This window comes from Undibacterium sp. GrIS 1.8 (assembly GCF_040544445.1).
In the GTDB taxonomy this organism is placed as follows: Bacteria; Pseudomonadota; Gammaproteobacteria; order Burkholderiales; family Burkholderiaceae_D; genus Undibacterium.
In genome coordinates this window covers 1-115343 of the sequence record NZ_JBEONQ010000007.1, presented here as the reverse complement: position 1 = coordinate 115343, position 115343 = coordinate 1, and the positions used below count along the sequence as shown (strand labels likewise).

Sequence of the window (115343 nt, the reverse complement as noted above, 5' to 3'; positions counted from 1 at the left end):
GAGGTTCGATGCCGGATTTTACTCTTTTTAAGCCTAGACAGGCTCAAAACGGCTTAAAACACCTTAAAACAGATGGAAGTTCAGTCTCAGCTAATCCGCTTCCCCATGATGATCAAATCACGTTCAATGCCATCCAAGTTAGCAACACGGGGCATATTTGCCCAAATCTCAAAGTTAAACTTGGCAAACAAATTCATGCTGGGTGTGTTGTGACCGAATATAAATCCCAGCAGAGTATGCACTGCGATTTGCGGAGCATAGGCAATCGCCTGATTCAGAAAATATCGCCCCAAGCCTTTGCCGCGTGCGTCCTCATGTAAATAAATGGAAAGCTCTGCTGTGCCGGAGTACGCAGGCCGTCCATAAAAATTAGAAAATGATAGCCAGCCTAAAATTTTTCCATTGTCTTCAATCACCCACAGCGGACGTTTGTCTGGCGTATGCTCATTAAACCAGGCGTGGCGGGACTCAACCGATATTGGGTCAGTATCGGCAGTGACCTGACGGGAAGCAACAGTGGAGTTATAGATAGCGACAATCTCTGGCAGATCAGCGAAGCTTGCCAGGCGATGGGAGGGAACAATTCCAGACATAATTATCGATACAAGAAGAAATTGGGGACGCTTGGATTAAGGCACTCTGACCAAAGGGTTTAAGGCAAAGCGCTTGAGTTAAAAAGTAAGGACTAAAGCGTATGAGTTGCGCGCGATGAACGAATCGCAGCGCCTAATAACTCTTCCACTCTTAATCGGATACGTGTACCACTTTCATCATCGGGAAAATGGACGCCGATACCTTGCGACTTGTTATTGCCAGCACCTGCCGGGGTGATCCAGGCTACTTTGCCAGCGATAGGATATTTATTTGGGTCATCTAATAAAGTCAAAATCAGATAAATCTCTTCGCCCAAGCGATAAGATTTATTGGTTGGTACAAAGATACCGCCATTTTTTAGGAATGGCATATAGGCAGAGTACAGTGCTGCCTTCTCTTTAATTGCCAATGACAACACGGAAGGACGCGCCGGTGTTGGCATGTTCAAAGGAATACCAGGATCGGCGGGCAAGTCGGCCATAAACAAGCTTTCAGTGAAATAGTGAAGAGTAATCCAACAGCATATCTTCAATAAAGAGTTTGGCAGACAAAGGATGACTGGCGATTGCCTGACGCTCGTTCGTGCTCTTAATCACATTTAATAAAGCATGGACGTCAACACGTTGGGCAAGCGCAGCTAACTCTTTTTGATATCGAGGATGATACCGGATTCTTCCTGTTTGTTTATAAGAAAAAATATCATACAACCAACGCTGCAACCACGCGACCGTATTCGGCACACTGAGTTTTTGTATTTTTTCCGCAATTTTCAAGCTGGAATCAACACCCGGCTTACTTAACTGACGCAAAAATTCGTCTAACTCCGCCCTGTCTTCCGACTGCGACATCAATAAGGCAGATAAGGGCGCGCCACCTTGCTGCGCCAGCCAGGTTTCTGCATCGCCTAACTGTTGGGTTTGCAACCAGTCCAAAGATTGCTGCTTGTCTGGCAAACCCATTCCAAATTTGTGACAGCGGGACAAAATCGTCGGCAACAATTTATCCAGACTGTTTGAAACCAAAATAAATACCGTATTGGGATTCGGCTCTTCCAATGATTTAAGCAAGGCATTGGCAGCCGGGATATTCAAGGCTTCGGCCGGATACAACACAATCACACGTCGTCCCTGACGATGGGTAGAAATATTCATAAAATCGCCCAATGCACGCACCTGATTAATGACGATTTCTTTTGATGGTGCTTTGCTAGATTTTGCTTTTTTCTCAGGCTCAGGAGTATCGCCCTCGCTGGCGGCGCCCTCTTCCTCATCCAGTAACTCGGGCCTGACCCGACGGTAGTCCGGATGACTGTACTGCCCAAACCAGCCGCAAGATAAGCAAGTACCGCAGGCATGGCCGTCTGCGGAAGGTGCTTCGCACAATAAGGACTGCGCCAAATGTTCGGCAAAAACAGTTTTACCGATGCCTTCAGGGCCGTGTAGCAAAATCGCATGAGGCATACGCTGCCGTAGCAAATTCAATTGTTGCCAGGCGTCTTGCTGCCAGATAAAAAGTGGATGCGTCATACCTGCGTCTGCTGATTTGAATGCAACTTAAATGAATGTGGTTCAGGCTCACTACACAAGCGCTCAATCAAGGTATCAAGATACGCACGGATGTCAGGAATCGGACGGGTCGAATCGATGATCTGAAAACGTTCTGAAAACTCAGCGGCGCGGCGCAAATATTCAGAGCGGGTATCTGCAAAAAATTCTGCTTTTTCCTGCTCAAACTTATCCAGATCACGGGTTGCATCCAGGCGGGCACGTGCTACTTCTAAAGGCACATCAAATAAAAACGTCATGTCAGGCTGCAAATCAGGATGTACCCATTGTTCTAGTGCATTCAGTTTTTCCAGCGCCAATTTACGTCCACCACCTTGATAAGCAAAACTCGCATCAGTAAAGCGATCAGAAATAACCCAGTCACCGCGAGCTAAGGCCGGTTCTATTACTTGAGCGATATGTTCTCTGCGTACGGCGAACATGAGTAAGGCTTCCGTTTCTAAATGCATTTTTTCCTGCAAAAGCAGATCACGTAATTTTTCGCCTAATGCCGTACCACCGGGTTCACGGGAAGACACAACCTTAATCCCATGCTGCTGCAACTGCCCTGCCACATATGCAATATGGGTAGATTTACCAGCACCATCAATACCTTCAAAAGTAATGAACTTGCCTCTTATTGCTGCACTTGTTTTGCTTGCTATCGACATACAAATCAATTCTTTAATCAGTTCTTGCTATAGTTTTTACTGTAGTTTTTGGTAATTCAGTTTAATTTATTTCAATCATTACCTATCGCTGATATTTATTGACGGCACGGTTGTGCTCAGTCAAATCATCAGAAAATTGGCTAGTACCATCGCCTCTGGCGACAAAATATAAAGCACCACTTTTGGCGGGAGTAAACGCCGCTGTCAAAGAGGCAATTCCGGGCAATGCGATCGGCGTTGGCGGCAGACCAGTGCGAGTATAGGTGTTAAACGGTGTATCGGTGAGCAAATCGTTTTTTCTGATTTTGCCTTGATATTTATCCCCCATGCCATAAATCACCGTCGGATCTGTTTGCAAAAGCATGCCTAACTTGAGACGATTAACAAATACCGCAGCGATCATAGTGCGCTCAGATTTTTGGCCGGTTTCTTTTTCGATGATAGATGCCATGATCAAGGCTTCATAAGCTGTTTTATACGGCAGCATTGTGCTCTTTGCTGCCCACGCCTCGTTGAGCTTTTTAATCATCACACTATGTGCTTGCTGATAAATTTGCAGATCGCTAGACCCTTTGGCAAACAAATAGGTATCAGGGAAAAATAAACCTTCCGGCAATGTGTAATCAGGATCGATTTTTTTCATCAGGTCGCGGTCGGACATACCAGCAGTATCATGGTTTAAGTCAGAATTAGTATCGACTACTTTACGCATCTGCTGAAAAGTCCAGCCCTCAATAATCGCTAATGCACCAAATGAAAAATCACCGCTGACGATTTTGTTCAATAGGTCTAACGGCGTTTTATTAGATTCTAATCCGAAAGAACCTGCTTTTAATTTATTCGCCTTGCCGGTAGCACGTGCTAGCACTTCGAACAATATAGGATTAATCGGAACACCCGCTTCGTAGATTTGTCGGGCAGAACTGCGAACACTACTACCGGCTTTGATGCTGAAATCAATTGGTTTATCTACCGATGTGCCGCTACTTATTTCTGGAATGAAGATAGGTTGCATTGCCCAATAAGCAAAACCACCGCAAGCAGCGCCACCAAACAAAATAATGAGAACGAAAAGTTTTTTTATGAATGCCATGCCAAAAATTGTGCCCAGAATTAAAAATGGTGAGTTAAAAGCTTAAATTATTAAAAGCTACGCATTAAAAGCTGAAAACTAAAAGCTATGAACACGAAAAGCGATTGCAAACGTAATTTTGCGGACAGCACTATAATCCGCAAGAGGTAGCACATAGTAAGTGAGACGTATTTTAAACCGAGACTCCATGAATACAGAAACAATGACTAGTTGGCAGGATTTTTTAGCGCAACACGGCGCCCATATCGTTGATCAAAAGGTACAAGGCTTTGCGACCGCTACAGAAGCGCACTTTTTGACCGGCTCTAATGGCACAGCAGGCTTTATTTCTGCATTGACCGATCAAGCATTGCTATTAGCAACGGGCGAAGATGCTGCCAGTTTTTTACATAATCAATTGAGCAATGATGTAGAAAAACTGGAACAAGATGATGCCAAATTAGCCTGCTACTGCACGCCAAAAGGTCGCATGATAGCCAGCTTCGTCTACTGGAAAACTACCGATGGTATCGTCTTGCAATTGCACGCCTCTATCAAAGCAGCCATCCATAAACGATTGCAAATGTTCATTTTGCGGGCGAAAGCTAAACTAAGCGATATCAGTAATGAGCAAGTTGTGCTAGGTCTTGGCGGCCAGGCAGCAGAAGCGGCGTTAACGACTTGGTTTCCCTCATTGCCACAACAAATCTACGGCAAAGTTAATACTGCCTTTGGCACCTTGATCCGCGTCGCAGATGCACATCAGATACCACGTTACCAGTGGATCACCACGAATGCTATGGCACAACAAGTCTGGCCGCAATTAAGCAAACAACTGCAACCTGTAGATACCAGCGTATGGCATCTGACCAATATCCAAGCGGGTGTCGCGCAGATTATCGATAAAACTCAAGAAAAATTTGTACCGCAGATGGTTAATTTTGAATTGATTGGTGGGGTTAACTTTAAAAAGGGCTGCTATCCAGGTCAGGAAATCGTCGCTCGCAGCCAATATTTGGGCAAACTCAAACGTCGGATGGCAATCGCCCGCATCGCGCATGAGGCCAGCAATCCTATTTTGGCGGGTAGCGAAGTGTTTGCTGCAACGGACGGCGACCAGCCTTGCGGCATGATCGTCAACGCCGAAATGGAAGATGCGCAGCACAGCCTTTGTCTGGTTGAAATGAAGGTAGCGGATCAGGAAAATGGCGATATTCATCTGGGATCGGCGACTGGCGAGCAACTACTATTTCTGCCACTGCCTTATGCCGTGGTTGACATCACTGCATAGTTAAATCCGTCTGGCTTGAAGAATGAGATTACAGGTGAAATCAATATACTCACCCTATGTATAAGAATATGATGGCTTATTGTCCAATGATTCTCTGGACAATTAACTAAATTAGTCAAATACTCCCCTTTTTTATACATTTAACTGCATTTTCAGATAATTGCAAAGCGACGACCAGAATCAACTATGGACTGCTATATTTATTACAAAACGCTGGTCGAACATCAAGACCAGGCTTTAGAACAAGTACAAGCGATGCAAGACATTCTTCGTCGTGACACCGGCGTTAGATCAGGCCTACAGCGTCGACCCGAAGTCAGTGGTGGCATGCAGACCTGGATGGAAATTTATCAACAAGTCCCAGAGAATTTTATCGCCTGCATCACCCTGGCGATACAACAAACCCGCTTGCTAGCTTTGATTCATGGTGAGCGACATCCTGAATTTTTTATGGAGATAATTCCATGTGTCTGATCGTCTTTGCCTGGAAATTATTACCGCATACACCTCTCATCGTCGCCAGCAACCGGGATGAGTTTTACGACCGTCCGGCAGCACCGGCAATCTGGTGGGAAGGTGCACCCCATGTATTTGGTGGACGTGATTTACAGTCCGGCGGCACCTGGATGGGCGTCGCCAATCAAGAAGATCAGAATGCTGCAGCGAAAAAATTTGCCGCTATTACCAATGTGCGGGCGCCCTCAGAGAAGCGCACTGATGCCCCCTCTCGCGGCACGCTGGTATCCAATTATCTAACAGGTACACTATCTGCCAAAGACTATATCGCCAGCATCAAAGATAAGGTAGAGGACTACAATGGTTTTAATTTATTGGTGGGCGATGAAGAGGATTTGATCTGGTTCTCTAATCGCAAACAAGACGATCCTCGCAATGGTCAACCACTGCCGCCGGGTATTTATGGCATTTCAAACGCAGCACTTGATACACCTTGGCCCAAAGTCGTCAAAACCAAAGCGGAGTTTGCCAGCCTGCTGTGTCAGCGTGCGCCGGAAGAAGCTTATTTTGAAATGCTGTCAAACACCACACCAGCACCCGACTGCCGCTTGCCAGATACAGGAGTCAGCTTTGAGATGGAACGTCTGTTGTCATCCCCATGCATAGAGTCGCCAGATTACGGCACGCGCGTATCTAGTCTGATCAAAATACATAGCCACCATCCGGCTGAATTTCATGAGAAGCTGCTGCGTTAATTGATGCATTGGTGCGACATTAGTTAAGCCGGCACATTGACTAAATCAAAGAATCGCAGATATCAAAAAACACCTCAAACATCTCGCAAAGGTGCACGCCATAACATCAGTGCAGCAATCAATTTAAGAGCACAGGGCAAAATCGCGTACGCAACGCCCAGCGCTTGGATACCTTGTAGGTCGCTGGTACCGGGCACGTAGCCAAGAAAATCAAGCAAAGGCAAAGACACACCGGCTGCTAATGCCAAATTCATCTTAGTAGCCCAATTCCAGGCACCAAAATAGGCTCCCTCTCGCTGCCCGCTATGCCCACCTTTTCTGATTACCGCAGCCAATAAGGCTGGTGGGAGTGCCAGATCAGCACCAAGAGCCAATCCAGACATTGCGCAAATGATCCCGAATGGCATTGCTGCCCCGACACCCAGGCCAAACACCCAGACAAAAGAGGTGATCGATAGCAGCATCCCCAACAACCATGCGCGTGCCTCTCCCAGCTTACTTGCGGTGAAGACCCACAGAGGCATAGAAATCGCAGCCGCTAAAAAATACAGTATTAAAAATACGCCCGACAAATGCCCAAGCTGCAAACGATCTTTAGCAAAAAACAAAAATAAGGTCGCGGGAATGGATGCCGCAATTCCGTTGACGACAAATACCGCGAATAAACTACGAAAATATGCATTACGAAAAGGGATGGTCAATGACAGAGGCTCTGCTGCCAGAGCGTTCTCCGGCACAGCCTTTATCTCAACGTCGGCCAATGCCGGGCGAGGTGCATAACGAATCAGTAAGCCACTAGCGACCAATAAGCTGACCACAAACGCAGTCGACAACCACGCAATACTGGCCAGCTGCGACAAGGCTGCAGCCGCAATCACACCAATCAAACCGCAGGCCTCGCGGACAGCCGTAATCCGCGTGCGTTCAGTGGGAGCCTGGGTCAATGCTGCACCCCAGCTTTGATGCGCGATTGTTGCTAAACTAAAACCCGCATATACCACCATCAATGAACATAAAAACCAAATAAACGGCGCACCATTCGCGATTGTTAATGGATGAAATAGAGCGAGAAATCCTGCAATCAGCGCAGGCAAGGACCAAAGTATGTAGCGCGAATACGATTGGCTACGATGATTTTTATCGATCCACCAACCGATTGCCGGATCAATAAAAGCGTCCAGTAAACGCGCTAGCAATAGCGCCGTACCGATCAAGGTAAGTGAAATACCAAAGTGCTCCGCATAAAACTGGGGAACATAGACATAGATGGGCAGCGCGACCAGCGCTAGCGGCAAGCCGAACAGGCCGTAAGTCAGTACCGCAGAAAATGAAAAAATCTTCACTGGCCGGATAACCAAGTACGGCGACATTCACCGCAATAAAAATCGGTACGCGAGCCTAAAACAAGATCTAGGACAATCATCTCAAGCCTTCAATTTAAAAGGATTGAAATCAGTATCTATGTCGTAATAGTCCTCGTTCTCTTTCCGTTTTAAGAACGCGACAATTTTATAGGTGACAGGCGTCATCAGGACTTCCCAACCGGTCTTCAAAATATATTGCGCAATAATCACTGAGATCAGTTGGTGGTTCGACCAAATACCATAAAAAGCGATCACGTAAAATAAACTGGAATCTACCAGCTCACCGCAAACCGTGGACCCTATAAAACGCATCCATAGTTGACGACCTGCCATGGCAATCTTCATTTTTGCCATGACATAACTATTCACAAAGCTGCCGCACCAAAACGCAATCATCGAGCCCAGGACGATACGTGGCGTATTACCGAACACCGCATCCAGATGCATCTGGTAATCCCGGTTAAACGGATCAGCTGCGGGCTTTAACGCCAGCACCACAGCTGACATCACGGCAGCAAAAATCAAAGCACCAAAACCCGCCCAGATGACGCGACGGTCGCGACCATAGCCATACACCTCGGTCAATATGTCGCCAAAAATGTATGAAATCGGAAAGAATAAAACACCCGCACCAAAGGTCACCGTACCTAACACTGGCAAAGTCACTTCGGCAGCCTTAGCAGCGCCAATCAGATTTGAGCAAAGCAATACCGTCACAAATGCCGCCATGACGAAATCATAGTATTTGTATTGAGCGATAGGACGAGCCATAGTCTGGTTTTCTGACAATAAAATGAGTAGTTAAAACGAGAGTGACAACAAATTTGGTGTAATCAGCAAACTGATTTCTAAACGACGCTAAATACTAACTTAGAAAGAAAAACAGCGTCATTCTCTTGTAAGGATGACGCTGTTTTTTGTCCAAGATGAGCGGGTCAGGCTGAATTGTGTTGCTGAATTTAGCTAAGCTCTTCCAAACGCAACTTAGTAACAGAGCCAAATACCGTCGCCAATGCTTCAATTTTAGTAATCGCCGCCAAAATATTTTTCTCTTGAGTTTGATGTGTCAGCATAACGATATCGGTTTTTGCCTCGCCGTCTGCTGGCTCCTTTTGCAGCATTGCATCAATGGAAATAGAAAAGTCTGCCAGAATTTTAGTCACATCGGCCAGCACGCCGGCCTTGTCTGCAACATGCAGTCGCAAATAGTAGCTAGTGACAATTTCAGACATCGGTAAAATCGGTAATGCACTCATCGCGTCAGGCTGGAACGCCAGGTGCGGTACGCGATGCTCAGGATCAGCCGTCGCCAGCCGGGTAATATCGACCAGATCTGCGATGACAGCAGACGCAGTCGGCTCTGCACCTGCACCTTTGCCGTAATACAGCGTCGCACCAACCGCATCTCCTTGCACTAACACCGCATTCATCGCGCCTTCTACATTCGCAATCAAGCGCTTTTCCGGGATCAGGGTTGGATGAACACGTAATTCGATTCCTTGATCGGTACGCTTGGTAATACCCAACAATTTGATGCGATAGCCCAGTTGCTCTGCATAGCGGATATCCGTCGCCTCCAGTTTGGTAATGCCCTCTACATGCGCTTTATCAAACTGCATCGGGATGCCGTAAGCAATTGCTGCCATGATGGTCGCCTTATGTGCTGCATCGATACCTTCAATGTCAAAAGTAGGATCTGCCTCGGCATAACCCAAAGCTTGCGCTTCTTTTAGGGCAGTTCCGAAATCCAAGCCTTTATCGCGCATTTCGGACAAAATAAAATTGGTCGTGCCATTGATAATGCCGGCAATCCATTGAATACGGTTCGCGGTCAATCCTTCACGCAGAGCCTTGATAATCGGAATCCCACCGGCAACCGCGGCCTCAAATGCGACCATTACGCCTTTGGCTTGTGCCGCAGCAAAAATCTCGTTGCCATGAGTTGCCAGCAAGGCTTTGTTCGCAGTGACGACGTGCTTGCCGTTGGCGATGGCTTTTAACACCAAGTCTTTAGCAATACCATAGCCGCCGATCAGTTCAATCACGATATCAATCTCGGGATTATTGACCACTAAATTGGCATCATTGACGACTTCGACTTCTCCGTTAGTCAGTTCGCGTGCGCGCTCAACATTGAGATCGGCCACCATGGCAATTTCAATCGAACGTCCTGCGCGACGCATAATCTCTTCTTGATTGCGCTTCAAGACGTTAAATGTGCCGGAGCCAACTGTGCCTATACCTAACAGACCAACTTTGATGGGTTTCATATTATCTCTATGCGTACTAAATAAAAAAATTAAGCGGTGGCAGGTTAAAAATTCTGCCAATAAATCTTATAAACAAGTCTTATGAATAAACTTTACCAACAAGCTATAAAAACAAGCCTTGCTAATTCGTACCATGACGTCTGCGATAACCCTCCAGAAAACTGGCAATTCGCCCGAATGCTTCCGTCAAATCATCGGAATTAGGTAAAAACACGACGCGGAAATGATCTGGATGTATCCAGTTAAATCCTGTTCCTTGTACCAGCAAGACCCGCTGCTCGGTGAGCAAGTCATGAATAAATTCTTGATCATCCTTGATCGGATACATCTTAGGATCAAGTTTAGGGAACATATATAAAGCGGCTTTGGGTTTGACACAAGTCACACCGGGAATATCGGTCAGTAGTTTATGCGCCAGATCACGTTGTTTTAACAGACGACCGCCAGGACCGACCAGATCATTGATACTTTGATAGCCACCAAGGGCTGTCTGGATTGCAAATTGTCCGGGCGCATTCGCGCATAGACGCATGGAGGCGAGCATATTCAAGCCCTCAATGTAATCTTTGGCATGACGTTTCTCGCCAGAGACCACCATCCAGCCTGCCCGATAACCACAAGAGCGGTAATTTTTGGACAAACCATTTAAGGTTAAGAACAGGACATCGTCTGCTAGCGATGCGATTGAGGTATGTGTCGCTTCGTCATACAAAGTCTTATCGTAAATCTCATCCGCAAAAACGATCAATTGATGCTGACGGGCGACTTCAACGATTTGCTGCAAAATTTCAACCGGATATAAAGCACCGGTAGGATTATTCGGATTGATGACAACGATCGCCTTAGTATTCGGCGTGATCTTACTTTTGATATCGTCTATATCCGGCATCCAGTCCGCGGTTTCGTCACAGACGTAGTGCACAGGTTTACCGCCAGACAAACTGACTGCGGCTGTCCACAAAGGATAATCCGGCGCTGGCACCAAGACCTCATCGCCAGAATTGAGCAAAGCATTCATGCTCATCACGATCAACTCAGACGCGCCATTACCGAGATAGACGTCCTCAATAGTGACACCACGGATATGTTTCTCCTGGGTGTAATGCACGACCGAACGACGCGGTGCGAACATCCCTTTAGAGTCGGTATAGCCTGCAGCATTTTGCATGTTCAGTATCATGTCCTGAACAATTTCATCAGGAGGATCAAAATTGAATACGGCCAGATTGCCGATATTCAGTTTGATGATCTTATGTCCCTCATCCTCCATCTGTTTGGCTTTTTCCATGACGGGGCCACGGATGTCGTAACAGACGTCTGCTAATTTTTGTGATTTTTGTACGGGTCGCACTGATGCAATCCTCTATAAAATAAGTCTAAATTGGTGCGAGGCTGCAAGATGATAGTTCATTTATGGATCACCTCAGTCAATCTATCGTTGATTGCTGCACTGCCGGATTGTGCATTTTGCCCAATGAACACCGTTTTATCAATTCGTTTCGAGAATTTGTCTAATTTTGTTTGCTTTTGGTGAGTTTTAACAAAAATTACAGGGCATTGATTGGATAAACCCATGTGATCAGTCGAGTATGAGATATCAATGGCAGAATGCGCCAGCCTTTGAGAAAAAAAGCTACAATGCGCCAATCTTGAGACTTACGCCTGCATCCATGAAGCTACATTCAACTCAAACTCAGCAATACCAGACTGTCACTGCCTACGATCAACAAGGCGTGGAATTTAATGCCAAGCGCTTTGAACATAGTCTGATCGTTTTACCCGAAGTCGCTCCCGCACTTTGGAATGTTACGCATTTTGATTCCTTAACTGCCGACGATTTTGCGCAGGTGAATGCGACCAAGCCCGATGTCGTGATTTTGGGCACGGGTGTACGTCAGCGTTTTATCCATCCTAAATTAATCTCTGTATTGACGAGTCAGCGCATCGGTGTCGAATGCATGGACAATCAAGCTGCCTGCCGCACCTATAATATTTTGATGGCAGAGGGGCGCAAAGTCGCTCTGGCCTTGATTATGGAATCTGCATGAAACCAAGCCGCTCGCCTTACGACTCCCCCGCTACGCTTTGGCTGATCGCGATTGTTTTTACCTTGCTCTGGTTGTATATGTTGGGTGCACGAACTTTGGTGCCAACGGACGAAGGTCGTTATGCCGAGATGGCGCGTGAAATGGTAGCTACCGGCGACTGGATTACGCTACGTTTAAATGGCATTAAATATTTTGAGAAGCCACCACTGCAAAACTGGATGAACGCCATCAGTTTTGAACTTTTTGGTCTTGGCGAATGGCAAGCCAGATTGTGGACTGGATTATGCGGTTTGTTAGGAGTTGCAGGAACCGCTTATACCGGCGCCAAAGTATTTAACCGTCGGGTGGGTATCAGTACTGCGCTGGTTTTGGGTTCCAGTTTTTTATGGTTTGGTCTAGGTCATATCAATACGCTAGACATGGGCTTGTCCGGCATGATGACCTTGAGCTTGTGCGGTTTGCTATTAGCGCAAAAAACCAACGCTAGTGCTAGTGAACAGCGTTATGGCATGTTGCTGTGTTGGGTCGGGATGGCGTTGGCGAGTATGTCAAAAGGACCGATTGGCTTGGTCTTGCCGGGGGCTGTACTCGTCATTTATACCTTGGTAACGCGTGATTGGGCGCTCTGGACACGTCTGCATTTGGGTAAAGGCTTGATCGTCTTTTTCTTGATCACTGCTCCCTGGTTTATTTTGGTCTGGCAAAAAAACCCCGAGCATCCCTATTTCTTTTTTATCCACGAAAATTTTCAGCGTTTTACCAGCAAAGTCCATCACCGTGAAGGCGCATGGTATTACTTCATTCCCATCCTGATACTGGGAATCATGCCTTGGCTGGGCTTGTTGCTACAAAGTCTTTGGTCGGGCTTGCGTGAGAAAACGATAGGGGAAAATTTTCAGCCTAAAAAGATGTTGCTGATCTGGTCAGTCTTTATCTTTGTATTTTTCAGCATTTCCGGATCAAAATTACCGTCTTATATTCTGCCAATTTTCCCTGCGCTGGCTTTGCTCGTCGCGGTGCAGTTGGAACGGACATCTATCCTTTCGTTGCGCATAGCAACAGGCTTATTTGGACTGATCGGACTGGCTGGTTTAATTTTTGCTGGTAAAGTTGGAGGCCTCACTAATGACGCATATGAAATCCCTCTTTATCAAGCTTACAAACCTTGGGTTTATGCGACCGCGGCGGTTGCTTTTGCTGGCGGAATACTAGCGAGCTATTTTGTTGGACGGAATAAAGATGCCGCAGTTATAACTTTGGCGACAGCAGGATTTTTTGCTTGGCAAGCGCTGTTTCTAGGACATGAGCCATTAGGTCGTTATGGCGCGGGATTGCAACATATTGCTGAGATACAAGCAGAATTAACGCCTGCTACACAGATTTTCGCAGTGGGTCGCTATGAGCAATCACTACCTTTCTATTTGCAACGGACGGTCACGTTGGTGGAGCACCCAGACGAGATGGCGTTTGGACTCGGAATACAACCCGAGCTATGGATACCCAAGCGTGAAGATTTCGTAAAAAAATGGCGTGAAGACAGCCTGAGTGGCAAAGCAGATGTTGCAATTCTACGTACCGATATTTATCAGGCTTTTGTAAAACAAGGAGTGCCGATGCGCGTCATTGCAGAAGATCCAAAACGCGTTATTGTGTCAAATATACTTACTAAATAAATAAAACGACAAAGTAAGACAATCAATCCAATTAATCCAGCTAATCCGACTACAGGAACAAGACAATAATATGAACATCGGCACTTTTGGTTTTATTCTGACCGGCATTTTTTTAAATGCCTTTGCACAATTACTTCTTAAACAAGGCACCAAAGCAGTCGGTGCTATCCATTTAACAACAGAAAACTGGCTCCCTATAGGCTTAAAACTGGCGACACAGTTGCCTATCATTGGCGGCCTCACTTGCTACGTGGTGTCAGTGCTAGTGTGGATTGTCGGCCTGTCCAGGGTCGACGTCACTATCGCCTATCCGCTACTGTCTATCGGCTATGTCGTAAATGCCTTCTTTGCCTGGTACTTTTTAGGCGAGGTTATGTCGCTGCAACGCATCCTCGCTATTGGCATCATTATCATTGGCGTCGCTTTGCTGGTAAAAAGCTAAAGCATCGCTAAAAATCAACATAATTTGAAGGTAAATTAAAAAATAAGGGGAGTATGCCGATAAATACCCCTTATTGCCCAGACAATCTCTGGACGATTAAATTTACTCCATCCCAGTATATAAATAAAGGAATCAGCAATGACTACAGCACTGCCCTTCTTGCCATTTACAAAACCCACCATGGACGAAGAGACGATTACCGCTGTCGGTAATGTCTTGCGTTCTGGCTGGTTGACCAGCGGTCCTAATGTGCAGGCGCTGGAAGCGCAATTGTCCGAGTACTTTGGTGGTCGACCAGTACGCACTTATAACTCGGGCACGTGTACGATGGAAATCGCTTTACGTATTGCGGGCATCGGCTTGGGTGACGAGGTAATTACGACCCCAAATTCCTGGGTTGCTACTGCCAACGTAATTATCGAAGTCGGTGCTACGCCAGTATTCGTCGACATTGATCCACACAGTCACAATATTGATCTGGATAAAATTGAAGCCACGATTACGCCACGCACTAAGGCAATTATCCCCGTTCACATGTGCGGCCTGCCCTGCGATATGGACAAACTGTATGCAATCGCAAAAAAACATAATCTGCGCGTGGTCGAAGATGCCGCGCAAGCCATTGGTTCGACCTGGAAAGGTCAGCGCATCGGTGCCTTTGGCGACTTTGCCTCATTCAGTTTTCAGGTCAATAAAAACATCATGACTGGCGAAGGTGGCTGCCTGGTCTTAAATAATGCAGAAGAAGCCCGCCTGGCAGAAAAATATCGATTACAAGGCGTCACCCGCAGCGGCTTGGATGGTATCGATGTTGATGTGCTTGGTGGCAAATACAATATTACCGATATTGCCGCCGCGATTGGTCTTGGGCAGATGAAGCATCTGGCAGAGTTCAACGCAAAGCGCAAAGCGCTGGCGCAGTATTATTTTGCGACATTTGGCAGCGAGTTCGAAGCACAAACAGGCGCAGAATTACCGGTCGCAGATTTTGAAAACAGCAACTGGCATATGTTTCATATTGTTTTGCCAGAACGCGTCAATCGTGGCGAATTTATGCAGCAAATGATGGATGTGGGCATCGGCCTCGGTTATCACTACCGTGCTATTCATTTGTTCAGCTATTATCGTGCTCGTGGCTTTACAGATGGCATGTTCCCGATCGCAGAGCGTGTTGGTAAGCAGATCGTCACATTGCCATTATTCCCAAGCATGACCGAAGCCGACGTAGAACGCGTCGTCTCTGCGGTAAAATCTCGCCTTTCCTAATTTTGAGTCCCGATTGATGAAACCAGAACTCTCCGTCGTCATCCCTGTTTATAACGAAGAAACCGGTCTACCGCAGTTGTACGCTCGGCTATATCCTGCGCTGGATGCGCTGGCTGCGCGTGGTGTTAGCTATGAGATCGTGTTCGTCAATGATGGCAGTCGCGACAATACGGCATTGATGCTGGCAGACCAGTTCAGGCTGCGTCCCGATGTTACTCGCGTCGTGTTATTTAGCGGTAATTACGGCCAACACATGGCGATACTGGCAGGCTTTCAGGCAACTCGCGGCGAGATTGTTGTGACACTCGATGCCGATCTGCAAAATCCTCCTGAAGAAATTGGTGCTCTGGTCGACAAGATGCGCGAGGGCTATGACTACGTTGGCTCTATCCGCCGCAAACGTCAGGACTCGGCATGGCGTACCTACGCGTCCAAAGCAATGAATCGCTTCCGCGAAAAAATCACCCGTATCAAAATCACCGATCAAGGCAATATGCTGCGTGCTTATGGTCGCAATGTGATCGACCTGATCAATCAATGCAGTGAGGTCAATACCTTCGTGCCAGCCCTTGCGTACACTTTCTCACGTAATCCGACCGAAATCACGGTGGAGCATGAAGAACGCGCTGCTGGCGAATCCAAGTATTCACTTTACAGCCTGATCCGCCTGAATTTTGATTTGATGACGGGCTTTTCTATTATGCCTTTGCAGTGGTTTTCTATGCTAGGGATGGTGCTGTCAGCCGCCTCTGCCCTGCTGGTATTTTTGCTCTTAGTTCGTCGCTTTATTTTGGGTTCGGAAGCAGAAGGCTTATTCACGCTATTTGCGATCGCTTTCTTTATGATGGGCGTGATTCTGTTCGGCATTGGTTTGCTTGGCGAATATGTTGGTCGTATTTATCAACAAGTACGCGGTCGCCCACGTTATGTGGTGCAAACAATTTTAGAACATACCGGCAATGATGTTTCAGAGACCAACTGAGATGACAGATAACAATCTCACTGGCATTGACGCCACCAATGCCAATGCGACTGCCGTTGTCTTTGCTTACCATAGCGTCGGTGTTCGCTGTATCAAAACCTTATTAGCTCGCGGTATCAGCATCGCGCTGGTTGTGACGCATGAAGACAATCCTGCTGAGACCATCTGGTTTGAATCGGTCGCTGCGCTTTGCAAAGAACACGGCATACCGACCATTACCCCAACCGACCCAAAGTCTGCTGAATTACATCAGCAAGTCGCAGCTATCGCGCCTGATTTTATTTTCAGCTTCTATTATCGCAACATGTTGCCCGTTAAACTATTAGGGCTGGCAAAACGCGGTGCCTATAATTTGCACGGATCTTTATTACCCAAATACCGTGGTCGTGTACCAGTCAATTGGGCAGTTCTGCATGGCGAAACTGAAACGGGGGCAACACTGCATGAAATGGCGCTTAAACCCGACGCTGGAGCGATCATCGCCCAGACCATGGTGCCGATTTTGCCAGACGACACGGCGTTTGAAGTATTTGGAAAATTAACGGTCGCGTCCGAACAAACCTTATGGTCAGCTTTGCCCGGCCTGCTCGCAGGCAATGCAATTAAGTTGAATAACGATCTGTCACAGGGAAGTTATTTCGGTGGACGTAAGCCAGAAGATGGTCGCATTAACTGGCAACACACTGCGCAGCAGGTGTATAACCTGCACAGAGCCGTTGCTCCACCCTACCCCGGTGCGTTTACCGAATTGAATGGTCAGACTTATGTTATCGGAAAAGCACGTTTATCAACAAACTTTCCTACTAACAATAGATCTGATTTGCCGACAGGCTTATGTGTAGTGGATAATGCTATCTTTGGCGTTTGCGGCGACGGTCGCGCGCTATCGATTATTGAATTATTATCCAATGGCAAAGTGGTTTCCCCTGAAGTTTTGGAAGCTGCCATCAAGGCTTAAAATTGGTTCAATCCAATGAAGCAGACATAATCAAAAAACGGTCGGCAAGAATAATAAGTAAATCAAATTTTAACTAAAGAAATCACCATGAAAAAAGTCCTCATTCTCGGCGTGAACGGTTTTATTGGCCATCACCTCTCCAAGCGCATCCTGGAAACTACTGATTGGCATGTCTATGGCATGGATATGCAAACCGAGCGTTTGGGCGACATGATCAATCACGAACGTATGCACTTTTTTGAAGGTGACATTACCATCAATAAAGAATGGGTTGAATACCACGTTAAAAAATGCGATGTCATCTTGCCATTAGTCGCCATCGCGACCCCATCCACTTACGTCAAACAGCCTTTGCGTGTGTTTGAGCTGGATTTTGAAGCCAACTTGCCTATCGTCCGCTCCGCAGCTAAATACGGCAAACATCTGGTATTTCCATCGACGTCTGAAGTGTATGGCATGTGCCATGACGAAGAATTTGATCCAGAACAATCAGAACTGATTTGCGGACCGATCAATAAACCACGCTGGATTTACTCTTGCGCCAAGCAACTGATGGATAGAGTGATCTGGGGTTATGGCATGGAAGGTTTGAATTTCACACTGTTCCGTCCTTTTAACTGGATCGGTGCTGGCTTGGATTCTATTCATACACCAAAAGAAGGCAGCTCACGCGTTGTGACGCAATTCTTTGGTCATATCGTCCGTGGCGAAAATATTTCTCTGGTAGATGGCGGCGCGCAAAAACGTGCATTCACTTATATCGACGACGGTATCGACGCCTTGATGCGTATCATCGCCAATAAAGATGGCATTGCCAGTGGGAAAATCTACAATATCGGCAATCCAACCAATAACTTCTCTATCCGCGAACTCGCGCACATGATGTTGACGTTGGCCGCTGAGTACCCGGAATATGCAGAAACAGCGAAAAAAGTACAACTGACAGAAACAACCTCAGGTGCTTATTACGGCGCAGGTTATCAAGACGTACAAAACCGCGTACCAAAAATCACCAACACCTGTGAAGAACTGGGCTGGGCGCCGACGACAGATATGAAAGACACTATGCGCAATATTTTTGATGCTTACCGTGGGCAAGTCGCCGAAGCCCGCGCATTGATGGACTAATCCAGTACCAATGCCAAGCATCGTTCTCAAAATTGACGTCGATACCTATCGCGGCACAAAAGAAGGCGTACCCAACCTGGTACGCCTTTTAAAACAACATCAAGCCGGTGCGACTTTTCTATTTTCTTTAGGCAAAGATCACACTGGCTGGGCATTGCGACGCGCATTTCGCCCCGGCTTCTTCAAAAAAGTATCCCGCACCTCGGTAGTTGAACACTATGGCATCAAGACTTTGATGTACGGCGTGTTTCTGCCCGCGCCGGATATCGGCAAAGACTGTGCCGCAGAAATGCGTGCGGTCAAGGAAGCTGGCTTTGAATGTGGCATCCACACCTGGGATCACGTGGTCTGGCACGACAATGTGCGCCAACGCGATGCAGCCTGGACCCAGAGCCAGATGCAGCAGGCGTATGCGCGCTTTACACAGATTTTTGGCGAAGTACCAAAGACGCATGGTGCGGCTGGCTGGCAAATGAATCCGGATGCGTTTGCTCAGTTAGACCAATTCGGTATTGCCTATGCTTCAGACGGTCGTGCGATGCTCAATGACGACGGCAGCTTGACTGATCCCGCAGCTGGACCGTATCGCTTACAGTCGAATGGCAAAACCTTCGCCTGTCTGCAAATGCCGACCACGCTCCCAACTTTGGATGAAGTTTTAGGGCGAGAAATTGACGGCGTAGTCATCAATGAGTCAAATATCGCCGCTAACATACTTAAATTAACGGCGACGCCAAGAAATCATGTATTTACCTTACATGCAGAACTTGAAGGACAGAAACTTGCCCCCATCTTTGACCAATTATTAAAGGGTTGGCGCGAGCAGGGTTACGATTGCATCTCCATGGCGACATATCATGACGCCATCAAAAACGATATTTTGCCGGTGCGTCCGATTACTTGGGCCGAACTGCCGGGACGATCGGGAGAATTGATCGCATTACTGCCTAGCAAGTAGCACAGTAGTAATTTCCAGGCGCCTCAGTCCGACTCTTTGCTTGAATTGATGCTGACCCGAATTGACTCAGGGCGGCATCTAAGTGTCTCGCATTTAAATGCCTCGCATCTAAGTGTCTAATTTAAGCTTCTCATTTAGCACATATTCAACCTATCTCAGGAGATCACCGTGGCCGATAGCCCATCAGCACTGCAATGCCAAGTTCCCGATTTTTCTGCCCCGATGACAAATGATAAAACTTTCCAGCTCAGTAATTTTGCTGGAAAAAATGTTGTCATTTATTTTTACCCAAAAGACAATACTCCCGGCTGTACGACAGAAAGTATGGCTTTCCGAGATTTATACGACAGTTTCCAGCAAGCCAATACCGAAATTTTTGGCTTAAGCCGTGACAGTCTGCGCTCTCATGAAGGTTTTAAAAGCAAACTGGGTTTGCCATTTGAATTGATTTCTGACCCGGATGAAACCGTTTGCAATCTGTTTGACGTCATGAAAATGAAGAGTATGTACGGCAAACAACATCGCGGCGTCGAACGCAGCACTTTTGTGATTGACGGCAGCGGTAAATTAGTGAAAGAATGGAGAGGAGTTAAAGTAGCTGGACATGTTGATGAAGTGTTGGAATTTGTGAGCGCAAACCAGTAATTGAAATCAAAAATTTTCTTCGAGAAAAAGCCGTGTATGGAAGTGTCCCGGATTAATCCGGCGTCATCCATAGCGGCTTTTTGACTTTTAAGCTCTCACACTTTTAGAAGAGGTCCTAATGCCCCTGCCCAAAATGCCGACAAAACCTGCGGCTCTGCTGTCCCCAAAGGATTATTCAAAAGCAGATAAAACCAAGTCTTTAAATGTCACTAAACCCGCTAGCAAACCGGAAACCAGATTGAGCCCGGTAGCGACAACTGCAGCAAGTAACGCCGTAAGTAACACCGCTAGCCGTGCACCAGCAGCCACGCCGATTAAGACCAATGTAGTCGCTCCGGTTAAGAATCCTGTTATAGCTAAAACGGCCATACCAGAAACTCAAGCCAAGGCTAGCCCGACAAAAATTAATGTAAAAGCGACTGAAAAACCAGTGCCTAAAACTGGCTCATCGGCACACGAACATCGTGTCAAGTCAGGTACTAGCCGGGCGGCGGATAAGTCGGGCGTAAAAAAATTATTTGTACTCGACACCAATGTACTGATGCATGATCCGTCATCGCTCTTCCGCTTTGAAGAGCATGATGTGTACTTGCCTATGATCACTCTGGAAGAGCTGGATGATCATAAAAAAGGCATGTCAGAAGTCGCACGCAATGCACGTCAGGTATCGCGCTCACTTGACGCTCTGGTTGGCGATATTGATCATCACGAAATTGAAAAAGGTATCTTGCTTTCCAAGTTAGGGAATAAAGACGCCAAAGGTCGCCTGTATTTCCAGACCAAATTGCAAAGCGCAGCATTGCCACAAGGCTTGCCTCAAGGTAAAGCAGATAACCAGATTTTGGCTGTGGTGCGCGCGTTAGAGGCAGAAACACCAGGTCGTCCTGTCGTATTGGTCTCTAAAGACATCAATATGCGGATAAAGGCACGCGCCTTGGGTTTGCCGGCAGAAGATTATTTCAACGATCATGTGCTGGAAGATTCTGATTTGCTGTACACCGGCATCGTGCAACTGCCAGATGATTTCTGGAACAAGCACGGCAAAGGGATCGAGACCTGGCAAGAAAATAAGAACGGTCTGAGCACCACGTTCTATCGCATTACCGGGCCGATTATTCCTAGTTTGCTGGTCAATCAATTTGTCTATCTGGAACCGAAAAACGGCGAGTCTTCGTTTTATGGTCATGTGCGTCAAATCAACGGCAAGACTGCTGTATTGCAAACCTTGCGTGATTATGGTCATGCCAAACATAGCGTATGGGGCGTAACTTCTCGTAATCGTGAGCAAAACTTTGCGCTCAACTTGTTGATGGATCCAGAATGTGACTTCGTCACCTTGCTGGGACAAGCAGGTACAGGTAAAACTTTACTGGCGCTGGCGGCAGGTTTAGCGCAAGTGCTAGAAAGCAAAACCTACAATGAGATCATCGTTACCCGCGTAACCGTACCGGTCGGCGAAGATATTGGCTTCTTACCAGGTACAGAGGAAGAGAAAATGTCGCCGTGGATGGGCGCATTTGACGACAATCTGGAAGTGCTAAATAAATCAGACAACGACGCAGGAGACTGGGGACGGGCAGCAACGCAGGATTTGATACGCTCCAAGATCAAAATCAAATCGCTGAACTTTATGCGTGGCCGTACTTTTGTGAACAAGTTTTTGATTATCGACGAAGCACAAAATCTGACGCCAAAACAAGTCAAGACCTTGGTCACTCGCGCCGGACCGGGCACAAAGATTATCTGTCTGGGTAACATCGCACAGATCGATACACCGTACCTGACCGAAGGTTCCAGCGGGCTAACTTATGTGGTTGATCGCTTCAAAGGCTGGGCGCACAGCGGTCATGTGACCTTGGCGCGTGGCGAACGTTCTCGTCTGGCAGATCATGCGAGTGAAATTTTGTAGATCACAATCGGGTCATTACTAAATAAGCTTTAGCAAAAGACTAGCGAACGCTTAAGTAAAAAATAAAAATCGGTGCATTCAATATGCACCGATTTTTTTATGCCCACAAATTTAGAAGGAAAGGGAAATTCATATACTCCCCGCCATTTTTTTAAAATATGCTCTACTGTCCAATGATTATATGGACGATTAAATATACTACCTAATAGTATATAAATAGATTTAATCACTCTCCCTGAATAAACCATCACTCCAGTAAAACTGAGAAGACTAGACGTTTTGAAGTCCCGGCGCAGCATCGTTAGTAGACAAGGATCAGCACAAGGATCAGCAACGCCAAATTAGTAACGCCAAGCAAGAAAATATTTCTTGATATAAAATCTTGCCCAGGCAACTAATTCATCCAGAAATTGATCAAAAATATGGCTCAGCCCTCCTCCACTTTTCCGCTCGACGTGTATCAGGTTGAAGAAAGCCTCGGCTATCTCATCTCTCGCGCGAAAACCATGCTGTCAAAATCAGTTGATGAATCGGTATCAAAACTAGGGATAACACATGCCCAGTCCAGCGTATTTATGATGCTAGCAACCGGTAAATGTGAGACCGCCGCCGAGCTGGCACGTGATCTTTTTATCGATGCTGGTGCAATGAAGCGCATGCTAGACAGGTTAGAAGTAAAAGGCTTACTCGTACGCGTTACAGACGAGAGCGACAAACGTCTGTTTAAATTGGAATTGACGCAAGCCGGACATGAATTAGTGCAGCATTTACCCGGCATCTATAACGATGTTTTAAATATCGGGTTTACGGGATTTAGCCCGGAAGAAATTGGTTTTTTAAGAAGCTTACTCAAAAAATTATTAGCCAACAGAACTTTATTAGAGCAAACAGCAGTTCCCAAATAATCATTGCCCTGACAAACATTATTTTTCTATTTCAATAAAAATCATGAAAATTCCATTCCAAAGACAAGCATCGATACGACTGGGCTTAGCCAGTAGCGTCTTTGTCTTGCTCACCGCTTGCGCCAATTTTAGTGGTATACAAAGCGATGCCAAGTTGAAGTCGTTTGAGTCCGGCGATAAAGCCAGCGCAACGGCAATGCAAAATGCAGCATGGCTCAATGCCAACTGGGCTAAAGATATTGGCGGACAAGCCTTGCAAGACCTAATTGACGCCGCAATTACCGATAGTCCGAGTCTACAAGTTGCGGCTGCCCGTGTTGCCAGTGCCAGAGCCATGATACAAGCCACGCGCGCCAATGAATTACCTAGTGTTGGCGCAAGTTTTGACAGTACCTACCAGCGCTTTACTGAGAACGGGTTAATTCCGCCGCCACTCGCCGGCGCTGTAGAAACAAATAACCAGCTAGCGTTGAATTTTTCTTACGACCTGGATTTTTGGGGTAAGCATTCCGCCGAAATGCGCACTGCTCTGTCGCAAGAAAAGGTCGCCTTGGCAGAGCAACAAAGTGCCCGCTTAATGCTGAGTACCGCAGTAGCGCATGCCTGGGTGCAGTTGCTGCGTCAATACGAGCAACTCGATTTGAGCACACAACAACTGGCAATACGGAATAAGTTTGATGAGATCACACGCCAACGCGTGAAGGCAGGTTTGGATAACAATACCGATATCCAGCAAAGCTTATTGCAAAGTGCGAATCTGCAATCGGATATCAACCAGTGGCAAGAAGCCATCGCGCTCACTCGCAATCAATTAGCAGCATTGCTGGGGCAAGCGCCTGAGCGTGGCCAAGCTATCGCCCGTCCACGATTTAATCCCAGTATGAATACGGCATTGCCTGGCGAATTGCCGTTGGCGTTCCTTGGTCGTCGCCCCGATGTTGTCGCGGCACGCTGGAGAGTCGAGTCTATGCAAAGCGAGATAGACACAGCAAAAACCCAGTTCTATCCGAATATCAATCTAATTGGTTTTGCCGGCTTCTCCAGTCTTGGTCTGACTAATTTATTGCAAGGTAGCAGCCGCATCGTTGGCGCTGGCCCTGCAATCCGTTTGCCGATATTTGAGGGCGGCATTTTGCGTGCGCAGTTAAAAGGCCGGGTGGCAGCGTATGACGGTGCAGTAGCGACCTACAACCAAAGCCTGACAGATGCCCTGCGTGAAGTGGCGGATCAAGTGCAATCGCTGAAAACAGCAGAGCTCCAAAAAAGTAATCAAAAAAATGCAGAAAAAGCGGCAGAGCAAACGATCAAACTGGCACAGCAGCGCCAACGTGTTGGCACAGCGAATGTCCTGCCAGTATTAGTCGCTGAAAATATTTATGTCTTACAGAAAAAATCTTCATTAGAACTACAGGTACGCCGTGCTGATTTACAAATCAATTTAATTAAAGCACTGGGAGGCGGTTACGAGATAGCACCAGAACTTCAGCTATCCCAACTACCGGCAAGTGCAGCATCAAATAATAACGCTCAATCAATCATTCACTCGGAGGCCGCACAATGAACGCGCCCGTTACTAATAATGGCACTAACGCCACAACTACAACTCCAGCAGCAACCTCAGCAACTTCGGCAACGACACCGCCACCGGGCAAAAAACGTCGTGGCTTATTGATTATCGTTACAATTGTGCTGGTCATCGTCGCGATTGTCTATGCCTTTTGGTGGTTCACTGTCGGACGTCATTTTGAGAATACAGAAGATGCTTACGCCGCAGGTAACGTGGTGCAAGTAACGCCGCAAGTCGCAGGTACGGTATTGGCAATTCATGCTGACGATACCGAGTTGGTACAAGTCGGCAAGCCACTGATAGAACTCGATCGTGCAGATGCCAAAGTAGCGCTTGATCAGGCCGAGGCACAACTGGCACAAACAGTCCGCGAAGTCCGAGTGTTATTTGCCAACAATGCGCCCTTGCAAGCCAATGTCAGCACACGTCTGACTGAAGTAGAACGTGCAAAATCCGATCTGGCCCGTCGTCAGCAATTGGTCAGCACGGGTGCCGTTTCCTCAGAAGAAGTTGATCATGCCCGTTCAGCAGTCCAAAGCGCAGAATCAGCCTTGCTGGCGGCACGTGAGCAACTGGCATCTAACAGTGTATTGACTGATCGTACCAATATTGAGCAACATCCAAACGTATTGCGCGCAGAAGCGCGTGTGCGTGAGACGTATCTGGCCTATGCCCGTACCAGCTTACCAGCGCCGATGTCAGGCTACATTGCTAAACGCTCGGTACAAGTCGGCCAGCGCGTCGCTGCTGGCGCACCGTTGTTGTCGATCGTACCGTTAAACTCTTTATGGGTAGATGCTAATTTTAAAGAAGTGCAATTAGCCCACATGCGCATAGGACAAGACGTGACTTTAGAGTCCGATTTGTATGGGTCTGATGTTGAATATCACGGTAAAGTTGCTGGCTTATCCGCTGGTACCGGCTCTGCATTTGCTTTATTGCCTGCGCAAAACGCCAGCGGTAACTGGATTAAAGTCGTTCAGAGGGTTCCGGTCAGAATCGCCTTAGATGAGAAAGAATTAGCCACGCATCCGCTGCGCATCGGTTTGTCCATGCAAGTCAAAGTGGATATCTCACAGCAAAACGGTAGCCCGGTTGCAGGTAGCGCACCGCTGCGCAATACCGCTAATTACAAAACGACGGTATTTGAACAAAGTGGCAAAGAAGCCGATGATCGTATCGCACAAATCATCCTCAACAACATGGGCAAGAAGCTGTAATGAGCACGTCTACCTCTGCATCGGACGGGTCGGAAGGGGCGAGCGCACCGCAAGGTAGTGCGCCTTCTGCTTCTGCCACTGCCGCGCCTTTTCCACCATTAAAAGGGGCTCAGTTAGCACTGGGCACTTTAGTGTTGTCACTGGCCACGTTTATGAACGTGTTGGATTCATCGATCGCAAACGTCTCAATCCCGGCGATTTCCGGCAACATGGGGGTCTCGCCGCAGCAAGGTACCTGGGTCATTACCTCTTTTGCGGTGGCGAATGCGATCTCGGTTCCCCTGACTGGCTTTTTGACGAATCGGTTTGGGCAGGTGCGCTTGTTCACCACCTCCATCCTGTTATTTGTTATCTCGTCCTGGCTATGCGGCATGGCTCCTAATATCGAGACGCTGATTGCTGCCCGTATTTTGCAAGGCGCGGTCGCCGGCCCGATGATCCCTTTGTCGCAATCATTGCTGCTTGGCAGTTACCCACCCGCCAAAAGTTCGATGGCGCTTGCCTTATGGGGGATGACGACGCTCGTCGCACCGATTATGGGCCCCTTGCTTGGGGGCTGGATTTCAGATAATTACACTTGGCCGTGGATTTTTTACATCAATATTCCGGTGGGACTTTTCGCGGCATGGACAACCTGGTCGATTTATAAAACACGCGAATCCAAAATTAAAAAACTGCCAATTGACGTCGTCGGATTAGGCTTGCTCGTGATCTGGGTTGGCTCTTTGCAAGTGATGTTAGATAAAGGCAAAGAATTAGACTGGTTTAACTCTGGCGAGATTATTTTGTTAGCCGTAATTGCCGCAGTTGGTCTGATCTATTTTGTGATCTGGGAGCTTGGAGAAGAACATCCTATCGTTGACCTGTCGCTGTTTAAAGGACGCAACTTTAGCGGTGGTGTGGTAGCGATTTCTGTCGGCTATGGTTTGTTCTTTGGCAGCCTGGTAATCATGCCATTATGGCTGCAAACACAGCTTAGCTATACCGCGACGGAGGCAGGCAAGGTGATGGCGCCGGTCGGTGTTTTTGCGATTATCTTGTCACCGCTGATCGGTAAGTTTTTACCAAAACTGGATGCGCGCAAAGTAGCCACTACAGCGTTTATTTTATTTGCCGTGGTCTTTTATATGCGGGCACAATTTACAACAGATGTGGATACGATGACCTTGCTGATTCCAACCTTGATTCAAGGTGCAGCGATGTCGATGTTCTTTATCCCGCTGACCTCGATTATTTTGTCGGGTCTAACGCCAGATAAAATTCCGGCGGCGTCTGGCTTATCTAACTTTGTACGTATCATGTGCGGCGGTATGGGCGCATCCATCGCAACCACCATCTGGGATAGCCGCACCACCTTGCACCATGCGCAATTGACTGAACATACGGGCAGCAACTATCCCGCGTTTGTTCAGAGCATGCAAGCGTTAATGCAACAAGGTCTGCCAGAAACGGGAGCGTGGGCAGTGATAGACAGAACCATGTCAATACAAGCAAGCACGATGGCGGCGACGGATATTTTCTACTTATCGTCGTTTATGTTCTTATCGCTAATTGCGCTGGTATGGATCACCAAACCGAAAAAGTCGTCTGCACCAATCGATGCCGGAGGAGCACATTAAGTAGAAATTACCTATACTCCCCCATAATTTATTAAAAAACAGGCTATAGACCAGAAATTACATGGACAGTAAAATATACTAGACGGGAGTAAGATAATTTATAGCAATGTAAGTATCGGCATCAGCAATACCGTCAGACAATGATTCATTGCAGGCTAAGTTCGGGTCTGCATCAGTATGGCCAGTGGAGTAAAGCGTATGGAGTAAGCCCCCCCAAACGCTTTACTCCATTTTTTTCCACTAAAGCTTTTGTTAGTTTTACATCACTATTCGTATTTTTTCTCTAATGTGTTTTATAATCATTTGCACATGAGCAAGAGATTCACATCACCGACTGTTCGCTAAATTTTTAGCGTCCCACTAACCCCAGTGGAACTGGTATTTTCTAATGAAAAAACCGCATCTCAGCATACAGATCGCCATTTTGCTTGGCATATTAACTGGACTGCTCGTACCCGCCTTTATATCTGGCTGGATATTCATATGGGGCGTAGAGAGAAATGCCGCAGTAGAGCAGCAAAAAAGTGATCTGCAAAGAATTACCAATATGCTGGCGCTAAATTTGCGCGACCCAGTCTGGAACAAAAATCCCTCTGCAATCCAAGATCAGGTAGAAGCCGCTATGGCAACCCCTGCCATCACCAAAGTAGAAATATTTGAAGGCGACAAATCCATTTTCCGTAAAAGCTTACCGGAACGAAAAATAGGTAGCGTCGTCGTCAGCGCCCAACCAATTTTGTATCAGGGCGAAGTCTTAGGCCGTGTTGAAGTCGGTCTTGATAGCGGTTATTTAGATGCCGAGTTTTTGCGGCGCATAAGAAACTATGTCGGCAGTATCGCCCTCCAATTAATCGTTTCACTGATCATCATTTTAGTGCTGCTGTATTACCGCTTTGTACGTCCAATCCATCAACTAAGGCTAGACGCAGACCGGCTTGCACTAGGCAATTTTGCGACGCCGATCCGGCCTTACCGCGATGATGAGCTTGGCAGCCTGGCCGATAGGCTAGAGGTAACCCGCAACACACTTAACCAGCTACTGGCCGAATTAGCGGATAAAAATAAGCAATTACAAGCCGACCTGATTGAGAGAGAAAGAAACGAGCAAATCATTCGGGATCTGAATGATTCACTTGAACGCAAAGTGGAAGCCCGTACGGTAGAGCTAAATCAATCGCAAAATGAATTAATCAGATCAGAAAAACTCGCAGCGCTAGGATCGCTGGTCGCTGGAGTTGCACATGAACTCAATACGCCAATTGGCAATGCGCTTCTGGTATCGACCTCGTTCCTGGATAGAAGTAAAAACTTCTCTGCTAATTATCAGGCCGGATTATTGAAACGCTCAATCTTAGAAGACTATACCAACGCGTCGGTTGAAGCAGGCCAATTAATTATTCAAAATCTCAATAATGCAGCCGAACTCATCAGTAGCTTCAAACAGGTTGCGGTTGACCAGTCAAGTGACAAACGACGTACCTTTAACCTTAAATCAGTCATCAACGAGGTACTGGCAACGCTTCATCATTTACTTAAAAAAACACCGCATAAAATTAATACCGTCCTGGAAGACGACATCATGATGGACAGTTATCCAGGCGCCATTGGGCAAATGATTACTAATTTCTTTAATAATTCACTAGCGCATGGATTTGATTCCGAGCATCTCGGCATCATTAGTATTTATGTTAAAAAATTACCTTTGGGTCAAATTGAATTTGTCTTTATGGATAACGGCAAAGGTATTTCACAAGAAAATATTAATCGGATTTTCGACCCCTTCTTCACTACAAAACTGGGGCAAGGCGGCAGTGGTCTTGGTCTGAATATTGTCTACAACATCGCCAATGACGTGCTTGGTGGAACCATCTTAGTGGACAGCAAAACGGGACATAACTCGTATACAAAATTCATCCTCACTTTACCCATAGTCGCACCCAAAACAAATACTATTTTGACCTGAAATACGCGATTAAGAATTCAATCGAGAGAATCAGGTACCGCATACATGCCGCAGATTTCAGATGTATTTTCAGATACGAATAACTTCATGCTAAACCCTGTGACTACGACTACATATTAGACCTTGGAATTTTTATCGAAGGATTACGAATGAAACGTCAATTTTTCTATTTTTTTCTTGCCAGTTATTTTGTATCAGCAGTCGGCTCAAGCGCGTACGCAACTGAAAAAGTGATTCTCTTAGGTGACGATGATTATGCACCCTACTCTTATGTAGAAAACGGTCAGTTTAAAGGGATGTATGTAGAGCTGTTGCATAAGGCGTCTGAGTTATTAAAACCAGCTTATGAGGTAGAGCTTAAACCAAGGCCTTGGAAGCGAGGTTTAGCTGATCTGGAAAGCGGCGCGTCCTTCGCTTTATTCCCGCCCGGGTTTAAAAAAGAACGCACTTATATCTCCACTTACTCTGTCGTGCTTTACACGGAAACGGTCGTACTCTTTTGTAATCCGGATGTGATGGCAGCCCCAAGAAAAAAATTCCCGGACGACTTTACAGGTTTAACGATAGGCGTCAACGCTGGTTTTCTTTTATCGTCCAGACTGATCGACGCAGCTAAGGCAGGCAAAATTACTTTGTCAGAAGCCAAAGGTAATGAAGCCAATATAAAAAAACTAGCAGCAAAACGTATCGCCTGCTACGCAACTGATAGAGGCGCTGCTTTTTATACGACAAAAAAATTACAAGCTGATCCGGATCTGAACAATTTCAAACTACAAGAGGCACTTGAGTTATCTGGTGAAGAAACATTTATTGGCTATAGCGTCAATAATAATCCTGCGTATAAAGCGGACTTTATTATGAAGATGAATGCAGCGATTGAAACGATTAAAAAAAATGGTAGTGCTGCGAAGATTGAAAGTAGTTATTTGAAGTAGATAGTATTACTCTAAAAAAGAGGATTTTTCTATAGAAGCGCTTCGTGACTTTCTGCATTTTTTCAATGACGCCTCACCTACAAAGCAACGAATCGTACTTGCAAACTTGCATGCAAGATTGGACGCCGTTGAACGTTATACTAAGCCGATAGAAGAGGATGACATTCCTTTTTAAACTAGTAAAAATCACAGACCATACTCTTGGCTATACTCGAGCAGAATCAAAAATAAAACTCTGCTCTAGTTGATCTGCTAATCAAGCTATTTTGACTTCTTAGTATTTTTTCTTATCGCAAGCTGAGCTCCGCGCACCTCGAACCGGATCTCGTCCACAACCAAACCTTTGCTATCAACAAGCTGCAATAGATGTTTGCCCGGCCATGGCATCCAGTCAATTTGTGCCAGTTGGCCTGACTGCGATTTTGTTTTGCCAGGGTTGCTCAAACTTCGGCCATCTAATATCCATCCACCCTGCTGTAATCCCTGTGTAGCAAATCGTATGCGTTGCCTATCTGGTGGAATGTCTGGATCAAGGGCAACCAACATCCCTGCAGTGGGATAAGTGATCGACGGTCTAATTTCGTTTGATTTTGCGATGGCGATGTGGCTTTGCTCAGTCCCTTTGATGAAATATTCATTCCTTGGCGCTTCTAATTGATCGTCGTAGCTAATCGAGTGCATAACGACATCATCGGGAACAGTTCTGGTCAATTCTTTTTTAGCGGTACTCTTCGTGTTTGAAACCGACCGGTTTAAATATTGCATGACCTCTTGCCAGATCGGCGCAGCACCTGTTACGCCAGACACATCCCACATCGGCGCGCCGGATGCATTGCCAACCCATACGCCTACGGTATAGCGGTCAGAATAACCAATGCACCAGTTATCTCGCATGTCTTTGGATGTCCCGGTTTTTACCGCAGACCAAGAGCGTATAGACAAGGCGTTCTCTAATCCAAAGGTTACAGCTCGCGCAGTGCGATCGGACAAAATATCGCTGATGATAAACGTCGCAGCAGGCGATAATCTGGGCAGCATTACAGACTTGGGATCTTTTTCGCTGGTGCGGATAGCGCTATATTTACCCTGATTGGCTAGTGTCCGATATGCATTTGTTAAGGCTTGCAGACTCACATCAGCACTGCCTAACGCCAGACTGTAGCCGTAATAATCACCCTCTTCACGCAAAGAAAATCCCAGACTCTGTAAGCGTTGAAAAAACAGTTGAGGAGTGACTGTGACCAGAGTGCGCACGGCAGGAATATTTAACGACGATGCCAAGGCAGTGCGTACGCTAACCAAACCTTTAAAATGTTTGTCGTAATTTTGCGGAATATACAAACCGGATGCGGTGGGTAAATTGATGGCGGAGTCGTCTAAGATGGATGCCGCAGTCAACCATTTTTTCTCTAAGGCCAGTTCGTATAAAAACGGCTTCAGGGTTGATCCGGCCTGACGTAAAGCAAGGACTCCGTCTACGTGGCGGGCATCGGACAGGTTACCGCTGGAGCCAACCCATGCGAGTACATCGCCACTAGCATTATCTAGTACCAGAACTGCGCCATCTTCAATATTGCGGTCAACCAAAGCAGATAACTGTCGTGTTAGAGCATCTTTTGCGAATTGCTGGGTTCCGGCATCCAAGGTAGATCGCAGAGAATGCATGTTCGCGTTCAATAACTTATTTGCTAAATGCTGCGCAAGATGCGGTGCTAATTGAGGTCCATTGCTGACATTAATTAAATCGGATTTAGCCGTCAGTCGCGCAAAGTAGAGCGAAGTTTGTCCTGCCAGATTTTGACAAAATGCCGGAGCACCCTGATCTTTAAGGATATTGCAGGCACGCTCTGCCACTTTGGTATAGGTTGCATTGGGTGCGCGGAGCAAGGCTACAGCAGTTGCTGCCTCAACTTGATCCAAGCCACTGGGATGCTTGTCAAACATAACCCGTGATAAGGCGTGTACGCCAACTAACTCACCACGGAATGGTACGAGATTTAAGTACGCTTCGAGGATTTGATCTTTGCGCCAGCTGCGCTCCAGCCATTGCGCCACCAATACCTGAGTGAGTTTTTGGGTAGTTGTGCGGGCATTGGATTTACGGCGTAAATCCTCTTCGAGTAAGCCCGCTAATTGCATTGTAATAGTAGAGGCACCGCGGGTTTTGCTATTCCACAAATTGCCCCAGGCAGCGGCGGCCACGGCGTTCCAATCTACACCGCTATGCTGGTAAAAACGTTTATCTTCCGACGCGATTAAAGCATTTCTAATCGCCGGAGAGACATCTTCCAATTTGACCCAGGCGAGCTTGCGCTCTTTTTGATTAAGCCTTAATTGATGAACTACAACCCCGTGCCTGTCTAGCAAAAACCCTTCTGACGAGACAAAGTCAGCCTGTACTTCTTTAAAACTGGGCACCGCGTTAGCGATGCCTGCGGCTAAACTCAATGCACAGACAATGGACGCGGTGCAAACGAATCTGATCCAACGGTACTTCATCAATCGCATTACTTGACTGTCATGACAGGATTCGGAATTTCTCCAAACATTTCTGGGGCGTACATGGCCTCAACTCTAGTTTGTGGCAATTTAAATTCGCCAACATTATTTAGGCGAACCGTATAAGTCAGTGAGAATTTTCCTTTAGGCACAAACTCATAATAACCACGGAAAGCTTCAAAGCTGCGCTCTTCATAGGCAAGCCAGGCTGTACTCCAATTACCTGCATTGCTATTATCTACTCCAGTAGTTGCGGCAATTGCAGAGTCACGGCCTAAACCTGAACCCAGCAAACTAGCCCCTGCGGGAATGGGGTCGGAGACGACGACCCAAGTCATATCAGTCTGTGCATCGATTTCTAGGTTAACACGCAGGACGTCACCACGACTGTATTTACCCTTCTCTTTTTGCTCAACTGGTACGATGGTTTTGTTGATTCTATAACCGCTGCTGAATGGCGCTTTTAGGGGAATTGCAGCCAGACTTTGCAATACTACCCATGGTTTACCTTTGCCTTCGTGGCTGAGTTTTAAACCATCTGCCGGAGTTAGCGATTTGGGCGATGGCATCGCAGTAGAAGTATTGGCAGGCCAAGGCAATTGCAAATTACCACCACCAGTTGCTGTTGTAGTGCTAGTTCCAATCACGGGCCAATTAAAACTTTGCACAGCACCTTGCTGCAAGCTTGCTTTGGTTATGCCGGAAACTTTTTCAGTTTCAAACTTATTGGCAAACTTTTCTAATGCTAATGAGCCCCAGACATTGGCCGTAGTCGTCATCCAGCGGCCTCGAGTTTGGCGCTGAATGGCTCCTGTCATCAACTTCGGCATATCATCACGCCATGCAGGATTGTCCAGCATGACTAAAATAAGTCGGGTTGCGTTGCTGTCGCCATTGCTCATTAACCACCACCAATAATCATCGGCCTCAGTAGAGAAACCAAGACGAGTGCCTTGGTAATTCAGCCGTGACCGCAGCACTTGGTCCGCCTCTTTAAGATAGGCCTCACGCTTGGGTAAATTAGCGGTTCTCTGCAAAATTGACAGCCAGTCAATAATGGCGGAGGTTGGCCATAGATTCGGCGCGATTTGAATTGAACCCAGCATCCGAGGCTGCACTTGACCATAACGAGACATTGCCTCTAGCGCGGCGATTTTACGGATATCCAGGTCCTTTTTCGGCGACCAGAAATCGCGTGTTATTTTGCCTTCGACAAACGCACTCAAGCCTTGCAACATCTTGTCGCGACTGGCATCCGGTACAGCAAATCCAGCCTCGTTGGTTGCAGCCAAGATATACGCAGTCAAACTATCGCTGCCATGCCTTTGGCTGCTGTCGCCCGGAGGGTAATAATATGCCAAACCATCGGCGTCCAGATAGCTAGGTAAATCAGCCGTTATCTTTTGCCACATAGCAGCATCACGCAGGCCGATAGCGCGTGATGTCTTTTGCTCAAGACAGGAGTAAGGATATTCGCTGAAATAACGACGTAAGCTCTCGTTACCACCAGCCAGACTAGGGATTAAAGAAATCGCCAGACCACCTCGCCCAGGCAAGCTGTCGGCAGGCTGACTAACCGCCATCGTCATAGGTGCCTCTAACTGGAACAAACTAGCCTGCTGCACCGTAACAGGTACTGCGGCAATCACACGCTGGCTAATCTTCAGTGCATCCTTCACGCCTTGCACTCCTGCTGCTGAGATTTCTTGCGCTTTAATATCCCAAGTCAACTGCTGCCTGTCGGCATTAGAGAAGGAAGATGGACTTAAATTATTGGGCGAAGCTGGCACCACCACATTCCAATTTACCTCTCTCGATTCACCTGCTGGTATTACGATATTTTGCTTGCTCAGCTCGGACGACAAGCCTGCGACATTCGCCATCACTTCGACTTTCATCAACCGAGTCGTTGTATTACGTACCGTTAGCATGGCGACAAATTGATCGCCCTCCCTCACCAATGGCGGCAAGCCAGAAATCAATTGCAAATCCTGACTGGACCGGATACTGACGGAACCGGTACCAAAAAGATCAGCGCCACTTTGCGCAATCGCGACGATCTTAAAGCTGGTTAGTGCATCGTTTAACGGCACGTCAATTTGCACCCGACCGTTTGCATCTAGGATGATAGAGGGCTTCCAGAGTAGTAATGTATCGAATAATTCACGCGTCGATGATTTTCCACCGCCACCGCCCGCTGCAACGGCTTTACGACCGTAATGACGTTTACCTATCACTTGCATTTGTGCAGTCGCGGTCTCGACACCATATCCTCGTCGTTGTAACAAGGCTCCCAAAATATCCCAAGAAGTATTTGGCTGCAGCTCTAACAACGCCTCATCAACGGCGGCCAATGCGACTTCAGCACCGGCGGCAGGTTTGCCATCTGGCCGCATTACCTGCACTGTGATTTTGGAGGTAGTGCGAATTGGATATACCGATTTATCACTAGTTACGGTGACTGCCAGTTGATGTGCGGCAGTGCCAACAGAAATTTCGGCAATTCCATACTTGTAGGCTGGCTTTGCCAGATCGACAGTCGCGCCGGGATTTTGATACTCGCGGAATTCGCTCCACCAGTTCAGTGGCTCTTTCCAACCCCAGGTAAAGAAGGAATACCAAGGAACTTCACGCATCCGTCCACGAACAGCCAACACAGATACGAAAATATTAGGCCCATAGCCAGCCTTGATCGGGACCGTAATACTTGGATCGCGTCCGTTCAATTGCACCACCATTGTATCGATTACACCTTCACGCTCAACCGCAACCAATGCGGTTGCATAACGGAATGGCATACGGATCTGGAACTTAGCGATATCACCGGGCTGATACTGTTTTTTCTCAGGCAAGACGTCCATACGATCTTGATTTTCGCCATCGAACCAAATTTCATTTTGATTAGCGACCCAGACAGAAGTTTTCGCTAACGCGCTCTTGCCGTTGTCGTCTTTTGCGTTGGCAGTGATTTCTACATTGCCGGATTCTTTAATTTCTACATCGCAGAGGAATAAACCACGCGCATCAGATTTGCCAGCGCATAGCTCGCCTAAGTCCTTGGTTGTCTCTGCATTTTCATAGGCATAAAATCCGCCGACCATACGCTTGCGATGTGAATTACTTTGTTTCGATAACCCTGTTAGTGCCACAGCGACGCCCGCTTGCGGTTTGCCATTGGTGTCCAGCGTTACAGTACTTAATGTGACTTTCTTTTTAACTGAGACCCAACCACCGGCTTTAATACCGACAATCACGGCAGAAGGCCATAGAGTCGTCACAGCAGATATAGTCTGTATCTCGCCATTAGGATCGGCGTAGGTCATCTCAGACAATAATTCTTGCGGCTTACTAATCGCGGGTAAATTTTTGATAATCGTTTTACCGCTGCCGTTTTTATCCAGACTTACCGGTAATTTATTGGCAACGATTTTTTGTTCATCATCGGCTTCGTAGCCAGCATTAAACGCATAGCCATCATAGGCGGGGAAACTTAAATTTTTATTTCGCAGCAAACTACTGATCTCTACCGGCAAACCAGAAGCACCGCCGCCATTAAGATAATTTAGCTGCACATCAAGAGCTAATTCTTTCGGTGCAATTTGCGCGGCTTTGGGTGGAGTAATACGCCCCTGTAGTAAAGGCAGACGGAATTCTTCTACCCTAAAGCTACCGCTGTTGTAGGTATTTCGACCGTAGCGGTCTTCACCATCGGATTCGTTATCAGCATCGTTATTAGTGGTGTCATTGCCCGCCTCACTTGTCTTTGATGTTCCCTGATCCAGCACAATATTGTAGGTTCCTAATTTAGCTTGTTTTGGAATCGTAAAAGTTGTTTCAGCCGTATTCTGTCCGCGCCATACCAGCGGAAACTGGAATTCCTGATTGCTTCCTTGGTGGATAATACGAACGCGGGTAGGTAATAAACTTGCTTTCTGAAAACCGAATCCATGCATATTTTCAATACGGATCACATGCTTCATTGAAGCAGTTTCACCCGCTCGGAATAAGCTACGGTCTAGAATAGTGTGTGCTCTGACCGTCGCGACTTTACTCGTATCCGTTGGCAAATTGAAGCGATACGATTCAATACCGCTATTCCAGGACGATAAAGCGAACGCCATATCCTTGCGCCCTTTTTCATCGGTCTTACGAGCACTGACAAAGAATCCATTAATTTTGCCCTTGCTGACGTCCGTGTTGTCTTCGCTGTAGCGACAAGGATTATCCAGTGCTGTCGGTATCATTGCGATACCGTTTGCGTTACTAACGCCGCGCCAAACTTCTTTACCTGTGCAGTCAGATACACGGATATCTGCATTGCCTACAGGCTTAGCCGAGTCTAAACTCGTTACCCAGACTGCGCCGTTTTCACGACCTAATTTAATGTGTACTGCCATATTGGTGACCAACGCACTGGTACGCACAAACATCGGAGCAGGCTTGCCCAACAAGGCACTACCCAGTTTTTGAGATTCCAGTTCCAGCACATAAAAACCCGGATCTTTGAGTGGAATACCAATCACCTCAAATGGCCTGGATGCAATGGCTGCTGTATCTTTGTCTTCTGGCGAGCTAGGCAAATCGAGTTTTCGCACGCCGGCTTCTTTAACTAGCAAACCAATACTGCGAGTTTCTACAGACTTGTTTGCAACCTGAATACTGCTTTCATGATAACGGTTAAGTCGTTGTATCCAATTGATGATACCTGCATCATCATCGACTTTTAAGTTCGCAAGCGTGCCCGGTGACTGCTTACCGTCGGCACTGCGGGCAATCAGATTTTTTTCTACGTTACGCAAGGTGACTGGTAAGGTTGCATCCGCGTTCAGTTCAACAATACCAAACGGAGCAGCAGGAAATTTTGCCAGCGGTGGATAATCAGCGGTAGAAAACTTCAGAGGAAATTGTGCAGCGTTGCCTAAACTACGACCACTATCGTCTTGTAATTTACCCGGCAACTCCAGTGTGTATTCTGTCTTTTCGGCGAACGGTGGGGCGAACTCAACCCGTTGTACGGTTTCTTCTTTTTCATCACGTTTAAACGTCGGCTTACTACTACCTTTTGCAGTTTTTAAAACGATCTGTTCTGCGAGTTTCCGACTAATTGGCGTATTAAAATTTAATGCTACTGCCTGTATCGGCGTGCATGCAGCTTTGGCGTTCTCGCGCTCGCAGGTAAAGCTAGCAGTAAATGCCTGACGTGCTTTAAATTTATACGATTGCACCTGACTATTTAGCACACCTGATGGCGTCACAATTCCCTTATCCCAGACCAGACGCACAGCCGCCGCATTAGGAAAACGCTGCTGACATTGCACAATACTGATACGGCTAGCGGTATTCTCGTCGGTTGAGCTGTATTGTTTTAGTAATTCAGTACGGGCAGCACCTTCAATAAACCGTACCGGAACCCGCTCATGCACACCTTCAATTTCGCAATAAGTGTGCTGCAAAATACTGGCGCTGGTGGCTACACCATTCTGAAACAGAATAAATGCCTGCTCCTCATCAATAGACTCGCCTTGATAAGGGCGAACACTGACGATTGCCGGACCGCCAGTGGAGAATTGGAAAGTGCTTTTACCTGTGATCGCCGCGCCGGTAACTGTCTTAAAATTAGCTTTTAACTGAGCGCTGCATAGCGTACCCGGCGGCAAGTCAGCGGTAAAATCGTAGACCCAGTTTTTATCATCTGCCCATCGACCTGAGCCTGCTTGGATACATTTAATATCCAAAGGAGCAGCCGCTTTGGGGTCTCCAAAGGCAATCACTGCTTCAGAAAATGTGGCTCTGATCTGTCGAACCTGAGCCACTTCACCTTGAGGTGAAAATCGAGTAATGCTGGCACCATTCGCTTCGATAATGTTGAGGATAGAACCAAGAAAAAATACACATAACATTATCACGCGATGCAGAACAGTCATTTTTATCTCCATTCACCGCGTAAAGATTGCACTTTATCTTGCAATAATTGTGGTGTTACTTCTGATGCTTGCAAAGCCTCGCCCACTGCAAGTTCTAGATGTGAGAAAGGACCACGGCTGAAAGAACGCTCAAACGGGTTGCCTTTATCTCTCGACAAAAAGCTACCCCAGAGACCACGCAGCGCCATTGGGAATACAGGTACTGGAGAGCGTTCTAGTATTTTCATAATACCGCCCTTAAACTCATTCATATCACCAGTAGTCGTCAATTTACCTTCTGGGAAAATACAAACCAGTTCACCTTCATGTAAGGCTTTAGCGATATCAATATAAGCTTTCTCCATGAGCAATTGATCTTCTTTAGCAGGTGCAATCGGAATGGCTTTTGCCGTTTTAAAAACCCAGGACAAAAATGGAATCTTGAAAATCCGGTGATCCATTACAAAACGAATCGGTCGCGGGCTGGAGGCCATAATCACGATGGCATCCATATAACTAACATGATTACAAACTAAAACTGCTGCGCCCTCAACCGGAATACGATTAGTATTTACTCCCTTAACGCGATGAATAGTGTGGATCAGTAACCATGCGATAAACCGCATTAAAAATTCAGGTACCAAACTAAAAATATACAAGGCCACAACCGCATTCAAAATCGCTGTTGCCATAAAAATTTGTGGGATAGTAAATCCCCGGCTCAGCATTAAAGTCGCACTCAATGCAGCCACCACCATGAACAAAGCATTCATGATATTCATACCTGCGATGGTACGGGATAAATGTTTTGGATCGCATCGGGTTTGTATCAGCGCGAATAACGGCACGATGTATAGACCACCGAACAAGCCGATCATCACGATATCAAATACGATACGCAAGCTTCCAACTTGATGAAAAAATCCCATTGCGTCAATTGCCGGTGCCACAGCACCTGCATTAATTGCAGTCAAGGCGTGTGTATAAGCGACGCTAGACAAATACAAATCAAAGCCAAATACAGATAAGCCAATTGCACCAAACGGCACCAAGCCAATCTCCACTTTATGACCAGACAAACGTTCACATAAAAGCGAGCCGGCACCAATTCCAAATGAGAAAATAGTTAGTAGTAAAACGAATACGCTATGATCGCCATGCAAATAATCTTTGGCATACAAAGGGAACTGCGCCAAAATTATGGCGCCATAAAACCAAAACCAAGAATTACCCAGCAACGATAAAAATACGGGGCGATTCTGCTTGGTAAACCGGATATTACGGACAGTCTCTGTTGCAGCATTCCAATTGATTTTTAACTCAGGCTCCGGCGCTGGGGAATTAGGAATCCGCAGACTAGTCAGCCAGCCAATGATGGCGATCACGATGGTACCGCCAGCAACTAGTTGTATTCCCCAAGGTTTATGTACGACCAGCATCGCACCCAGAACTTCGCCCAATAAAATACCGACAAACGTACCCATCTCAATCACACCATTACCACCGACCAGTTCCTCGGATTTAAGGTGCTGTGGCAAGTACGCATATTTCACCGGACCGAAAAGGGTTGAGTGAATCCCCATACCGGCAACAGCAGCTATTAATAACCACAAGGTATGCGTCATCCAGCCCGTTGCTGCAATACACATGATTACAATTTCTAGCAATTTGACTTTGCGGGCTAATCCCGCTTTTTCAAATTTATCTGCTAACTGGCCAGATGTTGCTGAAAACAAGACAAACGGCAAAATAAACAGCCCCGGGATCAAATTATTCAACAAGCCGATATCGAGCTTAGTCCAAGACAAAGCGTCATAAGTCAATATCGTCAGCAAGGCGGTTTTAAACACGTTGTCATTGAATGCACCCAGGAATTGCGTCCAGAAGAATGGGGCAAAACGACGCTGCGTGAGCAGGGCAAACTGGCTTTGTTGGCTCATGGGCGAATAGTCCGATTAAATGTAACTGGAGAAGTAAAGATGAATACGCTCAGAGTGACCGAGACGGAAAGCAAAGAACGAGAATTAAAACGAGATATCAAAAATATCTATGACGATCAAAACAGATTTAACACAATTATAATTTAGACATGCAAAACAAACTCAACATTTGTGTGTTTTAATTAATTTATTGCTGAAAAAAGAGAATCGCATCACGAACTGGCAATATTTTGCATCCAGCATTTTTTGCTTCGGTTAAGGCGTAACGCAATTGTGCTGGTGATGTACCCCAAGGGCCGGGCTCATCATCTACTTCATGCGAGTAAAAAATCAGCCATCCACCATGTTGAGCCGTTTGCTGTATTAGCTCTTTAATTAATTCAAGACTAGTTTTTTGTTCGTAAAGTGCTTGTGCTCGCAAGGCAGCTAAATCAGCGCGTCCAATCTGGGTGCCGCCACCGGTAATCCTGTTATAAGCAAAACGACGAGACGCTAAACGTTTACTAGCTAAATCATAAGCGCCAAATGGGAACGCAAAGCCACTATTATTGATATCGTTTTCTTTAAAGAAATCCTGATTTTTCTCCCAATCCTGATTTAACTCTGTAGCACCATAAAGAGTGCAATTAGTATGCGAAAAAGTGTGGCAAGCAATCTCATGACCATCAGCATCTAGCGCTTGTAATTCTGCGACGCTATGGCAGGTACGTCCTTGCTCCTGACCATCAGTAAGACCACCACAGACATAAAAACTACCGCGAGCGTCAAACTCTTCCAGCAATGCTTTGCCGATAGTACAAGCGCTGGCAGGTACGTCATCAAAAGAGAAACTGACTATACCCTGCCCCTGCTTTAATGGCATCCAGGCACAACTAATATAGTTAGATAAACGACGACTGATTTTATCGAAAAGCTTCATTGATGATCTTACCCAGAGTTATTTATGCAGTTTATTTGATTTCAACGATGACAGTTCTCATCAAACAATATTCATCAAGATTTGGACTTGCGAAAATTTGTCCAAAATATTTATTATCGTAATGCATCGGTATTATTCAGTGAATGCTGATACCGCGACAATCCCATTTTAGCGGTGCTACCAGGTAAATTTTCATAGCTATATTCAAGACCTATAATAATCACGCCCTGTTTTAGTCCGGATAAATTGGCGTCTCTCTCCACTTTTTCATAAAAACTATCTAACATTAATCGAACACCACGCTGCAATTGATAATTGATACCGAAGCCAGCGCGAGTCAGCTTTTCTTTACGAGAAACTGAGTCTTGAATTTCGGCCAATCTTGGGACTAATTTTTGATCACTATTTTGCGCTAATCCCATCAAATGAAATTGCGTTTTATCCGACATATTCCATTGCGCATCCAGGCGTAAGCCTTTTGTGACGACATATAAAATAGAAGGATCAACGATGGCAAACGGACGATCAAAAATTTGTGCGTCTAAACGTAATTTGGGTGAATAGAAATACGTCCCACGCACCAGAGTTGATACCAAATTGGTATTTAAATCACTAAGACTATCGTAACGTCGCCGTATCAGGCCTAAATGCGTGCTGACGACCGTCTTAACGCTGTACTTCCACTCGGCCTCAATATAGGTTTCGGTTTCTCGATAACGCTGATCGAGATCAGCAATTTGCTGTGGATTACGATTGGGATAATCGGTATCAGAAAACCGGACTCCAAGCTCTAAGTTTGATCCGGTTGGCGAGTAATACTTTAGACCAGCCTGCTGTCCATTTTGGTGAAAATTATATAGCTGATTGACGTCCAGATCGTAATGCAAGTTAGAGCGATCCAACTTCACAGGAACGGACAATTCATCCGTAATTTTTAGTGTAAGTTCAGCACCGGTTTGAGAAAAATGAGAAATGTCTTTTGCCGTCAACGAGCCATTAATATATTGAAATAAGCGGTCTTCTTTTCCAGCGGTAACGCGCCCCGTAAGAATATTACCAATCGCGTATTCAAAGCTAGCGTCACCCGCTTTTTCCTGATGATCCAGGTCTTGATAAGTTTGATATTGTCGCGTACCCAAACTGCCGGTCAAAATCAAACGTGTCCTGTCTGACAGGATGGGAATAATCGCCCCGGCTCGTACATCCAGTGCTTTGACTTTATCTGAAGTACTGGTGTTGCCATTTTGCACCGCGGCTGCATCACCATCGTAAAAACGTAAAGGATTACTATCGCTGGTCAATGATGTTGCTAACTGCAAAGCTAATTCGGTGGTAGCAAAAGCTGGTGCAGTCAATAAAGAGGCAGACAAGACTGCGCCTAGCAACAAAGGCGAGGAATGAGATGTACGCTCAAGCAATTTGAGGTCACTTAATTTACGCCCAGCTAATTTACGTCCAACCAAGACATGGCCAAAACTATGCTCAGTTTTTTGTAAATAAAGTAAAAGCTGCGCAGTCAAATTCATCACATTGGTCACATCAATCCCATCAAGCGGGCAGCAATCCGTTTTCTGATAAACGCAATACTCGATCGCAGCGTTTCGCCAACTCAGCATCATGCGTTACGATTACAAACGCCGTACCTAAAGTGCGCGATAGCTCCAGCATTAATTCAAATATTTGTTGCGCAGTCGCCCTATCTAAATTGCCAGTGGGTTCATCCGCTAATACGCAGGCTGGCTGTGTCACTAAAGCCCGCGCCAAAGCAACGCGTTGCCGCTCACCGCCAGACAATTCACCGGGTACGTGGCTGACACGATGATCCAAACCAACTCGCGCTAAAATTGCCCGCGCAGTTGCCTGAGCCTCATTGCGATTAACCCGACGTATCAGCAAAGGCATTGCCACATTATCTAAGGCAGAAAACTCAGGTAATAAATGATGGAACTGATACACAAAACCTAAAGCAGCGTTACGTAAATCGCCTCTGGTGGTTTCGTTTAAGGTTGCGAAATCTTTACCTTGTAAAGTAACGCTACCCGTCGTCGGTGCATCTAAGCCACCCAACAAATGCAACAAGGTTGATTTACCAGAACCAGATGCACCAATGATGGCAACCCGCTCTCCCTTATTCACTTTAAAATCAATATTACCAAGTACTTTGACTGAGTAAGTACCTTGAGTAAAAGTCTTCCCTAAGCCGCTGCAAGATAGAACTAATTGGTCAGTAATATGATTATTCATAGCGCAATGCCTCCGCTGGTTTAACGCGGGCACCACGCCAGCTTGGGTAAATCGTTGCAACAAAAGCTAATACGACTGCAACACTGCCAATGGTCCAAACATCTTTCCATTGCAAATCAGAAGGCAAAGTGCTGATCACATACACTTCTTTGGACAAAAACTGTACACCTAAAACATGCTCAATAAACGGCACAATAATATCGATATTTAATGCGACTACTATGCCAGAGCCGACACCGATCGCGGTGCCCAGTAAGCCAACCAGAGCACCTTGGATCATAAAAATTTTCATGATCGACCAAGGGGACGCACCCAAGGTGCGCAGAATCGCGATATCCGCTTGCTTGTCTGTCACCGTCATCACCAAGGTTGATACTAGATTGAAGGCTGCTACTGCGATGATCAGCGTCAAAATAATAAACATCATAGTTTTTTCTGTTTTTACCGCAGCAAAATAATTACGATTTTGTTGCGACCAGTCGCGTATATACAAATCACCAGACAATGTTTTTGATAACTCCACTGCGACTTGCGGCGCTTTCAACATATCGACAATACGCAGGCGTAAACCCGACGGTGCCGATAGCCGGAAAAACTTCTCAGCATCCTCCATCTGAATAAATGCCATGCCAGAGTCGTATTCAAAATGTCCTGCTTCAAAAATACCGACCACGGTAAAGGCTTTAAGACGCGGCACCATGCCGGCTGGCGTAATCTGGCCTTCCGGCGCTCCGGCTAACGTGACTTTTTCACCGACTTGCACATGCAAGCTGCGAGCCAGTTCAATCCCTAGCACAATGCCAAAACCGCCCGGTTTCAAATCAGTAAATTTGCCGTACTTCATTTTGCTTGTAACGTCAGATACCTTTGGCTCTTCTTCTGGCAATACGCCACGTAACACCACGCCGCGCATTACATCGCCGCCAATAATCATGGCTTGTGCATCGACATAAGGCGCAGTCCCTGTGACCGAGGGATTTTTTTGCGCTTGCAGTGCAGTAGTCTTCCAATCTGGCAAAGTACCAGTGGCATCAAACACTTCAATATGCGCCAACACCGACAACATACGGTCGCGCACTTCTTTTTGGAAGCCATTCATCACAGATAACACAACAATTAATGCTGCGACACCTAAGGCAATGCCGGCCATAGAAATCATTGAAATAAACGAGATAAAACTGTTACGGCCACTACGTCGTCCAGCGCGGGTATAACGCAGGCCGACCAGCCATTCAAAAGGGTAATTTTTCACTATAGAACTTGATCCAGAATAGATAATTTAATTAGGGCTTACACAAAATTGTCGCGCTAAGGAGTTTTGACGGCGATTTTGCATAGTCTTAAAAGTAATATTTTTAGTCAGCGAGCATCTTGCCATACAATGTCGTTATGAGCTATTTAGAAATGATACTGCCGTTTGCCATCCCTCCCGCCCCGCTTGCCAAAGACCTGCTACGCGAGCTACGTGTACCAGCATTGAGCTGCTTAATTGGCAAAGCTAAACCCGACACTCCCCATCACTTTGAAGACTTTGCAAGACAATTACCGCATGAATCCTTGCTTGCAGGGCATTTTAGCCCTGGGGGCGGCAGAGTCATTGGACCTCCTTTTTCAAACTCTGTAGGTTTAGAATCAGCCATCAAGAGCAGTCCCGCTAATACGCACAACAAAATGCAAGCGCTTGGCGTTCAGCCGATGGCGACTGATGTGACCGGTACGACCGCAGTTTGGTTCACGCTGCAACCTGTTCATATCCATATTGCACGCGACCATCTGGTACTTACAGACCAACGCCGCTTGACATTGACGGAGCCTGAGTCGCGCGCCCTGTTTGCCGAGGCAAAAATCATTTGTGACGAACTGGGCAAAACTTTAGTGTATGGCGACGCACTTCACTGGTTTTTACGCGCCGATGATTGGCAAGGCCTGCAAACAGCCACGCCAGATGCGGCTTGCGGCCACAATATCGATATCTGGATGCCCAAAGGTGAGCAAGCACGCCCATGGCGCAAGCTTCAAAATGAAATCCAGATGCAATGGTTTAGTCACACCATCAACCAAGAACGAGAGATGCAAGGTTTAAAGCCAGTCAACTCAGTTTGGCTGTCCGGCGGTAGCACGCAATTAATGGACATGCCGGATATCCAAAAAGTGACTGAATTTCAACAAATCGATCTGGCGTCAAAACGCCCCGTTTTAATCGATGCGCTGCTAGAGCCTGCACTGAATAACGACTGGGCAAGCTGGCTGGAGCGCATGCAGTTGCTGGAGGAGCACTGCTTTGCACCTGCACTGGCAGCTTTACGCGACCAACAAATTAACCAACTCAATCTGATCGTCACCGATGCCAACACGCTGGTGCAATTTAGTTTAACGCCCTGGTCGCTCCGTCAATTCTGGCGCAAACCGACATTGCATCCTTTATTCTCGCTACCAGCGCAAGAAACATCCAACTAACATGACACGTATCAGCACCCGCCCTTATTCTTTCCTTGATTCAGAAATGCTGCGCCAAAGCGGCATCCATCCGGTATTGGCGCGCTTATATGCCGCGCGTGGCGTGAAAGACGTCGCCGAATTACGTAGCGAATTACCGCAATTGATCGCACCGACTCAATTGCTGCATGTTCAGCAAGCGGCGGTGTATTTAGCCGACGCAATCGCCGCTGGCAAAAAAATGTGTATCGTCGCCGACTACGATTGTGACGGGGCAACGGCCTGTGCAGTGGGCTTGCGCGGCCTGCGCATGATGGGTGCAACGGTCGATTACATCGTGCCGGATAGGCAAATCCACGGTTATGGATTAACGCCGGAAATCGTCGCATTAACGCAGCAAGAAAAATCGCCAGATATTATTGTCACCGTCGATAACGGCATTGCCAGTATCGACGGTGTCGCTGCTGCCAACGCCCTGGGTATGGCGGTGGTCGTGACCGATCATCATCTTCCAGCAGATACCCTGCCAGACGCTGCGGTGATTGTGAATCCCAACCAGCCGGGCTGCGGCTTCCCGAGCAAAAATCTGGCTGGTGTTGGCGTGATGTTTTATACCTTGCTGGCCTTGCGTGCAGAGTTACGCCAGCGTGGCGTGTTTGATCAGCAGCAGCAACCCAAGCTTGATACCTTACTGGATCTGGTCGCCTTAGGCACAGTCGCCGACGTCGTCAAGCTAGATGCGAATAACCGTATTCTGGTCGCGCAAGGAATCAAACGCATGCGTGCAGGTCGCATGCATGCGGGCATAGCCGCCCTGTTCCGCGTTGCAGGACGAGAACCGCATCAGGCCAGTCCGTTCGATCTGGGTTTTGCCTTGGGTCCCAGAATCAACGCAGCGGGTCGCTTGTCCGACATGTCGCTGGGCATAGAGTGTTTAACGACCGATGACGAAGGTCGCGCCTGGCAAATTGCGCAAGAACTCAATTCCATCAATGCCGATCGCAAAGATATCGAGCGTGAGATGCAGGATGTGGCCTTGCTGCATCTGGATGATTTTCAACCCGCCGCCAGCAATACCATCACCGTATTTGACGAGAGCTGGCACCAAGGCGTGATCGGGATTGTCGCCTCTCGCCTCAAAGATAAATTCTATCGCCCAACGATTACTTTCGCGCCCGGCGATGAGGGTTTGATCAAAGGGTCTGGCCGCTCCATCCCCGGCTTCCATATGCGCGATGCGCTGGATCTGGTGTCTAAACATGCACCAGACCTGATTTTAAAATTCGGCGGACATGCGATGGCAGCGGGGTTGACATTGAAGGCAGAAAACTTTCCTGCCTTTCAAGCAGCCTTTGAAGCCGTAGCGCAGAGCTGGCTGCAAGCCGATCAGTTAGAGCGGATTATCGAAACCGATGGTCCTTTAGAGGATGCGTATTTCAGCACGGACTTTATTAGCCTGATGGATGGACAGGTCTGGGGCCAAGGCTTTGCGCCACCGATATTTTGTGATGGCTTCAAGCTGATTTCACAACGGATTCTGAAAGAACGCCACCTGAAAATGGAACTGGAAAAAAATGGCAAACGCTACGATGCCATCTGGTTTGGTCACACTGATCATCTGCCAGAGCGTGTGAATGTTGCCTTCAGGCTGGATGCCAATACCTATAACGGCGTGACGCGGGTGCAATTGCTGGTGGAGCATGTCGAGTAAGGTGAAGGTGAAGCTAAACCAAAGCTAAATCAACTACGCTAAATCAAGCTCTGTCGCTCAGGGAAAGCTTTTGACCAGTACAGAATCTCAACACTGGCGCGAAGACCATTGATCCAAAAAGGATCAGTCAATATCAGCTCCTCAATCTCGGCTTTGCTTTCCGCTTCGACAATCCACAAGCCGCCCAGCGCCGCATCGCCGGGCTGATGACGCAATGAACCGCCAACCAAGATACGCTCTTTGTGCTGATCCAGCCAAGCAATATGCGCCCGGAGATACTGCTGGCGCACAGCCAGACTGCCTTGTTTATCTAAAAAATATACGGCAAAAAGCGTCATATTACTTCCAGTAAATTTAAGATACTTTATAACCTGGTATTGAATATACTCCTATCCAGTAAAATAAAGTCGTCCAATCAATCATTGGACAATGAAGCATATTTTATAAAAATAAAGGGGAGTATATTCAATATTCAATTAAAAATGCCTGACGCACCGATTTTATATTGCATCAGATAACCGGTTTTTTAAATACGCTGATCCAAAATCAAGGAAGGCTCTCAGCTTTAAAGGCAGTATGCCTTGGCCCGCATGTACGAGATTAACCGGTCTGTCGGGCGACTCAAACGATTTAAGCACAATTTCCAACAAAGCCTGGCGTTTGGCCGCTGCGATCTGGTAAGACAAGACTCGCGTTACTCCAACACCCGCAACCGCGGCATCAATTGCCGCTTCTGCCGTATTGACGATCAGGCGCGAATGGATTGGCACGGTAATCTCGGACTTCCCCTGCAAAAATCGCCAGCTATGCGGGGATGTCAACACATCATACGAAACACAATCGTGCTGAGCCAGTTGCTCTGGCGTCGTCGGCTTGCCTCGCTGCACAAAGTACTCTGGACTAGCGCAAACCACCGTCCTCACTGCACCAACGGGAATAGCGATCAAATCGCTGTCAGGCAATGCACCGATGCGCAACGCCACATCGATGTGGTCTTCCAATAAGTGGACATTGCGATCTGACAGCGTCAGACGCACGTCAATATCCGGATATTTTTTCAAAAATTCGACCACCATAGGTAACACATGCAAACGTCCAAAAACAACGGGTGCGGTAATCACCAGCTCGCCTTTGGGCATCGTATATTCGCCCGCGGCAATGCGTTCTGCCTGGGCTACCTCTTCCAGAATACGCCGGCAAGCGGCAACATACGACTGCCCTGCCTCAGTCAATGCCAATTGCCGAGTAGAACGCAATAGCAGACGTATTTTTAAATGCGCCTCCAGCTCACCTACTTTGCGACTAACCGTTGCCAGCGGCATAGCAAGACGACGTGCAGCACCAGAAAAACTGCCTGCATCAACCACCGCGATCAAAATCGCCATCGAATCTAATCGATCTGTCATCCACATCTCCACAGGCATGTTCTTTTCGAACGACTTTTAAAAATCTCAAAAATTGAGATAGTTATTCCTAAATTTACCAGATTATCTTATTTAATGAAACTTGCTACAGTTCTCTTGGTCAACTCGACAAACTAATTTAAAAGGAAATCATCATGTCACTCATCCCAACTCCAGCGACGATTGAGGCAGCTCCGGCGGCGTCTCAGGCACTATTACATGCAGTTCAAAAACAACTTGGTGTCGTACCAAATTTATTCCGCTTGGTATCGAACAGCCCTATCGCTCTGGAGGCGTATCTGGGTCTGTCCGGGACGTTGGCTAAAGGTAACATTCCAGCACCGACTCGTGAGCGTATCGCACTTGCCATTGCAGAAATCAACGGCTGCGATTACTGCTTATCTGCCCATACTTACTTGGCAAAAAATCTCGCTAAATTGGATGACGAAGAAATCACTGCTAATCGCCATGCTAACTCCAGCGATGCCAAAGCTGATGCGGCATTAAAATTTGCAACAGCGGTAGCAAAAGAACGGGGTCACATCAGCGAAGCCGATTTTCAAGCCATTAAAGCTGCAGGTTATGACGACGCTCAAATGATAGAAATCGTGCTGCACGTTGCACTCAATACCTGGACCAATTACATGAACTCGGTTGCTAAAACGGATATTGATTTTCCGGTAGTGCACGCCTTGAATTCAGCCTTGAATTCGGCCACGTATTCAGTCGCATAAATTGTAGTAAGTTCGTGTTTGCAGCTCGATGATGTTGATCATCACTACCTGGTCAAACTCAAACTAAAGCTAAAATTGAGCTAGCAAGCAGAACCATCGATACCGATCATTCCTATGGAGAATTACATCATGAGTCGTCCGCCACTTCCGCCCTTCACAAAAGAAACTGCCATTCAAAAAGTACGTATGGCCGAGGACGCCTGGAACACGCGCGAACCGGCGCGTATCGCCCTTGCCTATACCGCGGATAGCCAATGGCGAAACCGATCAGAATTTTTGCAAGGTCGAGATGCAATTGAGATGTTCTTGACACGTAAATGGCAGCGGGAACTGGACTACCGGTTGATCAAAGAACTCTGGGCGCATAGCGAAAACCGAATTGCCGTTCGCTTTGCTTACGAGTGGCACGACGAAAATAATCAATGGTTCAGAAGCTATGGTAACGAGAACTGGCAATTTGATGAATTTGGTCTGATGGCGTTGCGCATTGCCAGCATCAACGACTTAGCGATTGAAGAAAAAGAGAGAAAATTTCATTGGACATCAGGACGTCGCCCTGATGATCACCCCTCGTTGAGTGTATTAGGTCTTTAGTCAATCCGCCTCTGCTCTAAAGGAGCGCGTAATGAATAATAGTATTAAGCATGTGAGCGATATCGTTTTCACACCGGCGGTCAAGGCACTGCAAAGCCGCATGGGGTCGCGCTCGGCATATGCCAGAATGGAAAACGGATCAGGTTGGCAGTCGATAATTACCAAGGAGCTGAAATTTTTTATTGAGGCGCAAGTTAGTATTTTTTTGGCAACCGCAAATGCAGAAGGTCAACCATATATTCAACATCGCGGTGGCCCTGCGGGTTTTTTACGGGTGCTGGATGAGCACACGATTGCGTTTGCTGACTTTGCGGGAAACAGGCAGTTTATTAGCCAAGGCAATCTAAGCGAAAACGCCAAAGCTCAGTTGTTTTTGATCGATTACGCACAACAGCAAAGGGTAAAAATATGGGGAGAAGCGACAGTGATCGAAGAAGATCCAGCGCTTTTGTCGACATTGATGCCGGATGACTATAAGGCACGAGCCGAGAGGGTGATGATGTTTAAGGTAACTGCATGGGATGCAAATTGCCATCAACATATTCCTGTCCGCTACGAAGCAGCGTATGTGGATGCGGAAATTGAACGACGTGATCAACGCATTCGTCAGCTTGAAAAAGAAATCCGGCAATTACAGCCCGATCAAAATCACATATAGAAAAAACGTAACAAAATCATCAACTTAAAGATATTCAGCGCAACGTACTCTTAGGTTTTCAGGTACAATCGCACGCATGAAAACCGCGCCAAAAAACCTCTTCTCCTTCCCTCGCTTCCGCCCTGATGTTGGCGGAGCCAAGGCTGCTCCTTTTTTACCGATGTCACGTGCCGAAATGGATACGCTGGGTTGGGATAGTTGTGACGTTATTTTGGTGACCGGTGACGCATACATTGATCACCCAAGTTTTGGCATGGCATTAGTGGGTCGCTTGTTGGAACAGCAGGGATTTCGCGTTGGGATTATCAGCCAGCCGGATTGGCATTCTGCCGATGATTTCCGTGTACTAGGCAAGCCTAATTTATATTTTGGGATTACTGCGGGCAACATGGATTCGATGGTGAATCGCTATACGGCAGATCGCAAAATTCGTTCTGAAGATGCCTACACACCAGATGGCGATTCCACCAAACGGCCAGACCGCGCAGTGGTTGTGTATTCACAGCGCGTGCGTGAAGCTTTTCCCGGTGTGAATGTCGTGATTGGCAGTATTGAGGCGAGTTTGCGCCGGATTGCCCATTACGATTATTGGTCCGATAAAGTAAAACGGTCTGTTTTGCCTGACTCTAAAGCGGACATTCTGTTGTTTGGCAATGCCGAGCGCGCGCTAGTAGATTTAACCCATCGTCTTGCTGCGGGTGAATCGATTAAAGAAATTCGTGATTTACGTGGTACTGCATTTATGGTGCCGCGCGGCTGGTTGCCATCAGATGACTGGACTGAAATCAATTCCACCCGTATCGATACACCCGGCAAAGTCGAGCCGCATCCTGACCCGTATTACATGGCGCCTGAAAACGCCTCTTCATGCGAAACCAAAATTGCAGATAAAACTGCAGAACAAGCCGTACCCAAGGACGTCGTTCAACAGCAAGCGATACGCATCATGAGTCGTGAAGAACGACAAGCGATGCTGAGGGAAAAATTGCACAAAACCGCAATCCGTTTGCCATCGTATGAATCAGTGTCAGAAGATCCTGTGATGTATGCACATGCCTCCCGCGTCTTCCATCTGGAAGCCAATCCGGGCAATGCAAAATCCTTAATCCAGGGACATGGCGAACGTGATGTCTGGCTTAATCCGCCACCGCTGCCACTGGCAATGGATGAGATGGATGGCGTATTTGACCGTGCCTATGCACGTGCCCCTCATCCTAGTTATGGCAAGGCGCGCATTCCTGCATGGGAGATGATCCGTTTCTCCATCAACATCATGCGCGGTTGTTTTGGTGGCTGTACTTTCTGTTCGATTACAGAGCATGAAGGCCGGATTATACAAAGTCGCTCCGAGCCCTCTATCTTGCGTGAAATTGAAGAAATCCGCGATAAGACTAAGGGCTTCACCGGAACGATTTCTGACATGGGTGGACCAACTGCCAATATGTATCGCTTAGCCTGCAAAGATAAAACGATAGAAGAATCCTGTCGTCGTTTATCTTGCGTGTACCCGGGCATTTGCAGCAATCTGGGAACCGATCACAGCAAACTGATTTCACTTTATCGCAAAGCGCGAGCTGTCCCTGGCATCAAGAAAGTGTTGATCAGTTCGGGTCTGCGCTACGACTTGGCAGTGCGTTCGCCAGAGTACGTCAAAGAATTGGTCACGCACCATGTCGGCGGCTTGCTAAAAATCGCGCCAGAGCATACCGAAGCGAATACTTTATCCAAAATGATGAAGCCCGGGATTGGTGCTTATGACGAATTTAAGGCGATGTTCCAAAAATATTCAAAAGAAGCAGGCAAAGAACAATATCTGATCCCCTATTTCATCGCGGCACATCCTGGCACCACCGATGAAGATATGGTCAACCTCGCGTTGTGGCTGAAGAAAAACGACTTTAAGCTCGATCAGGTTCAGACCTTTATGCCAACGCCGATGGCGCTTGCGACGACGATGTATCACACCCGTAAAAATCCACTGAAAAAAGTGGACGAAAACTCGGAAATTGTGGAAACCGCTCGCTCAGGTAAAGTACGTAAATTCCATAAAGCACTCTTACGCTACCAAGCGCCAGAGAATTGGGAAATTGTGAAAGAAGGCTTACTACGCATGGGACGTGGCGACCTGATTGGCAGTAGCGACAGACATCTGATACCGCCACGTGCACCGGTGGTGCCAATTAAGGATGTCGGCGTCAGCAATGGCCGCCGTATCGCAGCACCAAAAATGAATACCTTTGGTAAAAAACCAGCTGCAGTAGCACGAGGGGTGACTGACAAAATAACTGCCTCAAAAAACAGCATTAATACTATCAGTACATCGTCAGCGCGCCCGGCATTGGCATTTCGCTCTGCCAAAACTAAGCCGGCTGCGGCTAAGGCCGGACGTAAGTAAAAACATCGGAATAAATACGTCGCACAGAATGAAAGAAGCCCCTTCAGTCTTAGCTGAAAGGGCTTCGCTCCGAACGTCTATCAAGACAAACTAGCTTGATGATTTCCCACCGCCTTTACGCTTCTGAACAATCTCGCGATACCGTTTTAAAATCTCATCAAACTGGGTATTGATACGAGTACGCTCCGCCTCATATTCCGCTACTGTAGACTGTGCATTTTTACTAGCCAAAGATAATTGACCAGAACGTCTTTGTAAATCTACATTTTGTTCAGTCGATTTTTTAGCATTACGTTGCTGCTCGCTCTGAAATTCAGCCTGCATGACAGCGATAGCTTTAATCTGATCATTACCAGCGCGAATTTTTTCTTTAACGAATTCAAGTGATCTTTGTCTAGCCAATTCAATATCGCTCTCACTTTTATAATTTGCCAAGAGATGTTGATCTTCTCTTTTCTGCTGCTCCTCTAGCAACATTTCAGATTTTTGTTTTTCTTGTTCTTCATCCGCCTTGCGCCGCTCTTCTGGCGTCAGAGGCGCCGGAATCTCGCGTGGATTTTGGCCAAGCGTTTTTCTTACAAACATGGAGCGATTTGCGCACTCGGGTATAGGACGATCAGATGTGAGCAAATGCCCCGCCGCGTCTTTGCACGTATATATCTCTGCGTGCACGCTTGAAAAAACAAGCCCGCTAGTAACCGCTAGGATGATAGTAAAAATTGTTTTCATCTTTTTGGTCTGCGTTCCCAAGCAATCATCCTTAATAGGCTTCAAAATATCTCACAAACTGATACGCATGACTAAATTATTTTTGCGACACATGGACTGATTTACAACAAATCTCATCATAAGTTTGAATGTAATATCTTTCTAATCATACTGAATACTTTTCACTAATATCTAAAATTACTATATTTTACAAAAGCGTAGCTATCCTATAATAGTTGCAGATATAACGATATAGAGGACGAACACCATAATTTTTACATACCTAACATGGAGATCAGCATGAAGCACATGAAAACGGTTTTGATACTAGAACATACAGAAGAAGTATTTGAAAAATTGACTTGCGATGTCTGCGGCGCAGAATCTAAATGGGATGAGGACTGGAGTAGTGAAGAAAGCCAAAAAGTCACCACTACAATCCAGTTATACGAAGAAGTCTCTCTCGCCAGTGGTGGGCAATCGACTCAAACTCAATATCATATTTGCCCGAGCTGCTTTAAAGATCATTTGTCAAAATGGTTTGAAAGTCACAGAAATAACAAACCAACCGAAATCAAGTCGGTCTGGTAATGATGGAATTATTTAGTACAGAACTGCATTAACAGAACTTTATTAGCTAAGCCTGACTTTAGATCTTAAAATAACTATGAACGGTTCTGTTAACCGTAAACCGTCCTATTGCCAATCAATTATCTTATTACTAATGATCAGATGTAGGCCGTGTTTTTCGGTTTGAATCCTCAGCAATCTAAATTAGATCAAGCTCCCCCTCGGGTATAATCTAGGGTTTGATTTAAATACTTTAGAAGAAAAATATGGAAGCCGAACGCCTCAATAGCCTGTCCGCCCTGCTTATCGACCTGACTGGTCGTGAAGCCGAACTTCGGAGGTATCTTTGACTTCGATGTCAAGTCAGAGAAACTAGAGCAAGTCAACGCCGAGTTGGAAGATCCCAAAGTCTGGGAAGAACCAAAGCGTGCCCAAGAATTGGGCAAAGAAAAAAAATCCCTTGAAGCCATCGTTCATACGCTGACTAAAATCGATATCGATTTGCGTGATGCCACCGACTTATTCGCTATGGCACGCGAAGAGAGTGACGACGACACCTTAGAAGCCATCGAAGCGGATGCGGAAATACTCAAAGGCTTAGTCGAAGGCATGGAGTTCCGCCGGATGTTTAATAATCCCATGGACCCCAACAATTGCTTTATCGATATACAAGCTGGTGCTGGCGGTACTGAAGCACAAGACTGGGCGTCGATGCTGCTGCGTCAGTATTTGCGGTATTGCGAACGTAAAGGTTTTAAGGTCGAGATTCTGGAACAATCTGATGGTGAGGTTGCCGGTATCAAGACCGCAACGCTGAAGGTGGAAGGCGAATACGCTTACGGATTTTTGCGCACAGAAACTGGCGTGCATCGCCTGGTTCGCAAATCACCATTTGACTCTGCTAACGGTCGCCACACTTCTTTCTCCAGCTTGTTTGTCTACCCTGAAGTAGATGAATCGTTTGAAATTGATATCAATCCTGCTGATGTTCGTGTGGATACCTATCGCGCCTCCGGTGCGGGTGGTCAGCATATTAATAAGACCGACTCCGCAGTGCGTTTAACACATGGCCCATCCGGTATCGTAGTCCAGTGCCAGAACGATCGAAGTCAGCATCGTAACCGCGCAGAAGCCTGGGAGATGTTGAAAGCCAAATTGTTTGAGCTGGAATTGCGCAAACGTATGAGCGAAAAACAAAATCTGGAAGACACTAAAACCGACGTCGGCTGGGGTCATCAAATTCGTTCCTACGTACTGGATCAATCCCGCATCAAAGATTTGCGTACCAACTTTGAAATGGGCAACACCAAAGCAGTTCTGGATGGTGATCTGGATGACTTTATCGCGGCCTCACTCAAGCAAGGCGTCTAAATCTAGTGCCAATCTAGTGCAAATTCAGCACAAGCTAAGCGCAAATTTGGTGATAGCAAAGTCCATCACTGAATTTTCCAGCTACGGATAAGTAAATAAATTACATACTGAGAGAAATTTCATGTCAGACCAAACTCATAACGCAGTACCGGCAGAAGTCGTAGTCGATGAACACTCCATCATCACCGAGCGTCGTGTAAAGTTAGATGCCATTCGCAAACAAGGTGTTGCTTTCCCAAATGACTTCCGTCCGCAACATAAAGCTGCTGCTTTACAAGCGCAATATGGCGCGACGACGCGTGAAGAGCTGGAGGAGTTGAATATTACGGTGGTGGTTGCTGGTCGTATGATGCTAAAGCGCGAGGCTGGCAAAAAAGCTGCCTTCGCTACTCTACAAGATGCCTCTGGCATTAAGGCAGATGGTCGTATTCAGTTGTACGTCACCTCCGACAAAACTGGCGAAGTCGAGATGGATGCCTTCCGCCACTACGATCTGGGTGATATTTTAGGTATCGAAGGTACGCTCTTTAAAACCAAGACTGATGAGCTGACGATCAAAGTCACGACATTACGCTTGCTGACTAAATCACTGCGCCCTCTTCCGGATAAATTCCATGGACTGGCTAATCAAGAGACGAAATATCGTCAACGGTATGTTGATCTGATCATGAGCGAGGAAACGCGCCGCACATTTAAAGCGCGTACCGCTGCAATGACTTCGATCCGTAATTTCATGATCAGCAATGAATTTATGGAAGTAGAAACACCAATGTTGCACGTCATCCCTGGCGGTGCCGCGGCGAAACCTTTCATCACACATCACAACGCACTCGACATGCAAATGTATCTGCGCATCGCGCCAGAACTGTATCTGAAGCGTCTGGTGGTCGGCGGTTTTGACCGTGTATTTGAGGTCAACCGTAACTTCCGTAATGAAGGTGTCTCGCCGCGTCATAATCCAGAATTCACCATGATGGAATTTTACGCGGCCTATGTTGACTACAAATGGCTGATGGATTTTACTGAGCAAGTCATCCGTAAGGCCGCAGAGGATGCGCATGGCACAGCAGTCCTAACATACCAAGGTAAAGAGCTGGATCTGAGTAAGCCTTTCCAACGCTTGACCATTGTCGGCGCGATCAACAAATATGCACCGCATTACACCAATGAACAACTGCATGATGCTGACTTCATCAAAACAGAATTGCTCAAGTTTGGCGTAAAACCGTTTGCGACTGCAGGTCTGGGGGCATTGCAGCTAGCTTTGTTTGAAGAAACAGCAGAAGCACAACTTTGGGAGCCGACCTACATCATCGACTATCCAGTTGAAGTGTCGCCATTAGCACGCGCCTCTGATACCGTTGCTGGTATCACTGAGCGTTTTGAGTTATTCATGACTGGTCGTGAAATCGCTAACGGCTTCTCTGAGTTAAACGATGCGGAAGATCAGGCGGCACGCTTCCAGGCGCAGGTAGCAGCAAAAGACGCTGGTGACGAAGAAGCCATGTATTACGATGCAGATTACATCCGCGCATTGGAATACGGCTTGCCACCAACCGGCGGTTGCGGCATTGGTATTGATCGTTTGATGATGTTGATCACTGACTCGCCGAATATCCGTGATGTGATTTTGTTCCCGCATCTGCGTCGCGAAGAATAATCGTGCTGTAAGCTAGAAATCCTCAGGGACTGTAAAATTTGCAGTCCCTTTTTATTTTGCTTCATTTGCAAAACCCGTCGTCAAATTGATCGAACGCTATGACAAAAACTCCAATGACAGCAACTGCAGGCACGACACCCACACACCCGCTCAAAAAACTACTTAGCTATTCAAAAAAATACCGTACTGATTTTCGTCTGGCGACACTATATTCGATTCTGAATAAATTTTTTGATGTCTTGCCAGAAGTCCTGATTGGCGTTGCTGTGGATATTGTCGTCAACGGCGATAAAAGCTTTTTAGCAAAAAAAGTTCTGGGTAGCTTTGGTGTCGTCGATACCTGGCATCAATTAGTCTTGCTAGGTATTGTGAATGTAATTGTATGGGGTGGAGAGTCCTGGTTTGAATATCTGCTCTGCCTGAAATGGCGCAAACTTGCCCAAAATTTGCAGCATGACTTGCGACTAGATACTTACGACCATGTGCAAAAACTGGAGATGGCGTATTTCGAGAATCAGCGCACCGGCAATCTGATGTCGATATTAAATGAAGACATCAATCAAATGGAACGCTTTTTAAATGGCGGTGCTAATCAGATCATTCAGGTGATCTGCTCCTCTGTAATGGTCAGTGCCGTATTCTTCGCCTTGCAACCTTCGCTGGCCATCATTTCTTTGCTACCCGTGCCAGCCATTTTGATCGGCGCATTCTGGTTCCAAAAACGCTTAGCACCGCGTTATGCAGAAGTGCGTGAAGCAGCAGGTGACGTCAGTGCGCGCCTGAATAATAATCTGCTCGGACTCGCCACCATCAAAGCCTTTGCTACAGAGAATTTTGAAAGCGCCCATATTGCCCAAGCCAGTAACGCCTATCGCGATGCGAATGGTCGTGCGATCGCAATAAATTCCGCTATCACACCTGTCATACGGATGGCGATTCTGGCAGGTTTTACCGCGACCTTGGTGTATGGCGGCTGGCTGACAATTCACGGGCAACTGGCAGTAGGTGCTTATTCTGTGCTCGTATTTTTAACCCAGCGTTTGCTATGGCCAATGACCGGTTTGGCAGATGTCGCCGATATGTATCAGCGATCTATGTCTGCAATTGATCGTGCGATGAATTTACTGAACACGCCGATCAAGATTACTTATGAGGGTGCGCATTTGCCACCGCATCAGGTCCAAGGTGAATTACGCTTTGAAGAGCTCGGCTTTGCCTATGGTGACACGACCACGCTGAAGAATATCAACCTGCATATTCCTGCAGGCAAAACAGTGGCGTTTGTCGGGTCAACTGGATCGGGCAAATCAACTTTAGTGAAACTGCTATTACGTTTTTATGAATCACAGTCGGGACGGATTTTGCTGGATAATCAGCCGATTAATGATATCAACTTACAAGACTTGCGGCGTTCGATTGGCTATGTGGCACAGGATAGTTTTTTAACCGATGGTACGATTGCCGAGAATATTGCGTATGGTCTGAGTGACATATCAGAACAAGCCATTGCTGATGCAGCACAAGCGGCGGAGGCGACTGAATTTATCAACAAACTGCCGTTAGGATTTGCCACCCGCATCGGTGAGCGCGGCCAAAAATTGTCTGGCGGTCAGCGTCAGCGTCTAGCATTGGCAAGAGCAATTTTAAAAAATCCGCCTATCCTTATTTTGGATGAGGCGACTAGCGCGGTCGATAATGAAACTGAAGCCGCGATCCAACGCAGTTTGGATGTCGTCAGTCGCAACCGCACAACCATCGTGATTGCACATCGCTTATCGACAATTCGTCAGGCTGATTGCATCTATCTCTTAGAATCGGGTGAGATCGTTGAAAGCGGCACGCATGAACAATTGCTGGCGCTCAATGGCGGCTATGCGTCATTATGGCGTTTACAAACAGGCGAAAGGATGACGACAACATGAACAAATCATTCAAATACGGGATCGCAGGAATATTCGCCGGTGTCATCGGTGTCGCTATTTACGGTGCCGTCGCCTATGTAACGCATGTAGCGCCTGCGACCAGTAGCACCGTTAGCATGCCGATTCAAGCATTTGCGGTCGATCCTAGTTGGGTCAAGTCGGGCAAACCCAATTTTAAAGCCGTTGAGTTTTCAGCGGCGACAGATGGCAGTTCCAGCTCAGGTATTTTTGAAGCAGAAGGACCATCTACATTTGAATGGCATTACCAATTGGACGAGTCGATTTATGTGTTGAGTGGCGGCGTGGAGATTGATTATCTCGGCCAGCACTTCACCTTAAAGGAGGGCGATACGGCATTTTTCCGCGCTGGCACGGTGGCATTGTGGCATGTGCCGGTCGGTATCAAAAAAACCTGGACGCTTTACAATCCGGGCAGACTAGCTCGCTGGCTAGGACGTCTAGGTAAATAACTCTGTCGAAGCGCCTAGGCAACCAAACCGAAACCGCACTGAATCACCACTAAGGCATCCCCAAAATCAGAAAACCAATTTGTCGTTTCTATGACCCAGAAACGACAAATTCTTACAAATCATTCAAAAATATACTACTCACTGTATTTTTAAACGTCCATATATAATATGGACATTAACCATGGTTTACGCCTATACTCCCCTTTTTTTATCGACCCCAAGGGCTAAGCAGCGGAAAATTTACTCGCTAGTGCCAATGCACTGGTGAAGGCATTCTCAACACGTCCTGATCCGGCCAACCCTGCTGCAAACCAGTCGCCGCACACGCCTATCCCCTGTTTCGCATTCCATAAGCAATCTTCTGCCATCGGCTCCACTGCTTGCGCATAACGCCAGCGATGGGCGACGGCATGGATTGGCTGTATCAATGATCCCGTTGCCTCATGAAAAGCCTTGGACAACTTCTCTTTGGCACGCTCGTTATCATCTTCCAGATGTTCTATGCTCCACTCTTGCGTCGCATGACAAACCCAACGCTCGCCCACCCGATGTGATGGTTTAGCAGTGTCGCTGGCGATCCAGCCCAGGCGTGAATTACTGACCCAGGCGCCTTCATACGGCAAATTGAGCGGAGTCTGAAAACCCAGCATTAACGTCCAGCACGGTGCCAGATGAACTTTGGCAGTTTGCTTCGCCATGGCAGGAGCCACTTGCAGCAAAGGTGTTGCCTGCTCTGGCGGAATCGCCAGCAGTACCGCATCAAAAGGCCCTGCCGATGCCGGGACAGGCACCATGTCGGATTTGATCGATAGTATCCATTGTTTTTCGAAAGGCACAATCGCAACCACTTGCTGCTCGGTGCGAATATCCAGACCATGTGCCAGTTGCTTACCCAAAGAACTCATCCCGGGAACCGCGACATATCGTTTGGCGGAGTTCCCAGTTGGCTTACTCAGACCATGATCCAGCGTCACTAGCTTACTTTCCCAAGGCACAACCCAACCTAATTTGCGCCAATCGTTAATCTCTTTTTTAAAGCGATCCGAAGTCGCAGTGAAATACTGTGCGCCATGATCAAAACCTCCCAACTCTGTCATCCGTGTACTCATACGCCCGCTGACACCACGGCTTTTCTCGTACACCGTCACATGATGACCTTGTGACTGTAATTGACGGGCGACAGTGAGTCCTGCTAATCCTGCTCCAACGACGGCGATTTGCATATAGTTCCTTCAAAAATTTGAGCAAAAGAAAACGCCCGCAAATCACATCTGCAGGCGTCGTTTTATTCTGTACGGATATTAAAAAATTGCGACAAACTGAGCAAGGCTTGAACTGAGGGAGTGACGAAAAATTGTCCCTGCAACGCACGTCGGCGGCGGCAATACAAAAAGTACTGCACCGCCAAATCACGCCGCAAAGGCGGTTTTGCGTCGATCCGCAGAGTCATTATTCTTCCTGCTGTTCTACTGGCCAATCGCGGATATACGCTTTCAGCATTTTGTTCTCAAAGCTTTGCGCTTCGAGCACTGCTCTTGCCACGTCGTAGAAGGAAATAATACCTAGCAGTGTTTTCGCATTCATCACTGGCAAGTAGCGGGAATGTTTTTCCAGCATCATGCGGCGTACTTCATTGACCTCGGTATCTGGAGTAACGGTCAATGGATGATCATCCATATATTTGCGCACAGTGCCGTTACCTAACGAGCCATTATTGGCATGGATCGCACGGATCACTTCACGGAAAGTAAGGATGCCGGACAAATCGCCGTACTCCATCACCACCAGCGAACCAATATCCTTTTCTTCCATCACACTGACCGCTTCTGAAATCGGAGTATCGGGAGTAATGGTGTAAAGAATATTGCCTTTTACCTGAAGAATTTCTGAGACTTTCATACCGCTCTCCTCTTTGTCATCAGTTGACATTGACTGATGTTTAATTTTTTGTGCCAACGAACGCGAGATTGGCCAGCACATTTGATGTTGTATGTTCAATGTATCGCAAGCATCGCAAAAAATCCAGCACAGATGCCAACTAATTTGCACGAAAGCATAACAATTTCAAGCAAACCGCTTCATTTTCATAGCAGAACAGGGTCGCAAGCGCATCCCAAACATCGGTGTTTCGATGGTAGCATTAGCACACTAAAAATCAGGAGAACAACAACATCATGAGCGGTCCAAAATACCACGGCTTTGACACTCTTTCCCTGCACGCTGGCGCGGCACCAGACCCGGTAACCGGCGCACGTGCAACCCCAATTTATCTGACATCCTCGTTTGTCTTTAAAGATTCTGACCATGCGGCATCCTTATTCAATATGGAACGCGCTGGTCATGTTTACTCCCGTATCTCTAACCCGACCAATGCCGTGCTAGAAGAACGTATTGCCGCATTGGAAGGTGGTGTCGCTGGGATTGCGGTTGCTAGCGGCCAGGCCGCCATGCATTTAGGCCTCGCAACGATTGCCGGCGCAGGCTCCCACGTAGTAGCCTCACGCGCCCTGTATGGTGGTTCGCAAAACTTGCTGGCTTACACGATGAAGCGCTTTGGCATAGAGACGACCTTTGTTGACCCTCGCAATCTGGATGCATGGCGTGCGGCTATTCGCCCTAATACTAAAGTGCTGTTTGCAGAAACCTTGGGCAATCCCGGCCTGGATGTCTTGAATATTGCGGCGGTCGCAGAAATCGCTCACAGCCATTATTTGCCATTGATGCTGGACTCCACCTTCACGACGCCTTATCTACTGCGCCCATTTGATCATGGCGCTGATCTGGTATTCCATTCGGCAACCAAGTTCTTATGTGGTCACGGTACGGCGATCGGTGGCTTACTGGTTGATGGCGGCACTTTCGACTGGCAACAAGCGTATGAAAAAACCGGACATTTTGCCGAGCTGTGCGAGCCTTATGATGGTTTTCACGGCATGGTTTTTTCAGAAGAATCCACCGTCGCCGCCTTCTCATTACGCGCACGGCGTGAGGGTTTGCGTGACTTTGGTGCCAGCATGAGCCCGCACAATGCCTTTGCTATTCTGCAAGGGATAGAAACACTCGGCCTACGCATGGACAGGCATGTTGCCAACACCCGCAAAGTCGTCGAATTTTTAGTCGCCCATCCGGCGGTTGAATCGGTCTCGTATCCAGAACTAGAATCACATCCCGATTACGAACTAGCGAAAACCTTGCTACCCAAAGGTTGTGGTGCCGTATTCTCGTTCAGCATCAAGGGTAACCGCGCCGCTGGTCAGCGCTTTGTCGAATCTTTAAATTTATTCTCGCATCTGGCTAATGTCGGTGATGCCAAATCACTTGTGATTCATCCCGCGTCAACGACGCACTTCCGCGTCCCGGCAGAACAATTGATCGCCTCCGGCATTACCGAGGGAACCATGCGCTTATCGATAGGATTAGAAAACGTCGATGATTTGATTGAAGACTTGGCGCGCGGCTTAAAAGCTGCTCAGAAAGGAGCCTGAGATGCTACTCACCGTTCATGACCACATCGCATACTGTTACACAGGCGGCAAACAATTCAATCCAGAGCAAGCAACCGTGGTCTTCCTCCATGGCGCACAAAACGACCATTCCGTGTGGGCATTGCAAACCCGTTACATTGCTCATCACGGCTTTAATGTTCTGGCAGTTGATCTGCCCGGACATGGTCGCAGCAAAGGTGCGGCGCTGACGACAGTCGAACAAATGGCAGATTGGCTGATCACCTTGTTAGATGCCGCTGGCGTGCAGCAAGCAATGCTGGTTGGTCACAGCATGGGGTCTCTGATTGCCTTAGAAACTAGCGCACGCGCGCCGGCAAAAGTCAGTAAATTAGCCCTCATCGGTACTGCCTATCCGATGAAGGTATCAGACACCTTACTCAATGCTGCACGCGACGAGGAGCAGACCGCCATCGATATGGTGAATATCTGGTCCCATAGTTCCATCGCGCATAAACCATCTTGCCCTGGGCCGGGATTTTATGTCATGGGCGGCAGCCAGCGTCTGATGCAACGTATTTCTAAGATCAATCCCGATAAAGTCTTTTATACCGATTTTTCAGCATGCAATGCCTATGCTAACGGTGAGCAGGCGGCGCAGGCGGTTAGCTGTCCAACCCTATTTGTTTTAGGAAAAAAAGACATGATGACGCCGCCCAAAGCGGCAGCTACGCTACGCACTGCGATCCCGCACAGCAAAACGACATTGATAGAAAATTGCGGACACTCGCTGATGGCAGAACAAGGCGATGCAGTGCTGACAGCCTTGTTTGATTTTATAAAATCCTAAGTGTAAGCAGACTGAGATCACCCCCCTCTCCCGCTTACGGGAGAGGGTTCCGCCAGAAATGCTGAAGCCACATTGTTAAGCCAATACAGAAAAATATTATATGGACAACTGGCTACTATTCGCTGCGACTGAGGCAGCACTCTCTTTATCTCCAGGACCCGCCGTTATGATGGTCGTTGCCTATGGCATGGCACGCGGATGGCGTATTTCTCTCTTCGTCACTTTGGGGATTTTGACTGGCAATGCTATTTATTTTGCCGTCTCAGCAACTGGCCTAGGATCACTCATATTAGCTTCGCCCAAGGTGTTTATGGCGATCAAATATATCGGTGCGGCGTCTCTGGTGTACTTAGGTTTGTCCGCTATTTTTGGCAGACCATCACCCATTACTTTGAGCAAATTAGACAGTAAACCGCAAAGTGGCAAACGGATATTTAGTACAGCGGTGATGCTGCAAATGACAAATCCAAAAGCACTGCTAGGCTTTGTCGCGATTCTGCCGCAGTTTATTGATCCACAAAAACCCATCATTCCACAAATGAGTATCCTTGCTGCATGCTCCATCATTCCAGAATTTTTTATTCTGCTGGGCTATGGCATGCTGGCAAACAAAGCCAGTCATTGGGCAACACAAGCAAAATATAGTTTAATCACTGAGAGAATTTCCGGAGCCTTGGTACTAACAGCAGGAATATTAATCGCAGTTGTTTAGCTGAGTTGAAAAATCAAATAAGACTAATTATTACAAAGATATATAAACTCGCTGCAATAAAATAATCCCTCTCCTTTTCACATTAGAGTTTGCAATGCAACTTCGTTAACGCCATGCCTTACTCAAAACGATTAACATTACTAAGTCACTGACGACTCAATTACAAGCGGATTGGCGCTGGATATTGTTGGCGCTTTCGCCATCACAGCAATAAACAAATCCGATTGCAAGAATCTATCCAACCATGCAATCAAATGCTGGTATCGGCTGGAGTAAAACCAATCGGCATCCACCAGCGCACATTGGCGTACAAACGGCAAAATCGCCAGATCGGCCATACTCAGCTGCTCGCTGCTTAAATATTGGTGTTGTTGCAGGCGGCTATCTAATATCAGCAGGAATACTTCGGCTCTTTCTCTATACGTTGTTGCGCTGTATTCTGGGAAACGCTCAGCATACTTATATCGATCCAGATCATACTTAAACCTGCTGTCATTTTGACTGATCAAGTTTAGTACTTCGCTTGGCAATGTACCGTCGGGCATCAACCATAATGTAGTGTCGTGTTGTTGATGTTGTGCCATTGCCCAACACATGATGTCCAGACTTTGATCTATCACTCGTCCATCCGTCAATACCAACACAGGCACAGTGCCTTTAGGGGAATGATCAAGCATCGCTTGTGGTTTGTTACGCAAACTGACTTCTTGTATGTCAACGTCGACGCCGCTGAGCTTGATCGCTAGTCGGGCACGCATGGCGTAAGGGCAGCGGCGAAAACTGTATAACAAAGGTTTGACGGTGACGCTCATGAGGACTTGGTTTGATTGCTAACTATAATGATAGCGTGACTATTTTGTGATTACGACAAATGTGGAACCAACAAGCTTAGCCCTGCATTTGATCCTAGACGTGCAGGAATAAATCTACAATCCCAACTCCTGCCAGATCAAATCCACCCTCGCCTTCACTTCGGTCGACATCTGTATCGTAGTGCCCCACTCCCGGCTGGTTTCGCCCGGCCATTTATTAGTGGCATCCAATCCCATTTTGCTACCAAGCCCGCTGACGGGTGAGGCAAAATCAAGATAATCGATCGGCGTGTTATCGACCAGAGTCGTATCGCGCAGTGGATCAACCCTGGTCGTAATCGCCCAGATTACTTCTTTCCAGTCGCGGATATTCACATCTTCATCCACCACAATGATGAATTTGGTGTACATAAACTGGCGCAGAAAACTCCAGACGCCAAACATGACTCGTTTGGCATGGCCTGCATAGGCTTTTTTGATTTGTACTACGGCCATTCGATAACTACAGCCCTCTGGCGGCAGGTAGAAATCAGTGATTTCACTAAACTGTTTTTGCAGCAGAGGTATAAACACCTCATTAAGTGCCACGCCGAGAACCGCAGGCTCATCTGGCGGTTTACCAGTATAGGTTGAGTGATAAATAGGATCACGGCGCATTGTGATGCGATCTATCGTAAAGACGGGAAAACTGTCTTGCTCATTATAGTAACCAGTGTGATCGCCGTAAGGGCCTTCGAGCGCGTGCTCATAGCCAGTCGGATGCGACTCATCTGGGTAAATATGCCCTTCCAGCACAATCTCGGCACTGGCAGGTACACGCAACTCACTGCCGATCGCTTTAACCAGCTCGGTACGGCTGCCACGCAACAGTCCTGCGAATTGGTACTCGGACAAGCTATCAGGCACTGGAGTGACTGCGCCAAGTATGGTCGCCGGATCAGCGCCGAGTGCAACAGCAATCGGATAAGGCTGACCTTTATTGACGATGCCGTGCTCACGAAAATCCAGAGCGCCACCACGATGCGCAAGCCAGCGCATGATGACTTTGTTGCGACCTAAAACCTGCTGTCTATATATACCCAGATTTTGGCGCTTCTTATAGGGGCCTTTGGTAATCACCAGACCCCAGGTAATTAAAGGAGCGACATCGCCAGGCCAGCAATGCTGGATCGGCAGTTTCGCCAGATCGACATCGTTACCCTCCCAAACTATCTCCTGGCATTTGGCCCCGCGTACTTCTTTAGGCGCCATATCCCATACCGCTTTCACCAGCGACCCGAGACCCAGAATATCTTTAAATCCTTTCGGAGGCTCTGGCTCTTTCAGCGATGAGAGAACGTGGCCGATTTTGCGTAACTCACTAATACTATCTGCGCCCATTCCCATCGCGACACGATGCGGTGTGCCGAATAAATTACCCAGCACTGGGATGCTATGTCCTTTTGGCTTGGTAAATAGAAGCGCAGGACCTTCTGCGCGCAAGGTGCGGTCGCAGATTTCTGTCATCTCCAAATACGGTGAAACAGGCGTAACTATTTGTTTTAATTCATTTTGTTGTTGAAGCTGAGCAATAAAATCTCTCAAATCCGAATATTTCATGTTTTTTAGCTTTTTATGAGTTTGAACTAAGTAAAGTAAAGAAGTTGGCTAAGTGCTTGATTTGACAACGATTCGCCGCAATGCAGCATGAATTTTAAGATTTAAAAGTAATAACGATTAACTTCTATAGTATTGACTTGATATAAAACCGACCCTACAATTCGCCCAACTTGATGAAGAGGCTATAAATTAATCGCACTCAGTTGCTATCTAACTAAGATGGTAGCGCCAAACGGTAACATCATTCACGGGGATCGGGCCCCACATACAACATTGTAAGGATTGTTTTCAAAAGGCGTCTGCCTTGACCCGAAAAAAGTTGTTTGTCATTGGAGAGACTGCGAGTCGCCCATATATGTATATATAACTGACAAATAATTCCGGCGTCTTCCGATCGCGCCTGCGACGAAGACGATGTTTCTGATTCGTAGCTAGTCCGCTATACAGCACACCAGCAGTAACGCTGATTAGCAAGTACATAGTCTACGAAGGTTCAGGAGGTAATATGATTCAAAGTTTTAACCTAGCAGCACAAAAAAGTAATTTGCAAAATAGTACTTTATTTAGCGGCAAGATGACCGCTACAGCAATACTCACCGCATTGCGCGATGCACGCAATGGCTTCATCACAACGATGCACCACCTTTTGATGATATTTGGCGTAAGCGCGATTGTTGTGCTTGGTCTGATGTTTATCAAACCAGATCTAGTTGAAAAATTCAAATCCCTTTCTCCTTTTACAATCGCTAAACAGGATGTCGAAGAAGAAGCTGCACAAGCACCGAGCTTGGCGATGCTGATGGCAACTCCACTGCAAGTAGCACAATCTGACCAAGCGCCTGTTACCGTAACTGAACTAACTGAAGAAGATAGCAAAATGCTTGGCACGCAACGCCAGCAGCAATGGGTAACAAACTGGCTGGCTAAACGCTATCGTATTGCCAGCGATGCGACCAATATGCTGGTTTCTGCCAGTTACTTGACAGCGAAAGAGATCAAACTCGACCCTTTGTTAATCTTGTCCGTGATGGCGATTGAGTCCGGCTTGAATCCTTTTGCCGAAAGCCCGGTTGGTGCGCAAGGTTTGATGCAAGTCATGTCCAAAGTACATCATGAGAAGTTTCAGGAAATGGGCGGTATTAAAGCCGCGCTTAATCCGGTTGCCAACATCAAAGTCGGTGCCCTGATCTTAAAAGATTACGTCTCACGTGGTGGCTCGGTTGAAGCAGGTTTAAAACTGTATGTTGGTGCAGCTGCGTTTGAAAATGATGCTGGTTATGGTTCGCGCGTTTTGGCCGAATATCGCCGCTTAAAAGATGTTGCTAACGGCAAAAATATTCCTACTTTTAATGCACCGGTACCAATTCCAGTAACACCGCCAGCACGTCAGATAGAAAATATCGCGACTAAAGTTGATGCTGCTACAGAGACTAAAGCTGCCGAGCAAAAGCCAGCGCATCCGGAGCAAATAGCAAAGCTGTAATAATGTAGTTGAAAACTTCATCAAGTCGTAAAAAAGCCACCCCCACTATAAAAGTCAGGTGGCTTTTTTACGCGTCAAAGCCAAAATCGTAGTCCTTTGCTACATCCAGAGCTAGCTCGCGGAAATCATGCATTAACTCTGAACGTTTGCCGCCACTTGGGTATGCCAGGACATACTGGTGACGAATATCGCTGGCAAACGGCCGCACGATCACACCGTTAGAGCGCCAGACCTTAGCACCAAAAGGTTCAACAATCGAGATACCCAAACCATTCGCAACCATCGCATAACGTGTATGCGATGTTTGTGTCTTAACTCTATGGCGCGGACGAGTACCGGTTTCATCAAGACGAATCTTTTCCAGCTCATAACTTTGCGAAATAATGGGTAAGAAACCGATGATATTTTCCCCATCCAAGTCCATGGGATCAATCATCTCTTTATCCGCCAGGCGATGCCCTTCGGGCAAGCCGCACATGACACTGACTTCTTTAATGGTTTCTTGTTCCATGCCGGCGAGTGGCGGAAACGCCATGCATATAGCGATATCCACTTTAAGATTTTGCAATCGCATTAAAATCTCTGGCGTGTTGCAGCTATCTACAGTCACGGGCACATCGGGATGATGTTTAAAAAATTGACGCAAAATCAGCGGCAAAATCGTGGTGGACAAGACAGGCAGACAAGCGATCGTAATGCCTTCTGGCGCTTCATTTCGAATATTGCTGGCAACCTGAGTCAAGCGCTCTAGCCCCAAAAAATTCTCTTCCACTGCGCTATAAAACCGCACACCAGCCAAAGTAGGCTCTAAACGTCCTTTGTCGCGGTTAAACAACCTAAACCCGAGAGCACTCTCTAAATCAGCAATAAGACGGCTAATGGCTGGCTGAGTAATATTCATTTTCCGAGCGGCGCCAACACTGGTTCCAGCGATCATCAAACACCGGAACGCCTCAATTTGCCTAAATTGAATCATAGAGTTTCTTATCCCACATCGAAAAACAAACAGGAAAAAAATATACTCCCATGATGTATTATTTAATAGTCCATATAAATTCTGGACGATAACGAGTATTTTTAAATAATTATTGGGAGTATCTGTTTTTTATCTTAAAAATCAAGATCAACATAGCTTTGTTAGAGTTTTATCTAAGTACTCAACTTTCTGGATAAAACAATATAACTAGACGCTTGCCACATAACGAATTCACATTAAGTATGCGAATTTGTGAGTGGACATGATATGGCAATATTGTGATAATTTGTTACACCTTGTTAAAATTAGTTCACAAAGACAACCAAATAGTCTTAGTAAATTACTTTTAACATCGTCGTAAGCTGCTCTGCCATTCAAAATCCACGGCCAATATAATGGCTTGTTGGTCAGTCCAGCCGTAAGCATTACAGCATCAAAGTAATACCCACAAGGTGAAACATCGACGCGCTTCCATCTCCCATAAGTAGATCGAGTTGCGTTGACTAATTATTTTTATCATCGTCATCAACAGAGTCCGACCAAAATCTGGCGCGGACTTTATTCGGCTAAAGAGCTTGATGACATAGTAAAGACACTATTTGTCTGTTGTTTAACAACATGAGGGAGAATATGCTTGCCGTAGGAACTGTCAAATTGAATGGGATGGATGAAAAATTCAACCAGCACACGGGGATGATGCAATCCAAGGTGAAGCACCACTATGCGGGTGACATCGAAGCCGAGTCTTGTTTTGAATGTCTTAGTTTTTCCGCCAACGCCAATTCCGGAAATTTTGTCGGACTAGAATATCTGACGGGTCGCATTGGCAATCGCCGGGGCGGATTTATTCTGCAACACGTAGGATCAATCAAATCGGGTAAATCTGAAAGCACATTAAATGTGTTAACCGGCTCAGGCACAGGAGAACTGGCTGGCATCAAGGGTTACGGACGTTGTACCTGGAGCGATATTGGTGGTCAGGTGTCCCAGGTTTTACTTGAATATCATTTTGACTAGACATCAACGCTAGAGTCAATAAATCAAACTAACGATTTCGGTGAGAAGTAGTCGAAGAGCTACTCGACTTCTTAAGCGATTAACTTCATCTCTGTTATAAGTCCTATCGTTAGGCCGATCTTTAGCCCTGCAAATAGTGCGAGATTCTCTTCACTGCTTCTTTTAAATTATCCATCGAAGTCGCATAAGAAATCCGCACATAACGCCGTGCGCCGGATGCACCAAAATCCAAGCCCGGCACAATCACCACACCTGCCTCTTGCAACAAAGACCGTGTAAATTCGTCCGCGTCGTCTGAGAAGCGCGAACAATCTGCATACACATAAAAAGCGCCGTCTGGCATCACTGGCACATCAAAACCTAAAGCGATCAGCGCAGGCACGATGTAATCGCGACGACGTTTAAACTCCGCTTTACGTTCTTCATAAATTGCCAGAGCCTCGGACGAAAAACAGGCAATCGCCGCATGTTGCGCGACCGACGAGGCGCAAATGAATAGATTCTGTGCCAATTTTTCGAGCTGAGGCACGATTCGCTCTGGCACCACCAGCCAACCCAAGCGCCAACCGGTCATGTTGAAATACTTACTAAAGCTATTGATAATCACCACATCATCATCCAGCGACAACGCCGAAACAGGCGCAGCGTCATAGGATAAACCTTGGTAAATCTCATCCACAATCGTAAAACCGCCATGACTTTTGACCGTGGCAATAATCTTTGCCAGCTCATCAACAGCAATCGAGGTGCCAGTTGGATTAGAGGGCGATGCGAGTAATACGCCTTTAGTCGCATCGCCCCAATGCTGACCTACCATCTGATCAGACAACTGAAAACGCTCGGCTGGCCCGCTCTCGACCAATACCGCCTTGCCTTCAAACGCAGCGACAAAATGCCGATTGCATGGGTAACAAGGATCTGGCATCAAAACTTCTGCCCCGGGTTCCACCAATGCAGCGCATGCCAGTAACAATGCAGCCGAAGCACCTGCGGTAACAATGATACGACTGGCCGGAATCGTCAGACCATAAGTACGTAAATAATGCTGGGCGATCGCCTCACGTAAGGCAGGCACGCCCAGTGCTGAAGTGTATTGCAAACGACCGTCGGCCATCGCTTTGCTAGCAGCATCAATCACTACTTGCGGCGCAGTAAAGTCCGGCTCACCTATTCCCATATGGATAATATGCCGCCCCTGCGCCTCCAGATCTGCCGCCATTTTGGCTAGCTCCATGACATGAAAAGGCGCGATATTATTTAAACGGGTGGCGAGATTGTGATCCATAGAAGGCTCAATAAAAATCAATTTCAAATCAATTGCGGAGATAGTACGGCTAAAAAAAACCGCCTTACTTCAGAACAGAAATAAGACGGCTTTCGTAAAATCATGTTGATTGCTACTTTCGGGTAAAAACCTAACTCAGATTTACTTCCCTGCGCTGATCTCAGTAGCTCGCAATCTGGCAGCCAATTTATCCAACACGCCATTCACATATTTATGGCCATCCAAACCGCCAAATGACTTGGTCAGTTCTACCGCCTCATTGATGACGACGCGATAGGGGATTTCTATATGATGCTTTAATTCGTAAGCACCGATCAGCAAGGCGGCATGTTCAATTGGCGACAATTCAGCAATGGTGCGATCAATTAAGGGAGCGATCTCTTCGCGCAATTGGATCGATTGTTTGATTGCGCCATGCAAGAGCGCGTCAAAATGCTCACGATCCGCTTTGTCAAAGCCATGCGCCTGACGGATATGGGCATCAATCACGCCAGAATCTTCATTGTTCAATAACCATTGATACAATCCTTGCAAAGCGAATTCGCGAGCGCGATGTCTTGGCGAACGGCTTTTACTCGGGTTGGCGTGGATTTGTTTGCTTGTCATATTTTTCTCTTGCAAATGTATTTTGATTGCGCTCTGTTTGATTTTTTACGCAATTTATTTTAACTCTGTACTATGAATATTGGTCACTCAATCATCAAGCATCAAAATCAGCATCTTCTGTAGCTTCTGCCAATTCTTCCAATGCCAGCGTCAAGTTGGCCATTTCAACTGCGACGCGGGCAGCGTCAGTGCCCTTTTCTATCATGCGCGCTTCTGCTTGGTCATCGTTTTCCGTCGTCAAAATCGCATTCGCAATCGGAATGCCGCTATCCAGACCAACACGCGTAATCCCTGCACCAGATTCATTCGACACCAGTTCAAAATGATAAGTCTCACCGCGGATCACTGCGCCTAGCGCGATTAAAGCATCAAACTGATGAGTTTCAGTCAATTTAAGCAAAGCCAGCGGTACTTCTAAAGCACCCGGGACGGTGACATGCAAAATATCTTCATCCAAAACACCGAGACGGGATAATTCGGCCAGGCAAGAAGACAGCAAACCATTGCCAACTTTTTCGTTAAAGCGCGCTTGCACGATACCAATGCGCACGCCAGCGCCATCCAGATTTGAGTCGTAATGTCCAACAGTCATGATGTTTCCTTTTTGCGCCTTGGCGCTGCAATAAATAAAGTAAAGAATGGATTTCAACAAGAATAGGTTATTTTCTCCTACTCAAATAATTTTCTTCAAACAGGTTTGTCCATATAACCAACTACTTCCAGATCAAAACCTATCATTGACGGCATTTTTCTTGGATTGGCGAGTAACTTCATACGGCTGACACCGACATCCTTCAATATCTGCGCGCCGATACCGTAGGTCCGCAAATCCATGCTGGCAGCGCGTCCTTGCGGTTTAGTTTTAGGTGTCGTCAATGCTTTGAATTGATCAAACATCTGCTCGGCTGTTTCTTCGCAATTCAACAATACCAGCACACCGCATGGTGAGGCCTGTACCGCCGCCATTGCACTGGCTACATTCCAGGAATGCGTCGTGATTTTGCTCTCTAACAGATCAAGAATCGAGACTGGTTGATGCACGCGCACCAAGGCGACCTCTTCCGATTTAATCTCGCCATGTACCAAGGCTAAATGGGCAGAGCCACTTGGTTTGTCGCGATAGACGATGGCGTTAAACGTGCCATGCACTGTTTGCATTTCGCGCTCGGCTACACGTTCGACGATACTTTCGTTCTGACTACGATAATGGATCAGGTCAGCAATCGTGCCAATTTTTAAACCATGTTCTTTGGCGAATTCCATCAAGTCCGGCAGACGCGCCATAGTGCCGTCGTCTTTCATGATTTCGCAAATGACGGCAGCTGGCGTCAAGCCTGCTAAATCCGCCAGATCGCAACCGGCTTCAGTATGACCAGCACGCATTAAAACGCCGCCTTTTTGCGCCTTGAGCGGGAAAATATGACCCGGCTGCACTATGTCGTTCGCGGTCATTTTTTTATCGACGGCTACTTGTATTGTACGCGCACGGTCTGCAGCAGAAATCCCCGTGGTGACACCCTCGGCGGCTTCGATAGAGACAGTAAAGTTAGTACCGTAAGCGGTACCGTTACGGCTGGACATCATCGCCAGGTTCAACTCATCACAGCGTTCTTCTGTCAGTGTGAGACAGATTAAACCGCGACCAAATTTGGCCATAAAATTAATCGCCTCTGGCGTCACAAACTCTGCTGCCATCAACAAATCGCCTTCATTCTCACGATCTTCTTCATCAACCAAAATGACCATACGACCAGCGCGCAATTCGGCAACAATTTCTAAGGTATTCGACATGTTCATGGGGGGAGTCCTGGAGTTTTTGTGTTGTGCTTCAGTTGGAATTGCTAGTACTTCGTGCGCTTAGACTTAAATACAAGGTCGCACAAATAAAAAAAGCCGCTAAAAAGCGGCAATTTTTTCTCAAAACCAGACTGCTTTAGTAGGCCGCATTATACAACTTAGTCAGACTGACGCAAAATCAGGAGCAACTTCGATATACAAGGTGTAGACATAGTGCGTAGGGAGTTACATAAAAATCAGACCTAAATGCCGCCTTCCCCAAATGCTCTCGTAAGATTTTGGACAATCTGATTAAAAATCTACTCGCAATATAAATATACTCCCATGAGGTATATTTAAACTGTCCATATAACTGCTGGACAGTTGACCAATTTCCAAAAAAATAATGGGGAGTATATTAAATTTCACTCTAACCAAGTTCTAAATAAGTTCTGAATAAGTTCTAAATAAGCCATTACCAAACGTCAACTGGTTCCAAACAAAATTAAAACAAAATGCAGAAACCTGGATTCCACTTCCAGTCTCTGCATTCATGCGATCTACTCATTGATCACAAATGACTATCCTGGTCCGTCACCATCGCCGTGTCCACGGGTTTCTACCGGCACCGCACCACCATTTTTACCTTCGAAGAAGAAAGGCTTTCTGGCTTTAGCCGTACCACCCACCTCGTTCATCGTGTTGACATCGTACAAACGACCGTTCAGCATGACGTTAGCAATTTTGTCGGAGTTTTGGATGTTCGCCAAAATGTCGCCGTTGATGATAACCAGATCGGCCAGTTTGCCGGTCTCTAATGACCCGACATCTTTTTCCATACCAAGATATTTAGCACCGTTTAGCGTTGCGACACGGATCGCTTCTAACGATGTCATACCACCGCGACCGAGTGTCCACATTTCCCAATGGGCGCCCAAACCTTCACGCTGACCGTGTGCGCCTAGATTGACCGGGACGCCGGCGCGCTGCAATTCGGTTGCTGTGCGGGCGATGTTGAAGACGTTGTAATCTTCTTCCGGTGCAGTCTCTACCCGGACACTACGCGCTTGCAACACCGTGGCTGGTACATAACGCGACAAAATCGGATGACGCCATACATCCGTGTGTGCATACCAGTAATGCTCGCCATCCAGTCCGCCATAACCAACGATCAGGGTCGGTGTGTAGCCTACTTTAGTTTGCGACCATAATTGTTTTACGTCGTCATAGGCATTGGCAACCGGGATCGCATGTTCGATGCCTGTATGCCCATCAACGACCATGGTCATATTATGCTCAAACAGTGAACCGCCTTCTGGCACCACCATCATGCCAGTCTCACGCGCCGCTTCCAAAATTTGCTGACGCTGATCACGACGTGGCTGGTTATAACTCTTGACTGAGATGGCGCCGCCCGCTTTCAGGCGTTTTAAATGCGTGAGTGCGTCATCCAGATTATTCACGATGGCGCTCATATTGGCCTTAGCGCCGTACAAAATCGTACCGGTAGAAAAAATCCGCGGTCCCACCACTTTGCCCGCACGCTGCAGTTCGCTCTGACTAAAAATCTCAGCCGTGTCGTTGGATGGATCATGGATAGTCGTCACACCAAAGGCAAGTGAGGCATAGTTGATCCAGCTTTGCTGTGGAATGATTTCATCCTCACCCATACCGCCGTGCCAATGCACATCTACAATGCCAGGAATAATCGTTTTGCCAGCAGCGTCGATTTGCATAGCACCAGCCGGGATTGCAATGTCTGCAGCCTTACCAATGGCGACGATGCGATTGTCTTTAATCACAATGCGTCCATTCTCGATGACTTCATCCCCCTTCATGGTCACAATACGCGCACCAGAAATTACCTTGGTGCCGACGGGCTTATTCGCGGCTTCCTGGAAACCAATTTTCAACCCCGCCTCGGTTGGCTTAGCGATTTCTTTAGGCGAGCCGGGTAAAAACGTGAAGGCATTTTTTAACTCGCTACTAAATAACTCATCACCCAGCGAGAAAAAAATCTTGCTGCTATCACCCGACCAATGCGTATAGTCACCAGCGTTGACGTCCAGCTGTTTAACCGGCAAAGCATCCATCTTTGACCCCACGGTCACAGGCTTACCCGCAACCGGCAGTGGCGTCACATAGGTATGAAATCGCTCGGTAAACGCCAGCCAATTACCATCCGGCGACAAGGCAAAATCGCTGACAAATTCACCTTTAGCAACGGCTTGCTCTTCCCCTTTGTTTAAATCAATACGGACGAGCGATGTCGTCCAATCCACTTCACCGGCACGCTGCATGCGCGACACATACAGCTGATCATTGTCTTTACCAAACTGTGGTGCACTGCCGTCATCAGTGACTAAGCGCGGAGTGGCTTTACCATCTGCACTCGTCACAAAAATACCGGTATCCAAACCAAACCAGGGTGTCGTCAAATAACCGCCATGCATTTTTTCAAAAGCGACTTGTTTGCCGTCGGGAGAAAATTGAGGATTCACGTATTTACCCGGACTCTTGGTGATAATCGTTTCTGATCCGCCACGCACATCAATGGTGCGCACCGAACCCAGTTTTTCATCATCCCAGGTGGTGAATACGATGCTGCGACCATCACGAGAAAATCGTGGGAAAAATTCAAAATGGTCTTGTTGTTTGGTCAAACGCTGCGGCGTGCCATTTGGCAGATCGCGTACATACAATTGCCCTAAAGCCGAGTACACCACTTTATTACCTTGTGGCGAAACATTGACCCAGCGCAGTTGATGCACATCAAATTTATCTGGCGCGACGGGCGTTTCAAAACGGACGGCGGCACGGATTTCTCTGGTGTCTTTGACGTGAAAAGCGATTTCTTTTGCGGTATGCGCAAATGGATCAACACGCCAGATTTTACCTTTGGCCCACAGCACCATTTGTTTGCTGCCCGGAAGCCAACTCATCGATGGATACACGCCATGCACAGCCCAGGTTTCTTGCATATCGCGCTCTAAGTCACTCCATGCAACTTTCTCTTCACCGGTCTCTAAGTCTTTCAAAAATAAAGTGCTTTGGTTGCGCACGCGACGCACAAACGCCAAGTATTTACCATCAGGCGAAGGCGTTGGACGTACCGCACCGCCAGCGCCGCTGACAAATGCTTTGGTCTTACCGTCTTTTAAATCTTTACGGAAAATCTGATAAATCTGGGCATTCCCATTTTTATTGTATTCAAATGAATTTCCCGGTGTCGTGTCCTGTGAGTAGTAAACATAACGACCATCAGGAGAAAAAGCAGGCTCGCCCAAATCTTTTTGCCAATTTGGTTTCTCATTCAACTGCACACCAGCGCCACCGCCAATGGAATACAACCAGATCTCGCCAGACCCCAACGAGCGCGTACCAGTAAAGTGCTTACGGGCAGCAATATACTGACCATTCGGATGCCAGACAGGATTATTCAATAAGCGGAAATCTTCTTTGGTCAAGGCGTGTGCGTTGCTGCCATCCACATCCATCACCCAAATATTATCGCCACCACCGGCATCTGACATGTAGGTTAATTGCTTACCATCTGGCGAAAAGCGCGCCTGCATTTCCCACGCGATACTATGTGTCAGTGCTTTAGCCTCGCCACCTTCAACTGGCATCAAATACAAATCGCCCAGCAAATCAAACACAATTTGCTTACCGTCAGGGCTGACGTCAACACTCATCCAGGTACCGGTTTTGGTATCGATAGTCACCGTGCTCGCCACACCTGGCGGCGCATTCACGTCCCATTTTTTCTTGGCATCAGCGGCGTCTTTGGGGGTTTCTGCACTGATGGCGACGGTACTACACAAGCTTAGTAGTAAGGCGCACCAATGTGCTTTTGTGATGAATTGCATCTTGTCTCCAGTGGGTATTGAATCAGCAGGATCAGCGTTAGGAAAATTTGGATAGATTGAACCAACAGCACGGCGATTAAACTCAGCGATTGCTCAATGATTGTTCGGCGATTGAATTACGCTGCTCGTATTGTAAAAGAACATTGCCAGATTGAATTAAATTGTCCGATTTAATTATGTGTCAGCACAATCTCACATATTGATCGCCGTCACGTCATTGTTAAAAAGAGCTAAGGCGTCATTCCGGCATGGTTTTAGGCAGAACCCGGCGACGTTATTGCGCAAAACACCTGGCTTGGAAACGACAAACCGATTATCAGGATAACGACACAGGATGCTGGCTTAAAGCGCGCCGGAATGACATGAAAAAAACAATGAGACACCGATAAAAAAACTGGCGACATTCAATCTGCATATAAGTGAGATATCAATATACTCCCTATTATTTACAAGAAAATCACCCTATTGCCCATACTTTATATGGACGATCTAAATATACTTACCAGGTGTATATAAAAATTCAAACTAGGGAGTAGACGTACCGCAGATCAAAAACAAATCCAATCTAAAGAGATCGGTCAACACCCTTACTGCATTGCGCAGCATGGGTTTAGAACTCAATTTACTTCACTTACTTTACTCCGACACCAACACACCGTTATCTTGGTGTCGTCAATCCGATTAAAAAAACTAACGAACGAACTAATGAACAAACTCCCAGCAATATTCAAAATCTCTTCATCGACTGCGATATTGAACGCCTTTTACATTAAAAATGAACTAGGGTTTTGTCTTAACCAGCAATTCCATGAAGTAACTATTGTTGGTCCAAATTGGCTCTGTCTTCATTTGATAAGATATCGACGCCGCGCGCAAACGCTCTTCGAATGGCGTTATATCTGAGGAACGCAATGCTTTCAATGTGACGGTCACAACACCTTCGCGATCCGCTACTCCTGCCAAAATTACGCCACCCAACAGCTTGTCACTAAACATGCGTCGAACATCCAATGCGGCTTGCGATTCAAGCTGAGTTACTTGTTTTGATGAGTCCGCTGGCGCAGTAGCCAAAAGAACAGTATCCCGCAATGTTTTACGGCTCCACCACTTTGGTATGCTGATGTTTGCTGAGTCGTAAGAAAATATCGTAACAACCTCGTGACCACTAAATGTTGACTCAATCTTTAATCCTTCATAAAGATCGTCCCTTGCAATACGGATCTTAGCGTCACCCTCATAACTCTTGAGAAGGTCATACCGGCGTGCTGGCGCTCGCTGTGAAAAACTTACCCATCCATCCTCACATTTATAGTCTCTGTTAAATGTCCACTCACTATTTGCACTGGTAGGCATGCTTATCGGCAGTACGCCATCTCTTTCGGTTTTCCAAAAAAAATATAAGCCATGAAGAGTATCTCCTTTGATTTCAAGTTCACCAGAAGTAACATTGATCAAATTTAGCTTGAATAATTTACTGGCATCAACGAATGCAGGATCAATAAAAGCGACACCATTCCTATCAATAGAATGAATGCTAAATCTACCGTTTAAATCTGGACAATTTTGTTTTCCAGCGGCAAATCCTAAAGAGTAAATAGACAGCAAAAACAGTCCCAAAATAATCGGAAATCTCATAACCACCTCTTTCAATTTCCAACTAGATTAGATGTTTAAACCCAGATTTTCCATTAGACCGCTACCACTCCGTAGTTGAAACCGCCACCCAGATTACATCCAGTGCTGAGAGCAATAATACCACCACGATTTGAATAAAAGCGCTACAGCAATAAGCCCTTACTGCATTGCGCAGTAAGGGCTTGGGACTCACTTCATCTCACTTCGCCTAACTTCGATGACTTCACTTACTTTAGTTAAACACCAACACCCCATTATCAACATCAACCTTAATCACATCCTTAGGTCCAAACTTACCTTGCAACAGCAACTTGGATAATGGATTTTCGATCTCTTGCTGAATCGCGCGTTTGAGTGGTCGTGCGCCGTACACCGGGTCGAAACCTGCTTCTGCGATTTTCTGCAATGCCGCTTCGCTGATGTGCAAGCCCATGTCCATTTGTGTCAGACGTTTTTCCAAATCATGTAACTGGATCTTAGCAATGGCGCCGATGTTTTTGGCATCAAGCGCGTGGAATACGACGATATCGTCAATCCGGTTAATAAACTCTGGGCGGAAATGCATTTTTACTTCGCCCATGACCGCCATTTTTATCACTGCCGGATCACTGCCTTCCATCGCCTGAATCTGATGCGAACCAAGGTTGGAGGTCATCACGATGACCGTGTTTTTAAAATCCACCGTGCGGCCTTGCCCATCGGTCAGACGACCGTCGTCCAGCACTTGCAGCAGCACATTAAAGACATCCTGATGCGCTTTCTCTACCTCGTCTAACAGAATCACGCTGTACGGCTTGCGACGTACTGCCTCGGTCAGATAACCGCCCTCTTCATAACCTACATAGCCAGGAGGCGCACCGATTAAACGCGAGACAGAATGCTTCTCCATAAATTCGCTCATGTCGATACGGATCAGCGAATCTTCTGTATCAAACATAAAGCCTGCGAGGGCTTTGCAAAGCTCGGTTTTACCAACGCCCGTCGGGCCCAAAAATAAGAAAGAACCGTAAGGCCGGTTGGGATCACCCAAGCCAGCGCGGGAGCGGCGGATGGCATCTGATACCGCGCCAATAGCCTCGTCCTGCCCGACCACACGCTTATGCAAAACCTCTTCCATTTGCAGCAACTTCTCGCGCTCGCCTTGCATCATGCGCGAGACTGGGATACCGGTCGCACGCGAGACAATCTCGGCAATTTCTTCCGCACCGACTTGGGTGCGCAGCAGCTTGTGCTTGCCTTGGTTACCCGCCTGAGTTGCGTCTGCTTGCTTAAGCTGCGCCTCTAGTTCTGGCATACGGCCATACTGCAACTCGGACATGGTTTGCCAGTCACCGCGACGTTTGGCATCTTCCATTTGCAGGCGGATTTTTTCTATCTCTTCTTTAATATGGGTGCTACCTTGGACAGTAGCTTTTTCTGACTTCCAGATTTCTTCCAGATCGGCGTATTCTAGCGAGAGTTTGGCGATTTCTTCTTCGATCAATACCATCCGCTTTTTAGAACCTTCGTCTTTCTCACGCTTGACTGCCTCGCGCTCGATCTTGAGTTGGATCAGACGACGATCCAGCTTATCCATGACCTCTGGTTTCGAGTCAATTTCGATCTTGATTTTAGCCGCCGCCTCATCAATCAAATCAATCGCTTTATCGGGTAAAAACCGATCAGTAATATACCGGTGCGACAATTCTGCCGCTGCGATAATCGCAGGGTCAGTGATGTCTACACCGTGATGGACTTCGTACTTTTCTTGCAGTCCACGCAGGATAGCAATTGTTGCCTCGACGCTAGGTTCATCAACGATAATTTTTTGGAAGCGGCGTTCCAGCGCCGCATCTTTCTCTATATATTTGCGATATTCGTCCAGCGTCGTGGCTCCGACGCAATGTAATTCGCCGCGTGCCAATGCAGGCTTAAGCATATTACCGGCATCCATAGCGCCCTCTGCCTTACCCGCGCCGACCATGGTGTGCAACTCGTCAATAAAGACGATGGTCTGACCTTCATCCATGGCGATTTCTTTGAGCACCGCTTTGAGACGTTCTTCAAACTCACCGCGGAATTTAGCGCCTGCCAGCAAGGCCGCCATGTCTAGCGACAACACCCGTTTAGACTTCAGACTGTCCGGCACTTCACCATTGACGATCCTTTGCGCCAGACCTTCCACAATGGCGGTCTTACCAACGCCAGGTTCACCGATCAATACCGGATTATTTTTACTGCGACGTTGCAAAATCTGGATAGCACGACGAATCTCGTCATCCCGACCGATCACAGGATCAAGCTTGCCCAGGCGGGCGCGCTCAGTCAGATCGAGCGTATATTTTTTCAAGGCTTCGCGCTGACCTTCGGCCTCTTGCGAATTGACCGTACCGCCACCACGTACTGCGGCAATCGCTGCTTCTAAGGATTTACGGGTAAGACCGTTTTCACGTGCCAGCTTGCTGGCTTCTGATTTGTCATCAGATAAAGCTAGCAAGACCATTTCGCTAGCAAGGAATTCATCACCCCGCTTCTGAGCCTCTTTATCCGCCAGATTAAGCAAGCCCATCAGCTCGCGGCCAATTTGTACTTGCCCGTCGGTACCAGACACCTTGGCTAAACGATCCAAGGCGCTTTTTAAAGCGTTGGTCAACGCAGGCACATTGACGCCAGAGCGCTGCAACAGCGAACGGCTACCGCCATCCTCCTGGTTGATCAGTGCCAGCAGCACATGCACTGGCTCAATATATTGGTTGTCATTACCCACCGCCTGACTTTGCGCGTCAGAGATGGCTTCTTGCAATTTGGTAGTTAGTTTGTCGAGTCGCACTGGATGCTCCCTAAGTAATCGTATGTCCGATAGATTAGGACTTTAGGGATGCATTTCAAGGCGTGATGTTGGAACAAGCTGCGGAAAGCTTGTTCTGTATCAAAGAAGTGAGGAATAAGTTAAGAAGATGAACTGCTTAGTGAGTGAAAGATTAGCCCGCGGGGAAGGAATGCTATTTTTTGTTTTGTGAATTTTGATTCCTACGAATGATGACCCAAGACATCAAAAACTCCGAAGACCGTCACTAAACACGCCATTCTCATCCACGAATTGATTGTATGCCGCAATAGCGTTCTGATTTTAAGCTAACCAAAGTTCAGCCTGTTTTAATTTAAGTTGATTAATCAGCGCGAATTCTAATGTGGCAGATAGATTAATATCCAAGTCCCTGACACCTCTGAGCAAATCACTATTGATACTCAGGTTTGTCGTTTTTTTGGGTGTATTTTGATCGTATAAGGCTGACATTGCCTACCCCATATTCAGTTGAAGATCAATATTTACACGTAATCATGCGGACGGTTTATAAGGATCAAGATGTGACATTAAATTGGTAAGCGTGATTTTGCAGGTGTGATGTTTTTGTCTATTTGGTTATACTTTGTATTTAATCATCATAACCAAATACAGCTCACATTCATGAACGTTGCATGAGGTACGAAGCAAGCATCCTTTTCTGATGCCGTCGGGTATTATCGCAAAATGAAAATTAAATCACGTTATCTACTATCTTAAAGGTAATCCACGGACCAAGAAAAAATTTCAGAACTTAGACTATGGGATTGGGTAAAAGCCATTTCGACCCTAATTTTAGTTGGGGTTATCGCCTACAAGATCTACATAACGCCAACATCTTTAAGTATCGACTTCCCAACACTTCTATCACTGCTACTAGCACTTTTTTCAGTGGCTCTGTCGGCATTGTTCTATTTTAAGGCAACAGATACAAGCAACGCGTTCTACGACAACACATATAAATTCACACGTGATATCGCTCAGCTATTGGTAAAGATTGAGAGTGGATTTGGAGAGCGCTTGCGGCACCTTGATGAGGGTTACTCGTCGATGCGAAATTACCTGCAAAATGGTTCCTCGAATCAAACAGACAACGTCGAACGAACAAAGATGAAGTTGGAATCAGAAGAGCAGGAAGTTGAGAAAGTTGTAGCTGAGCGCAATGAAATTATTCAGCAATTGGTGGAACGCTCGCATCTCCAGCAAGAAGAAAAGGGGCAGATATTATCGCAGTTAAAGGCGAAAGAAGAAGAGCTAGCTCAATTCCAACACGAGATAGCGAAGCTCAACCGCCGCCTTGCGCTGGAGCGAGCGAGCCGAAGAGCAGCTCGCGACGATTTGCCAAGTATGGAGAGCGGCATTTCTGATTTCACTTTCAACAATGTGATCCGAAAAATGGGGCCCGATAGAGTTATCGCGCTCCCCAGTTCAATTATCCGTAAAAAATTCTCCGAAATCGCAGGCGAACTTCCTGGTGGTTACATCGAAGATTTAGAAAAGTATGGTTTTTTCGACGATGGACTAACTATTTCAGGGGCCAAATACCTTAAAACTCTTGCAGAGAAGTTCCGTGATCATGGATAGCAGGACGGTCGAGGGGGAATCGCGAATGACGATTTCACCATTTATTAATTTTCTGGTAGCTGCGATCCCGGCACCTCTGCGTTAGGTTACAAATGGTAAGTTGGTCCCAGATCACGATCCACCCAAGCGACGCAGCAGTCAATGTTCTTCGCGAAAGTTGGCGATGGCAGCTTGGAGATGCTTGGACGCCGCTCATGTTCTCTGCCATCGGCGACGTCTTTTTTGAAGTTTCGGCAGGAACGGTTTGGTGGCTGAGCACTGCGACAGGTGCATTAGAGCAAGTGGCAGAATCGCGTGAGCAGTTTGCGTCGTTGCTTGAAGGTGACGCAGTTGACGAATGGTTTCTGCCGTGTCTGGTGGAGGTGTTGTACGCACAAGGCAAACAACTCGGAGAAGATCAGTGCTACACCTATGCCATTCTGCCAATTTTTTCGGAAGGCAGCTTCAGCGCAGAGAACATGTACCCGGTGCTGGCGGCCGAGCATTTCTCCATGAGCGGCCATCTGCATGAGAGCATTCGAAAGCTCCCAGACGGTGCACAGGTTCAAGTGACTATCTCAGACTGAGCTTTGGGTACGAGTGCAGAATAAGCCTTTCATACGCTCATTCTCATTTTTTTAATTAACTCTCTGATCACACGGTTTTGCATCCGGTAAGAACCCAACAGCAATACACAGTGCCGTAACAAGACCAAGAGTAGGCAATAAAATATAAAATAATGTCAGAAACTCTGGTGCCGCAGGTGGAAAGACATCAACAATCTGACCAGTACGTTTATTCACCCAAGCGACCAGAGTGATGTCCTTCCCGTGACGCTCGTGGAATTCGTGCAACATTGGAATCGGGTGATCTGGAATAATCGTTTGAATTTCGGCTTGAGGAGAGTTCGAACTTTTCAATGTCAAATATAAACGCCAATAACTTCTTGCATGGCGATATGGGTCTTGGTCGGTAAAAACTGAAGAAACGAGTAGTACTGGACGCTTCTCTATATCCTGAAACTCGCTATTTCTCAGCTCATAAATAAGCAATGACCAAGCAAAGCAATGGAGTATCCCAGCCAAAAAAGCATAGCAGATAATCTTTCGGCGGAAATTTGATTTCATTCGTACAAACTTACCGAACAATTACCAGCAGCCGAAACGTAAGTGAAACTCATATTCAATTCCCTAAAAAAACCGCCCACCAGTTTTAAAATCCTCCGTCGCCTTCACCAGCGCACTCGCAATCCCGGGCTCCATCGCGGCGTGACCAGCATCGCCGATCACGTGGTAAGCCGCTTCTGGCCAAGCCTGATGCAAGCGGTAGGCTGAGATTGGTGGGCAAATGACGTCGTAGCGGCCTTGTACGATGACGGCTGGCAGGTGCTGGATTTTGCTGATTTTCTGGATCAACTGGTCTTCTTCCATGAAGGCTGCGTGCAGCATGTAATGCGCTTCTAAACGACCGATGCCGAGGCTAACCGCGTCTGACTCAAAGTCTTCAATCGCTTGCGGCTGCGGCTCCAGGAACAGGCAAGATCCTTCGTAGCGGCTCCAGTTGCGGGCGGCTTCCATGTAGATTGCCGGGTCGTCACAAAACAGGCGCTTTACGTAGGCTTGCAGCAGATCGTGGCGTTCTTCTGCGGGAATGGCGTCGGCAAAGCGCTGATGCACTTCGGGATAAAAATTGCCCATGCCGTTGACAAACCAATCGACTTCCGCCTTGGTGCACAAGAAGATGCCGCGCAGGATGAAACCGAGGCAGCGTTCCGGATGCGCTTCGCCATAGGCCAGAGCCAGTGTAGAACCCCATGATCCGCCGAAAACTAGCCACTCGGAGATGTCGAGCATGACGCGAATTTTTTCAATATCGTCGATCAGGAGCGGCGTCGTGTTATTGCGATATTCACCTAGCGGAGTCGATTTGCCAGCGCCGCGCTGATCGAACAGGACGATGCGGTAATGCGCCGGATCAAAAAATCGCCGGTGCGTAGGCGAGGTGCCGCCACCGGGTCCGCCATGCAAAAACAGCACTGGCTGCCCGTCAGGATTGCCACATTCTTCCCAATACAAGGTGTGCAAATCATCGACTTGCAACATGCCTGTCTTGTAGGGTTCAATCGGTGGAAATAGAGATAAGTTGGACATAAATACGCTCGATCAGGTTAAACAGCAAATAAATACTAGGGGACTGTATTTTTAATCGTCCAATGATTATTTGGACATAAAGGTATAAATTGGCACATACTCCCCTATAAATACTATATTTCAGGATAAATGAGTCAATCCACGCCAACTGGCAAATCCGGCGAAACACAACAAAATAGAACCAAACAAATGCAGGCTGGTGTGCAATAGGGCGACGGTATAATCGCCGCGCTGTAATAGCCCCATGGACTCTGCCGAGAAAGTGGAGAACGTCGTCAAGCCGCCCAAAAATCCGGTAATCACCAGCAAGCGCCATTCGGGCGACAGGTGCGGATTGGCAGAGAAAAACGCGACCGATAATCCGATGATGTAACTACCGCCGAGATTGGCAAGTAAGGTGCCGATGGGAAAGGATGGATGCGTGGCGTTAAGCCAGATGCCCAAGCCCCAGCGTAGCCAGGCACCAAGGGCAGCACCCAGACCGACTGCGAGAAAACTGAGGGTGTTCATCATTATGAGCAATCAAGGTTGGTGAGAGTTAAAGCAGGTGAATACAAAAGCGAGTGAGAATGAATGCAGGAGAGAAAATCACATACTCCCCATTATTTTTACTAAATATGCCTTATTGTCCAATGATTCTCTGGACGATTAAAATATACCCATTACCAGTATTAATTTAATGGCGCTAAATCTCTCTTACTTCCACTTATCCAGCGCCTTATCATCCGTCTCCCGCGCATCGACCCAGCGTGCGCCTTGCGGAGTTTGCTCTTTCTTCCAAAACGGTGCCTGCGTCTTCAGATAATCCATCACAAATTCGCAGGCGGCAAAGGCTTCGCCTCGGTGTGCCGATGCAACTGCTACCAACACAATCTGATCCAAAGGCTTGAGCGAACCGACCCGGTGGATCACCAAAGCGTCCAGCAAGTGCCAGCGCGCGTGGGCTTGCTGAACAATTTGCTCTAGGGCTTTTTCTGTCATGCCGGGATAATGCTCCAGCTCCATGGCATGAATATCCAAGCCGTCATTCAGATCGCGCACCAGACCAACAAAGCTGACGATGGCACCGATGGCAGGATTGCCTGAACGGAGTTTGGCCAGTTCGGTACTGACATCAAAATCGTCGGTTTGTACAAAGATAGGCATTGCGATCAACCGCCAGTCACAGGGGGGAAAAACGCGACCTCGCCACCGTCTTCGATCAAGGTATCGGCATCCGTCAACTGCTGGTCGTAGGCCATGCGCAAAGCACGCCCCTCAGCCAGAGCGTCGGCCCAAACATCACCGCGAGCGATTAACCAGTGACGGACATCGCCGATGGTTTTAACTTCTGCGGGTAAATTGACCGTCTCTTCCGAGGTATTAAGTGCTTCGCGGATGCTGGCAAAAAAACGTAATTGAATTTTCATAAAAAAGCTAAAACTGTTTAACTAACGGGATGACTAACGGGAGAAAAAATTAACGCTGAAAGCGACAGCGTTCATTGCATTATGAATTGCGCCACCGACCGTATCACGACATCAAACTGGCAAATGGGATAAAGCGTACTAAATCCCCTTTTGCAATCGCCTGCCCTGCCGCCACGTCGATCAAACCGTCGCCCCAAACGGTCGAGGTAAGTACGCCTGAGCTTTGGTTGGTAAACAGATCCAGCCCGTCTGACTGATTCAGTTTAACGCGTAAAAATTCGTTGCGGCGATCCGGTTTGGGCCAATCAAAATCGGCGCGCATCCTATACGATTGCGGCGCAATATTTGTTGCGATATCAGTCACGCCCTGCATCGCCAAAATAAACGGCCGCACAAATAATAAAAACGTGACGAAGCTGGAGACCGGATTGCCAGGCAAACCTAAGAAGAAGGCTGATTGGACTTCACCAAAAGCCAATGGCTTGCCGGGTTTGACCGCGATCTGCCACATATTGAGACGACCTTCTGCCTCGACTGCGGGCCTGATATGATCTTCTTCGCCGACAGAAACGCCGCCCGAGGTAATGATCAGATCATGCGTTTGTGCGGCCAGCCTTAGGGTGTCGCGGGTCGATTGCAAATTATCAGGCACGATGCCGTAATCGGTGATCTCGCAGCCCATGTTTTGCAACAGGCCGGTCAAGGTAAAGCGGTTGGAATTGTAGATCGCACCTGGCTTTAAGGCTTCGCCTGGCATTGCCAGTTCATCGCCAGTAAAAAATATCGCTACCCGGAGTTTGCGCACCACAGGCAAGGTTGCCAGACCGACCGAGGCAGCCAAGCCGAGTTCTTGCGCGCGCAGGCGAGTACCTGCTGGCAAAATCGTGGCGCCGGATTGAATGTCCTCGCCTTGCCGACGTATCCATTCACCTGGCTTAGGCGCATGCGCCACTGTCACGATGTCGCCATCCAGACTGCATTGCTCTTGCATGACAACGGCATCAGCACCGTCAGGTATCATCGCCCCTGTAAAAATTCTGGCTGCAGTCCCGGCAGCCAGCGCTTGTCCGATATGCCCTGCAGGAATACGTTGGGTCACGCGCAGTTGCGCAGTGCCGCTGACACAATCAGCTGCGCGCACGGCATATCCGTCCATTTGGGTATTGTCCATCGGCGGCACATGCAGCAAAGATCGTTGCGCTTGCGCCAGCACGCGACCATTGGCCTCTAGCGTGGAGACAATTTCAGTCTCGGTCAAAGGTCGCGCTGCACTCAATAAAAAATCAAGAGCTTGGGCGACGCTGAGCATCGGTTTTTTTTCAGTCATAGCCTTGTCGGTCATCGCGGAAATAGTTCGGAAAAGTGTTGAGTAATTTGCCCAACATTGTAGCCTTCCGCACCATTTGGCGCTGCATCATAGCGATGTGCAGCGCACAAACTGTGGCCGGTGAGTATCAAGGGCGCTTACGTGGCCATTACGTGGCCATTACGTGGCCATTACGTGCCCATTAAGTACCCATTAAGTACCCATTAAGTGCTCATTACGTGCCGCTTATATGCTCCTTAAGTAAGCCTACGTTACGCCGTCTTACTGATAGCGATGGGCTGATCTTTATCCGCGATAATTGCTGTCACTTTGTTGCTGATGTTCACACTACGATTGATCGCACCAATCACCGCTTTAAAAGACGCTCTGACAATATTGCCATCCAGCGCAACACCGAACTGAGTCACACCCTGCTCTACCCGTAATTCCACATAACAGGCCGCTTGAGCGTCAGCACCCGAGGTAATTGCGTGCTCGTGATAGTCCATCAATTTGATGTCGATACCTATTGCATTTACAAAGGCATCAATCGGGCCATTGCCATGACCTTTCAAGGTTTTTTTCTTACCATGATCTGTGATGTCGACTTCAATCTGTGCTGATTCGGCTTGTGCGGTGTCTTCGCTCATGCGATGACCAACATAAGCAAACGGCGCCAACTGATCCAGATATTCTTTTTTGAAAACGGCATAGATATCACTGGCAACAATTTCTTTTCCGCTGGTGTCGGTTACTGCTTGTACGACGCGGCTAAATTCAATTTGCAAACGACGTGGCAAAGACAATCCGTAATCTTGCTCCAGCAAATAGGCAACGCCGCCCTTACCTGACTGACTGTTAACTCGGATCACCGCATCGTAGCTGCGACCCAAATCCGCAGGGTCAATCGGCAAATACGGCACTTCCCAAATCGCATCTGGTTTTTGTTGGGCAAAACCTTTTTTGATCGCATCCTGATGTGAGCCAGAGAAAGCAGTAAATACCAGATCACCGACATAAGGATGACGTGGATGCACCGGCAATTGATTACAGTCCTCTACGCATTGACGCACCATATCAATATCAGAAAAATCGAGGCCAGGATGCACGCCTTGGGTGTAAAGGTTCAATGCCAAAGTCACCAGATCAACATTGCCGGTACGCTCGCCATTACCAAACAAACAGCCTTCAACCCGATCTGCACCGGCCATCACAGCCAGCTCGGCCGAGGCGACTGCCGTGCCGCGATCATTGTGTGGATGCACACTGATGATGATGGAATCGCGACGTGCTAATTTGCGATGCATCCATTCGATCTGATCGGCATACACATTGGGCGTACTTGACTCAACAGTGGATGGCAAGTTAAAAATCATCTTGTTGTACGGCGTCGGTTGCCAGACCTCAGACACGGCATCACACACATTTTTAGAGAAATCGAGTTCAGTGAGGCTGAAAGATTCTGGCGAATATTCAAAACCCCATTTGGTCTCCGGATGTTGTGCGACCAGTTCTTTAACGAGCTTGGTGCCGTTGACGGCGATGGCTTTAATCTCTTCACGCGACATACCAAAAACGATACGGCGGAAGGCTGGTGCTATGGAATTATACAAATGCACAATCGCCTGCTTTGCGCCGATAACTGACTCCACAGTACGACGGATTAACTCATCACGTGACTGAGTCAATACGATGATCGTGACATCATCGGGAATACGATTTTCATCAATCAGCTTACGGACAAAATCAAAATCCGTTTGTGATGCGGATGGAAAGCCGACTTCAATTTCTTTCAAACCGATCTGCACCAGCATCTCGAAGAATCGTAATTTTTTCTCAGGACTCATCGGCTCGATCAAAGCCTGGTTACCATCGCGCAAATCTGTACTCATCCAAATCGGCGGATGGGTAATGACCTTGTCAGGCCAGGTACGGTTAGTCAATTGCACAGGTGGGAAAGCGCGGTACTTCGCTGCTGGATTAGTCAACATCATGATGAGTCCTATTTTGGTCAATGCGGGTGAATTTGGGTGAAGCAAAAATCTTGAATCGGGGAGAATCTAATGTGGCACCAGGCTACCTGACGGCCACGGAACACTAGGCCAGGTAACCGATCGGTAGTGGTAGCAGAGCTAGCGCACGCGCAAAGATCATCACAGCGATGACATCGCCAGAGATGAGCGTTACGAGTATGGACTTAAAGTGCATATGCCAGCTTTCTACAACGTCGGACTATTTTGTTTGGATTTGGTGCAGCAGCACCGAGGGATACAACAACAGCTAGGGAGAATTACTGAGCAACGCTTAGTAGTAGCGCAGCCAGTAGCAGCAGCGCTAGCAGAGTGCTGGCGCCGTGCGATAAAGCTAGTATAGAATGAGTTTTTGCGGAATACATGCCACTAATGTAGGCGACGATGCGCGTGGCTGTCAATAGCGGACTACAACAATGTCGGAAATTACTTAATACTGGCCTTGTGTTTGAGCGGTGCCAATTTATAACTACCTACAAAGGCTCATGACAACAAACACACAGCTTATTGCCGTCAGGATCACGGAAATAGGCACCGTAGTAATTGGGATGATATTCAGGCCGCAAGCCAGGAGCACCTTCACAACGACCGCCAGACGCCAAAGCGACTTGATAAGCACGATCAACTGTAGCGCGGTCGGAAGCCAATAAAGCAGTCATCTGCCCATTACCCGGAGTAGCAACTTCACCATTAAAAGGTCGGCCGATTACCAACAGAGGACGAGCAGCAAGCGGAGACATCCAACCAGCCCAAGGTTTGTCGTGATCACAAAATTTTAATTGCAACGCCAGTACATCCATCAACGCAGAATAAAACGCCAATGCTTTTGGGAAGTCGGTGATGCCGATGGAGATGTGGGAAAACATGGTTTATGTTTTTTTCGGTTATGTGGGATAGATTCCGGTTTAGTTAATGATATTTTACAAGCGAGAGAATGTTCCGGGAACCGAAAAAAAACATAGCCAGAGTATTGGTTGATACCGTCGGTCTATTCAACCATTACAAACAACAGCGACGTATAGACGATGGGCGTACAAAACAGTCGATCTAAATCGGAACATAGAGGCAATTTTGCCAAGCAGCGATAGCGTCACGCGTACGCAAAAACAATCCAGGCGGATAAACAAGATTAATAATATTTTCCGACCTTATGATGAATGTTTGGTTAGCTGCAGTATTGGAAGATATCACGTAAGTCCTTGACTAAACTTTCTCGCTAATCGCCAATTTGGCCAGAAATCGTTTCATATGCGGGTCTGCACGCTCAAACGGAACTTCGTTAAACGGAAACCAACAAATGCCCTCAAATTCCCGTTCGTCAAATCTAATGTTTTGATGCCGGCTGGCACGAAGTACGTACCATAACGAGACATCTGTGTGTCCAGCAGTAAGCCCGACAGTCGCAGTTATAGTCACAAATAGAGGGGCCTCAATTGGATGCGACGCGACAAAACCTAGCTCCTCCTCTAATTCTCGACCAACCGTAACGCGAGGGTGTTCACCTTGTTCTACGTGGCCGCCAGGCGGTAGCCATAGCTTGGCGTTCCGATGGTCAACCAGCAGGACATACCCATCATCTATTACGACAAAATAAGACACCAGGTGCATTGGAGGTGTGGCCGGTTTTGTTACTCTGCATAATTCAACGCCGGAGTCTATCCATGTCAGGCAGCGAGAAATATCATCACGCTCCAAAGTGTCGAAAGGGGAAATAGACAAAATTTCGTCTCGGATTTGCTGGAGCATAGTCTTCGGTAATTTTTTCAATGAACGGGGCTTGATCGGACAAGTATTATGATCAGTTTTTTTGAACTATGCGTGATATTCTACTTTCACCTTAAGCACATCCATCAGAAAAACATGCTACAACTTCGTCCTAACTGCGAGCATTGCGATTGTGATTTACCTCCCGATTCCCAGCAGGCTCGTATCTGCACTTTTGAATGCACATTTTGTGCAAGCTGCGCAGATCAGGTGTACCAGAATATCTGCCCCAATTGCGGAGGCAATCTGGTCGCCAGACCAATCCGACCAGCGAATAAATTGACCACATATCCAGCCTCACAAGAACGTGTACACAGACCCGTTAGCTGATCGATGGCTTTATTGTAAGCTCTGGTCAAGACGACTTCCTATTCACTCCATGCACATCTATTTTCATGTCTAAAAATGTCCTCACCACTCGTCATTTAATAACCGCATTGATTGTTGTCTGTTTATGGGGAATGAATTTTGTCGTGATTAAGATTGGTTTGAAAGGGATTCCGCCATTTTTGATGGGCGCACTGCGTTTTATGCTGGTGGCCTTTCCTGCGATTTTATTTTTGCCACGACCTAAGGTGCCGTTTAAATTGCTGGTGGCCTATGCTTTGACCATTAGTCTTGGTCAGTTTGCTTTTTTGTTCTCGGCCATGGCGGTTGGCATGCCTGCTGGATTGGCCTCGCTGGTGCTACAGGCGCAGGCATTTTTTACGGTTGGTCTGTCTGCCATCGTGTTTGGCGACAAGCTGCGCGCCAGCAATTTGATTGGTATGTTGATCGCTAGTGCGGGGTTGATACTTCTTGGTAGCGCTAGTATTGCAAGTTCTGGCAGTCAGGTGAGTTTGTTGGGTTTTGTGCTGACGATCTGCGCTGCCTTCTCTTGGGCCAGCGGCAATGTGATCAATAAAAAAATTGGCCCGACCGCGGTATTAAGTCTGGTGTCGTGGAGTGCTTTGATCCCGATTATTCCCTTCGCCCTACTGTCGCTCATTTTTGAAGGTCCCGACGTGATTGCGCATAGCCTGAGCAATATGAGTCTGTCTTCTGCTTTGACGATCGTGTATCTGGCGCTGGCAGCAACGCTGATTGGCTACACCTTGTGGGGCCGCTTATTGTCTAGTCTGCCCACGCATATGGTGGCGCCGCTGACCTTAATGGTGCCTGTTATTGGTTTGACCGCCGCCTGGATTTTGCTTGGTGAGGCACTGCGGCCTTTACAAATTGTGGGGGCGCTGATCGTGATGTGTGGCTTGCTGATCAATGTGTTTGGCGCACGTTTGCTAGAGCGTACTCGCGTTTTGTTTGCGAGCTGAATCAGAATTTATCAACAAAAATCCAAATTTTGATCGTCCAATGATTCTGCGGCTCTCAGGCCAATATCGTTCCAGAGGCCGCATATATACTGGAGGATGCAAAAATTACCATAAAAAAATCCAGTGATATTGAATAATATCTCTGGATTTTTTATTGATCAAAACAGCAGGTTCTACAAACCTGTATGACCTGCGATATAGGCTTTCATTTTTTCAATATCGGTCGTCATTACCTCAAATCGCTGCGGCAAAGCCTCGATATTTTCGAACCCGGCTGGGCGCTCTGCATCGCGCCCTAATGCTTCTTTTATCGTCTCATTAAACTTGGCCGGCAAGGCGGTTTCTAATACGATCATCGGGATACCTGGCTCTATGCGTTCCAGGGCAACCTTGATGCCATCTGCGGTGTGTGTATCTACCGTGATGCCGTAATTTTTTTCTACCTGACGTATGGTAGTCAGGCGATCAGCATGAACGGATTTGCCTGACTCGAAACCGAAGCGCGCAATCTTTTTAAATTCATCACCATCACTGCCCGGATTGCCGGATAAATCGAACCCGCCTTGTGTTTCTACTTTATGGAATAAGGCTACCAAACGCGTACTATCGCCGTCTAATAGATCATGAATAAAGCGTTCAAAATTGGAGGCTTTGGAAATATCCATTGACGGGCTGGTAGTGTGCCAGGTTTCTGCCGATTTACGCACGCGGTATATGCCTGTACGGAAGAACTCATCAAGCACATCGTTTTCATTGGTTGCCACAACTAATTTGGCAATTGGCAAGCCCATCATACGGGCGATGTGACCGGCGCAGATATTGCCGAAATTACCCGACGGGACTGTGAACGATACCTTTTGATCATTACTGCTAGTGGCGCTCAAATAACCGCGGAAGTAATACACCACCTGCGCAACAACACGCGCCCAGTTGATGGAATTGACGGTACCGATTTTTTGACGGGCTTTGTATTCAAGATCGTTAGAAACTGCCTTAACCATGTCCTGGCAATCATCAAAAACACCTTCGACAGCGATGTTAAAAATATTTGGATCTTGCAGGCTGAACATTTGCGCAGTCTGAAAAGCACTCATTTTTTTATGCGGCGATAACATAAAAACCCGTATGCCTTTTTTGCCACGCATTGCGTATTCCGCCGCACTGCCAGTGTCACCAGAGGTCGCACCAAAAATATTTAACTCAGCCTCTTTTTTTGTCAGCGTGTATTCAAACAAATTGCCCAGCAATTGCATCGCCATGTCCTTAAAAGCCAGAGTCGGGCCATTTGATAAGGCTTGTAACAATAGTTTGCGACCATCCTTGTCTTCCAACATACGCAAAGGTGTGATCTGGCTGGCGTCTTCGCCGTCGCGGACATTGCGGTAAACATCAGCAGTATACGTTTTGTCGGTAATCGCTTTGAGATCATCCTCTGGAATATCAGTAGCAAATTTTTTGAGCACGGCAAATGCCAGATCAGCGTAAGACAACTCGCGCCAAGCATTGAGTTCATCGCTAGTAACTTGCGGATAGCTTTTAGGCAGATATAGACCGCCATCAGGAGCCAGACCGCCTAACAGGATTTCAGAAAAATGGGGGCTTGCGGCATGTCCGCGAGTTGAGGCGTATTGCATAAATAATTGATTTTAAGAGACTAAGTTGGAGGAATTTGAATGTAATTTGATGGATAGCTGAGAATGTCGCAGAAAATGTACCAAGAACGTGTGCTGAGAGCAATCAGCGAAACGCCTTTAAAATTTACCTGGACAAATATTCTCTCTATTATATCGTTCTTAACACTCAAAAACCTGCGCAAATTTGGCCAAAACGGCCATGTGATTGCTATTTATTCGGCATTATCGATCAGCAACAATCTTTCTGGATGTGAATATACGACAAAATTTTTCTGCCTGACGAATCCTATAAGGCACATCCCAGCCTGCTCAGCGAGCCTCACTGCCAATGCGGTTGGAGCAGAAATTGTGGCAAGAATGGCTATATTGGCACGTGCAGATTTTTGCACTAATTCATAACTGGCACGACTACTCATGATGGCAAAACCGGGTTGCCGGATTGATTTACCTTTGGAGTTGAGCTTGGCATCAATAGCTAACGCACCAACCAATTTATCCAGGGCATTGTGACGGCCCACATCTTCTCTTAGCAGTTGGATTGTCCCCGCCATGCCTACCCAGGCGGCAGCATGCATGGCACCGGTGATGGCATTGATGGGTTGCTTACTTTTTAGTGAGTCGAAAGCCTTCAGCAAAGCTTGCTTATCTAAACGAGTTTCCGGTTGAACATCGCCGTTGCTGGCAGACGCATTGCCAAGCATAACGGCAGGTACAAGGGTCGGTATATTAAGATCGAGCGCATTCAGACTTTCTAAACCACATACGCCGCAGCCAGTCTTGCCAATCAGGCTACGCCGTTTATCTTTAAGACGGACAAAGCATTCACTGGCGATGGTCATTCGCACTTCTACGCCAACAGTATTTGCCGATTGACCTACCGCGTCATTATTAATGCATTCGATATCGTAAATTTGACTGGCGTGATCAATAATTTGTTCGGCCAGGCTGAAACCGACAGCAAAGTCTTCCAGGTCCAAGGGTGTAGCCATCATCACCGCATGTGAGATGCCGTTGAAGACTAAGGCGATGGGGATTTCTTCTGCCAACTGGTCTGGCGTAGGTAACACCGGACTATCGTTCTGATTTGCGCTATGGCGTAAGACCAACATTTCGCGGTAGGCATGCTCAATTTCTTGGCTCATACTTTTATATCTAGTTTATTCCTGCAGCGCACAAGCCATACGACCTTTTTCGGTCAAAGAGCAGAGAGTACGGTCATCGATTTGCTGAACCTGAACCAAACCTGGGCCAGCTTGCGTACCTATGACCTCGTCACCTAAATAAGCGATACATCGTAATAAGCTACTTTGACGTACACGCAAACGCTTACTTAAACGCGCCAGTGACACTGGCTCGCTCTGTGCAGCTAACTCTAGCAATAAGGCTTCGATCAGATCAACAGAAACAGCGAGCGAAGCATCATTTACTTCATTACTCATCAAACGTGACTTACCGCATCCGATGCCATCTGCGGCTTGCTTACCGCCTTGCTCTCAGATGAATTTTGACTAGCTGTATGCGGCGTCACTACCACGGGGATCGATTTAGAAGTCGGTGTCCGAGCGAAGTCCGCAAAACTAGATAACGGTATTAGATTATTAGTTTCGGGGAAATAGGCGGCAAGACAACCGCGTGGAATATTGTATTCCACGAGCATGAAACGTTTTGCCTGACGCTGAATTTTGTCGTCACACAAACTTTCCAGATCAACCCAATCACCGACTTTCATCCCTAATTCTGCGATGTCTTCTTTATTGATGAACAAAACTCTGCGCTCGCCAAACACACCCCGGTAACGATCGTTCATTCCATAGATTGTGGTGTTGTACTGATCATGTGAACGCATGGTACCCAGATTAAATACTGGGGAAGTACGACTTTGGCGGGCCTGATGTATTGGCAAATCCGTCGGCACCGGATGTGCGTAAAAGTTTGCTTTTTTATTCGCTGTAACCCAATTGCGCTCGGATGCAGTGTTACGCAAATGGAAGCCGCCAGGCACTTTTACCTTGCTATTGAAATCAGCAAAATCATCAAACACCTCAGCAATCTTGTCGCGAATCCGGTCGTAATCAGCTGCCAGCCACATCCAATCAGTTTTACTACGCCCCTTTAGCGTCGCTGCTGCCATACGCGCCACGATCATAGGTTCCGAGAGCAAGTTGCTTGAGGCCGGCGCATTAATCCCGGACGATAGATGCACCATACTCATCGAATCCTCAACACTAACTGCTTGCGGACCAGTCTCTTGTATATCAATCTCCGTACGGCCAAGACATGGCAAGATCAAGGCTTCACGCCCGCAAATCAAATGACTACGATTGAGCTTAGTCGCGACATGTACAGTCAAAGCACAATTTTGCAAAGCGCGATGCGTCAAGTCGGTATCAGGTGTAGCGGTGGCAAAATTACCGCCCATTGCGAAGAACACTTTATTTGATTCATCCAGCATCGCTTGTATTGCACCAACGGTGTCGTAGCCGTCTTCACGTGGCGGGGCAAAATCAAACACCTGCCCAAGGCGGTCTAAAAATGCTGGACTAGGTTTCTCATAAATTCCCATTGTGCGATCGCCTTGCACATTGCTATGACCACGCACAGGACAAGGACCGGCACCAGGTCGGCCAATATTGCCGCGAAGTAGCAACAGATTGACGATCATCTGTATTGTTGCGACAGAATGTTTATGCTGAGTGATACCCATACCCCAGCAAGCGATCACTTTACCTGCGCCGATATAAATATCAGCAGCACGCTGGATTTGTGCACGCTCTAAACCAGATTCACGCAACACAACATCCCAAGGCTCAGCCATGACATCGGCAGCAAAACTATCAAAATTAGCGGTGTGCTGGGCAATAAAATCAAGATCAATGATGCGCGCCTTACCAGCTTGCTGGGCCGCCAGATCAGCCTCCAGCACGCACTTGATCATGCCTTTAACCGTCGCTAAATCGCCACCAATTTTTACCTGAAAATAATCGGAAGAGATTGAGGTTGATTGATCTCCGATCATCTCCACCATATTTTGCGGGTTTTGGAATTTTTCTAAACCACGTTCACGCAAAGGATTAAAAGAGACGATTGATGCGCCACGTTTAGACGCCGCACGCAACTCACCGAGCATGCGCGGATGATTAGTGCCAGGATTTTGTCCAAAAATTAAAATCGCATCTGCCACTTCAAAATCTGACAACAGAACGGTACCTTTGCCGACACCAATTGCAGCCTTCATTGCAAAGCCCGAAGGCTCGTGGCACATGTTAGAGCAGTCAGGAAAATTATTAGTACCAAACTCGCGTACAAATAACTGGTACAAGAATGCAGCTTCGTTGCTGGTGCGGCCTGATGTATAAAAGATAGCATCGTTAGGTGATGCCAGCGCATTCAGGCGCTTAGCGATCAGATCAAATGCTTGTGCCCATTCGATTACCTGATATTTGTCCGTGGCACGATCGTATTGCATAGGTTGCGTTAAGCGTCCCTGCCCTTCCAACCAAAAATCGGTTTGTTCGCTTAGCCACTGCACCGTATGCTTGGAAATTAACTCTGGTGTAGCGCGGCGTGCTGTAGATTCTGCCGCGACTGCTTTTGCACCATTTTCACAAAATTCAAACGTCGATGTATGGTCTTGATCAGGCCATGCACAACCAGGGCAATCAAAGCCATCTGGCTGATTCGCCGACAATAAAGTACGCGCGCCTTTACCGGGAATACCTTGCTGGAAAATCTGCTCAGCAACACTTTTTAAGGCACCCCAGCCACCAGCGGGACGGTCATACACTTGAACTATTTTTTTGCTCATAATTGCGCTCTTCATTTTACTAACGGTTTGAACTTTGAAAACGTGGCTTTTTAAAACTTGGACTTTAAAAATTGGGACTTTAATACGGGCTTTGAGAACTTAAATTTTTCTACATCATCAATAAAATCGATGAGCGTAAGCATCCAAGTTTCGTAATATTTTCTAAGTCTACGCCAAAAAAAAAGATCGCACTGAGGCGACCTTTTTTTGCTTACATCTATTATTTAAATAACAAAACAGCTTTTTGCAAAGTGATCCAAATACCGATTGCTAATGGGATACCTACTGCTGCCCAAGCAAACAATACGGTTGCCTGGCTAGTCGAACCGCCTTTTCCAACAACGCTACCATCGGTGGAGCTAGCGATAACACGATCATGTGCCAGCTTGCGTTCAGTCGCCAGTTCTTCATCTGTCATAAAAGTGCTGTCTTTAACAGGGCGCACTAATAAATTACAAATAAAGCCGAGAACTAACATACCCGCCAAGATGTACATGGTGATGTCATATGCCTGCGCTTTTGCTACGCCGTGCGCCAATTGGTATTCGCGGATATACGTAATCAGCAAAGGTCCGAGCACACCCGCAGTTGACCATGCCGTCAGCAAACGACCGTGGATAGCACCAACCATTTGCGAGCCGAACATATCTGCCAGATACGCTGGCACAGTGGCAAAACCACCACCATACATAGACAAGATAATGCAGAAAAACAATACGAACAAAGCCAAACTACCTGCATGCGCTACTGTAGGAATCGATGCGTAAAGAATGAAGCCAAGTACGAAGAAGACGAAGTAAGTACCTTTGCGACCGATATAGTCTGAAATCGACGCCCAGAAGAAGCGACCACCAATATTGAACAAGGACAGCAAACCAGTAAATGCCGCTGCGATAGTCGCAATCTGTTTCTTTTGGTCTGGATTTAAGTCATTGAAGCCAAGATCGACGCCAATCAATTTACCGCCAAACACTTCTTGCAGCAAAGGCGATGCCATACCCAAGATACCGATACCAGCAGACACGTTTAAGCACAGCACAGCCCAGATCAACCAGAACTGCTTAGTCTTCCAAGCCTTGTTCAAGTGGACATGTTTGTTCGTGATCATTGCATTGTTAGTTTGTACTGGAGGCGTCCAACCGGCTGGCTTCCAACCAGAAGCGGGTACACGGTAACCAAATGCACCAGCCATCATAAATACAAAATAAATCGCAGCCATGACCAAGAAGGTTTGCCATACGCCGACAGAAGTAGGTGTCGCGAAATGACGCATTAACCAATCAGCTAATGGTGATCCAATCAAAGCACCGCCACCAAAGCCCATGATCGCCATACCAGTTGCCATCCCACGCTTGTCCGGAAACCATTTAATCAGCGTCGATACTGGTGAAATATAGCCCAGACCCAAGCCAATACCACCAATGACACCACCGCCTAACCACAACAGCCAGGCCTGATGCGTGTACACACCAAAGGAGGAAATCACTAGACCACCACACCAGCACAATGCAGAAACCACACCAGCTTTTCGTGGGCCTGCACGCTCCAGCCAACCACCAAATAAGGCAGCGGAAGAGCCGAGGAAGATGAAGAACAAGGTGTACATCAACGTCAGAGTAGAGATTTTCCAATCGCAATCACTGGCAAACAGTTCTTGCAATAGACCAACATCGCTGGCACAGGCAAGCGGTTTATCTATACCGATTGCTTTCGAAAGCGGCAACCAAAACACGGAGAAACCATACGCCATACCGATACAAAGATGAATCGCCAAAGCCGCAGGCGGTACTAGCCAACGATTGAAGCCTTCACCAGCAATGGTGCGCTCCTTAGCTAGCAAAGAAAATTGCGATTGGGACATAAAATTTTGCCTTTATGTTGATGATGAAAATCAAGGTTAACAAAAGTTTAGCTTAGAGGTTCAGCTCAAAACAGGTCGAACAAATTGTTACATTCGGCATGAGAGTGCATTGTGTTATCGCAAATTCTTTTTGGCAACAGTTTTTAAAGCTAATTTCAAAGCGAATGAATAGATATCTTAGATCATTCCTGTAAGAAATAAACCTAATTCGTCACACACAGATGTTAACCAGTAAAAGGCTTTTTAAACGAACTGTCTGTGGTGATAAATTTAACATACTGCTCAGAGTATATTTTGATTGTCCAATAATAACTTGGACGATAGAAGTATTTGATGATTTTTTTATGGGAGTATATAAAAAAGCGATACTTACTGACCCGCTTTTTAAGTCACGCCTGAAGAATATCCAGCATTGCAGAATGAAGGATTTATTTGGCAATGCATGAATATTAAGAAAAAATGTGTTGCAAAACCGCACTGAAATCCATAAAAAAATTACTCTACACACATAAAGAGTAGGAAATTTTAACGATGAATCACCACCATCAGCGCCTTAGCTTCCGTCTTACCAATATTGCGGATTGCGTGATTTTTGTCAGCCTCGTACCGCGCTGTGCCGCCGACTTTGAGTTTTTTCTTAATACTGTCTACTTCTACTTCTATCTGACCATTGAGTAAGGTCAAGTGCTCAGTCGCACCAGGGTCATGTGAATTAGACACCAGTGCGCCGCCCGGAGCCAAGATCAGTTCATACCACTCATATTTACCTGCCAGTTCCATCGGGCCTAAAATTTTTAAAACATAACCGGCGTGTTCACCTGGCAAAGTTGGTGTCTCATGCGGTTCCAGCATACGGATGACATCGACCTTGGGCACTTCTGCTGACAGTAATTCGGCAATACTGACGCCTAGTGCATTCGCCAGCCGCCACGCGACTGCAATCGTGGGATTGGCTTTTTCTCTCTCTATTTGTGACAGCATCGATTTAGAAACACCGGCTGTACGCGATAAATCGTCCAGCGTCAGACCACGCTCCAGACGCATTCTTTGCAAAGTAGCACCTACTTCTGGCGGCGTATTACTCAAAACTTTTTTCATATTGCCTCTTGCATAGTTGAACAAGCACAGATAATATCCACTATATCGAACTTTAGTTCTTCATATCGAATATTTCAATGATTTGAAAACATCTTACCAGAGCATTACGATGGGTGGGTTAGTTTTAAATCCAGGATTTGCATAAACTTGCTCCAGCAGCATTGCTGAAGCGATCTTGTGTAAGTCCTGAAAAGTCATAGAATAGTTCTACCCAGTCATCAGGAGCCAAGCATGAGCAACGTCACCGACACATCTAGTAAGCAATCATTTTTTAGCGGCCTAAGCCAGAACTTAGACGGCCTGCGTTCACAAGGTCTGTACAAACCGGAACGTGTGATTGCGTCGCGTCAGGGTGCCGAAGTCACTTGCGATGATGGTCGCCAACTGATTAATTTGTGCGCCAATAATTATCTGGGCTTGTCCGGCGACGAGGCGATGGTACAGGCATCAATCAAGGCGACTGAGCAATATGGTTATGGCTTATCCTCAGTCCGTTTTATCTGCGGCACACAAACGGTACATAAACAATTAGAACGTGCGATTGCTGATTTTTTGGGTACTGAAGATACGATTTTGTATGCGGCGGCGTTTGATGCCAATGGCGGTGTGTTCGAGCCGTTGTTTGATGAGAACGATGCGATTATTTCTGATGCTCTTAATCATGCATCGATTATCGACGGTATCCGTTTATGTAAAGCTGCCCGCTTCCGTTATGCCCACAACGATATGGCAGATCTGGAAGTTCAATTGCAAGCAGCGGCAGGCAAACGTCATCGCGTGATTGTGACCGATGGCGTGTTCTCAATGGACGGCACAATTGCCCAGCTCGACAAGATCTGTGATCTGGCTGACAAATATGATGCCTTGGTCATGATTGATGAGTGTCACGCCTCGGGCTTTATGGGTGCAACAGGTCGCGGTACACACGAGCATCACAACGTCTTAGGTCGCATCGATATCATCACCGGTACATTGGGCAAAGCTTTAGGTGGTGCGATGGGTGGATTCACCGCAGCGCGTAAAGAAGTGATCGACACCTTGCGTCAAAAATCCCGTCCTTATTTATTTTCTAATACCTTAGCGCCGTCGATTGCCGGTGCATCGCTGGCGGTGCTGGAACGCTTATCGACTTCTACCGAATTGCGCGATCGCTTGCATGCCAATACTGCACACTTCCGTCGTGAAATTGCAGCGCTCGGATTCACTATCAAACCCGGCACACATCCTGTCGTACCAGTGATGTTATTCGATGCTCCGGTAGCACAAAAATTTGCTGCGCGTTTGTATGAACTAGGCATCTTAGTTACTGGTTTCTTTTATCCGGTGGTACCGATGGGTCAGGCACGCGTGCGAGTGCAATTATCCGCAGCGCATACAACAGAACAACTCGATACCGCCCTCGCCGCCTTTGCGCAAGCAGGCCGTGAACTTGGTTTAATTTAATAAAGGACAGCACATGGAACGTATTTTAGTCATCGGCGCGAATGGTCAAATCGGCAGTGAACTGGTTGAAGCATTAGCCACACAATATGGCGCAGACAATGTCATTGCGGCGGATATCAGCCCTAACAGTTTGTATGGCGCAAAAATCTATGAAGTCATCGACGTGTTAAACACAGCCCGTCTTGCAGAGGTCGTAGAAAAATATACCGTGACTCAGGTGTACCAACTGGCTGCATTATTATCTGCCACAGGCGAGCAAGCACCGTTAAAAGCCTGGACCTTGAACATGGATGGCTTGCTGAATATTTTAGAACTGGCGCGTATCCGAGGTGAAGCGGGTAAACCTTTAAAAATATTCTGGCCGTCCTCCATCGCTGCATTTGGTCCTAACACGCCAGCCGTCAACACACCGCAATATACGGTGATGGACCCAAGTACGATTTATGGCATCAGCAAATTAGCGGGTGAGCGTCTGTGCGAATATTATTTCCAAAAATATGGTGTTGATGTTCGCAGCATTCGTTATCCAGGCATCATCAGCTACAAGTCGCCACCGGGCGGTGGCACGACTGATTATGCGATTGCGATTTTCCACTCCGCTTTGCGTGGAGAATCATATGAATGCTTCCTGGAAGCTGAGACAACATTGCCGATGATCTATATGCCTGATGCGATCCGGGCGACGATTTCTTTGATGGATGCACCTGCCAGCAAACTTTGTATACGTTCTTCTTACAATGTCGCTGGTTTAAGCTTCAATCCACGGGAATTGGCCCTCGCAATCAAACAAAATTTGCCCGACTTTGACATACACTACGCGCCAGATAGCCGCCAGGCGATTGCTGCTACTTGGCCACAGAGCCTTGACGACAGTGCCGCCCGCAAGGATTGGGGATGGCAGGCAGAGATCGGCATGACACAATTAGTCAATGACATGCTGAAGAACGTAAAGATCAGCACTGGAGCACAAGCCCAGGCTGCATAAAAATTTTTGAGACAAAGTGAGGTTTGGTATGGACATGCGTGTATTTGATTTATTTAAAATAGGTGTAGGTCCATCCAGCTCACATACCGTCGGCCCGATGCTTGCGGCGCGGCGGTTTTTACTCGAATGTCCTGAATTATTTAAAGTCAGTAAAGTACAAGTTGCCTTATACGGTTCGCTAGCGTTAACGGGGCATGGTCATGCCACTGACAAAGCAGTATTACTCGGCCTGATGGGCGAGACACCGCAAGATGTGATTCCCGATACGATTGAAGATAAATTGACTGCGCTCGCAAGCAGCGGCAGTATGAATTTGCTGGGGGAATATCCCGTCAAGTTTGACATGATGGACGACCTCTTATGGCACAAACAAGAAGTTTTGCCAGGACACCCAAATGGCATGCGCTTTACCTTGACGCGTAACGATGGCACTAGCTGCGATCAGGTCTTTTACTCTACTGGTGGTGGTTTTATTTCGACTGAGGCAGAGCTGCTGCAATCGGCCAGCGCGGATAACGATCACGCCACGTCCTCCCGACCTTTTCCATTCGGCACAATGGCAGAATTATTGGCACACGGTCAGCGCACTGGGCTCTCCATTGCCGCGATGCTGCGGGCGAATGAGATCACTCATTGCAGCGATGCAGAACTCGATACAGGTATCGACAAAATCTGGGCTGTAATGAAGGGATGCATCTCACGCGGCTTGCAAATCTCAGGTGAATTACCTGGCGGTTTGCACGTGAAACGACGCGCAGCAAAATTGTGGCGCAGCGCCAATGAAAGTGCGGACGTCTTACCACATGACGGCATGCATAAAGTCAGCTTATATGCGATGGCGGTAAACGAAGAAAATGCTGCAGGCGGTCGCGTCGTTACTGCCCCTACCAATGGTGCCGCTGGTATTATCCCAGCTGTATTGCGATATTACGCAGAAGACTGCAAACCAAGTAATCCAGAATTAGGTATCCGCAATTTTATGTTAGTTGCTTCGGCAATCGGCATGCTTTGTAAGAAAAACGCTTCTATTTCCGGAGCAGAAATCGGTTGCCAGGGCGAAGTCGGCGTAGCCTGCGCCATGGCTGCTGCCGGGCTCACCGCAGCGCTGGGCGGCACTAATGAACAAATCGAATCGGCAGCCGAAATCGGTATCGAACATCACCTGGGCATGACCTGCGACCCAATCGGCGGCCTGGTACAAATCCCCTGTATAGAACGCAACGGCATGGGTGCAGTTAAAGCGATTACAGCAGCATCACTGGCGCTCAGAGGCGATGGCACGCATCATGTCAGCCTCGATCAAGTAATAGAAACCATGCGACAGACCGGCGCGGACATGCAAACTAAATATAAAGAAACCTCACTCGGTGGTTTGGCTGTGCATGTCATCACAGTCAATCATGCAGCCTGCTAATTGCGGTACTCTGCTCTGCGACTATTGTTTTATTGCACTCATTAAGATGTGATATCTGCGACCCGCATTTGCAACATCACACTGTGCTTAACAGCTATACCAGCATAGAAAAACTATACAACTAAACCTACACAAATAAACTTACTTTAGTCAATGAAGAAGCAGAATCAGATCCTGCTTATTCATCGAGCTTATGCAAGTCGAGTAGGTCTTAGTAAATATCCTTGACTATATACTCCCCATAAATTTTCTCCAAAACCCTCTATTGTCCAATATTTACCTGAACAATGAATATATACAGGCAGAGAGTATATTTTTAACTCTGGTCTGAATGCATCTGCTCTGTTCTCTTTTTTGAAGATGAAATATAAATACGTTATCCAAAAAATAATCAAAGTTGCAGTTAAATGAAATGGGTATACGCTTGGCGATATCACTTAGCTACATCACTTAGTTTTTGTCGCTTAGCTTTGTAATCTTCGATCAGGAGTACGCCATGTCCTACAAGACCATACTCGTCCATGTGGATGAATCCAACCGCTCCCACCTGAGAATCCAGGTCGCGGCCGAACTTGCGATTGCCGAAAATGCTCACCTGATTGGTACTGCCGTGACTGGCGTATCGCGTTTTATCTACCAGGACGGCAACATCAGCATGGGTGACCCTAACTTAGTGATTCATTTAAACTTGCTACGTGAGCGTGCAGAAAAAGCTATTTCTGGTTTCAATAAAAGTATGCAGGAATCTGGTGTGCAATCTTTTGCCAGCATGATTGCCAATGACGAGGCTGGTGGTGGCATTGGCTTGCAAGCACGTTACAGCGATCTGGTCGTGATCGGACAAACTAATAATGATGAGCCATCGCCATCGGTTTTACCTGATTTTCCAGAATACATCATCATGAACTCTGGACGTCCTGTGCTGATCATTCCCTACACGGGTGATTTCACGTCAGTAGCAAAGCGTCCGCTTATTTCATGGGACGCAAGTCGCGAATCGACGCGCGCTGTGACTGATGCAATCCCACTGCTCAAGCGGGCAGAATTAGTACAAGTGGCGATCTTCAATCCCAAGTCCACACCCGACGCACATGGAGAGCAACCTGGTGCAGATATCGCTCTGTATCTGGCTAGACATGGCATCAAAGTTGAAGTGTCAGTACATAAAACATCTACTGATATCGGCAATGCCGTGCTGTCGCTGGCACATGATCTGGATAGTGATTTACTGGTGATGGGTGGTTATGGGCACTCGCGCTTCCGCGAGATGATTATGGGTGGCGTAACCAGAACCATTCTTAAAAGCATGACTATTCCTGTGCTAATGTCGCATTAAGCTACACTAAGGTGGACGAACAATTTTTTATAATGCGTCATTCATGCGTCGTTCACGTTTAATTTAGACCTTGTAAGAAAGGTGATTTATGTCTATTTCGGCACTACAAACTGGTCTGTCAGGACTTCAATCTTATCAACGGGCACTGGATAGCTCTGCTCACAATATTGCAAACGCCAATACGAATGGCTTCCAACCCCAGCAAGTACAATTTCAGGAAGCCACAAACGGCGGGGTAAATAGTAGTATTACCAGCTTTAGCAACAGCTCGGGAGCTACCGCGCCAAGCGCCACTAGTGGTACCGACCTCGCCACTGAACTTGTACAGTCTTTAGAATATAAAGCCGGTTTCGATTTTTCAGCCAAGATCGTTAAAACTGCTGATCAAGTTTTAGGAACATTGTTCAACATTACCGCTTAGGTTTGAAATAATATTGCCGATTTTTAATTTACAACCAAAATCAAGAAACTAATATAGCCTGACGAAGCATAATAATTATGCGAAATAAATGAATGTAATAAGTAAGTATAAAACCAGGCAATAAAAAAGCACCGCGAACGGTGCTTTTTTATTGAGCAAAATATTTTATTCAGTAGCGTTAGAAACAGGCGCAGAAATCAAAGACTTATTGATCGTTACTTTACCCTTTTGCTTTAAAGCTTCTATATAAGAATAAACATCTTGCTGCGCCAGAGCATCAGACAATTGCTGTTGCTCAGATTTACGTCTTGCTACATCAACCGTGCCAGCAGTGACCTTGCCAATACGGTAGATCGTATAACCAGCACCGGGAACATCAATACCGACAAACGCGGGTAATTTTTGCACATCCGCTTTCATCACCTCAGCAAACGCCGCTGGAGATATCTCTGGATTCTTCAAACGAGAAAACACTTTTACATCTGAAAAACCAGCTGTGCTATCAGCGGCTTTCAAGGACTTCAATTTATCTTCGCCTGCTTTTTTCGCCAGCGCCACAGATTCAGTTTGAGTAACACGGGCAACGATCAACGCCTTAACTTCATCAAAAGGACGTTTGCTTGCTGCTTTATATTCAACAATACGTCCTGAAATCAAGGTGCTCGGGGCTACTTCTACTGCTTCAGTATTATGTTTTTTCTTGATGACATCATCAGAAAAAATTGCTTTTAAAAACTTAGTATTATTAAATAAAGCTGTCGCTGGCAAAGCTGGATTTGGCTGACGCGTCAACGATGATACTGTCTCGATCTTTAATTTAAGTTTGTCAGCAACATCTTTCAAACTATCGGATTGCTCATACACGGAGTTTGTAAAAGTCTCGGCTGCATCTGCATAAATTTTTGCTGCTTTTTGTTTTTTGATCTCAGCAGTAATCTGAGGTTTAACTTCATCCAAAGACTTTACGCTGGCAGGCTTTATCGCAGTCAGCTGGATAATGTGATAGCCGAAATCTGTCTGCACCACATCACTGATATCACCCTGCTTCAATTTGAAAGCCGTATCTTCAAAAGCTTTCACCATAGCGCCTTTGCCGAAGAAATCTAAATCGCCACCACGTTCTGCAGAACCCGGATCTTGAGAATTTTCTTTCGCTAACTTCGCAAACAATTCAGGATTCTTGCGCAAGGTTGCTAGCAAACCTTCCGCCTTTGCTTTGGCCGCTGCTTTATCAGCAGCGCTGGCATCTTTCTTAGTCGAAATCAAGATGTGGCTGGCACGACGCTGCTCTTCAGTTGAGTAAGCTTTTTTATTTTGTTCATATAGTGCTTGCACTTCCGCGTCTGTCACCGTGATTTGTGAACTCAGTGCGTCGGTATTCAACACAACATATTCTGCTTTGATCGACTCAGGAATTTCAAATTGTGCAGCATTTTTTTCGTAGTACGCTTTTAAGGCTTCATCAGTAATTTTTACTTGAGCAGCGAAATCACCTGATTGGAAATTCAAAGCCTGGACTTCACGCTCTTGCTCATTGATCGCAGAAAAACGCTCGGCAACTGTCTTAGGTACAAACGCAGTTCCCTGAACTGCCGTCAACAACTGCTGCAAAGACATATCTTGACGCAGACGTTCCTGATACATCATTGGCGTCATACCTTGTGCTGCTAATAATGCTTTATATCTCTCATTGTCAAAACTACCGTCAGCTTTCGTTAAACCAGGGGTAGCAATAATCGTCTGCTGCAGAGTTTGATCTGCCACACTCAAATGCTGGCTAGTCAACTCAGCCATTAAGGCTTTACGAGTAATCAATTCATCCAGTATCGATTGACGTGCTTCTGGAGTGTTAAGTAATTTGGAGTCAAATTGAGCGCCATAGGCTTGACGCAAACGTTCTAGCTGATCACGCTGTGCCGCATCAAACTCTTGCTGACTAATCGACTGGCCAGCTACGGTCGCAACCGCATCACTCGCGCCGCGTGAACTTGTATAACTTTGCAATCCAACAAATGCGAACGACGGAAAAATAATGAGCAGCAAGAGAAACTGCATCAAGCGTTGGTGTGTACGAATATACTCAAACATGGTCAACCGATCACTCTGACAAACTGTTACCGAATATGAAAAAAGGTGAACTTACGTTCACCTTTTTAATCTTGGCGGAGCGGACGGGGCTCGAACCCGCGACCCCCGGCGTGACAGGCCGGTATTCTAACCAACTGAACTACCACTCCTTATTTGCTACAACTTATATTGACAATCATGGTGGGCGCTGAGAGGCTCGAACTCCCGACCTAAGCCTTGTAAGGGCTCCGCTCTACCAACTGAGCTAAGCGCCCCATCCATCTACTGCCAATACTTGTGACGCTTATCACTGCGTCACGAAGTCCATTAGTTTACAGCATCTTTCAATGCTTTGCCAGGCTTAAATTTAGGAACCTTGGCTGCTTTGATCTTAATTGCCTCGCCAGTACGTGGGTTACGACCTATTCTAGCAGCGCGTTTACCCACTGTAAATGTACCAAAACCGACCAAAGTAACAGTACCGCTTTTTTTCAATGTCGTTTTTACAGCACCAATAATTGCATCTAATGCTCGTGCCGATGCTGCTTTGGAAATATCAGCCGTGTTAGCAATGTGTTCGATCAATTCAGTTTTATTCACTTACGTCCCCCTCACAAAAGTCCAATTTAACTCCGCGATGATGTATTCGATTATTTATTGGTCGGGCATCGATCACGCCAAGCAGAAAATCTGCATCCAGTATTAAATCAAGCCGGAAACCCTTGTGTCAAGCGGTTTGCAGCGTTTCCCTACAATCTTCTTGGGTTTTCTTCTTCAAATCAAAAGTATAATTTCAAATAATTGATTTGCACCATCATCGCATCTAAAAATGCACTCGAATACGGCGTGCTTGCAGATGTTGTTTGACAATATTTGGTTCAGCACCAAATTGAACCATCGACATATACACAATCTCAAGCCCAAAAATTAGCTCGGCGATCCTTATTATCCTAACTCAATCTCTTTATTCCAAATGACCATGAAAACGATCAAACGATTCGGCACCCCCTTATCTGCTACCGCAACTAAAGTTATGCTGCTTGGCTCTGGCGAACTCGGTAAAGAAGTTATTATTTCTTTGCAACGTCTTGGCGTCGAAGTTATCGCAGTAGATCGGTATGAAAATGCGCCGGGACATCAGGTTGCGCACAGAGCGCACGTGATTGACATGACTGATGGCGCAGCACTCGCTCGCTTGATTGAGTTAGAGCAGCCCGATTTAGTCGTACCGGAAATCGAAGCCATAGCCACCACCATGTTGATGGAGCTTGAGAAGGCCGGCAAAACGCGCGTCATCCCAACTGCTCGCGCCGCATGGCTGACCATGAATCGTGAAGGCATCCGGCGCCTGGCGGTTGAGACCTTAAACCTGCCAACCTCACCTTACCGGTTCGCTGATAGTCTCGCTGAATTACAACAAGCATCAAGCGAAATCGGCTTTCCGTGCATCATCAAGCCAGTGATGTCCTCATCAGGAAAAGGTCAATCAAAAATTGATAGTGCAGAAGAAGTGGAAGCCGCCTGGAACTACGCTGCAGCAGGTGGTCGCGTCAATTCTGGTCGCGTGATTGTTGAGGGTTTCATCGACTTCGAATATGAAATCACCTTGTTGACCGTGCGCGCGATCGGAAGCAACGGAGAAGTCGAGACCCATTTCTGCGAACCTATCGGCCATGTGCAAGTACAAGGCGATTATGTCGAATCATGGCAACCACAAGCTATGCACAGTAAGGCATTAGAGCGTGCACGTGATATCGCTAAAAAAGTCACGGACGATCTTGGCGGCCTTGGCTTATTTGGCGTCGAACTATTTGTGAAAAACGATATGGTCTGGTTCTCTGAAGTCAGCCCACGTCCTCATGATACCGGCATGGTGACGATGTCCAGCCAAGTCCAGAATGAATTTGAGTTACACGCCAAAGCAATCCTCGGCTTGCCGGTTAACGTAGCGCTGCGCACGCCCGCTGCATCTGCGGTAATCTACGGTCAGCATAATCACAAAGCAATTGCGTTTGAAGGTGTGGCAGAAGCTTTGCAAGTGGAAGGCACCGATATCCGTTTATTCGGTAAGCCAGAATCATTTAGTCGCCGCCGCATGGGTGTTGCACTAGCCACTGCGGCAGGTACCGATACGGCTCGGTTGCTGGCAAAAGCTGCTGCTGCCAAAGTGAAGCCCGTGATTGTTGACGAATAACGCAACAAGCATACGCAAAAAAACAACCCGCTTTATACCGATAACTAAACTCGATAAATTCAGCATGGTGAGTTTAGTTAAGATATTTTTTAGTGCAGTACAAGCAAGCGCTTGAATTAACGGTCATCCTTATGAAATTTGACGTCGCAATTGTAGGTAGTGGCTTAGCAGGTTTATCGGTCGCGCTACATCTCGCTAAGACCCGCAAAGTTGCGGTGGTTTCTAAGCGTGCTTTACTCGATGGTGCCAGTGATTGGGCGCAAGGTGGTATTGCCGCCGTACTGGATTCGCATGACAGTCACGAGCAGCATATTTCAGATACGCTGATCGCTGGCGGTGGTCTGTGTGATGAAGGTGCGACCCGCTACATCATTGAACACGGACGCGAAGCAATTGATTGGCTCATCGAACAAGGTGTGCCATTTACGCGTGACGACGATGCTGAATTAGGCTTCCACCTGACGCGCGAAGGCGGTCACAGCCAGCGACGGATTATTCATGCTGCTGACTCCACAGGTCATGCCGTACAACAGACACTGGAACAAAAAGTTCGGGCGCATCCGAACATCAGTTTGTTTGAACATCACTACGCAATCGACGTTATTACCTCAGCCAAGCTGGGCGAAACATCCGCGACACCGCGCTGTTTGGGTCTGTATGTGCAAGATGTCAAAACGGGTAAAGTCCATACGTTTGAAGCGCCACATACCGTCATGGCGACTGGCGGCGCTGGCAAAGTGTATTTGTACACGACCAATCCGGACACGGCGACGGGGGATGGCATTGCGATGGCATGGCGTGCTGGATGTCGCGTAGCGAATATGGAGTTTATGCAATTCCATCCGACCTGTTTATATCATCCGTATGCCAAATCATTTCTGATCACTGAAGCGGTACGTGGTGAAGGTGGCATCTTAAAGTTGCCAGCAGAGGCAGGTGCCAGCGCAGGTGCACGCTTTATGCTCGATCATGATAGCCGGGCAGAACTCGCACCGCGCGATGTGGTCGCAAGAGCGATCGATTTCGAAATGAAAAAACGTGGTTTAGATTTTGTAGAGCTCGATATTACGCATAAATCACCGGAATTTTTAAAAGAACACTTCCCAATGATTTATGCCCGCTGCCTGGAATTGGGTATCGACATTACTAAGCAAGCTATTCCCGTGGTACCTGCAGTACATTTCACCTGCGGCGGGATTGTGACCGATACGACCGGCAGAACAGATTTGCCTGGTTTATACGCCGTAGGAGAGACCGCCTACACCGGTCTGCATGGCGCCAATCGATTAGCCAGCAATTCCTTGTTGGAATGCCTGGTTATCGGCAAAGCTGCGGCGCAAGACATCGCGGCACAAGAATTACGACCGTCTCTCAACTTACCAGCATGGGACGAAAGCCGTGTATCGGATGCAGATGAAGAAGTCGTCATCGCTCACAACTGGGACGAACTGCGTCGCTTTATGTGGAATTATGTCGGCATCGTTCGCACCAATAAACGACTGGAGCGCGCAAAACATCGGATACGTTTATTGAAAGAAGAAATCGATGAGTATTACGCTAATTTCCGCATTACAAATAATTTGCTGGAACTGCGCAATCTGGTTGATGTCGCCTCACTGATCGTGAATAGCGCACTGTCTCGCCGCGAAAGCCGAGGCCTGCATTTTAGTCGCGATTATCCAGACACCTTACCGAAAGCCTTGCCTACCGTGCTATCGCCTAAACGTAAAAAATAATAAAGCTCCACCAAATAAAAAAGCGCCGCAAGTTCGTATCAAAACGAATTTGCGGCGCTTTTTTTTGCAAAAATAAATCTAAAGCATAAAACCAATAAATTAATACTCCCACCCAGTAATTTAAATCGTCCAAGCGATATCTGGACAATAAGGGTAGGCGGATTCAGCTACGAAGAGCAACGGGAGGTAAGTTTTAGTGGGAGTATATCCAAATTATAAAAAACCTCAAACGGCGTTCGATAGCCGAGGCATTTCCTAGGGCGATGATTGAGATGATTGACTGCCCGTTGTAACTGGGCTTGAGTGATTTCCTTGAAGTTGGTGTTCTTTGGAAAGTAGTATCGTAATAAGCCGTTCGTGTTCTCGTTGAGCCCCCGCTCCCAGGAATGATACGGATGAGCGAAGTACACTTGGGCTTGCAGATGCGCTGCGATGGACTCATGCCCTGCAAATTCCCTGCCGTTATCGAACGTGATGGTATGGCAGTGCTGCTGATGTGGCGTGAGCAGTTGCTCGATGCTGGCAGCAACCCCTTGCGCGTGTTTGCTATGATGTTGC

The 115343-nt window shown here is 47.0% G+C and carries 96 protein-coding genes, 2 tRNA genes and 1 pseudogene; 46 read left to right on the top strand and 53 right to left on the bottom strand.

Translation table 11 applies throughout. The features are described from left to right. Positions 1-86: 86 nt before the first annotated feature. The 5 genes from AAKU64_RS05185 to mltG all read right to left on the bottom strand — a co-directional run bounded on the left by AAKU64_RS05185 (position 87) and on the right by mltG (position 3902). Positions 87-593 carry a GNAT family N-acetyltransferase gene (locus AAKU64_RS05185; protein WP_354332452.1) on the bottom strand — a complete coding sequence of 169 codons (507 nt, stop codon included), beginning with the start codon at positions 591-593 and terminating at the stop codon, positions 87-89. Positions 594-685: 92 nt separating this feature from the next. After that, positions 686-1075, bottom strand: coding sequence for a PilZ domain-containing protein (locus AAKU64_RS05180; RefSeq protein WP_322119175.1), 390 nt, complete (start codon positions 1073-1075; stop codon positions 686-688). A gap of 10 nt (positions 1076-1085) precedes the next feature. After that, positions 1086-2120 (bottom strand): DNA polymerase III subunit delta', encoded by a 1035-nt coding sequence (locus AAKU64_RS05175; RefSeq protein ID WP_354332455.1) that lies wholly within the window; start codon positions 2118-2120, stop codon positions 1086-1088. Continuing rightward, positions 2117-2809: a dTMP kinase gene (gene tmk, locus AAKU64_RS05170; RefSeq protein ID WP_354332457.1), complete on the bottom strand. Its 693-nt coding sequence runs from the start codon at positions 2807-2809 to the stop codon at positions 2117-2119. Before tmk ends, AAKU64_RS05175 begins: the two co-directional genes overlap by 4 nt. 82 nt (positions 2810-2891) lie before the next feature. After that, the gene (mltG, locus tag AAKU64_RS05165) at positions 2892-3902 is read right to left on the bottom strand and encodes an endolytic transglycosylase MltG (RefSeq protein ID WP_354332459.1); all 1011 of its coding nucleotides are present in this window, start codon (positions 3900-3902) and stop codon (positions 2892-2894) included. Positions 3903-4089: 187 nt separating this feature from the next. On the opposite strand from mltG, the gene ygfZ reads away from it, so the two are divergent. From ygfZ to AAKU64_RS05150, 3 genes are all read left to right on the top strand, one after another. Next, positions 4090-5172, top strand: coding sequence for a CAF17-like 4Fe-4S cluster assembly/insertion protein YgfZ (gene ygfZ, locus AAKU64_RS05160; RefSeq protein ID WP_354332461.1), 1083 nt, complete (start codon positions 4090-4092; stop codon positions 5170-5172). Between the two features lie 186 nt (positions 5173-5358). Then, on the top strand, positions 5359-5646 hold the full coding sequence (locus AAKU64_RS05155; protein WP_354332463.1) for a DUF4936 family protein: 288 nt from the start codon (positions 5359-5361) through the stop codon (positions 5644-5646). After that, entirely contained in the window at positions 5637-6383 is a 747-nt protein-coding gene (locus AAKU64_RS05150; RefSeq protein ID WP_354332465.1) for an NRDE family protein, read from the top strand. The genes AAKU64_RS05155 and AAKU64_RS05150 overlap by 10 nt, the downstream gene beginning before the upstream one ends. A 74-nt stretch (positions 6384-6457) precedes the next feature. On the opposite strand, the gene AAKU64_RS05145 is transcribed toward AAKU64_RS05150, so the two are convergent. The 4 genes from AAKU64_RS05145 to AAKU64_RS05130 all read right to left on the bottom strand — a co-directional run bounded on the left by AAKU64_RS05145 (position 6458) and on the right by AAKU64_RS05130 (position 11368). Further along, positions 6458-7726: an MFS transporter gene (locus AAKU64_RS05145; RefSeq protein ID WP_354332467.1), complete on the bottom strand. Its 1269-nt coding sequence runs from the start codon at positions 7724-7726 to the stop codon at positions 6458-6460. Between the two features lie 81 nt (positions 7727-7807). Beyond that, positions 7808-8518 carry a queuosine precursor transporter gene (locus AAKU64_RS05140; protein ID WP_354332469.1) on the bottom strand — a complete coding sequence of 237 codons (711 nt, stop codon included), beginning with the start codon at positions 8516-8518 and terminating at the stop codon, positions 7808-7810. 188 nt (positions 8519-8706) lie between these two features. After that, positions 8707-10017, bottom strand: coding sequence for a homoserine dehydrogenase (locus tag AAKU64_RS05135; RefSeq protein ID WP_354332471.1), 1311 nt, complete (start codon positions 10015-10017; stop codon positions 8707-8709). Between the two features lie 121 nt (positions 10018-10138). Further along, positions 10139-11368 carry a pyridoxal phosphate-dependent aminotransferase gene (locus AAKU64_RS05130; protein WP_322119185.1) on the bottom strand — a complete coding sequence of 410 codons (1230 nt, stop codon included), beginning with the start codon at positions 11366-11368 and terminating at the stop codon, positions 10139-10141. Positions 11369-11687: 319 nt separating this feature from the next. Here AAKU64_RS05130 and AAKU64_RS05125 point away from each other — a divergent pair, with 319 nt between their 5' ends. From AAKU64_RS05125 to AAKU64_RS05050, 16 genes are all read left to right on the top strand, one after another. Then, complete coding sequence (locus AAKU64_RS05125; protein WP_354329924.1) at positions 11688-12065, top strand: Mth938-like domain-containing protein; 378 nt, start codon at positions 11688-11690, stop codon at positions 12063-12065. Continuing rightward, complete coding sequence (locus AAKU64_RS05120) at positions 12062-13738, top strand: glycosyltransferase family 39 protein (protein WP_354361581.1); 1677 nt, start codon at positions 12062-12064, stop codon at positions 13736-13738. Before AAKU64_RS05125 ends, AAKU64_RS05120 begins: the two co-directional genes overlap by 4 nt. Positions 13739-13808: 70 nt before the next feature. After that, entirely contained in the window at positions 13809-14180 is a 372-nt protein-coding gene (locus tag AAKU64_RS05115) for an EamA family transporter (protein ID WP_354329920.1), read from the top strand. Positions 14181-14318: 138 nt separating this feature from the next. Continuing rightward, positions 14319-15446, top strand: a complete 1128-nt coding sequence (locus tag AAKU64_RS05110) for a DegT/DnrJ/EryC1/StrS family aminotransferase (protein WP_354361579.1) — start codon at positions 14319-14321, stop codon at positions 15444-15446. 16 nt (positions 15447-15462) lie between these two features. Beyond that, positions 15463-16428 (top strand): glycosyltransferase, encoded by a 966-nt coding sequence (locus AAKU64_RS05105; RefSeq protein ID WP_354329916.1) that lies wholly within the window; start codon positions 15463-15465, stop codon positions 16426-16428. 1 nt (position 16429) lies between these two features. Then, a complete protein-coding gene (locus tag AAKU64_RS05100) occupies positions 16430-17386 on the top strand; it encodes a formyltransferase (RefSeq protein WP_354329914.1) in 957 nt (318 codons plus the stop codon). Positions 17387-17473: 87 nt separating this feature from the next. Then, complete coding sequence (locus tag AAKU64_RS05095) at positions 17474-18514, top strand: bifunctional UDP-4-keto-pentose/UDP-xylose synthase (protein ID WP_322119192.1); 1041 nt, start codon at positions 17474-17476, stop codon at positions 18512-18514. Between the two features lie 10 nt (positions 18515-18524). Further along, positions 18525-19472, top strand: a complete 948-nt coding sequence (locus tag AAKU64_RS05090; RefSeq protein WP_354329912.1) for a polysaccharide deacetylase family protein — start codon at positions 18525-18527, stop codon at positions 19470-19472. A 168-nt stretch (positions 19473-19640) separates the two neighbouring features. Beyond that, entirely contained in the window at positions 19641-20117 is a 477-nt protein-coding gene (locus tag AAKU64_RS05085) for a peroxiredoxin (protein ID WP_322119194.1), read from the top strand. Positions 20118-20235: 118 nt separating this feature from the next. Further along, the gene (locus AAKU64_RS05080) at positions 20236-22026 is read left to right on the top strand and encodes a PhoH family protein (RefSeq protein WP_354329910.1); all 1791 of its coding nucleotides are present in this window, start codon (positions 20236-20238) and stop codon (positions 22024-22026) included. 422 nt (positions 22027-22448) lie between these two features. Beyond that, a complete protein-coding gene (locus AAKU64_RS05075; RefSeq protein WP_322119196.1) occupies positions 22449-22931 on the top strand; it encodes a MarR family winged helix-turn-helix transcriptional regulator in 483 nt (160 codons plus the stop codon). Between the two features lie 43 nt (positions 22932-22974). Continuing rightward, positions 22975-24492: an efflux transporter outer membrane subunit gene (locus AAKU64_RS05070; RefSeq protein ID WP_354329908.1), complete on the top strand. Its 1518-nt coding sequence runs from the start codon at positions 22975-22977 to the stop codon at positions 24490-24492. Continuing rightward, positions 24489-25718: an HlyD family secretion protein gene (locus AAKU64_RS05065; RefSeq protein WP_354329907.1), complete on the top strand. Its 1230-nt coding sequence runs from the start codon at positions 24489-24491 to the stop codon at positions 25716-25718. Before AAKU64_RS05070 ends, AAKU64_RS05065 begins: the two co-directional genes overlap by 4 nt. Beyond that, complete coding sequence (locus tag AAKU64_RS05060; protein ID WP_354329905.1) at positions 25718-27337, top strand: DHA2 family efflux MFS transporter permease subunit; 1620 nt, start codon at positions 25718-25720, stop codon at positions 27335-27337. The genes AAKU64_RS05065 and AAKU64_RS05060 overlap by 1 nt, the downstream gene beginning before the upstream one ends. A 388-nt stretch (positions 27338-27725) precedes the next feature. Beyond that, on the top strand, positions 27726-29300 hold the full coding sequence (locus AAKU64_RS05055) for a sensor histidine kinase (RefSeq protein ID WP_354329903.1): 1575 nt from the start codon (positions 27726-27728) through the stop codon (positions 29298-29300). Between the two features lie 149 nt (positions 29301-29449). Continuing rightward, positions 29450-30235 (top strand): substrate-binding periplasmic protein, encoded by a 786-nt coding sequence (locus AAKU64_RS05050; RefSeq protein WP_354361577.1) that lies wholly within the window; start codon positions 29450-29452, stop codon positions 30233-30235. Between the two features lie 261 nt (positions 30236-30496). On the opposite strand, the gene pbpC is transcribed toward AAKU64_RS05050, so the two are convergent. The 7 genes from pbpC to AAKU64_RS05015 all read right to left on the bottom strand — a co-directional run bounded on the left by pbpC (position 30497) and on the right by AAKU64_RS05015 (position 44995). Further along, on the bottom strand, positions 30497-32743 hold the full coding sequence (gene pbpC, locus AAKU64_RS05045) for a penicillin-binding protein 1C (RefSeq protein ID WP_354361575.1): 2247 nt from the start codon (positions 32741-32743) through the stop codon (positions 30497-30499). Then, positions 32743-38634: an alpha-2-macroglobulin family protein gene (locus AAKU64_RS05040; protein WP_354329934.1), complete on the bottom strand. Its 5892-nt coding sequence runs from the start codon at positions 38632-38634 to the stop codon at positions 32743-32745. Before AAKU64_RS05040 ends, pbpC begins: the two co-directional genes overlap by 1 nt. 26 nt (positions 38635-38660) lie before the next feature. Next, a complete protein-coding gene (locus tag AAKU64_RS05035; protein WP_354329898.1) occupies positions 38661-40577 on the bottom strand; it encodes an MFS transporter in 1917 nt (638 codons plus the stop codon). A 187-nt stretch (positions 40578-40764) separates the two neighbouring features. After that, positions 40765-41496, bottom strand: a complete 732-nt coding sequence (locus tag AAKU64_RS05030; protein WP_354329896.1) for a polysaccharide deacetylase family protein — start codon at positions 41494-41496, stop codon at positions 40765-40767. 113 nt (positions 41497-41609) lie between these two features. Next, positions 41610-43022 carry a hypothetical protein gene (locus AAKU64_RS05025; protein ID WP_354361574.1) on the bottom strand — a complete coding sequence of 471 codons (1413 nt, stop codon included), beginning with the start codon at positions 43020-43022 and terminating at the stop codon, positions 41610-41612. A gap of 22 nt (positions 43023-43044) precedes the next feature. After that, complete coding sequence (lolD, locus tag AAKU64_RS05020; RefSeq protein WP_354329892.1) at positions 43045-43740, bottom strand: lipoprotein-releasing ABC transporter ATP-binding protein LolD; 696 nt, start codon at positions 43738-43740, stop codon at positions 43045-43047. Continuing rightward, the gene (locus tag AAKU64_RS05015) at positions 43733-44995 is read right to left on the bottom strand and encodes a lipoprotein-releasing ABC transporter permease subunit (RefSeq protein WP_354361595.1); all 1263 of its coding nucleotides are present in this window, start codon (positions 44993-44995) and stop codon (positions 43733-43735) included. The genes lolD and AAKU64_RS05015 overlap by 8 nt, the downstream gene beginning before the upstream one ends. A 134-nt stretch (positions 44996-45129) precedes the next feature. Here AAKU64_RS05015 and AAKU64_RS05010 point away from each other — a divergent pair, with 134 nt between their 5' ends. Both AAKU64_RS05010 and recJ read left to right on the top strand, forming a co-directional pair. After that, complete coding sequence (locus AAKU64_RS05010) at positions 45130-46197, top strand: hypothetical protein (RefSeq protein ID WP_354329890.1); 1068 nt, start codon at positions 45130-45132, stop codon at positions 46195-46197. Between the two features lies 1 nt (position 46198). Beyond that, positions 46199-47887 carry a single-stranded-DNA-specific exonuclease RecJ gene (recJ, locus tag AAKU64_RS05005; RefSeq protein WP_354361572.1) on the top strand — a complete coding sequence of 563 codons (1689 nt, stop codon included), beginning with the start codon at positions 46199-46201 and terminating at the stop codon, positions 47885-47887. A gap of 38 nt (positions 47888-47925) precedes the next feature. Here the strand turns inward: recJ and AAKU64_RS05000 are convergent, their stop codons facing one another. Together AAKU64_RS05000 and AAKU64_RS04995 are read right to left on the bottom strand one after the other, a co-directional pair. Then, entirely contained in the window at positions 47926-48225 is a 300-nt protein-coding gene (locus AAKU64_RS05000; protein WP_354329887.1) for a YciI family protein, read from the bottom strand. Positions 48226-48387: 162 nt separating this feature from the next. Continuing rightward, on the bottom strand, positions 48388-49293 hold the full coding sequence (locus tag AAKU64_RS04995) for a LysR family transcriptional regulator (protein ID WP_354329885.1): 906 nt from the start codon (positions 49291-49293) through the stop codon (positions 48388-48390). A gap of 152 nt (positions 49294-49445) precedes the next feature. On the opposite strand from AAKU64_RS04995, the gene AAKU64_RS04990 reads away from it, so the two are divergent. From AAKU64_RS04990 to AAKU64_RS04975, 4 genes are all read left to right on the top strand, one after another. Then, entirely contained in the window at positions 49446-50024 is a 579-nt protein-coding gene (locus tag AAKU64_RS04990) for a carboxymuconolactone decarboxylase family protein (protein WP_322119210.1), read from the top strand. Between the two features lie 129 nt (positions 50025-50153). Continuing rightward, complete coding sequence (locus AAKU64_RS04985; protein WP_503012576.1) at positions 50154-50618, top strand: nuclear transport factor 2 family protein; 465 nt, start codon at positions 50154-50156, stop codon at positions 50616-50618. Between the two features lie 31 nt (positions 50619-50649). After that, positions 50650-51276: a pyridoxamine 5'-phosphate oxidase family protein gene (locus AAKU64_RS04980; RefSeq protein WP_354329881.1), complete on the top strand. Its 627-nt coding sequence runs from the start codon at positions 50650-50652 to the stop codon at positions 51274-51276. Between the two features lie 76 nt (positions 51277-51352). After that, positions 51353-53671 carry a YgiQ family radical SAM protein gene (locus tag AAKU64_RS04975; protein WP_354329879.1) on the top strand — a complete coding sequence of 773 codons (2319 nt, stop codon included), beginning with the start codon at positions 51353-51355 and terminating at the stop codon, positions 53669-53671. Between the two features lie 90 nt (positions 53672-53761). On the opposite strand, the gene AAKU64_RS04970 is transcribed toward AAKU64_RS04975, so the two are convergent. Then, positions 53762-54421: a DUF4124 domain-containing protein gene (locus AAKU64_RS04970; RefSeq protein ID WP_354329877.1), complete on the bottom strand. Its 660-nt coding sequence runs from the start codon at positions 54419-54421 to the stop codon at positions 53762-53764. 258 nt (positions 54422-54679) lie between these two features. On the opposite strand from AAKU64_RS04970, the gene AAKU64_RS04965 reads away from it, so the two are divergent. From AAKU64_RS04965 to AAKU64_RS04945, 5 genes are all read left to right on the top strand, one after another. Further along, positions 54680-54970 carry a hypothetical protein gene (locus tag AAKU64_RS04965; protein WP_354329875.1) on the top strand — a complete coding sequence of 97 codons (291 nt, stop codon included), beginning with the start codon at positions 54680-54682 and terminating at the stop codon, positions 54968-54970. Between the two features lie 245 nt (positions 54971-55215). Beyond that, positions 55216-56320, top strand: a protein-coding gene (gene prfB / locus AAKU64_RS04960; RefSeq protein ID WP_354329873.1) for a peptide chain release factor 2 whose coding sequence is annotated in 2 segments (ribosomal slippage) — positions 55216-55296 and positions 55298-56320 — 1104 coding nt in all. Because the reading frame shifts where the segments join, the coding sequence is not laid out codon by codon here. Between the two features lie 121 nt (positions 56321-56441). Continuing rightward, positions 56442-57980 (top strand): lysine--tRNA ligase, encoded by a 1539-nt coding sequence (gene lysS, locus AAKU64_RS04955; RefSeq protein ID WP_354329871.1) that lies wholly within the window; start codon positions 56442-56444, stop codon positions 57978-57980. Positions 57981-58078: 98 nt separating this feature from the next. Then, complete coding sequence (locus tag AAKU64_RS04950) at positions 58079-59902, top strand: ABC transporter ATP-binding protein (protein WP_354361570.1); 1824 nt, start codon at positions 58079-58081, stop codon at positions 59900-59902. Beyond that, positions 59899-60372, top strand: coding sequence for a cupin domain-containing protein (locus tag AAKU64_RS04945; protein WP_354329867.1), 474 nt, complete (start codon positions 59899-59901; stop codon positions 60370-60372). The genes AAKU64_RS04950 and AAKU64_RS04945 overlap by 4 nt, the downstream gene beginning before the upstream one ends. A gap of 224 nt (positions 60373-60596) precedes the next feature. On the opposite strand, the gene AAKU64_RS04940 is transcribed toward AAKU64_RS04945, so the two are convergent. The 3 genes from AAKU64_RS04940 to AAKU64_RS04930 all read right to left on the bottom strand — a co-directional run bounded on the left by AAKU64_RS04940 (position 60597) and on the right by AAKU64_RS04930 (position 62271). Further along, positions 60597-61595, bottom strand: a complete 999-nt coding sequence (locus tag AAKU64_RS04940) for an NAD(P)/FAD-dependent oxidoreductase (protein WP_354329865.1) — start codon at positions 61593-61595, stop codon at positions 60597-60599. A gap of 62 nt (positions 61596-61657) precedes the next feature. Then, the gene (locus AAKU64_RS04935) at positions 61658-61822 is read right to left on the bottom strand and encodes a hypothetical protein (protein WP_354329863.1); all 165 of its coding nucleotides are present in this window, start codon (positions 61820-61822) and stop codon (positions 61658-61660) included. Continuing rightward, positions 61822-62271 (bottom strand): CBS domain-containing protein, encoded by a 450-nt coding sequence (locus tag AAKU64_RS04930; RefSeq protein WP_322118398.1) that lies wholly within the window; start codon positions 62269-62271, stop codon positions 61822-61824. The genes AAKU64_RS04935 and AAKU64_RS04930 overlap by 1 nt, the downstream gene beginning before the upstream one ends. Positions 62272-62546: 275 nt before the next feature. On the opposite strand from AAKU64_RS04930, the gene AAKU64_RS04925 reads away from it, so the two are divergent. From AAKU64_RS04925 to AAKU64_RS04915, 3 genes are all read left to right on the top strand, one after another. Then, on the top strand, positions 62547-63857 hold the full coding sequence (locus AAKU64_RS04925) for an O-acetylhomoserine aminocarboxypropyltransferase (protein WP_354329861.1): 1311 nt from the start codon (positions 62547-62549) through the stop codon (positions 63855-63857). Between the two features lies 1 nt (position 63858). After that, positions 63859-64665 (top strand): alpha/beta fold hydrolase, encoded by an 807-nt coding sequence (locus tag AAKU64_RS04920; protein ID WP_354329859.1) that lies wholly within the window; start codon positions 63859-63861, stop codon positions 64663-64665. A 100-nt stretch (positions 64666-64765) separates the two neighbouring features. Beyond that, entirely contained in the window at positions 64766-65377 is a 612-nt protein-coding gene (locus AAKU64_RS04915) for a LysE family translocator (RefSeq protein WP_354329857.1), read from the top strand. Positions 65378-65517: 140 nt separating this feature from the next. On the opposite strand, the gene AAKU64_RS04910 is transcribed toward AAKU64_RS04915, so the two are convergent. Next, complete coding sequence (locus AAKU64_RS04910) at positions 65518-66189, bottom strand: glutathione S-transferase (protein WP_354329855.1); 672 nt, start codon at positions 66187-66189, stop codon at positions 65518-65520. Positions 66190-66303: 114 nt separating this feature from the next. Then, on the bottom strand, positions 66304-67788 hold the full coding sequence (gene ubiD / locus AAKU64_RS04905) for a 4-hydroxy-3-polyprenylbenzoate decarboxylase (RefSeq protein WP_354329853.1): 1485 nt from the start codon (positions 67786-67788) through the stop codon (positions 66304-66306). Between the two features lie 634 nt (positions 67789-68422). Between ubiD and AAKU64_RS04900 the strand changes: the two genes are divergently transcribed. After that, positions 68423-69271: a transglycosylase SLT domain-containing protein gene (locus AAKU64_RS04900; RefSeq protein ID WP_354329930.1), complete on the top strand. Its 849-nt coding sequence runs from the start codon at positions 68423-68425 to the stop codon at positions 69269-69271. A gap of 67 nt (positions 69272-69338) precedes the next feature. Here AAKU64_RS04900 and AAKU64_RS04895 read toward each other — a convergent pair whose 3' ends face one another. After that, positions 69339-70247 carry a LysR substrate-binding domain-containing protein gene (locus tag AAKU64_RS04895; RefSeq protein WP_354329851.1) on the bottom strand — a complete coding sequence of 303 codons (909 nt, stop codon included), beginning with the start codon at positions 70245-70247 and terminating at the stop codon, positions 69339-69341. A gap of 618 nt (positions 70248-70865) precedes the next feature. On the opposite strand from AAKU64_RS04895, the gene AAKU64_RS04890 reads away from it, so the two are divergent. After that, the gene (locus AAKU64_RS04890; RefSeq protein ID WP_354361568.1) at positions 70866-71264 is read left to right on the top strand and encodes a DUF3224 domain-containing protein; all 399 of its coding nucleotides are present in this window, start codon (positions 70866-70868) and stop codon (positions 71262-71264) included. 121 nt (positions 71265-71385) lie between these two features. Here AAKU64_RS04890 and AAKU64_RS04885 read toward each other — a convergent pair whose 3' ends face one another. The 8 genes and pseudogenes from AAKU64_RS04885 to AAKU64_RS04850 all read right to left on the bottom strand — a co-directional run bounded on the left by AAKU64_RS04885 (position 71386) and on the right by AAKU64_RS04850 (position 83712). Continuing rightward, complete coding sequence (locus tag AAKU64_RS04885) at positions 71386-72549, bottom strand: pyridoxal phosphate-dependent aminotransferase (RefSeq protein WP_354361566.1); 1164 nt, start codon at positions 72547-72549, stop codon at positions 71386-71388. A gap of 141 nt (positions 72550-72690) precedes the next feature. Continuing rightward, positions 72691-73155, bottom strand: a complete 465-nt coding sequence (gene nusB, locus AAKU64_RS04880; protein ID WP_322119129.1) for a transcription antitermination factor NusB — start codon at positions 73153-73155, stop codon at positions 72691-72693. A gap of 94 nt (positions 73156-73249) precedes the next feature. Continuing rightward, complete coding sequence (ribH, locus tag AAKU64_RS04875; RefSeq protein ID WP_354329847.1) at positions 73250-73747, bottom strand: 6,7-dimethyl-8-ribityllumazine synthase; 498 nt, start codon at positions 73745-73747, stop codon at positions 73250-73252. Between the two features lie 95 nt (positions 73748-73842). Next, complete coding sequence (gene ribBA / locus AAKU64_RS04870; protein WP_354329845.1) at positions 73843-74952, bottom strand: bifunctional 3,4-dihydroxy-2-butanone-4-phosphate synthase/GTP cyclohydrolase II; 1110 nt, start codon at positions 74950-74952, stop codon at positions 73843-73845. A gap of 560 nt (positions 74953-75512) precedes the next feature. Beyond that, the gene (locus tag AAKU64_RS04865; RefSeq protein WP_354329843.1) at positions 75513-78800 is read right to left on the bottom strand and encodes an amidohydrolase family protein; all 3288 of its coding nucleotides are present in this window, start codon (positions 78798-78800) and stop codon (positions 75513-75515) included. A gap of 780 nt (positions 78801-79580) precedes the next feature. Continuing rightward, a complete protein-coding gene (locus AAKU64_RS04860; protein ID WP_354329841.1) occupies positions 79581-80435 on the bottom strand; it encodes a hypothetical protein in 855 nt (284 codons plus the stop codon). 232 nt (positions 80436-80667) lie between these two features. After that, the gene (clpB, locus tag AAKU64_RS04855) at positions 80668-83244 is read right to left on the bottom strand and encodes an ATP-dependent chaperone ClpB (RefSeq protein WP_354361564.1); all 2577 of its coding nucleotides are present in this window, start codon (positions 83242-83244) and stop codon (positions 80668-80670) included. 222 nt (positions 83245-83466) lie between these two features. After that, a pseudogene (locus AAKU64_RS04850) lies at positions 83467-83712 on the bottom strand (type II toxin-antitoxin system CcdA family antitoxin). Between the two features lie 438 nt (positions 83713-84150). Here AAKU64_RS04850 and AAKU64_RS04845 point away from each other — a divergent pair. Together AAKU64_RS04845 and AAKU64_RS04840 are read left to right on the top strand one after the other, a co-directional pair. Continuing rightward, entirely contained in the window at positions 84151-84843 is a 693-nt protein-coding gene (locus tag AAKU64_RS04845) for a hypothetical protein (RefSeq protein ID WP_354361562.1), read from the top strand. 194 nt (positions 84844-85037) lie between these two features. Continuing rightward, entirely contained in the window at positions 85038-85409 is a 372-nt protein-coding gene (locus AAKU64_RS04840; protein ID WP_354329836.1) for a T6SS immunity protein Tdi1 domain-containing protein, read from the top strand. Positions 85410-85460: 51 nt separating this feature from the next. Here the strand turns inward: AAKU64_RS04840 and AAKU64_RS04835 are convergent, their stop codons facing one another. From AAKU64_RS04835 to AAKU64_RS04795, 9 genes are all read right to left on the bottom strand, one after another. Continuing rightward, on the bottom strand, positions 85461-85949 hold the full coding sequence (locus tag AAKU64_RS04835) for a hypothetical protein (RefSeq protein WP_354329834.1): 489 nt from the start codon (positions 85947-85949) through the stop codon (positions 85461-85463). 63 nt (positions 85950-86012) lie between these two features. After that, positions 86013-86972, bottom strand: coding sequence for a prolyl aminopeptidase (gene pip, locus AAKU64_RS04830; RefSeq protein WP_354329832.1), 960 nt, complete (start codon positions 86970-86972; stop codon positions 86013-86015). Positions 86973-87092: 120 nt separating this feature from the next. Then, positions 87093-87485 carry a fluoride efflux transporter CrcB gene (gene crcB / locus AAKU64_RS04825; RefSeq protein WP_354329830.1) on the bottom strand — a complete coding sequence of 131 codons (393 nt, stop codon included), beginning with the start codon at positions 87483-87485 and terminating at the stop codon, positions 87093-87095. A gap of 183 nt (positions 87486-87668) precedes the next feature. Continuing rightward, positions 87669-88118 (bottom strand): molybdopterin synthase catalytic subunit MoaE, encoded by a 450-nt coding sequence (moaE, locus tag AAKU64_RS04820; protein WP_354329828.1) that lies wholly within the window; start codon positions 88116-88118, stop codon positions 87669-87671. 5 nt (positions 88119-88123) lie between these two features. Continuing rightward, the gene (moaD, locus tag AAKU64_RS04815) at positions 88124-88381 is read right to left on the bottom strand and encodes a molybdopterin converting factor subunit 1 (protein WP_323492002.1); all 258 of its coding nucleotides are present in this window, start codon (positions 88379-88381) and stop codon (positions 88124-88126) included. A gap of 103 nt (positions 88382-88484) precedes the next feature. Continuing rightward, a complete protein-coding gene (locus AAKU64_RS04810; protein ID WP_354361560.1) occupies positions 88485-89708 on the bottom strand; it encodes a molybdopterin molybdotransferase MoeA in 1224 nt (407 codons plus the stop codon). A 251-nt stretch (positions 89709-89959) separates the two neighbouring features. Further along, entirely contained in the window at positions 89960-91681 is a 1722-nt protein-coding gene (gene leuA, locus AAKU64_RS04805; RefSeq protein WP_354361558.1) for a 2-isopropylmalate synthase, read from the bottom strand. 509 nt (positions 91682-92190) lie between these two features. Next, positions 92191-92583 carry a VOC family protein gene (locus tag AAKU64_RS04800; RefSeq protein ID WP_354329823.1) on the bottom strand — a complete coding sequence of 131 codons (393 nt, stop codon included), beginning with the start codon at positions 92581-92583 and terminating at the stop codon, positions 92191-92193. 337 nt (positions 92584-92920) lie between these two features. Beyond that, a complete protein-coding gene (locus AAKU64_RS04795) occupies positions 92921-93325 on the bottom strand; it encodes an NUDIX domain-containing protein (RefSeq protein ID WP_354329821.1) in 405 nt (134 codons plus the stop codon). Between the two features lie 252 nt (positions 93326-93577). On the opposite strand from AAKU64_RS04795, the gene AAKU64_RS04790 reads away from it, so the two are divergent. Further along, positions 93578-93811 (top strand): DUF1272 domain-containing protein, encoded by a 234-nt coding sequence (locus tag AAKU64_RS04790; RefSeq protein ID WP_354329819.1) that lies wholly within the window; start codon positions 93578-93580, stop codon positions 93809-93811. A 65-nt stretch (positions 93812-93876) separates the two neighbouring features. Next, positions 93877-94791 (top strand): EamA family transporter, encoded by a 915-nt coding sequence (locus tag AAKU64_RS04785; protein WP_322118800.1) that lies wholly within the window; start codon positions 93877-93879, stop codon positions 94789-94791. Positions 94792-94964: 173 nt separating this feature from the next. Here AAKU64_RS04785 and thrC read toward each other — a convergent pair whose 3' ends face one another. The 6 genes from thrC to AAKU64_RS04755 form a co-directional block, all read right to left on the bottom strand. After that, positions 94965-96425 carry a threonine synthase gene (gene thrC / locus AAKU64_RS04780; protein WP_354329817.1) on the bottom strand — a complete coding sequence of 487 codons (1461 nt, stop codon included), beginning with the start codon at positions 96423-96425 and terminating at the stop codon, positions 94965-94967. A 212-nt stretch (positions 96426-96637) separates the two neighbouring features. Continuing rightward, complete coding sequence (gene fdhD, locus AAKU64_RS04775; RefSeq protein ID WP_354329815.1) at positions 96638-97567, bottom strand: formate dehydrogenase accessory sulfurtransferase FdhD; 930 nt, start codon at positions 97565-97567, stop codon at positions 96638-96640. Positions 97568-97582: 15 nt separating this feature from the next. Then, positions 97583-97864: a hypothetical protein gene (locus tag AAKU64_RS04770; RefSeq protein WP_354329814.1), complete on the bottom strand. Its 282-nt coding sequence runs from the start codon at positions 97862-97864 to the stop codon at positions 97583-97585. Then, positions 97864-100230, bottom strand: a complete 2367-nt coding sequence (locus AAKU64_RS04765) for an FdhF/YdeP family oxidoreductase (RefSeq protein WP_354361556.1) — start codon at positions 100228-100230, stop codon at positions 97864-97866. The genes AAKU64_RS04770 and AAKU64_RS04765 overlap by 1 nt, the downstream gene beginning before the upstream one ends. 220 nt (positions 100231-100450) lie before the next feature. Then, positions 100451-102091 (bottom strand): OFA family MFS transporter, encoded by a 1641-nt coding sequence (locus AAKU64_RS04760; protein WP_354329810.1) that lies wholly within the window; start codon positions 102089-102091, stop codon positions 100451-100453. 525 nt (positions 102092-102616) lie between these two features. Next, positions 102617-103189 (bottom strand): helix-turn-helix domain-containing protein, encoded by a 573-nt coding sequence (locus AAKU64_RS04755; RefSeq protein ID WP_354329808.1) that lies wholly within the window; start codon positions 103187-103189, stop codon positions 102617-102619. Positions 103190-103420: 231 nt separating this feature from the next. On the opposite strand from AAKU64_RS04755, the gene kbl reads away from it, so the two are divergent. The 5 genes from kbl (at position 103421) to AAKU64_RS04730 (ending at position 108788) form a co-directional block, all read left to right on the top strand. Next, positions 103421-104632 (top strand): glycine C-acetyltransferase, encoded by a 1212-nt coding sequence (kbl, locus tag AAKU64_RS04750; protein ID WP_354329806.1) that lies wholly within the window; start codon positions 103421-103423, stop codon positions 104630-104632. 13 nt (positions 104633-104645) lie between these two features. Continuing rightward, positions 104646-105617, top strand: a complete 972-nt coding sequence (locus AAKU64_RS04745; RefSeq protein WP_322118248.1) for an NAD-dependent epimerase/dehydratase family protein — start codon at positions 104646-104648, stop codon at positions 105615-105617. Positions 105618-105645: 28 nt separating this feature from the next. Beyond that, the gene (locus tag AAKU64_RS04740) at positions 105646-107031 is read left to right on the top strand and encodes an L-serine ammonia-lyase (RefSeq protein ID WP_354329804.1); all 1386 of its coding nucleotides are present in this window, start codon (positions 105646-105648) and stop codon (positions 107029-107031) included. A 496-nt stretch (positions 107032-107527) separates the two neighbouring features. After that, entirely contained in the window at positions 107528-108367 is an 840-nt protein-coding gene (locus AAKU64_RS04735) for a universal stress protein (protein WP_322118246.1), read from the top strand. Positions 108368-108455: 88 nt separating this feature from the next. Next, on the top strand, positions 108456-108788 hold the full coding sequence (locus AAKU64_RS04730) for a flagellar basal body protein (RefSeq protein ID WP_354329802.1): 333 nt from the start codon (positions 108456-108458) through the stop codon (positions 108786-108788). A gap of 165 nt (positions 108789-108953) precedes the next feature. Here AAKU64_RS04730 and AAKU64_RS04725 read toward each other — a convergent pair whose 3' ends face one another. The 4 genes from AAKU64_RS04725 to AAKU64_RS04710 form a co-directional block, all read right to left on the bottom strand. Beyond that, positions 108954-110876, bottom strand: coding sequence for a SurA N-terminal domain-containing protein (locus tag AAKU64_RS04725; protein WP_354329800.1), 1923 nt, complete (start codon positions 110874-110876; stop codon positions 108954-108956). 72 nt (positions 110877-110948) lie between these two features. After that, positions 110949-111025, bottom strand: a tRNA-Asp gene (locus AAKU64_RS04720). 29 nt (positions 111026-111054) lie between these two features. Further along, a tRNA-Val gene (locus tag AAKU64_RS04715) sits at positions 111055-111130 on the bottom strand. A 52-nt stretch (positions 111131-111182) separates the two neighbouring features. Further along, entirely contained in the window at positions 111183-111455 is a 273-nt protein-coding gene (locus AAKU64_RS04710; protein WP_322118780.1) for an HU family DNA-binding protein, read from the bottom strand. Positions 111456-111834: 379 nt separating this feature from the next. Here AAKU64_RS04710 and purT point away from each other — a divergent pair, with 379 nt between their 5' ends. Both purT and nadB read left to right on the top strand, forming a co-directional pair. Further along, positions 111835-113049, top strand: coding sequence for a formate-dependent phosphoribosylglycinamide formyltransferase (gene purT / locus AAKU64_RS04705; RefSeq protein ID WP_354361554.1), 1215 nt, complete (start codon positions 111835-111837; stop codon positions 113047-113049). Positions 113050-113180: 131 nt separating this feature from the next. Then, positions 113181-114785, top strand: coding sequence for an L-aspartate oxidase (gene nadB / locus AAKU64_RS04700; protein WP_354329796.1), 1605 nt, complete (start codon positions 113181-113183; stop codon positions 114783-114785). 167 nt (positions 114786-114952) lie between these two features. On the opposite strand, the gene AAKU64_RS04695 is transcribed toward nadB, so the two are convergent. Then, a partial coding sequence (locus AAKU64_RS04695) for an IS30 family transposase (protein ID WP_354361552.1) occupies positions 114953-115343 on the bottom strand: 391 nt, incomplete at its 5' end.

Excerpts from the sequence above, each read along its gene's own strand:
- lysS (WP_354329871.1), top strand. The coding sequence starts at position 56,442 with ATGTCAGACCAAACTCATAACGCAGTACCGGCAGAAGTCGTAGTCGAT.
- ribH (WP_354329847.1), bottom strand. The coding sequence starts at position 73,747 with ATGACTGTTGGACATTACGACTCAAATCTGGATGGCGCTGGCGTGCGC.
- AAKU64_RS04945 (WP_354329867.1), top strand. The coding sequence starts at position 59,899 with ATGAACAAATCATTCAAATACGGGATCGCAGGAATATTCGCCGGTGTC.
- AAKU64_RS04800 (WP_354329823.1), bottom strand. The coding sequence starts at position 92,583 with ATGTTTTCCCACATCTCCATCGGCATCACCGACTTCCCAAAAGCATTG.
- ygfZ (WP_354332461.1), top strand. The coding sequence starts at position 4,090 with ATGAATACAGAAACAATGACTAGTTGGCAGGATTTTTTAGCGCAACAC.
- AAKU64_RS05095 (WP_322119192.1), top strand. The coding sequence starts at position 17,474 with ATGAAAAAAGTCCTCATTCTCGGCGTGAACGGTTTTATTGGCCATCAC.
- AAKU64_RS04760 (WP_354329810.1), bottom strand. The coding sequence starts at position 102,091 with ATGTCCCAATCGCAATTTTCTTTGCTAGCTAAGGAGCGCACCATTGCT.
- pbpC (WP_354361575.1), bottom strand. The coding sequence starts at position 32,743 with ATGCGATTGATGAAGTACCGTTGGATCAGATTCGTTTGCACCGCGTCC.
- AAKU64_RS04995 (WP_354329885.1), bottom strand. The coding sequence starts at position 49,293 with ATGACAGATCGATTAGATTCGATGGCGATTTTGATCGCGGTGGTTGAT.
- moaD (WP_323492002.1), bottom strand. The coding sequence starts at position 88,381 with ATGAAAATTCAATTACGTTTTTTTGCCAGCATCCGCGAAGCACTTAAT.
- AAKU64_RS05100 (WP_354329914.1), top strand. The coding sequence starts at position 16,430 with ATGACAGATAACAATCTCACTGGCATTGACGCCACCAATGCCAATGCG.
- AAKU64_RS05035 (WP_354329898.1), bottom strand. The coding sequence starts at position 40,577 with ATGAGCCAACAAAGCCAGTTTGCCCTGCTCACGCAGCGTCGTTTTGCC.
- AAKU64_RS05065 (WP_354329907.1), top strand. The coding sequence starts at position 24,489 with ATGAACGCGCCCGTTACTAATAATGGCACTAACGCCACAACTACAACT.
- AAKU64_RS04910 (WP_354329855.1), bottom strand. The coding sequence starts at position 66,189 with ATGAGCGTCACCGTCAAACCTTTGTTATACAGTTTTCGCCGCTGCCCT.
- AAKU64_RS05115 (WP_354329920.1), top strand. The coding sequence starts at position 13,809 with ATGAACATCGGCACTTTTGGTTTTATTCTGACCGGCATTTTTTTAAAT.
- AAKU64_RS04950 (WP_354361570.1), top strand. The coding sequence starts at position 58,079 with ATGACAAAAACTCCAATGACAGCAACTGCAGGCACGACACCCACACAC.
- thrC (WP_354329817.1), bottom strand. The coding sequence starts at position 96,425 with ATGCAATACGCCTCAACTCGCGGACATGCCGCAAGCCCCCATTTTTCT.
- nusB (WP_322119129.1), bottom strand. The coding sequence starts at position 73,155 with ATGACAAGCAAACAAATCCACGCCAACCCGAGTAAAAGCCGTTCGCCA.
- AAKU64_RS04795 (WP_354329821.1), bottom strand. The coding sequence starts at position 93,325 with ATGCACCTGGTGTCTTATTTTGTCGTAATAGATGATGGGTATGTCCTG.
- AAKU64_RS05140 (WP_354332469.1), bottom strand. The coding sequence starts at position 8,518 with ATGGCTCGTCCTATCGCTCAATACAAATACTATGATTTCGTCATGGCG.
- AAKU64_RS04920 (WP_354329859.1), top strand. The coding sequence starts at position 63,859 with ATGCTACTCACCGTTCATGACCACATCGCATACTGTTACACAGGCGGC.
- AAKU64_RS05055 (WP_354329903.1), top strand. The coding sequence starts at position 27,726 with ATGAAAAAACCGCATCTCAGCATACAGATCGCCATTTTGCTTGGCATA.
- AAKU64_RS04755 (WP_354329808.1), bottom strand. The coding sequence starts at position 103,189 with ATGAAAAAAGTTTTGAGTAATACGCCGCCAGAAGTAGGTGCTACTTTG.
- AAKU64_RS05010 (WP_354329890.1), top strand. The coding sequence starts at position 45,130 with ATGAGCTATTTAGAAATGATACTGCCGTTTGCCATCCCTCCCGCCCCG.
- AAKU64_RS04925 (WP_354329861.1), top strand. The coding sequence starts at position 62,547 with ATGAGCGGTCCAAAATACCACGGCTTTGACACTCTTTCCCTGCACGCT.
- AAKU64_RS05185 (WP_354332452.1), bottom strand. The coding sequence starts at position 593 with ATGTCTGGAATTGTTCCCTCCCATCGCCTGGCAAGCTTCGCTGATCTG.
- AAKU64_RS05135 (WP_354332471.1), bottom strand. The coding sequence starts at position 10,017 with ATGAAACCCATCAAAGTTGGTCTGTTAGGTATAGGCACAGTTGGCTCC.
- nadB (WP_354329796.1), top strand. The coding sequence starts at position 113,181 with ATGAAATTTGACGTCGCAATTGTAGGTAGTGGCTTAGCAGGTTTATCG.
- kbl (WP_354329806.1), top strand. The coding sequence starts at position 103,421 with ATGAGCAACGTCACCGACACATCTAGTAAGCAATCATTTTTTAGCGGC.
- AAKU64_RS05125 (WP_354329924.1), top strand. The coding sequence starts at position 11,688 with ATGAAGCTACATTCAACTCAAACTCAGCAATACCAGACTGTCACTGCC.
- AAKU64_RS04890 (WP_354361568.1), top strand. The coding sequence starts at position 70,866 with ATGAGGGAGAATATGCTTGCCGTAGGAACTGTCAAATTGAATGGGATG.
- moaE (WP_354329828.1), bottom strand. The coding sequence starts at position 88,118 with ATGCCTATCTTTGTACAAACCGACGATTTTGATGTCAGTACCGAACTG.
- AAKU64_RS04980 (WP_354329881.1), top strand. The coding sequence starts at position 50,650 with ATGAATAATAGTATTAAGCATGTGAGCGATATCGTTTTCACACCGGCG.
- AAKU64_RS05110 (WP_354361579.1), top strand. The coding sequence starts at position 14,319 with ATGACTACAGCACTGCCCTTCTTGCCATTTACAAAACCCACCATGGAC.
- AAKU64_RS04985 (WP_503012576.1), top strand. The coding sequence starts at position 50,154 with ATGAGTCGTCCGCCACTTCCGCCCTTCACAAAAGAAACTGCCATTCAA.
- AAKU64_RS04790 (WP_354329819.1), top strand. The coding sequence starts at position 93,578 with ATGCTACAACTTCGTCCTAACTGCGAGCATTGCGATTGTGATTTACCT.
- AAKU64_RS04935 (WP_354329863.1), bottom strand. The coding sequence starts at position 61,822 with ATGACTCTGCGGATCGACGCAAAACCGCCTTTGCGGCGTGATTTGGCG.
- crcB (WP_354329830.1), bottom strand. The coding sequence starts at position 87,485 with ATGATGAACACCCTCAGTTTTCTCGCAGTCGGTCTGGGTGCTGCCCTT.
- recJ (WP_354361572.1), top strand. The coding sequence starts at position 46,199 with ATGACACGTATCAGCACCCGCCCTTATTCTTTCCTTGATTCAGAAATG.
- mltG (WP_354332459.1), bottom strand. The coding sequence starts at position 3,902 with ATGGCATTCATAAAAAAACTTTTCGTTCTCATTATTTTGTTTGGTGGC.
- AAKU64_RS04895 (WP_354329851.1), bottom strand. The coding sequence starts at position 70,247 with ATGATTCAATTTAGGCAAATTGAGGCGTTCCGGTGTTTGATGATCGCT.
- AAKU64_RS04785 (WP_322118800.1), top strand. The coding sequence starts at position 93,877 with ATGTCTAAAAATGTCCTCACCACTCGTCATTTAATAACCGCATTGATT.
- AAKU64_RS05050 (WP_354361577.1), top strand. The coding sequence starts at position 29,450 with ATGAAACGTCAATTTTTCTATTTTTTTCTTGCCAGTTATTTTGTATCA.
- AAKU64_RS04770 (WP_354329814.1), bottom strand. The coding sequence starts at position 97,864 with ATGAGTAATGAAGTAAATGATGCTTCGCTCGCTGTTTCTGTTGATCTG.
- fdhD (WP_354329815.1), bottom strand. The coding sequence starts at position 97,567 with ATGAGCCAAGAAATTGAGCATGCCTACCGCGAAATGTTGGTCTTACGC.
- AAKU64_RS04725 (WP_354329800.1), bottom strand. The coding sequence starts at position 110,876 with ATGTTTGAGTATATTCGTACACACCAACGCTTGATGCAGTTTCTCTTG.
- AAKU64_RS05070 (WP_354329908.1), top strand. The coding sequence starts at position 22,975 with ATGAAAATTCCATTCCAAAGACAAGCATCGATACGACTGGGCTTAGCC.
- AAKU64_RS04740 (WP_354329804.1), top strand. The coding sequence starts at position 105,646 with ATGGACATGCGTGTATTTGATTTATTTAAAATAGGTGTAGGTCCATCC.
- AAKU64_RS05180 (WP_322119175.1), bottom strand. The coding sequence starts at position 1,075 with ATGGCCGACTTGCCCGCCGATCCTGGTATTCCTTTGAACATGCCAACA.
- AAKU64_RS04765 (WP_354361556.1), bottom strand. The coding sequence starts at position 100,230 with ATGAGCAAAAAAATAGTTCAAGTGTATGACCGTCCCGCTGGTGGCTGG.
- AAKU64_RS04745 (WP_322118248.1), top strand. The coding sequence starts at position 104,646 with ATGGAACGTATTTTAGTCATCGGCGCGAATGGTCAAATCGGCAGTGAA.
- purT (WP_354361554.1), top strand. The coding sequence starts at position 111,835 with ATGAAAACGATCAAACGATTCGGCACCCCCTTATCTGCTACCGCAACT.
- AAKU64_RS04810 (WP_354361560.1), bottom strand. The coding sequence starts at position 89,708 with ATGACTGAAAAAAAACCGATGCTCAGCGTCGCCCAAGCTCTTGATTTT.
- AAKU64_RS04915 (WP_354329857.1), top strand. The coding sequence starts at position 64,766 with ATGGACAACTGGCTACTATTCGCTGCGACTGAGGCAGCACTCTCTTTA.
- AAKU64_RS05075 (WP_322119196.1), top strand. The coding sequence starts at position 22,449 with ATGGCTCAGCCCTCCTCCACTTTTCCGCTCGACGTGTATCAGGTTGAA.
- AAKU64_RS04975 (WP_354329879.1), top strand. The coding sequence starts at position 51,353 with ATGAAAACCGCGCCAAAAAACCTCTTCTCCTTCCCTCGCTTCCGCCCT.
- AAKU64_RS05175 (WP_354332455.1), bottom strand. The coding sequence starts at position 2,120 with ATGACGCATCCACTTTTTATCTGGCAGCAAGACGCCTGGCAACAATTG.
- AAKU64_RS04990 (WP_322119210.1), top strand. The coding sequence starts at position 49,446 with ATGTCACTCATCCCAACTCCAGCGACGATTGAGGCAGCTCCGGCGGCG.
- AAKU64_RS04735 (WP_322118246.1), top strand. The coding sequence starts at position 107,528 with ATGTCCTACAAGACCATACTCGTCCATGTGGATGAATCCAACCGCTCC.
- ribBA (WP_354329845.1), bottom strand. The coding sequence starts at position 74,952 with ATGAACATGTCGAATACCTTAGAAATTGTTGCCGAATTGCGCGCTGGT.
- leuA (WP_354361558.1), bottom strand. The coding sequence starts at position 91,681 with ATGATGTTGACTAATCCAGCAGCGAAGTACCGCGCTTTCCCACCTGTG.
- AAKU64_RS04840 (WP_354329836.1), top strand. The coding sequence starts at position 85,038 with ATGTTCTCTGCCATCGGCGACGTCTTTTTTGAAGTTTCGGCAGGAACG.
- AAKU64_RS05000 (WP_354329887.1), bottom strand. The coding sequence starts at position 48,225 with ATGACGCTTTTTGCCGTATATTTTTTAGATAAACAAGGCAGTCTGGCT.
- AAKU64_RS05120 (WP_354361581.1), top strand. The coding sequence starts at position 12,062 with ATGAAACCAAGCCGCTCGCCTTACGACTCCCCCGCTACGCTTTGGCTG.
- AAKU64_RS05150 (WP_354332465.1), top strand. The coding sequence starts at position 5,637 with ATGTGTCTGATCGTCTTTGCCTGGAAATTATTACCGCATACACCTCTC.
- AAKU64_RS05080 (WP_354329910.1), top strand. The coding sequence starts at position 20,236 with ATGCCCCTGCCCAAAATGCCGACAAAACCTGCGGCTCTGCTGTCCCCA.
- ubiD (WP_354329853.1), bottom strand. The coding sequence starts at position 67,788 with ATGAAATATTCGGATTTGAGAGATTTTATTGCTCAGCTTCAACAACAA.
- tmk (WP_354332457.1), bottom strand. The coding sequence starts at position 2,809 with ATGTCGATAGCAAGCAAAACAAGTGCAGCAATAAGAGGCAAGTTCATT.
- AAKU64_RS04835 (WP_354329834.1), bottom strand. The coding sequence starts at position 85,949 with ATGAAATCAAATTTCCGCCGAAAGATTATCTGCTATGCTTTTTTGGCT.
- AAKU64_RS05040 (WP_354329934.1), bottom strand. The coding sequence starts at position 38,634 with ATGTTATGTGTATTTTTTCTTGGTTCTATCCTCAACATTATCGAAGCG.
- AAKU64_RS05090 (WP_354329912.1), top strand. The coding sequence starts at position 18,525 with ATGCCAAGCATCGTTCTCAAAATTGACGTCGATACCTATCGCGGCACA.
- AAKU64_RS05155 (WP_354332463.1), top strand. The coding sequence starts at position 5,359 with ATGGACTGCTATATTTATTACAAAACGCTGGTCGAACATCAAGACCAG.
- AAKU64_RS05105 (WP_354329916.1), top strand. The coding sequence starts at position 15,463 with ATGAAACCAGAACTCTCCGTCGTCATCCCTGTTTATAACGAAGAAACC.
- AAKU64_RS05025 (WP_354361574.1), bottom strand. The coding sequence starts at position 43,022 with ATGAATTTGACTGCGCAGCTTTTACTTTATTTACAAAAAACTGAGCAT.
- AAKU64_RS04860 (WP_354329841.1), bottom strand. The coding sequence starts at position 80,435 with ATGAGATTTCCGATTATTTTGGGACTGTTTTTGCTGTCTATTTACTCT.
- AAKU64_RS04930 (WP_322118398.1), bottom strand. The coding sequence starts at position 62,271 with ATGAAAGTCTCAGAAATTCTTCAGGTAAAAGGCAATATTCTTTACACC.
- AAKU64_RS05060 (WP_354329905.1), top strand. The coding sequence starts at position 25,718 with ATGAGCACGTCTACCTCTGCATCGGACGGGTCGGAAGGGGCGAGCGCA.
- AAKU64_RS05030 (WP_354329896.1), bottom strand. The coding sequence starts at position 41,496 with ATGAAGCTTTTCGATAAAATCAGTCGTCGTTTATCTAACTATATTAGT.
- pip (WP_354329832.1), bottom strand. The coding sequence starts at position 86,972 with ATGTCCAACTTATCTCTATTTCCACCGATTGAACCCTACAAGACAGGC.
- AAKU64_RS04865 (WP_354329843.1), bottom strand. The coding sequence starts at position 78,800 with ATGCAATTCATCACAAAAGCACATTGGTGCGCCTTACTACTAAGCTTG.
- AAKU64_RS04900 (WP_354329930.1), top strand. The coding sequence starts at position 68,423 with ATGCACCACCTTTTGATGATATTTGGCGTAAGCGCGATTGTTGTGCTT.
- AAKU64_RS04965 (WP_354329875.1), top strand. The coding sequence starts at position 54,680 with ATGAAGCACATGAAAACGGTTTTGATACTAGAACATACAGAAGAAGTA.
- AAKU64_RS04730 (WP_354329802.1), top strand. The coding sequence starts at position 108,456 with ATGTCTATTTCGGCACTACAAACTGGTCTGTCAGGACTTCAATCTTAT.
- AAKU64_RS04885 (WP_354361566.1), bottom strand. The coding sequence starts at position 72,549 with ATGGATCACAATCTCGCCACCCGTTTAAATAATATCGCGCCTTTTCAT.
- lolD (WP_354329892.1), bottom strand. The coding sequence starts at position 43,740 with ATGAATAATCATATTACTGACCAATTAGTTCTATCTTGCAGCGGCTTA.
- AAKU64_RS04940 (WP_354329865.1), bottom strand. The coding sequence starts at position 61,595 with ATGCAAATCGCCGTCGTTGGAGCAGGATTAGCAGGACTCACTGTCGCC.